The organism is Qipengyuania sp. BR81-2 (assembly GCF_055693895.1).
On sequence record NZ_CM146344.1, the window covers coordinates 1,180,461 to 1,288,160 of the forward strand.

At 64.4% G+C, this 107,700-nt stretch carries 121 protein-coding genes, 1 tRNA gene and 1 pseudogene (2 of these 123 running past the window's edge); 64 read left to right on the forward strand and 59 right to left on the reverse strand.

Going from position 1 to position 107,700, the window contains the following annotated elements; all coding sequences use genetic code 11:
• The 3 genes in view from ACZ1G8_RS05825 to ACZ1G8_RS05835 are tightly spaced (at most 47 nt apart) and all read right to left on the reverse strand, a layout consistent with a single transcriptional unit that may run on beyond the window.
• Window positions 1-54, reverse strand: partial view of a GNAT family N-acetyltransferase gene (locus ACZ1G8_RS05825; protein WP_472680932.1) — the beginning only. It extends 504 nt beyond the left edge of the window; 54 of the gene's 558 nt are visible here — the first part of the coding sequence; its start codon is at window positions 52-54; its stop codon lies beyond the left edge, outside the window.
• Window positions 47-1,045 carry a porphobilinogen synthase gene (gene hemB, locus ACZ1G8_RS05830; protein WP_472680934.1) on the reverse strand — a complete coding sequence of 333 codons (999 nt, stop codon included), beginning with the start codon at window positions 1,043-1,045 and terminating at the stop codon, window positions 47-49. Before hemB ends, ACZ1G8_RS05825 begins: the two co-directional genes overlap by 8 nt.
• 47 nt (window positions 1,046-1,092) lie before the next feature.
• Window positions 1,093-2,640 carry a peptidoglycan DD-metalloendopeptidase family protein gene (locus ACZ1G8_RS05835; RefSeq protein ID WP_472681205.1) on the reverse strand — a complete coding sequence of 516 codons (1,548 nt, stop codon included), beginning with the start codon at window positions 2,638-2,640 and terminating at the stop codon, window positions 1,093-1,095.
• 242 nt (window positions 2,641-2,882) lie between these two features.
• Between ACZ1G8_RS05835 and ACZ1G8_RS05840 the strand changes: the two genes are divergently transcribed.
• The 7 genes from ACZ1G8_RS05840 to ACZ1G8_RS05870 all read left to right on the forward strand — a co-directional run bounded on the left by ACZ1G8_RS05840 (window position 2,883) and on the right by ACZ1G8_RS05870 (window position 8,872).
• A complete protein-coding gene (locus ACZ1G8_RS05840) occupies window positions 2,883-5,396 on the forward strand; it encodes a helicase-related protein (RefSeq protein ID WP_472680936.1) in 2,514 nt (837 codons plus the stop codon).
• 3 nt (window positions 5,397-5,399) lie between these two features.
• Complete coding sequence (locus ACZ1G8_RS05845) at window positions 5,400-5,657, forward strand: RNA-binding S4 domain-containing protein (protein ID WP_472680937.1); 258 nt, start codon at window positions 5,400-5,402, stop codon at window positions 5,655-5,657.
• Between the two features lie 49 nt (window positions 5,658-5,706).
• Window positions 5,707-6,045, forward strand: coding sequence for a ferredoxin FdxA (gene fdxA / locus ACZ1G8_RS05850; RefSeq protein WP_221427310.1), 339 nt, complete (start codon window positions 5,707-5,709; stop codon window positions 6,043-6,045).
• Window positions 6,046-6,057: 12 nt separating this feature from the next.
• Window positions 6,058-6,855 (forward strand): YihY/virulence factor BrkB family protein, encoded by a 798-nt coding sequence (locus ACZ1G8_RS05855; protein ID WP_472680938.1) that lies wholly within the window; start codon window positions 6,058-6,060, stop codon window positions 6,853-6,855.
• A gap of 202 nt (window positions 6,856-7,057) precedes the next feature.
• Window positions 7,058-7,594 carry a CarD family transcriptional regulator gene (locus ACZ1G8_RS05860; protein ID WP_221427309.1) on the forward strand — a complete coding sequence of 179 codons (537 nt, stop codon included), beginning with the start codon at window positions 7,058-7,060 and terminating at the stop codon, window positions 7,592-7,594.
• 136 nt (window positions 7,595-7,730) lie between these two features.
• The gene (locus tag ACZ1G8_RS05865) at window positions 7,731-8,492 is read left to right on the forward strand and encodes a head GIN domain-containing protein (RefSeq protein WP_472680939.1); all 762 of its coding nucleotides are present in this window, start codon (window positions 7,731-7,733) and stop codon (window positions 8,490-8,492) included.
• Between the two features lie 53 nt (window positions 8,493-8,545).
• Entirely contained in the window at window positions 8,546-8,872 is a 327-nt protein-coding gene (locus ACZ1G8_RS05870; protein ID WP_472680941.1) for a hypothetical protein, read from the forward strand.
• Here ACZ1G8_RS05870 and ACZ1G8_RS05875 read toward each other — a convergent pair.
• A complete protein-coding gene (locus ACZ1G8_RS05875; protein WP_472680943.1) occupies window positions 8,869-9,798 on the reverse strand; it encodes an L-threonylcarbamoyladenylate synthase in 930 nt (309 codons plus the stop codon). The genes ACZ1G8_RS05870 and ACZ1G8_RS05875 overlap by 4 nt on opposite strands.
• On the opposite strand from ACZ1G8_RS05875, the pseudogene ACZ1G8_RS05880 reads away from it, so the two are divergent.
• Window positions 9,797-11,585: pseudogene (locus tag ACZ1G8_RS05880) on the forward strand (acyl-CoA dehydrogenase). The gene ACZ1G8_RS05875 and the pseudogene ACZ1G8_RS05880 overlap by 2 nt on opposite strands.
• Window positions 11,586-11,601: 16 nt before the next feature.
• On the opposite strand, the gene ACZ1G8_RS05885 reads toward ACZ1G8_RS05880, so the two are convergent.
• Window positions 11,602-13,053: a PQQ-dependent sugar dehydrogenase gene (locus ACZ1G8_RS05885; RefSeq protein ID WP_472680945.1), complete on the reverse strand. Its 1,452-nt coding sequence runs from the start codon at window positions 13,051-13,053 to the stop codon at window positions 11,602-11,604.
• Between the two features lie 77 nt (window positions 13,054-13,130).
• On the opposite strand from ACZ1G8_RS05885, the gene ACZ1G8_RS05890 reads away from it, so the two are divergent.
• Window positions 13,131-13,613 (forward strand): GAF domain-containing protein, encoded by a 483-nt coding sequence (locus ACZ1G8_RS05890; protein WP_472680947.1) that lies wholly within the window; start codon window positions 13,131-13,133, stop codon window positions 13,611-13,613.
• Between the two features lie 3 nt (window positions 13,614-13,616).
• Here the strand turns inward: ACZ1G8_RS05890 and ACZ1G8_RS05895 are convergent, their stop codons facing one another.
• The 7 genes from ACZ1G8_RS05895 to ACZ1G8_RS05925 all read right to left on the reverse strand — a co-directional run bounded on the left by ACZ1G8_RS05895 (window position 13,617) and on the right by ACZ1G8_RS05925 (window position 19,473).
• Complete coding sequence (locus ACZ1G8_RS05895) at window positions 13,617-14,558, reverse strand: ParB/RepB/Spo0J family partition protein (RefSeq protein WP_472680948.1); 942 nt, start codon at window positions 14,556-14,558, stop codon at window positions 13,617-13,619.
• Window positions 14,555-15,343, reverse strand: coding sequence for a ParA family protein (locus ACZ1G8_RS05900; RefSeq protein ID WP_221427302.1), 789 nt, complete (start codon window positions 15,341-15,343; stop codon window positions 14,555-14,557). The genes ACZ1G8_RS05895 and ACZ1G8_RS05900 overlap by 4 nt, the downstream gene beginning before the upstream one ends.
• Window positions 15,344-15,353: 10 nt before the next feature.
• Window positions 15,354-15,656, reverse strand: coding sequence for an RsmG family class I SAM-dependent methyltransferase (locus tag ACZ1G8_RS05905; protein ID WP_472680950.1), 303 nt, complete (start codon window positions 15,654-15,656; stop codon window positions 15,354-15,356).
• Window positions 15,613-15,987 carry a 16S rRNA (guanine(527)-N(7))-methyltransferase RsmG gene (locus ACZ1G8_RS05910; protein WP_472680951.1) on the reverse strand — a complete coding sequence of 125 codons (375 nt, stop codon included), beginning with the start codon at window positions 15,985-15,987 and terminating at the stop codon, window positions 15,613-15,615. The genes ACZ1G8_RS05905 and ACZ1G8_RS05910 overlap by 44 nt, the downstream gene beginning before the upstream one ends.
• Window positions 15,984-17,837 (reverse strand): tRNA uridine-5-carboxymethylaminomethyl(34) synthesis enzyme MnmG, encoded by a 1,854-nt coding sequence (mnmG, locus tag ACZ1G8_RS05915; RefSeq protein ID WP_472680953.1) that lies wholly within the window; start codon window positions 17,835-17,837, stop codon window positions 15,984-15,986. Before mnmG ends, ACZ1G8_RS05910 begins: the two co-directional genes overlap by 4 nt.
• A gap of 81 nt (window positions 17,838-17,918) precedes the next feature.
• Window positions 17,919-19,193, reverse strand: coding sequence for a tRNA uridine-5-carboxymethylaminomethyl(34) synthesis GTPase MnmE (mnmE, locus tag ACZ1G8_RS05920; RefSeq protein ID WP_472680955.1), 1,275 nt, complete (start codon window positions 19,191-19,193; stop codon window positions 17,919-17,921).
• 16 nt (window positions 19,194-19,209) lie between these two features.
• Window positions 19,210-19,473, reverse strand: a complete 264-nt coding sequence (locus ACZ1G8_RS05925) for a DUF6489 family protein (protein ID WP_472680957.1) — start codon at window positions 19,471-19,473, stop codon at window positions 19,210-19,212.
• 113 nt (window positions 19,474-19,586) lie between these two features.
• Here ACZ1G8_RS05925 and ACZ1G8_RS05930 point away from each other — a divergent pair, with 113 nt between their 5' ends.
• From ACZ1G8_RS05930 to ACZ1G8_RS05940, 3 genes are read left to right on the forward strand one after another with little or no spacing between them, the layout of a single operon-like run.
• Window positions 19,587-20,285: a dienelactone hydrolase family protein gene (locus ACZ1G8_RS05930; RefSeq protein ID WP_472680959.1), complete on the forward strand. Its 699-nt coding sequence runs from the start codon at window positions 19,587-19,589 to the stop codon at window positions 20,283-20,285.
• A gap of 9 nt (window positions 20,286-20,294) precedes the next feature.
• Window positions 20,295-20,492: a hypothetical protein gene (locus ACZ1G8_RS05935; RefSeq protein ID WP_472680961.1), complete on the forward strand. Its 198-nt coding sequence runs from the start codon at window positions 20,295-20,297 to the stop codon at window positions 20,490-20,492.
• A complete protein-coding gene (locus tag ACZ1G8_RS05940) occupies window positions 20,492-21,883 on the forward strand; it encodes an FMN-binding glutamate synthase family protein (protein ID WP_472680963.1) in 1,392 nt (463 codons plus the stop codon). The genes ACZ1G8_RS05935 and ACZ1G8_RS05940 overlap by 1 nt, the downstream gene beginning before the upstream one ends.
• 6 nt (window positions 21,884-21,889) lie before the next feature.
• Here the strand turns inward: ACZ1G8_RS05940 and ACZ1G8_RS05945 are convergent, their stop codons facing one another.
• The 4 genes from ACZ1G8_RS05945 to hemE form a co-directional block, all read right to left on the reverse strand.
• Window positions 21,890-22,282, reverse strand: a complete 393-nt coding sequence (locus ACZ1G8_RS05945; RefSeq protein ID WP_472680965.1) for a BLUF domain-containing protein — start codon at window positions 22,280-22,282, stop codon at window positions 21,890-21,892.
• A gap of 27 nt (window positions 22,283-22,309) precedes the next feature.
• A complete protein-coding gene (gene rho, locus ACZ1G8_RS05950; protein WP_221427295.1) occupies window positions 22,310-23,575 on the reverse strand; it encodes a transcription termination factor Rho in 1,266 nt (421 codons plus the stop codon).
• A 155-nt stretch (window positions 23,576-23,730) separates the two neighbouring features.
• A complete protein-coding gene (locus ACZ1G8_RS05955; RefSeq protein WP_472680968.1) occupies window positions 23,731-24,177 on the reverse strand; it encodes a CopD family protein in 447 nt (148 codons plus the stop codon).
• Between the two features lie 45 nt (window positions 24,178-24,222).
• Entirely contained in the window at window positions 24,223-25,248 is a 1,026-nt protein-coding gene (hemE, locus tag ACZ1G8_RS05960; RefSeq protein ID WP_472680969.1) for a uroporphyrinogen decarboxylase, read from the reverse strand.
• Between the two features lie 373 nt (window positions 25,249-25,621).
• On the opposite strand from hemE, the gene ACZ1G8_RS05965 reads away from it, so the two are divergent.
• The 9 genes from ACZ1G8_RS05965 (at window position 25,622) to ACZ1G8_RS06005 (ending at window position 31,497) form a co-directional block, all read left to right on the forward strand.
• Window positions 25,622-26,413, forward strand: a complete 792-nt coding sequence (locus ACZ1G8_RS05965; protein ID WP_247710043.1) for a pyruvate, water dikinase regulatory protein — start codon at window positions 25,622-25,624, stop codon at window positions 26,411-26,413.
• Window positions 26,410-27,006 carry a Maf family protein gene (locus ACZ1G8_RS05970; RefSeq protein WP_472680970.1) on the forward strand — a complete coding sequence of 199 codons (597 nt, stop codon included), beginning with the start codon at window positions 26,410-26,412 and terminating at the stop codon, window positions 27,004-27,006. The genes ACZ1G8_RS05965 and ACZ1G8_RS05970 overlap by 4 nt, the downstream gene beginning before the upstream one ends.
• Window positions 27,003-27,854: a shikimate dehydrogenase gene (gene aroE / locus ACZ1G8_RS05975; RefSeq protein ID WP_472680972.1), complete on the forward strand. Its 852-nt coding sequence runs from the start codon at window positions 27,003-27,005 to the stop codon at window positions 27,852-27,854. Before ACZ1G8_RS05970 ends, aroE begins: the two co-directional genes overlap by 4 nt.
• A complete protein-coding gene (gene coaE / locus ACZ1G8_RS05980) occupies window positions 27,851-28,465 on the forward strand; it encodes a dephospho-CoA kinase (protein WP_472680973.1) in 615 nt (204 codons plus the stop codon). Before aroE ends, coaE begins: the two co-directional genes overlap by 4 nt.
• A gap of 30 nt (window positions 28,466-28,495) precedes the next feature.
• Window positions 28,496-29,185 (forward strand): DNA polymerase III subunit epsilon, encoded by a 690-nt coding sequence (gene dnaQ / locus ACZ1G8_RS05985; RefSeq protein ID WP_472680975.1) that lies wholly within the window; start codon window positions 28,496-28,498, stop codon window positions 29,183-29,185.
• Between the two features lie 72 nt (window positions 29,186-29,257).
• On the forward strand, window positions 29,258-29,830 hold the full coding sequence (gene hpf, locus ACZ1G8_RS05990; RefSeq protein ID WP_472680976.1) for a ribosome hibernation-promoting factor, HPF/YfiA family: 573 nt from the start codon (window positions 29,258-29,260) through the stop codon (window positions 29,828-29,830).
• Window positions 29,831-29,851: 21 nt separating this feature from the next.
• The gene (locus ACZ1G8_RS05995) at window positions 29,852-30,310 is read left to right on the forward strand and encodes a PaaI family thioesterase (RefSeq protein WP_472680978.1); all 459 of its coding nucleotides are present in this window, start codon (window positions 29,852-29,854) and stop codon (window positions 30,308-30,310) included.
• Window positions 30,310-30,648: a DUF1491 family protein gene (locus ACZ1G8_RS06000; RefSeq protein WP_222405737.1), complete on the forward strand. Its 339-nt coding sequence runs from the start codon at window positions 30,310-30,312 to the stop codon at window positions 30,646-30,648. The genes ACZ1G8_RS05995 and ACZ1G8_RS06000 overlap by 1 nt, the downstream gene beginning before the upstream one ends.
• Before the next feature lie 204 nt (window positions 30,649-30,852).
• Complete coding sequence (locus ACZ1G8_RS06005) at window positions 30,853-31,497, forward strand: cell wall hydrolase (protein WP_472680980.1); 645 nt, start codon at window positions 30,853-30,855, stop codon at window positions 31,495-31,497.
• A 70-nt stretch (window positions 31,498-31,567) separates the two neighbouring features.
• On the opposite strand, the gene xth is transcribed toward ACZ1G8_RS06005, so the two are convergent.
• The 3 genes from xth to ACZ1G8_RS06020 are packed head-to-tail and all read right to left on the reverse strand — an operon-like array spanning window position 31,568 to window position 33,184.
• Entirely contained in the window at window positions 31,568-32,353 is a 786-nt protein-coding gene (xth, locus tag ACZ1G8_RS06010) for an exodeoxyribonuclease III (RefSeq protein WP_472680982.1), read from the reverse strand.
• A gap of 38 nt (window positions 32,354-32,391) precedes the next feature.
• Window positions 32,392-32,721: an iron-sulfur cluster insertion protein ErpA gene (gene erpA / locus ACZ1G8_RS06015; protein WP_472680983.1), complete on the reverse strand. Its 330-nt coding sequence runs from the start codon at window positions 32,719-32,721 to the stop codon at window positions 32,392-32,394.
• Window positions 32,722-32,752: 31 nt separating this feature from the next.
• Complete coding sequence (locus ACZ1G8_RS06020) at window positions 32,753-33,184, reverse strand: CBS domain-containing protein (RefSeq protein WP_472680985.1); 432 nt, start codon at window positions 33,182-33,184, stop codon at window positions 32,753-32,755.
• 110 nt (window positions 33,185-33,294) lie between these two features.
• On the opposite strand from ACZ1G8_RS06020, the gene ACZ1G8_RS06025 reads away from it, so the two are divergent.
• Window positions 33,295-33,591, forward strand: coding sequence for a hypothetical protein (locus ACZ1G8_RS06025; RefSeq protein ID WP_472680987.1), 297 nt, complete (start codon window positions 33,295-33,297; stop codon window positions 33,589-33,591).
• Here the strand turns inward: ACZ1G8_RS06025 and ACZ1G8_RS06030 are convergent.
• Together ACZ1G8_RS06030 and ACZ1G8_RS06035 are read right to left on the reverse strand one after the other, a co-directional pair.
• Window positions 33,588-33,965 carry a (2Fe-2S) ferredoxin domain-containing protein gene (locus ACZ1G8_RS06030; RefSeq protein WP_472680988.1) on the reverse strand — a complete coding sequence of 126 codons (378 nt, stop codon included), beginning with the start codon at window positions 33,963-33,965 and terminating at the stop codon, window positions 33,588-33,590. The genes ACZ1G8_RS06025 and ACZ1G8_RS06030 overlap by 4 nt on opposite strands.
• Complete coding sequence (locus ACZ1G8_RS06035) at window positions 33,958-34,794, reverse strand: S9 family peptidase (RefSeq protein WP_472680989.1); 837 nt, start codon at window positions 34,792-34,794, stop codon at window positions 33,958-33,960. Before ACZ1G8_RS06035 ends, ACZ1G8_RS06030 begins: the two co-directional genes overlap by 8 nt.
• Between ACZ1G8_RS06035 and ACZ1G8_RS06040 the strand changes: the two genes are divergently transcribed.
• Complete coding sequence (locus tag ACZ1G8_RS06040; RefSeq protein ID WP_472680990.1) at window positions 34,793-36,079, forward strand: hypothetical protein; 1,287 nt, start codon at window positions 34,793-34,795, stop codon at window positions 36,077-36,079. The two genes, ACZ1G8_RS06035 and ACZ1G8_RS06040, sit on opposite strands and share 2 nt — an antisense overlap.
• 28 nt (window positions 36,080-36,107) lie before the next feature.
• Here ACZ1G8_RS06040 and ACZ1G8_RS06045 read toward each other — a convergent pair whose 3' ends face one another.
• From ACZ1G8_RS06045 to ACZ1G8_RS06055, 3 genes are all read right to left on the reverse strand, one after another.
• A complete protein-coding gene (locus ACZ1G8_RS06045) occupies window positions 36,108-36,629 on the reverse strand; it encodes a DUF2497 domain-containing protein (RefSeq protein ID WP_472680991.1) in 522 nt (173 codons plus the stop codon).
• Window positions 36,630-36,721: 92 nt separating this feature from the next.
• Window positions 36,722-38,176, reverse strand: coding sequence for a TolC family outer membrane protein (locus tag ACZ1G8_RS06050; RefSeq protein ID WP_472680992.1), 1,455 nt, complete (start codon window positions 38,174-38,176; stop codon window positions 36,722-36,724).
• Between the two features lie 18 nt (window positions 38,177-38,194).
• Entirely contained in the window at window positions 38,195-38,791 is a 597-nt protein-coding gene (locus ACZ1G8_RS06055; protein ID WP_472680994.1) for a protein-L-isoaspartate O-methyltransferase family protein, read from the reverse strand.
• A 185-nt stretch (window positions 38,792-38,976) separates the two neighbouring features.
• Between ACZ1G8_RS06055 and ACZ1G8_RS06060 the strand changes: the two genes are divergently transcribed.
• From ACZ1G8_RS06060 to ACZ1G8_RS06070, 3 genes are all read left to right on the forward strand, one after another.
• Complete coding sequence (locus ACZ1G8_RS06060; RefSeq protein WP_472681206.1) at window positions 38,977-40,491, forward strand: fumarate hydratase; 1,515 nt, start codon at window positions 38,977-38,979, stop codon at window positions 40,489-40,491.
• Window positions 40,492-40,573: 82 nt separating this feature from the next.
• On the forward strand, window positions 40,574-41,815 hold the full coding sequence (locus ACZ1G8_RS06065; protein WP_472680996.1) for a sensor histidine kinase: 1,242 nt from the start codon (window positions 40,574-40,576) through the stop codon (window positions 41,813-41,815).
• Window positions 41,808-42,545 carry a LytR/AlgR family response regulator transcription factor gene (locus tag ACZ1G8_RS06070; protein WP_472680998.1) on the forward strand — a complete coding sequence of 246 codons (738 nt, stop codon included), beginning with the start codon at window positions 41,808-41,810 and terminating at the stop codon, window positions 42,543-42,545. Before ACZ1G8_RS06065 ends, ACZ1G8_RS06070 begins: the two co-directional genes overlap by 8 nt.
• Window positions 42,546-42,846: 301 nt before the next feature.
• On the opposite strand, the gene ACZ1G8_RS06075 is transcribed toward ACZ1G8_RS06070, so the two are convergent.
• Window positions 42,847-43,137, reverse strand: a complete 291-nt coding sequence (locus tag ACZ1G8_RS06075; RefSeq protein WP_221550814.1) for a UrcA family protein — start codon at window positions 43,135-43,137, stop codon at window positions 42,847-42,849.
• 203 nt (window positions 43,138-43,340) lie between these two features.
• On the opposite strand from ACZ1G8_RS06075, the gene ACZ1G8_RS06080 reads away from it, so the two are divergent.
• The 3 genes from ACZ1G8_RS06080 (at window position 43,341) to ACZ1G8_RS06090 (ending at window position 44,789) form a co-directional block, all read left to right on the forward strand.
• Window positions 43,341-43,607 carry a hypothetical protein gene (locus ACZ1G8_RS06080; protein WP_472680999.1) on the forward strand — a complete coding sequence of 89 codons (267 nt, stop codon included), beginning with the start codon at window positions 43,341-43,343 and terminating at the stop codon, window positions 43,605-43,607.
• Window positions 43,608-43,646: 39 nt separating this feature from the next.
• Entirely contained in the window at window positions 43,647-44,507 is an 861-nt protein-coding gene (locus tag ACZ1G8_RS06085; protein WP_472681000.1) for a metallophosphoesterase family protein, read from the forward strand.
• An 81-nt stretch (window positions 44,508-44,588) separates the two neighbouring features.
• A complete protein-coding gene (locus ACZ1G8_RS06090; RefSeq protein ID WP_472681001.1) occupies window positions 44,589-44,789 on the forward strand; it encodes a hypothetical protein in 201 nt (66 codons plus the stop codon).
• A gap of 103 nt (window positions 44,790-44,892) precedes the next feature.
• On the opposite strand, the gene rpsI is transcribed toward ACZ1G8_RS06090, so the two are convergent.
• From rpsI to ACZ1G8_RS06110, 4 genes are all read right to left on the reverse strand, one after another.
• The gene (gene rpsI / locus ACZ1G8_RS06095) at window positions 44,893-45,417 is read right to left on the reverse strand and encodes a 30S ribosomal protein S9 (RefSeq protein ID WP_472681003.1); all 525 of its coding nucleotides are present in this window, start codon (window positions 45,415-45,417) and stop codon (window positions 44,893-44,895) included.
• Entirely contained in the window at window positions 45,417-45,896 is a 480-nt protein-coding gene (rplM, locus tag ACZ1G8_RS06100) for a 50S ribosomal protein L13 (protein ID WP_221427271.1), read from the reverse strand. The genes rpsI and rplM overlap by 1 nt, the downstream gene beginning before the upstream one ends.
• A 178-nt stretch (window positions 45,897-46,074) precedes the next feature.
• The gene (gene cutA / locus ACZ1G8_RS06105; protein ID WP_472681005.1) at window positions 46,075-47,106 is read right to left on the reverse strand and encodes a divalent-cation tolerance protein CutA; all 1,032 of its coding nucleotides are present in this window, start codon (window positions 47,104-47,106) and stop codon (window positions 46,075-46,077) included.
• Complete coding sequence (locus ACZ1G8_RS06110) at window positions 47,103-48,125, reverse strand: COX15/CtaA family protein (protein ID WP_472681007.1); 1,023 nt, start codon at window positions 48,123-48,125, stop codon at window positions 47,103-47,105. Before ACZ1G8_RS06110 ends, cutA begins: the two co-directional genes overlap by 4 nt.
• A gap of 239 nt (window positions 48,126-48,364) precedes the next feature.
• Here ACZ1G8_RS06110 and ACZ1G8_RS06115 point away from each other — a divergent pair, with 239 nt between their 5' ends.
• The 5 genes from ACZ1G8_RS06115 (at window position 48,365) to ACZ1G8_RS06135 (ending at window position 51,115) form a co-directional block, all read left to right on the forward strand.
• Entirely contained in the window at window positions 48,365-48,673 is a 309-nt protein-coding gene (locus tag ACZ1G8_RS06115; RefSeq protein ID WP_472681009.1) for a MerC domain-containing protein, read from the forward strand.
• A 12-nt stretch (window positions 48,674-48,685) separates the two neighbouring features.
• Window positions 48,686-49,666 carry a sulfur carrier protein ThiS gene (gene thiS, locus ACZ1G8_RS06120; protein ID WP_472681010.1) on the forward strand — a complete coding sequence of 327 codons (981 nt, stop codon included), beginning with the start codon at window positions 48,686-48,688 and terminating at the stop codon, window positions 49,664-49,666.
• A gap of 10 nt (window positions 49,667-49,676) precedes the next feature.
• Window positions 49,677-49,970 (forward strand): GNAT family N-acetyltransferase, encoded by a 294-nt coding sequence (locus ACZ1G8_RS06125; protein ID WP_472681011.1) that lies wholly within the window; start codon window positions 49,677-49,679, stop codon window positions 49,968-49,970.
• Window positions 49,971-50,041: 71 nt separating this feature from the next.
• The gene (locus tag ACZ1G8_RS06130; RefSeq protein ID WP_221427264.1) at window positions 50,042-50,569 is read left to right on the forward strand and encodes a hypothetical protein; all 528 of its coding nucleotides are present in this window, start codon (window positions 50,042-50,044) and stop codon (window positions 50,567-50,569) included.
• Between the two features lie 39 nt (window positions 50,570-50,608).
• Window positions 50,609-51,115 carry a hypothetical protein gene (locus ACZ1G8_RS06135; RefSeq protein WP_472681012.1) on the forward strand — a complete coding sequence of 169 codons (507 nt, stop codon included), beginning with the start codon at window positions 50,609-50,611 and terminating at the stop codon, window positions 51,113-51,115.
• Here the strand turns inward: ACZ1G8_RS06135 and ACZ1G8_RS06140 are convergent.
• The 4 genes from ACZ1G8_RS06140 to ACZ1G8_RS06155 form a co-directional block, all read right to left on the reverse strand.
• The gene (locus ACZ1G8_RS06140; RefSeq protein WP_472681014.1) at window positions 51,112-51,501 is read right to left on the reverse strand and encodes a cupin domain-containing protein; all 390 of its coding nucleotides are present in this window, start codon (window positions 51,499-51,501) and stop codon (window positions 51,112-51,114) included. The two genes, ACZ1G8_RS06135 and ACZ1G8_RS06140, sit on opposite strands and share 4 nt — an antisense overlap.
• Before the next feature lie 2 nt (window positions 51,502-51,503).
• Window positions 51,504-53,306, reverse strand: coding sequence for an AMP-dependent synthetase/ligase (locus tag ACZ1G8_RS06145; RefSeq protein WP_472681015.1), 1,803 nt, complete (start codon window positions 53,304-53,306; stop codon window positions 51,504-51,506).
• 110 nt (window positions 53,307-53,416) lie between these two features.
• A complete protein-coding gene (ggt, locus tag ACZ1G8_RS06150) occupies window positions 53,417-55,117 on the reverse strand; it encodes a gamma-glutamyltransferase (RefSeq protein WP_472681017.1) in 1,701 nt (566 codons plus the stop codon).
• Between the two features lie 11 nt (window positions 55,118-55,128).
• Window positions 55,129-56,157: a quinone-dependent dihydroorotate dehydrogenase gene (locus ACZ1G8_RS06155; protein WP_472681019.1), complete on the reverse strand. Its 1,029-nt coding sequence runs from the start codon at window positions 56,155-56,157 to the stop codon at window positions 55,129-55,131.
• Between the two features lie 373 nt (window positions 56,158-56,530).
• Between ACZ1G8_RS06155 and ACZ1G8_RS06160 the strand changes: the two genes are divergently transcribed.
• The 12 genes from ACZ1G8_RS06160 to ACZ1G8_RS06215 all read left to right on the forward strand — a co-directional run bounded on the left by ACZ1G8_RS06160 (window position 56,531) and on the right by ACZ1G8_RS06215 (window position 66,492).
• A complete protein-coding gene (locus ACZ1G8_RS06160) occupies window positions 56,531-58,348 on the forward strand; it encodes a DUF885 domain-containing protein (RefSeq protein ID WP_472681020.1) in 1,818 nt (605 codons plus the stop codon).
• Window positions 58,349-58,381: 33 nt separating this feature from the next.
• A complete protein-coding gene (locus ACZ1G8_RS06165; RefSeq protein WP_472681021.1) occupies window positions 58,382-59,302 on the forward strand; it encodes an AraC family transcriptional regulator in 921 nt (306 codons plus the stop codon).
• A 113-nt stretch (window positions 59,303-59,415) separates the two neighbouring features.
• A complete protein-coding gene (locus ACZ1G8_RS06170; protein ID WP_472681022.1) occupies window positions 59,416-59,826 on the forward strand; it encodes an SUF system Fe-S cluster assembly regulator in 411 nt (136 codons plus the stop codon).
• Window positions 59,827-59,870: 44 nt separating this feature from the next.
• Entirely contained in the window at window positions 59,871-61,331 is a 1,461-nt protein-coding gene (gene sufB / locus ACZ1G8_RS06175; protein ID WP_472681207.1) for a Fe-S cluster assembly protein SufB, read from the forward strand.
• Window positions 61,328-61,816: an endonuclease domain-containing protein gene (locus ACZ1G8_RS06180; RefSeq protein ID WP_472681024.1), complete on the forward strand. Its 489-nt coding sequence runs from the start codon at window positions 61,328-61,330 to the stop codon at window positions 61,814-61,816. The genes sufB and ACZ1G8_RS06180 overlap by 4 nt, the downstream gene beginning before the upstream one ends.
• Window positions 61,813-62,490, forward strand: a complete 678-nt coding sequence (locus ACZ1G8_RS06185; protein ID WP_472681026.1) for a hypothetical protein — start codon at window positions 61,813-61,815, stop codon at window positions 62,488-62,490. The genes ACZ1G8_RS06180 and ACZ1G8_RS06185 overlap by 4 nt, the downstream gene beginning before the upstream one ends.
• Before the next feature lie 23 nt (window positions 62,491-62,513).
• Window positions 62,514-63,266 (forward strand): Fe-S cluster assembly ATPase SufC, encoded by a 753-nt coding sequence (gene sufC / locus ACZ1G8_RS06190; RefSeq protein WP_472681027.1) that lies wholly within the window; start codon window positions 62,514-62,516, stop codon window positions 63,264-63,266.
• A complete protein-coding gene (locus ACZ1G8_RS06195) occupies window positions 63,263-63,655 on the forward strand; it encodes a hypothetical protein (protein ID WP_472681028.1) in 393 nt (130 codons plus the stop codon). Before sufC ends, ACZ1G8_RS06195 begins: the two co-directional genes overlap by 4 nt.
• Window positions 63,652-64,407 carry a SufD family Fe-S cluster assembly protein gene (locus ACZ1G8_RS06200; RefSeq protein WP_472681029.1) on the forward strand — a complete coding sequence of 252 codons (756 nt, stop codon included), beginning with the start codon at window positions 63,652-63,654 and terminating at the stop codon, window positions 64,405-64,407. Before ACZ1G8_RS06195 ends, ACZ1G8_RS06200 begins: the two co-directional genes overlap by 4 nt.
• Window positions 64,404-65,633 (forward strand): aminotransferase class V-fold PLP-dependent enzyme, encoded by a 1,230-nt coding sequence (locus ACZ1G8_RS06205; protein WP_472681030.1) that lies wholly within the window; start codon window positions 64,404-64,406, stop codon window positions 65,631-65,633. The genes ACZ1G8_RS06200 and ACZ1G8_RS06205 overlap by 4 nt, the downstream gene beginning before the upstream one ends.
• Window positions 65,630-66,133, forward strand: a complete 504-nt coding sequence (locus ACZ1G8_RS06210) for an SUF system Fe-S cluster assembly protein (protein ID WP_472681031.1) — start codon at window positions 65,630-65,632, stop codon at window positions 66,131-66,133. Before ACZ1G8_RS06205 ends, ACZ1G8_RS06210 begins: the two co-directional genes overlap by 4 nt.
• Window positions 66,133-66,492, forward strand: coding sequence for a HesB/IscA family protein (locus ACZ1G8_RS06215; RefSeq protein WP_472681032.1), 360 nt, complete (start codon window positions 66,133-66,135; stop codon window positions 66,490-66,492). The genes ACZ1G8_RS06210 and ACZ1G8_RS06215 overlap by 1 nt, the downstream gene beginning before the upstream one ends.
• A 33-nt stretch (window positions 66,493-66,525) precedes the next feature.
• On the opposite strand, the gene ACZ1G8_RS06220 is transcribed toward ACZ1G8_RS06215, so the two are convergent.
• The 3 genes from ACZ1G8_RS06220 to ACZ1G8_RS06230 form a co-directional block, all read right to left on the reverse strand.
• Window positions 66,526-67,455, reverse strand: a complete 930-nt coding sequence (locus ACZ1G8_RS06220; RefSeq protein WP_472681034.1) for a hypothetical protein — start codon at window positions 67,453-67,455, stop codon at window positions 66,526-66,528.
• Window positions 67,456-67,528: 73 nt separating this feature from the next.
• Window positions 67,529-67,954, reverse strand: coding sequence for a hypothetical protein (locus tag ACZ1G8_RS06225; RefSeq protein ID WP_472681035.1), 426 nt, complete (start codon window positions 67,952-67,954; stop codon window positions 67,529-67,531).
• On the reverse strand, window positions 67,947-68,630 hold the full coding sequence (locus ACZ1G8_RS06230) for an EI24 domain-containing protein (protein ID WP_472681036.1): 684 nt from the start codon (window positions 68,628-68,630) through the stop codon (window positions 67,947-67,949). Before ACZ1G8_RS06230 ends, ACZ1G8_RS06225 begins: the two co-directional genes overlap by 8 nt.
• Window positions 68,631-68,752: 122 nt before the next feature.
• Between ACZ1G8_RS06230 and ACZ1G8_RS06235 the strand changes: the two genes are divergently transcribed.
• Entirely contained in the window at window positions 68,753-69,748 is a 996-nt protein-coding gene (locus ACZ1G8_RS06235; RefSeq protein ID WP_472681037.1) for an adenosine kinase, read from the forward strand.
• A 261-nt stretch (window positions 69,749-70,009) separates the two neighbouring features.
• Here the strand turns inward: ACZ1G8_RS06235 and ACZ1G8_RS06240 are convergent, their stop codons facing one another.
• Together ACZ1G8_RS06240 and purD are read right to left on the reverse strand one after the other, a co-directional pair.
• Window positions 70,010-70,459, reverse strand: a complete 450-nt coding sequence (locus ACZ1G8_RS06240; RefSeq protein ID WP_472681038.1) for a hypothetical protein — start codon at window positions 70,457-70,459, stop codon at window positions 70,010-70,012.
• Between the two features lie 553 nt (window positions 70,460-71,012).
• The gene (purD, locus tag ACZ1G8_RS06245; RefSeq protein ID WP_472681039.1) at window positions 71,013-72,290 is read right to left on the reverse strand and encodes a phosphoribosylamine--glycine ligase; all 1,278 of its coding nucleotides are present in this window, start codon (window positions 72,288-72,290) and stop codon (window positions 71,013-71,015) included.
• On the opposite strand from purD, the gene xseA reads away from it, so the two are divergent.
• From xseA to ACZ1G8_RS06265, 4 genes are read left to right on the forward strand one after another with little or no spacing between them, the layout of a single operon-like run.
• Complete coding sequence (gene xseA, locus ACZ1G8_RS06250) at window positions 72,289-73,755, forward strand: exodeoxyribonuclease VII large subunit (RefSeq protein WP_472681041.1); 1,467 nt, start codon at window positions 72,289-72,291, stop codon at window positions 73,753-73,755. The genes purD and xseA overlap by 2 nt on opposite strands.
• A gap of 23 nt (window positions 73,756-73,778) precedes the next feature.
• The gene (locus ACZ1G8_RS06255; RefSeq protein ID WP_221427241.1) at window positions 73,779-73,988 is read left to right on the forward strand and encodes a DUF2093 domain-containing protein; all 210 of its coding nucleotides are present in this window, start codon (window positions 73,779-73,781) and stop codon (window positions 73,986-73,988) included.
• Complete coding sequence (locus ACZ1G8_RS06260) at window positions 73,985-74,905, forward strand: M23 family metallopeptidase (RefSeq protein WP_472681042.1); 921 nt, start codon at window positions 73,985-73,987, stop codon at window positions 74,903-74,905. Before ACZ1G8_RS06255 ends, ACZ1G8_RS06260 begins: the two co-directional genes overlap by 4 nt.
• 51 nt (window positions 74,906-74,956) lie before the next feature.
• Window positions 74,957-75,943 carry an esterase-like activity of phytase family protein gene (locus tag ACZ1G8_RS06265; protein WP_472681043.1) on the forward strand — a complete coding sequence of 329 codons (987 nt, stop codon included), beginning with the start codon at window positions 74,957-74,959 and terminating at the stop codon, window positions 75,941-75,943.
• Between the two features lie 51 nt (window positions 75,944-75,994).
• On the opposite strand, the gene rpmB is transcribed toward ACZ1G8_RS06265, so the two are convergent.
• Complete coding sequence (rpmB, locus tag ACZ1G8_RS06270; RefSeq protein WP_221427239.1) at window positions 75,995-76,282, reverse strand: 50S ribosomal protein L28; 288 nt, start codon at window positions 76,280-76,282, stop codon at window positions 75,995-75,997.
• Between the two features lie 156 nt (window positions 76,283-76,438).
• Here rpmB and ACZ1G8_RS06275 point away from each other — a divergent pair, with 156 nt between their 5' ends.
• Window positions 76,439-76,894: a nucleoside deaminase gene (locus tag ACZ1G8_RS06275; RefSeq protein WP_472681045.1), complete on the forward strand. Its 456-nt coding sequence runs from the start codon at window positions 76,439-76,441 to the stop codon at window positions 76,892-76,894.
• A gap of 75 nt (window positions 76,895-76,969) precedes the next feature.
• On the opposite strand, the gene ACZ1G8_RS06280 is transcribed toward ACZ1G8_RS06275, so the two are convergent.
• The 5 genes from ACZ1G8_RS06280 to ACZ1G8_RS06300 all read right to left on the reverse strand — a co-directional run bounded on the left by ACZ1G8_RS06280 (window position 76,970) and on the right by ACZ1G8_RS06300 (window position 81,286).
• Window positions 76,970-77,260 (reverse strand): hypothetical protein, encoded by a 291-nt coding sequence (locus tag ACZ1G8_RS06280; protein ID WP_472681047.1) that lies wholly within the window; start codon window positions 77,258-77,260, stop codon window positions 76,970-76,972.
• Window positions 77,261-77,472: 212 nt separating this feature from the next.
• Window positions 77,473-78,174 (reverse strand): ribonuclease T2 family protein, encoded by a 702-nt coding sequence (locus ACZ1G8_RS06285; RefSeq protein ID WP_472681048.1) that lies wholly within the window; start codon window positions 78,172-78,174, stop codon window positions 77,473-77,475.
• A gap of 122 nt (window positions 78,175-78,296) precedes the next feature.
• The gene (gene nadC, locus ACZ1G8_RS06290; protein WP_472681050.1) at window positions 78,297-79,157 is read right to left on the reverse strand and encodes a carboxylating nicotinate-nucleotide diphosphorylase; all 861 of its coding nucleotides are present in this window, start codon (window positions 79,155-79,157) and stop codon (window positions 78,297-78,299) included.
• Between the two features lie 118 nt (window positions 79,158-79,275).
• Window positions 79,276-80,073 carry a LytR/AlgR family response regulator transcription factor gene (locus tag ACZ1G8_RS06295; protein ID WP_472681051.1) on the reverse strand — a complete coding sequence of 266 codons (798 nt, stop codon included), beginning with the start codon at window positions 80,071-80,073 and terminating at the stop codon, window positions 79,276-79,278.
• A 10-nt stretch (window positions 80,074-80,083) separates the two neighbouring features.
• Window positions 80,084-81,286, reverse strand: coding sequence for a sensor histidine kinase (locus ACZ1G8_RS06300; protein ID WP_472681053.1), 1,203 nt, complete (start codon window positions 81,284-81,286; stop codon window positions 80,084-80,086).
• 74 nt (window positions 81,287-81,360) lie between these two features.
• On the opposite strand from ACZ1G8_RS06300, the gene ACZ1G8_RS06305 reads away from it, so the two are divergent.
• Window positions 81,361-81,969, forward strand: a complete 609-nt coding sequence (locus ACZ1G8_RS06305) for an HD domain-containing protein (RefSeq protein ID WP_472681055.1) — start codon at window positions 81,361-81,363, stop codon at window positions 81,967-81,969.
• Window positions 81,970-81,973: 4 nt separating this feature from the next.
• On the opposite strand, the gene ACZ1G8_RS06310 is transcribed toward ACZ1G8_RS06305, so the two are convergent.
• The 10 genes from ACZ1G8_RS06310 to ACZ1G8_RS06355 all read right to left on the reverse strand — a co-directional run bounded on the left by ACZ1G8_RS06310 (window position 81,974) and on the right by ACZ1G8_RS06355 (window position 91,718).
• Window positions 81,974-82,966 (reverse strand): PDZ domain-containing protein, encoded by a 993-nt coding sequence (locus ACZ1G8_RS06310; RefSeq protein WP_472681057.1) that lies wholly within the window; start codon window positions 82,964-82,966, stop codon window positions 81,974-81,976.
• Window positions 82,963-83,649 (reverse strand): DsbA family protein, encoded by a 687-nt coding sequence (locus tag ACZ1G8_RS06315; protein WP_472681058.1) that lies wholly within the window; start codon window positions 83,647-83,649, stop codon window positions 82,963-82,965. The genes ACZ1G8_RS06310 and ACZ1G8_RS06315 overlap by 4 nt, the downstream gene beginning before the upstream one ends.
• A 21-nt stretch (window positions 83,650-83,670) precedes the next feature.
• Window positions 83,671-85,062, reverse strand: coding sequence for a M48 family metalloprotease (locus ACZ1G8_RS06320; RefSeq protein ID WP_472681059.1), 1,392 nt, complete (start codon window positions 85,060-85,062; stop codon window positions 83,671-83,673).
• A gap of 11 nt (window positions 85,063-85,073) precedes the next feature.
• Window positions 85,074-86,009, reverse strand: coding sequence for an alpha/beta hydrolase (locus ACZ1G8_RS06325; protein WP_472681060.1), 936 nt, complete (start codon window positions 86,007-86,009; stop codon window positions 85,074-85,076).
• Window positions 86,006-86,977, reverse strand: coding sequence for a phosphatase domain-containing protein (locus ACZ1G8_RS06330; protein WP_472681062.1), 972 nt, complete (start codon window positions 86,975-86,977; stop codon window positions 86,006-86,008). The genes ACZ1G8_RS06325 and ACZ1G8_RS06330 overlap by 4 nt, the downstream gene beginning before the upstream one ends.
• A gap of 200 nt (window positions 86,978-87,177) precedes the next feature.
• A complete protein-coding gene (locus ACZ1G8_RS06335) occupies window positions 87,178-89,439 on the reverse strand; it encodes a PAS domain-containing protein (RefSeq protein WP_472681063.1) in 2,262 nt (753 codons plus the stop codon).
• Window positions 89,440-89,543: 104 nt separating this feature from the next.
• Window positions 89,544-90,005: a DUF2141 domain-containing protein gene (locus ACZ1G8_RS06340; protein WP_472681064.1), complete on the reverse strand. Its 462-nt coding sequence runs from the start codon at window positions 90,003-90,005 to the stop codon at window positions 89,544-89,546.
• Window positions 90,005-90,721, reverse strand: coding sequence for a sterol desaturase family protein (locus ACZ1G8_RS06345; RefSeq protein ID WP_472681065.1), 717 nt, complete (start codon window positions 90,719-90,721; stop codon window positions 90,005-90,007). Before ACZ1G8_RS06345 ends, ACZ1G8_RS06340 begins: the two co-directional genes overlap by 1 nt.
• A gap of 49 nt (window positions 90,722-90,770) precedes the next feature.
• Window positions 90,771-91,256: an MmcB family DNA repair protein gene (locus ACZ1G8_RS06350; RefSeq protein ID WP_221551006.1), complete on the reverse strand. Its 486-nt coding sequence runs from the start codon at window positions 91,254-91,256 to the stop codon at window positions 90,771-90,773.
• Between the two features lie 72 nt (window positions 91,257-91,328).
• A complete protein-coding gene (locus ACZ1G8_RS06355) occupies window positions 91,329-91,718 on the reverse strand; it encodes a hypothetical protein (RefSeq protein WP_472681066.1) in 390 nt (129 codons plus the stop codon).
• A 153-nt stretch (window positions 91,719-91,871) separates the two neighbouring features.
• Here ACZ1G8_RS06355 and ACZ1G8_RS06360 point away from each other — a divergent pair.
• The 3 genes from ACZ1G8_RS06360 (at window position 91,872) to ACZ1G8_RS06370 (ending at window position 93,982) form a co-directional block, all read left to right on the forward strand.
• A tRNA-Arg gene (locus ACZ1G8_RS06360) sits at window positions 91,872-91,948 on the forward strand.
• Window positions 91,949-92,045: 97 nt separating this feature from the next.
• Window positions 92,046-93,077, forward strand: coding sequence for a diacylglycerol kinase family protein (locus ACZ1G8_RS06365; protein WP_472681068.1), 1,032 nt, complete (start codon window positions 92,046-92,048; stop codon window positions 93,075-93,077).
• On the forward strand, window positions 93,074-93,982 hold the full coding sequence (locus ACZ1G8_RS06370; protein ID WP_472681069.1) for a hypothetical protein: 909 nt from the start codon (window positions 93,074-93,076) through the stop codon (window positions 93,980-93,982). Before ACZ1G8_RS06365 ends, ACZ1G8_RS06370 begins: the two co-directional genes overlap by 4 nt.
• On the opposite strand, the gene ACZ1G8_RS06375 is transcribed toward ACZ1G8_RS06370, so the two are convergent.
• The 5 genes from ACZ1G8_RS06375 to ACZ1G8_RS06395 form a co-directional block, all read right to left on the reverse strand.
• The gene (locus tag ACZ1G8_RS06375) at window positions 93,973-94,470 is read right to left on the reverse strand and encodes a DUF2141 domain-containing protein (RefSeq protein ID WP_472681070.1); all 498 of its coding nucleotides are present in this window, start codon (window positions 94,468-94,470) and stop codon (window positions 93,973-93,975) included. The genes ACZ1G8_RS06370 and ACZ1G8_RS06375 overlap by 10 nt on opposite strands.
• A 120-nt stretch (window positions 94,471-94,590) precedes the next feature.
• On the reverse strand, window positions 94,591-96,258 hold the full coding sequence (locus ACZ1G8_RS06380) for an ABC transporter ATP-binding protein (protein ID WP_472681072.1): 1,668 nt from the start codon (window positions 96,256-96,258) through the stop codon (window positions 94,591-94,593).
• Between the two features lie 42 nt (window positions 96,259-96,300).
• Window positions 96,301-98,184 carry an asparagine synthase-related protein gene (locus ACZ1G8_RS06385; RefSeq protein ID WP_472681074.1) on the reverse strand — a complete coding sequence of 628 codons (1,884 nt, stop codon included), beginning with the start codon at window positions 98,182-98,184 and terminating at the stop codon, window positions 96,301-96,303.
• A gap of 28 nt (window positions 98,185-98,212) precedes the next feature.
• Window positions 98,213-98,350 (reverse strand): hypothetical protein, encoded by a 138-nt coding sequence (locus tag ACZ1G8_RS06390; RefSeq protein WP_221551029.1) that lies wholly within the window; start codon window positions 98,348-98,350, stop codon window positions 98,213-98,215.
• Between the two features lie 54 nt (window positions 98,351-98,404).
• The gene (locus ACZ1G8_RS06395; RefSeq protein ID WP_472681076.1) at window positions 98,405-98,677 is read right to left on the reverse strand and encodes a PqqD family protein; all 273 of its coding nucleotides are present in this window, start codon (window positions 98,675-98,677) and stop codon (window positions 98,405-98,407) included.
• 138 nt (window positions 98,678-98,815) lie between these two features.
• On the opposite strand from ACZ1G8_RS06395, the gene rpe reads away from it, so the two are divergent.
• From rpe to ACZ1G8_RS06435, 8 genes are all read left to right on the forward strand, one after another.
• A complete protein-coding gene (gene rpe, locus ACZ1G8_RS06400; protein ID WP_472681077.1) occupies window positions 98,816-99,478 on the forward strand; it encodes a ribulose-phosphate 3-epimerase in 663 nt (220 codons plus the stop codon).
• The gene (locus ACZ1G8_RS06405; protein ID WP_472681078.1) at window positions 99,475-101,421 is read left to right on the forward strand and encodes a heparinase II/III domain-containing protein; all 1,947 of its coding nucleotides are present in this window, start codon (window positions 99,475-99,477) and stop codon (window positions 101,419-101,421) included. Before rpe ends, ACZ1G8_RS06405 begins: the two co-directional genes overlap by 4 nt.
• Window positions 101,422-101,429: 8 nt before the next feature.
• A complete protein-coding gene (gene purH / locus ACZ1G8_RS06410; RefSeq protein WP_472681079.1) occupies window positions 101,430-103,016 on the forward strand; it encodes a bifunctional phosphoribosylaminoimidazolecarboxamide formyltransferase/IMP cyclohydrolase in 1,587 nt (528 codons plus the stop codon).
• Window positions 103,017-103,256: 240 nt separating this feature from the next.
• The gene (gene msrA / locus ACZ1G8_RS06415; protein WP_472681081.1) at window positions 103,257-103,937 is read left to right on the forward strand and encodes a peptide-methionine (S)-S-oxide reductase MsrA; all 681 of its coding nucleotides are present in this window, start codon (window positions 103,257-103,259) and stop codon (window positions 103,935-103,937) included.
• Between the two features lie 37 nt (window positions 103,938-103,974).
• On the forward strand, window positions 103,975-104,442 hold the full coding sequence (locus ACZ1G8_RS06420; protein WP_472681082.1) for a Fur family transcriptional regulator: 468 nt from the start codon (window positions 103,975-103,977) through the stop codon (window positions 104,440-104,442).
• Between the two features lie 76 nt (window positions 104,443-104,518).
• Window positions 104,519-106,441: a 1-deoxy-D-xylulose-5-phosphate synthase gene (dxs, locus tag ACZ1G8_RS06425; protein ID WP_472681084.1), complete on the forward strand. Its 1,923-nt coding sequence runs from the start codon at window positions 104,519-104,521 to the stop codon at window positions 106,439-106,441.
• Window positions 106,438-107,256, forward strand: a complete 819-nt coding sequence (locus ACZ1G8_RS06430) for an alpha/beta hydrolase (RefSeq protein WP_472681085.1) — start codon at window positions 106,438-106,440, stop codon at window positions 107,254-107,256. The genes dxs and ACZ1G8_RS06430 overlap by 4 nt, the downstream gene beginning before the upstream one ends.
• Window positions 107,253-107,700 carry the 5' portion of a crotonase/enoyl-CoA hydratase family protein gene (locus ACZ1G8_RS06435; protein WP_472681087.1) on the forward strand. 350 nt of this gene lie beyond the right edge of the window, so the window shows 448 of its 798 coding nt (coding positions 1-448); it begins with the start codon at window positions 107,253-107,255; the stop codon falls past the right edge of the window. Before ACZ1G8_RS06430 ends, ACZ1G8_RS06435 begins: the two co-directional genes overlap by 4 nt.

Consider the following 107,700-nt stretch of genomic DNA (forward strand, 5'->3'; position numbering starts at 1 on the left):
ATCGCGCCAGTCGCGCAGGACCACCCTGTCGGTCTCGTGGCGGAACTCAGCCATTCAACACGCGCGCGGCGAGCGGCGCATGATAGGTCAGCACGCCGGAACATCCGGCGCGCTTGAAGGCGACCAGCTTTTCCATGAGCAGCGCCTCCCGGTCGGCAACGCCTGCCGCGGCCCCGGCCTCGATCAGCGCATATTCGCCGCTGACCTGATAGGCGAAGACGGGCACGCCGAAGGCCTCCTTCGCACGCCAGATGACGTCGAGATAGGCAAGGCCCGGCTTCACCATCACGCTGTCGGCGCCCTCGGCGATGTCGAGCGCGATCTCGCGCAGCGCCTCGTCGGCATTCGCCGGGTCCATCTGGTAGCTCTTCTTGTCACCCTTCAGCAGGCCGCCCGAGCCCACGGCGTCACGAAACGGACCGTAGAAGGCGGAGGCGTATTTCGCCGCATAAGCCATAATCTGCGCATTGGGAAAATCGTTCATTTCCAATGCCATGCGGATCGATTTTACGCGGCCATCCATCATGTCCGAAGGCGCGATGATATCCGCACCTGCCTGCGCCTGGTTCAGCGCCTGGTCGACGAGTACTGCCACCGTGTCGTCATTGAGGACATAGCCGTGATCGTCGATCAGCCCGTCCTGCCCGTGGCTGGTATAGGGATCGAGCGCGACGTCGGTGAGAATGCCGACGTCCTTGCCGCATGCATCGCGCACGGCCTTAATCGCCTGGCACATGAGATTGTCCGGATTGAGCGCCTCGTCGCCCTTGTCGCCGCGCTTGTCCGCGGGAGTGTTCGGGAACAGGGCGACGCAGGGAATGCCGAGCTCGACCGCTTCCTTTGCGCGCTTCGCAATCCCGTCGACCGACCAGCGCGATACGCCGGGCAGGCTGGCGACGGGTTCTTCCACGCCGCTCCCGCTTGTCACGAAGAGAGGCCAGATCAGGTCCGCGGGCGTGAGCACGGTTTCGCGGTGCATCGCACGGCTCCAGCCGTGGGCGCGAGTGCGGCGCATGCGGGTCGCAGGATAGCTTGCATTGGTCATGGACCGAAGCCTTGCCGCAAAGCGCGGGGCTTAGCAATCGGGCCAGGTCAGCCGATCTTGCGGGGCCGGTCGAGCTTGTCGATCTCGCGGGCGGGCTCTTCGCTCGCCGCTTCGGCTTCAGTCGGGGAAAGATCAGCCAGCGCAGCGCCTTCTTCGACCTTCTTGAGGTTCTGCAGCGTGTCGCGGAACTTGGTGAGATCCTCGCCCGAGAGCTGGCGGCGCGTGACGAAGCTGACCGAAGCCGGGTTCACGTGCTTGCCGCCGCGGTACATCTCGTAGTGCAGGTGTGGGCCGGTCGACAGGCCGGTCGAACCAACATAGCCGATCACCTGTCCGCGTCGGACGCTTTCACCGCGACGAACCGAGATGCGGCTCATGTGGCAGTAGCGCGTGTCGATTCCGTTGCCGTGGCGCAGGCGCACGGCGTTGCCGCAACCACCCATCCGGCCAGCGCCGGTCACGCGGCCATCGGTCACGGCGACGATCGGCGTGCCATGACGCGCGCGAAAATCGACGCCTGCGTGCATGCGGCGATAGCCGAGGATCGGGTGGCGGCGCATGCCGTAGCGCGAACTCATCGGGCCGGGCACGGGTGCCATCAGGCCGCCCTTTTCCTCGCCTTCGCCATCGGCGCTGTAGAACTCGCCGTTCTTGCCCCAGCGCATCAGCTGCACGCCGTTGCGCGATCCGCGCTCGAGACCTGCAAACAAAAGCTGGCCTGCCTGGCGTTCGCCGGTGGCGGCGCGGCGATGCGAGATGATCATATCGAACTGGTCGGTCGAACGCACGTCGCGCTGGAGGTTCACTTCCTGGCCGACCGCCTTGAGGTAGGCCTGGATCGCGCTCGCGGGGGCTCCGGCGGCGCGCGCCGAGCGGTAGAGGCTGTCGCCCACGGTGCCGCGGATGCGCAGCGGGGTCTCGTCGACGCGGATGAGGCGGCGGGTGAGCGCGAGCGGGCCTTCTTCGTCGAGACGTGCGACCTTGAGTTCGAGGTCGAAACGCGCGCGCAGGTTGAGCTGGTCGAGCGGGCGACTTTCGCCCGGGGCTGGGCGGCGTCCGAGGGTGATGTCGATCTGCGTGCCCGGTTCGATATCCTCGAGGTCGACGGCCCTACCGATCAGCGATGCGACCTCGTCGGCTTCCTCGCGGCTGACGCCTGCACGGCGCAGCGTGCGGTCGAGGCTGTCGCCGCGACCGAGCGTCGCCAGCATCTGCATCTGCGGGCGTTCGGGCGCTTCGGCGAGCGGACGGACCAGCGCGGTCGGTCCCATTCGGCGACCGGTATCGGCGCCGAGGCCGAGCGGCGTGATCATGTGACTGCGGTATTCGCCGCGTACTTCGGCGTCGTCGGGCAGCGGCGAAGCTGCTTCGAGCGGGGCGAAGTCGGGCCAGAACGCCAGCGCAACCACAGATAGGCCGACGAAGGTGCCGAGGCCGCGGAACCAGCGGCGCGAGCCGATGTCCGAGCCGAGGTCGGGCGCGATATCGAGAGCTTCTATGCGTGCGTAGGCCTTTTCGCGAAGCTGGCGAATGGCCGAGGAGGGATTGCGCGATTCATCGCCGGCAGGCGCGTGGCCCGCTGCTTCGAATGCCATCGAATACTGCTGGGTCTGGTCCTTGCTGGACTGATCCACCAAAATTCCCTCCGCCGCGGACCGGCCGGCACCATCCTGTGCCTTGGCGTTCGATCCATCTGCATGAATGACGTGAATCCATAAGGAAACAAAGTAAAGGGCGAATTAACGGACAGCACTGCTCGGACATAGGAAGCGGTTGTCCGGCACTTGCGGGAGACCAGCGGTTGCACTGGGCCTTGCGCGCTGCCACCTAGGCTGCAGTGAACGACGCCAGCATCAAGGCGGTCCTCGGGCCCACCAATACCGGCAAGACCCATCTCGCCATCGAGCGGATGTGCGCACACTCGAGCGGGGCTATCGGCTTCCCGCTGCGGCTGCTGGCGCGCGAGGTCTACGACCGCGTGGTCGCGATCAAGGGCGAGAAGAATGTCGCGCTGATCACCGGCGAGCAGCGGATCGAGCCCGAGGGCGCCCGTTACCTCTGCTGCACCGTCGAGGCGATGCCGCGCGCATCGAATGAGCGGGCCTTCGTGGCGCTGGACGAGGCGCAGCTTTCCGCCGACCGCGAGCGCGGGCACGTCTTCACCGACCGCCTGCTCAACACGCGCGGCCGCGAGGAAACCATGCTGCTGGGCGCAGCGACGCTCGCGCCGATGGTCGAGGCACTGGTGCCAGGCGCCGAGACCTCCGAGCGGCCGCGCTTCTCCACCCTCACCCAAATCGGCCCGCGCAAGCTCTCACGCCTGCCCCCGAGAAGCGCGATTGTCGCCTTCAGTGCGGAACAGGTATACGCGGTCGCCGAAATGCTTCGGCGTTTCCGCGGCGGGGCTGCAGTGGTCATGGGTGCGCTTTCACCGGAAACGCGCAACAAGCAGGTCGAATTGTTCCAGAATGGTGAGGTGGACTATATTGTCGCCACCGATGCCATCGGCATGGGACTCAACCTGGACGTCAACCACGTCGCTTTCGCCGGGCTGACAAAGTTCGACGGCGTTCGCATGAGGCGGCTGCAACCTGCTGAAATGGCACAGATTGCAGGCCGCGCGGGCCGCCACCAACGAGACGGCACCTTCGGCACGCTTGCAGGTGGCGGTGGCAAAACGGGCCCTGCGCCCGAATTCACCGAGGAAGAGATCTACGCGATCGAGGAACACCGCTTCGCTCCGATCACCAAGCTCTTCTGGCGCGAGCCGGAGCCACGCTTCGATACGCTTTCCACGCTCATCGCCGACCTCGAACGCCCGCCCGAGCACGAGGCGCTGCGCCTCGCCCCCGAAGCGATCGACCTCGCCACGCTGAAGCGCCTTGCCGAGGAGCCGCTCGCCGAGACGATCCGCGGCTCGGGGCAGGTCCGGCGCTTCTGGGAGGCTTGCTCGCTGCCCGATTTTCGCGCGCGCGGCCCCGACGTCCATGCCCGCTTCGTCGCGCGCCTGTGGCAGGACCTGCGTTCAGGGTATATCGGGGCGGACTATGTTGCCGCTCGCATATCCGAACTCGACAATGTCAGCGGCGATATCGATACGCTGCAGGGCCGCATCGCTGCGATTCGCAGCTGGGCCTATATCTGCCAGCGGCCCGACTGGGTGCTCGCCCGCGACGAAATGGCGTCACGCGCCCGCGGGGTCGAAGCCAAATTGTCGGACGCGCTCCATGCGCGGCTCACCGAAAGATTCGTCAACCGAAGGACTGCCATTTTGATGAAATCGCTGGGACAGGATGCCTCCATGCTCCCGATCACGCTCGCCGAGGACGGCACACTGCTCGTCGAGGACGAGGCACTCGGCAAGGTCGAGGGCTTCCGCTTCGAAGTCGACCCTGCCGCCAACCACGCCGACCGCAAGATGCTGCTCGCCGCAGCCGAGAAGGCGCTGCCCCGCATCCTGGGCGAGAAGGCCGAGGCGCTGGCGGCTTCGGACATGGCTGACGTCGAGCTGTCGCGGGGGGCGATCCGCTGGAACGGCCAGATGCTGGCAAAGCTCTCGCCGCGGGACGGGCAGGTGAAGCCCGTGCTCGAACCTTCGCGTGAAATCTCCGCCCTGCCCGATAACGCCAAGAAAACATTGCTCGATGCGCTCGATGCATGGCTCGACAAGAAACTCGAACCGCTCGAGCCCCTGCGCAAGATGCATATCGCCTCGGCCAATCCCGAGGCAGGCAGCCAGGCGCGCGCGCTGCTGCTCAACCTCATCGCCGGTCATGGCTTCGTGACCCGCGAGAAGGCGGGGATCGAGCATCTGCCCAAGGAAATGCGCCCATTCCTGCGCAAGATCGGCGTCACTTTCGGCGCGCTGGACATCTTTGCGCCGCTCCTGCTCAAGCCGGCACCCCGCCAGCTGCTGAGCGCGCTCGGCACCGATCGCCGCCCGCTGCAGGAGGCGATGCTGCCGGTCATCCCCGACGCCAAGAAGCTGCCCGCCGGCTATCGCCATGCCGGGACACAGGCGATCCGCCTCGACCTGGCCGAGAAGATCTTCCGCGCCGCGCACGAGGCGCGCTCAAAGGCCGGCAAGAGCCGCCAGTTCACCCTAGACCTGAGCCTGCCGATCTCGATCGGGCTGGAAGAGAAGAACGCCGAGCGCTTGCTCGGACAGGCGGGCTTCCGCGTCCAGCGCGCAAGGCCACTTGCGGAAGGCGCCTTCGGCCCACCGCGCCCAGATAGCTGGGAATGGCGCCCTTCGCGGCGCAAGCAGCAGCGCGGCAAGCCCCGCTCCGAGCAGAAGCCACGCGAGGGCAGCGCCTTTGCCGGCCTCGCGGACCTGATCAAGCAGGGCTGAGGCTTGCGGATCGACCGCCTGCTCTGCTTCCTGCGCTTCGTGCGCACCCGCAGCGCCGCACGCAAGCTGGTCGACGAGGGTCACATCCGCCTCAATGGAGAGCGCGTACTACGCGCCAGCCGCGATATCGCCGCGGGCGATGTCCTCACCCTGCCGCTTGGCAAGACGGTGCACCTCGTCGAGGTTCTCTCGCTGCCGGAGCGGCGCGGGCCGCCGCGCGAGGCGCAAGAATGTTATCGGGAACTTGACCCCGGTGCATGATTAGCCATAGCAGCGCAGAAACACCTACCACTCAGGGGAAACACGCCCAATGACCTATGTCGTCACCGACGCCTGCATCAAATGCAAATACACCGACTGCGTCGAGGTCTGCCCGGTTGACTGCTTCTACGAGGGCGAGAACATGCTCGTCATCAATCCTTCCGAATGCATCGATTGCGGAGTGTGCGAACCCGAATGTCCGGCCGAGGCAATCCTGCCCGATACCGAGGACAATCTCGAAAAGTGGCTTGAGCTGAACACCAAGTTCAGCGCCGAATGGCCGAACATCACCGGCCAGAAGGAACCGCCCGCAGATGCCGACGAGCACAAGGGCGAAGAAGGCAAGTTCGAGAAGTACTTCTCGCCCGAACCCGGCGAAGGCGACTGATAGCCCTTTCCGGTGCTTGCCGACCTCAAGGCCGCCTGGGTCGCGGGTAGCGACGACAATATCTCGTTGATTGCCGCGGGCATCGCCCATTATGCGCTGCTGGCGCTCGTACCTGCGCTGGGCGCGCTGGTTCTCGCCTATGGCGTGTTTGCGGACCCCGAGACGGTGGCAGGCCACATCCGCTCGCTGTCCGAAAACCTTCCTGCCGCAGCTGCCGAACTGATCGGCGAGCAGTTGCGCAATGTCAGCGAGGGCGCGGATGGTGCGAAGGGGTTTGGGCTAGCCGTTTCGCTCCTCGTCGCGCTGGTTGGTGCCCGCGGAGCTGCGCAGGCATTGATGACGGGGCTCAATATCGCCTTCAATGTCGGCGAGATGCGCGGATTCGTGCGCGGCAACCTTGTCGCCCTTGCAATCACCATAGCGGCGATCGTGGTCCTCATCGCCATAGGAGGCGGTAGCGCCGCGCTGGCAGTTATTTCCGGCCCGGTCGGCGGGCTCATCAGCTTCGCGGTGCTCGCAGGCGCCGCGACGCTCGGAGCCGCCCTCCTCTACCGCTTCGTGCCCAACAAGCCTGCACCTGAATGGATTTCAATCTGGCCCGGAGCGATCCTGTTTGCGCTTGGCTGGATAGCCGCGACCGCCGCCTTTGCTTTCTATGCCGCCAATTTCGGCAGCTACAACGCGACTTATGGCTCGCTCGGCGCCGTCGTGGTCCTGATCACCTGGTTCTATGCCAGCGCGATGATGCTCTTGCTGGGTGCCGAACTCGCGGCCGTGAAAGGAAGCGGTAAGGCCAGCAAGGTGCCTTAAACTGCGAAGACTCGCAATATTCCGCCTGCTGTGCTATATAATGCAACAACTGCCCCGGCCTGAACCGGTGTAGATGTGAGAATTGAAAGGGCCGTACCAGCCGCAACACCACCATCGGAACCAGACTGCACACCGTCAGACGGCGTGCGGCCACGGCTTTCTTTGGCGTTGCCTCCCCCGGCCCCGACGAAAGGATTGATGCATGGCGAGCAAGGCGGACGCCTTCGACGTTGGCGATTACGTTGTTTACCCCAAGCACGGCGTTGGCCGTGTCATCGAGCTCCAGAGCGAGGAAATCGCCGGCATGCAGCTCGATCTCTATGTCCTCCGTTTCGAGAAGGAGCGCATGACGCTCCGCGTTCCGGTCAACAAGGTCGAATCGATCGGCATGCGCAAGCTGTCCTCCGACAAGACGCTCAAGGAAGCCATGGAAACGCTGAAGGGCAAGCCCAAGGTTAAGCGCACCATGTGGAGCCGCCGCGCGCAGGAATACGAAGCGAAGATCAACTCGGGCGAAATCGTCCTGATCGCCGAAGTGACCCGCGACCTTTTCCGCCCCGATGACCAGCCCGAACAGAGCTATTCGGAGCGCCAGATCTTCGAAGCGGCCTCGAGCCGCCTCGCACGCGAACTCGCTGCGATGGAAAAGACCGACGAGCCGACCGCTCTCGAAAAGATTCTCGACGTGCTGCGCGAGCACGCTCCGCAGTATTACAACAACGAGGAAGAGGACGCCTGATCGCCTAACAGCCATCGGCACTCGACGAAGGGGCCGCTCCGCAGGGGGCGGCCCTTTTGCTTTGGGTTGAAGTCGGTCCAATGCTGTATTATATCGCCAATACGGCGGGCAGGAGCTCGCGCCAGGATTCAAAGGGATGAGACTTATGATTCACAAGCTTCTGAAAGGCCTCGCTCCGGTCGCCGCGCTTGCTGCGAGCGCCATGCTGACAGGCTGCAACGTCGACATGCAGATCGGTGACGGCAAGGGCGTACCGCTGGCCGAACTCGATCGTGGCGGCGATGCACCGACCGAAATCATCCTCGCGGGCCCAGATACCGTGATCATCAACACGGGCGAGACCTTCGATATCGACGTTTCCGGCGATGATGACGCCGTCGCGGCGCTGCGTTTCCACCGCGAGGACTCCTCGCTCGCCATCTCGCGCGAGAAGAACAGCGGCAAGGGCCTCGGCAGCGCAACCGTTCGCGTCACCGTACCCAGCCTGACCGCCATGGTCCTGGCCGGTTCGGGCACGATGGAAGCCGACGAGATGACCGGCAGCGCCGAGGTCACCATCGCTGGTTCGGGCACCGCCAAGGTCGCCCGCATGGATGCGGAAAAGCTCGACATGACGATCGCCGGATCGGGCGATTTCGAAGGCTCGGGCACCGCAGACCGTCTCGACATGACCGTTGCCGGTTCGGGTTCGGGCAAGATGGAAGGCCTCAAGGTCGAACGCGCCGACATCACGATCGCCGGCTCGGGCAATGCCGCCTTCGCTTCGGACGGCCGCGTCGAAGCCAGCATCGTCGGCTCGGGTGACGTCTCGGTGACCGGCAGCGCGACCTGCGAAGTCAGCGCAATGGGTTCGGGCAAGCTGCGCTGTTCTGCAGGCACGACCGAAAACGCCAGCTGATTCACCGAATACTCACCTAAACTGCTATAGGCGGTGCATCGAAAGGAACCTCGATGCACCGCCTTAATCTTGTCGCCCTTCCACTTAGCGCTGTCTTGCTCTCCGGCTGCCTCGGCACCGTTGCAGACGTGGTCACGGCACCGGTCAAGGTCGCCTCCAAGGGCGTGGACCTCGCCACCACCAGCCAGTCCGAAGCCGACGAGAAGCGCGGCCGCGAGCTTCGCAAGCGCGAGGAACGTCTCGGAAAGCTCGAGCGCGACTATGAAAAGCAGCTCGACGAATGCGAGGAAGGCGACCGCCGCGCCTGCGACGATGCGCGCGACACCTATGCCGAGATGCAGCAGATCATCCCGACCATCCCGGTCGAGCCGGAAGGCTAATCCGCCGGCGTGGCGGCGCGGCGCAGCCGGTCGTTGATCGCCTTGCCGATGCCTTCCTCCGGTATCGGCGCAACGGCTATACGCGGCTTGTCCGAGGCCGCGCCGAGGTGCAGGCACGCGTAGAGGCGTGACGCCGCTTCACCGAGATTGCCTTCGGCAGAGAGCGAGCAGTCGCCGCCAACCTCCTTGAATCCAATCAGGAATTCGTCATCGCCCGCATGGGTGGCGTCAAGGCGAACGGGTTTGCCGGGCGCATAGTGGCTGGCGAGCTGTCCGGGCGCTTCGACCCCGCCCTTGCCGCCGGTACCGCTTGCGATATCGAGCGGCCCCGGGCGCAATTCCTCCACCGAGCCATCTGCGCGGACCGCGACAATGGTGGATTCGACCCCGGCACTGCATTCGCCGCCATCGACAACCGCATCGATGCGACCCTCGAGCGAGGCCAGCACATGCTGCGCGCTCGTCGGGCTGATGAAGCCGCTGCGATTGGCCGAGGGCGCGGCAAGTGGCACACCTGCCTCGGCAAGCAGCGCCTGCATCACCGGGTGGTCGGGCATCCGCAGCGCGATGGTAGGGAGCCCAGCCGTCACGGCATCGGCCAGACCAGCGCTTTCCTTCCTCGGAAGCACGATAGTAAGCGGCCCCGGCCAGTGCTCGGATGCCAGCTTCTCCGCTTCCGGTTCGAAATCGGCCAGCTTCTTCGCCTGCTCGATGCTCGCCACGTGCACGATCAGGGGATTGAAGCTCGGGCGTCCCTTGGCCTCGTAGATCCGCGCCACGGCGTCATCGCTATCGGCCCGCGCGGCTAGCCCGTAGACCGTCTCGGTCGGGACAGCCACGAGGCCGCCTGCACGCAGGATTTCTGCGGCGCGCTCAATGCCACTCTTTGTCGCCTCAAGCGTTTCCGTAGCGTATTTGCCGCTCATGCCTGCGCGCTATATCTGCAGGCACACAAAGCCAAGAGGATTGAACGTGACCTATACCCCCGCAACGCAAGACCAGCTGCTCGCGATCCGCGTGAACGCCGGAATCGAGGAGCTTGCGAAGTCGGAGAAATTTGCCGCTGCCGAGCCCGACATGGTCGAGGCTATCGTCGAAGGCGTGGGCCAGTTCGCGGCCGGCGAATTCGCCCCGCTCAACCGCGTCGGCGATCTCGAGGGCGCGAAGCTGGAAAACGGCGTCGTGCGCCTGCCCGATGGCTATGCAGAGGCTTATGCCGAATATGTCGAGCAGGGCTGGAACGCGATCGCATCGCCTGAGGAGTTCGGCGGCCAGGGCCTGCCCTTCACTCTCGCCTGCAACGTGCTCGAGAACCTCGGCACGGCCAACATGGCGTTCAACCTCCTTCCCATGCTCAGCGTGGGCGCAATCGAGGCGCTCGAACATCACGGTTCGGAAGAGCTGCAGCAGAAATACCTCCCCGATCTAGTAAGCGGGAAGTGGTCGGGCACGATGAACCTGACCGAACCGCAGGCAGGCTCCGACGTCGGCGCGCTGCGCAGCACCGCGCATCTCATCGAGGATGGCGAGCATGCGGGCAAATACCTGATCAAGGGCCAGAAGATCTACATCACCTGGGGCGAGCACGAGCTGGCGGAGAACATCATCCACCTCGTCCTAGCGCGCCTGCCCGATGCACCCGAGGGAAGCCGCGGCATCTCGCTATTCGTGGTCCCCAAGTACCATGTGAAGCCTGATGGCTCGCTCGGCGCGCGCAACGACCTGCGCTGTGTCAGTCTCGAGCACAAGCTCGGCATCAACGCTTCGCCTACCTGCGTGATGAGCTATGGCGACAATGACGAATGCATCGGCGAGCTTGTGGGCGCGGAGAACCGCGGTCTCGCGGCGATGTTCACGATGATGAACAATGCGCGCATCAACGTCGGCAACCAGGGCGTGCAGATCGGCGAGCGCGCCACGCAGCAAGCGCTCGGCTATGCGCAGGACCGCGTGCAGTCGGCCCGCGCGGGTTCGCCGGACAAGAACCCCGTCTCGATCATCGAGCACCCTGACGTTCGCCGCATGCTGCTGCGCATGAAGGCGCTGACCGAGGGTTCGCGCGCACTGCTCTATTACACCGCCGGACAGGTCGATCGCGGCGTTCTGGGCGACGAGGCCGCCAAGGCGCGCGGCGAGGTCCTCACCCCGCTGATCAAGGCCTGGGGCACCGATATCGGCATCGAGGTCGCAAGTCTCGGCATCCAGGTGCACGGCGGCATGGGATTCGTCGAGGAAACCGGCGCGGCGCAGCACTGGCGCGATCTCGCGCATTGCCCCGATTTACGAAGGCACCAACGGCATCCAGGCCGCCGATCTCGTCACGCGCAAGCTTGGGCTCGACAACGGCGAGGCGCTGATCGGCCTGACCGAGGATATTGCTCGAGACGCGTCGGACGAGCCGGCGCTGTTTGCGCTCGCCGGTGATTGCGCGGCGATCGCCAAGTGGATGCGCGAGGATGCCAGCCTCGACGACCGTCTCGCAGGCAGCGTGCCCTTCTGCACCATGCTCTCCGTGGCGACCTCCGGTTGGCAACTTCTGCGCCAGTTGCGCGCAGTCGAGAGTGGTGAGGCTCCTGCCCTCGCCAAGACCAAGAAGGCCAGCGCGCGCTTCTTCCTCGACCGGATCGTGCCGGAGGCTGCGGGCCTCAAGGCCGCGGCGACTGCGGGTGCGCAGCCGCTCTACGAACTCGATACGGCGACGCTGCTCGGCTGAGCGGTGCCCCTCGCGATTACTCTGCCGTCACTTCGCGGGCGAAGTCCTCTTCGCCGAAGGTCGCCCGCTGCCCGCGTAGCTCGCGCTGCGGCGGAAGGCGGCGGCCGGTGATCCGCTCGATAGCGGCCTGCGGTTCTGCACCCGGCGCCGTGACGCGCCAGATGATCCCGGCGGTATCGTCGCTCACCAGCAGCGAACCGTCACCTGCCCACTCGACCCAGGTCGGGCGGCCGCGCGTCGTGCCATCGTCCTTGAGGAAGCCGGTCAGGACCGGGACGGGCTTGCCCTGCGGATTGCCGCGCTCGTCGAACTCTACGTAAACGACGTCATAGCCGGACGGCGGCTTGCGGTTCCACGATCCGTGGCGTGCGACGAAAGCGCCGCTCGAGAAGTTCTCGCCCATCCTCGCGCCTTCCTTGCTGAAGACGAGGCCGAGCGCCGCGACGTGCGGGCCCATCGAATATTCGGGGCGGCGGACGTAGTTGATGTAGGCCGGGACCGGCGCATCGACGCGGCGGTCGTAATTGTCGCCCCAGTAGACCCAGGGCCAGCCATATTGCGCACCCACCGGCACATTGGTGAGGTAGTCGGGCACAAGGTCGCTGCCGAGCATGTCGCGCTCGTTGACCGTGGTCCAGAGCTCGCCCGACCAGGGATTGAAGTCGAGGCCGTTGGCGTTGCGCAGGCCGCCCGCGAACTGGCGGCGCGAACCGGTTTCCAAGTTGATTTCCCAGATGAGCGCGCGGCCCTCTTCTGCCTCCATACCGTCCTCGCCGATATTGCTGGCCGAGCCGACTGCTATGAAGAGGCGGTCGCCTTCAGGATGCAGCTCGAGATTGCGCATCCAGTGACCTCCACCGGGCGCGAGATCTGTTACCCTGGTCGGCTCGCCCGAGGGCGCATCAGCGCCAAGTTCGTAAGGAAACGCAAGCACTTCGTCGTGGTTTGCGATGTAAAGTGTGCCGTCATTCCAGGAAAGACCCGAGGGCGAGTCCAGTCCGTCGACGAGAACCTGCCGTGTCTCCGCCACGCCGTCACCATCACCGTCGCGCAGCAGGACGATCTGGTTCGCGGATTCTCCCGTGGCGCCCGCGCGGGTCATGAGCCTGTTGGCGATCCATCCCATGATCCCGCCGCCACCCTGACTGGGAGAGCGCGTGAGCGAGACGAGGATATCGCCATTGGGCAGCGCGTAGAGAGTGCGCGGATGGTCCAGCCCCTCGGCGAAGCGCGAAACCTGCAGACCCTCCGCGGCAACCGGTACCTCGCCATCTTCCCAACCGACCGGCTCTGCAATCGCGACCGTGGGGAAGGTTTCCGCATTTGCTTCGTCGAGCGTGGGATCGGTTCCTGTGACCTCGTCGAAGGGCACGTCGGCCGTATCGCCGCGCGAGATGAAGAAGAACGCGATCGCAAGGACCAGGATCAGGACGAGAAGGGCAATGCCCAGCTTCTTGAGGATACTCATGGGCCTAGCGTTACGACAGCGCCGCTTTGCCCGCAACGCCTCTTGCAAGCGCAGCGCTTCGCCCTAAGTGACGCCCCATGTTCGATTTCCGCCCCGCGCCCGATTGTCCCAAGCCCGAAGCCTATCGCCAGCTGGTCGACGCCGCCGACGCCCTGACCTCGGGAGAACCGGATCCGGTCGCCAATATGGCGAATATCGCAGCGCTGCTGTGGGACTTCCTGCCGGACCTCAACTGGGCCGGCTTCTACCGCATGGTCGAGGGCGAGCTGGTGCTCGGCCCCTTCATGGGCCGCCCTGCCTGCATCCGTATCCCGCTCGGCAAGGGCGTTTGCGGTGTCGCCGCCAGCGATGCGGCGACGCAGCTGGTCGAGGACGTGCACGCTTTTCCCGGCCATATTGCCTGCGATTCCGAGACGAATTCCGAGCTCGTTGTGCCGGTGATCCGCGGCGGCGACGTCGTGGCGGTGATCGACCTCGACAGCCCGCTCAAGGCGCGCTTCGACGAGGAAGATCGCGAGGGAATTGAGGCACTTGCGGCGCTTATCGCCGAGCGCATCTGACCTTTAGATATCGCCGCCCGTGAGGCGCTGACAGATCAGGTCGAGCTGGTCGAGCGTGCGATAGCCGATCGTCACCGCGCCGGTGCCCGGAGCGCCTTCGGTCTTGATCTTGACCGGAAGGCCGAGGAATTCCTCGAGATGGCCCTGCACGGCCGCGATGTCGGCGTCAGTGGTGCTGTCCGCGACCGGCTTGGTTGTTCCGGGACTCGCCTTCTTGGGTTTATCTCCGCGCGCCAGCTTTTCGACTTCGCGGACCGAGAGATTGTCGTTGGCGGCACGGCGCGCGATTTCGCTCGCTTCCTCGTGGCCGATCAGCGCGCGGGCATGGCCCATGCTGAGCTTTCCGTCCGCAACCAGGGCAAGCACATCGTCGGGCAGCGCGAGCAAGCGCTGGAAGTTAGCGACGTGGCTGCGCGATTTGTCGACGAGCTTGGCGATTTCCGCCTGGGTCATCCCCTCGTCGTCCGCAAGCTTCTGATAAGCCTTGGCTTCTTCGACCGGATTTAGGTCTTCTCGCTGGAGGTTCTCGATCAGCGCGAGCGCCATCACTTCGCGCTGGTCCAATTCGCGTACGATCGCGGGGATCGTGTGGAGGCGCGCGCGCTGGGCGGCGCGCCAACGGCGTTCACCGGCGACGAGGCGATAACGGCCCTTTTCCGCCGGAGTGACGATGACGGGCTGGATAACGCCGCGCTGTGCGATCGAATCGGCGAGCTGGTCGAGCGCTTCCTCGTCGAAATGCGTGCGCGGCTGTCCGGGAAGCGGTGAAATGTCCGCTACCGGGATGTCCGCAAGGCCGCTTGCCGGCGTTGCGGGACCGACTTCGTTGCCACCGGCCTCTTTCGGGCCCTCTTCACGTACCAGCGGCTCTTCGCGCTGGATTTCGCCCATCAGCGCGCCAAGGCCGCGGCCGAGTTTCTTCTTGCGGTCGATAGCGGTGCTCATGCGGCTTTCCTCTTCTCGGGCAGGCGTCCGATCAGCTCGCGCGCCAATCCGATATAGGCGCGGCTGCCGGGGCAGTTATGGTCGTAGATCAGGGCGGGCATGCCGTGGCTCGGCGCTTCCGAGAGGCGGACATTGCGCGGAATGACGTTCTCGAAGACGAGATTGCCGAGACAGTCGCGCACGTCGTCTGCCACCTGGTCGGTCAAACGGTTGCGGCGGTCGAACATGGTCAGCGCAATACCGACGATACCGAGATCGGGATTGAAGCGCTGCTGGATGCGTTCGACCGTCTGGAGCAGTTGGCTGAGCCCTTCGAGCGCGAAGAACTCGCACTGCAGCGGCACCATCAACGTATCTGCTGCGCCGAGCGCATTGAGCGTCAGGAGGCCCAAGGAGGGCGGACAATCGATAAAGGCGATGTCGTAACCGGCGAAACCGGGTTGCGGCGCATCGAGCGCCTTCTGCAGGCGGTGTGTGCGATCCTCGACCGAAACCAGCTCGACTTCTGCGCCCGAGAGATCCTGCGTCGCGGGGACGATATCCAAGCCTGGGATCTCGGTCGGCTGCGCGGCCTGCGCGAGCGTGGCTTCACCCAGCAGCAGGTCGTAGGTCGTGTATTCGCGGGCGGAGTTTTCGATGCCGAGGCCGGTCGAGGCATTGCCCTGCGGGTCCATGTCGATCAGCAGCGTTTTCCAGCCGGACGCCGCCATTGCCGTGGCTATATTGATTGCGGTGGTCGTCTTGCCCACCCCGCCCTTCTGGTTTGCGATCGCGATTGTGATCATTTTCCCGTCCCTATCTTGCCGCCCCAATTCGACCTCGGCCGACCACGATTCCGGCCTCATCGTCGGTCAGCGATTGTTCCACGTGGAACAATTTTCGCTGGGCTTTCGGCAGCTCGCTTACTTCTTGCGCCGCCGATCGCCCTTTGGGCAACACCCAGTATGTGCCCGCTGTGGAGAAGCGTGAGGATAAACTGAGGAGTTTAGGAAGTGGCGCAAAGGCCCGGGCCGAGATTACCGCGGCTTTGCGGCTTTCGGCGAGCTCGAGTCGTTTACCTTCGATTTCGCATTTTTCGAGGGCAAGCTTCTCCTTCATCGTCTCCAGCCAGTCGACGCGGCGGCGACGTGATCTCGACGAGGACGGTCGGCTGCTCCGGTCGGAGGATGGCGAGGACGAGGCCGGGAAAGCCTGCCCCGCTGCCCAGGTCGAACCAGGCGCCCTGTGTTCCACGTGGAACATGCGTCAGGAGCTGCGCAGAGTCGGCGAAATGCCGTATCCACATGGTGTCGAGCGATCCGCGCGAGACGAGGTTCTGGCGCTCGTTCTCTTCGCGCAGGGCCGCGCCCAATGCCTCAAGCCTCTCGATAGCATCCGCCCCGCCCCAATCGGAAATGAATGCGCGTGCCTGCGCTTCGTCGCGGATCATGCAGCGCGCTCCTCTAGCCGGCGCGCATGGACAAGCAGGGCCGCAAGTGCAGCGGGAGTGATGCCCGGCACACGCCCTGCGGCAGAAAGAGTCTCGGGCCGCGCCTTGCTGAGGCGCTCAACCATCTCGTTCGAAAGTCCCGGAACGTTCCCATACGGAAAGTCCTGCGGGAGACGGAGCTTCTCGCCCGCCTTCAGGTCGCGCAGTTCGGCCTCCTGCCGTGCAAGGTAGGGTTCGTAGATCGCGTCCTCGACCATTTCGACGGTCAGCGCATCCTGCGCGTCGAGCCCCCCGACAATCCGCGAGAGTTCGTCGATCGAGATTTGCCCACCCCTCAACCAGTCCCGCAGGCGCTGCGAACCGCGGTCGGACTTGGCCTTCACACCGCCCTCGATCAGGGCGTTGGCATGCACCTCTTCGTCGAGCTGGTTGTCGATGACCGAGCGACGTGCCTCACGCGATGCGAACCATTCCGCCCGCTCCTCGCCCACCAGGCCTGCTTCGATGCCAAGACCGGTCAGGCGGGTATCAGCATTGGCAGCACGAAGTCGCAGCCGGTATTCGGCGCGCGCCGTTAGCATGCGGTAGGGCTCGCTCACGCCCTGGAGCGTGAGGTCGTCGACCATCACGGCGATGTAGGAATTGCTTCGGTCGAGGCCCACGGGATCGCGGCCAAGCACCTTCGCCGCCGCATTCATGCCGGCGACGAGGCCCTGGGCGGCCGCTTCTTCATATCCGGTCGTTCCGTTGATCTGCCCTGCACAATAGAGACCCGGCATATCGCGCAGTTCGAGCCCTGGCGTCAGCGCGCGCGGGTCGATGTGGTCGTACTCCACGGCATATCCCGGCACCGCCATCTCGACCCTCTCGAGCCCCTTCATGGCGCGAAGCATGTCGTGTTGGACGTCGACGGGCAGCGATGTGCTGATGCCGTTGGGATAGACGAGATGCGTCGACAGTCCCTCGGGTTCGAGGAAGATCTGGTGGCCTTCACGATCACCGAAGCGGTGGATCTTGTCCTCGATGGACGGGCAATAGCGCGGCCCCGCAGCACCGATCGCTCCGGAAAAGAGCGGCGACCGGTCTAGGTTTGCGCGGATGATGTCATGCGCTTCAGCATTCGTCCGAGTGATGGCGCAGAAGACCTGCGGGTTCATACGGCGCTTCGACAGCGAGGACATGGTCCAGCTCTCGCCATCGGAAGGCTGCTCCTCGAGCGAAGCCCAGTCGATCGTGCGCCCGTCGAGGCGGGGCGGAGTACCCGTCTTGAGCCGCGCCATCGGCAGGTCGGCCTCGCGAAGCTGCGCTGCAAGGACGCGCGCGGCGTCCTCGCCGATCCGTCCGCCTTCGAAGCGCTCCTCGCCGCGGAACAGCGTTCCGCCGAGGAAGGTGCCGGTGCACAGGATCACCGCCGAAGCCTCGATTGCGGTTTCGTCGGCCAGGTTCAGTCCGCAGACCGCCGCGCCCTCGAAGCGCAGCGAGGCGGCCTCCCCCTCTACGAGAGAGAGGTTGTCTTGTTGCGCAACCAGGCCCTGCACCGCCTTATGGAAGAGAACACGGTCGGCCTGCACGCGCGGGCCCCAGACAGCGCTACCCTTCGAGCGGTTGAGCATGCGGTAGTGGATCGCCGCGGCATCGGCCGCGCGGCCGATCACCCCGTCGAGCGCATCCACCTCGCGCACGAGGTGGCCCTTGCCGAGGCCCCCGATTGCCGGATTACAGCTCATCGCGCCGATCTTGGACAGGTCGAAGCTTACGAGTGCGGTGTTCGCGCCCATGCGTGCGGCCGCACATGCCGCCTCGACGCCGGCATGACCGCCGCCGACCACGATGATGTCGAAACTCTGCATGTGCGGGCCGATACCGCAATCATCCGCGCGATCAAAGACAAAGCTGTTCCACGTGGAACAATCGCGGCGAAATGCGCGAAGTCACTTCCCGATACAGAAGCGTCCGAACAAAGCGTCGAGCATGTCTTCGGTCGAATGGCGCCCTAGCAAACGGTCGAGCGCGAGCCGCGCAAGACGCAGGCGCTCACCGGTCAGGAGCGGGTCGTCATCGGCGGAAATGTCTTTGATCGCAGCAAGCGCCTCGACGAGGGCGGAACCCTGCCGCGCATTGAGCGCCGCTTCACCCGGTTTCGGAAGTAACGACCTCGCCGCATCCACCAGCCCTCGGGTGAGATCGCCGACTCCGGCACCGGTTACTGCCGAAACCACATACTTTGGCTCTCTCTTTGCGCTATCATCGACATCGCAGCGCGACGCGATCTCCCATGCGCCATCGGGACCTTCTCCCTCCGGACCGAGCCACAGGACGATATCCGCCTTTTCGAGTTCGGTCCGTGCACGGCCGATACCGATCTGTTCGATCTGCCCCGCCCCTTCCTCGCGCAGGCCTGCGGTGTCGACCAGCACGAAGGGCACGCCCGAGAAAGCGACCGGGCGCTCGATCACGTCGCGTGTGGTGCCGGCCTCCTCGGAGACGATCGCCGCGCCCTCGTCGAGCAGTGCATTGAACAGAGAAGACTTGCCCGAGTTCGGCGGTCCGGCAAGGACCACCCGCACCCCGTCGCGCAGGCGTTCCGCGCGCGGAGCCTCGATCGTCTCTCGCCACTCGCCCGCAAGCCTCGAAAGTTCCACGTGAAACATCTCGGGCAGAGCATCGACATCATCCTCATCGCCGAAATCGAGAACGGCCTCGACTAACGCGGACAGATGCAGGACCCGGTCTCGCCACTCTTCGACCGTGCGCGACAAACCGCCGGCGGCGGAGGCCTGCGCAGCGCGGCGCTGCAATTCGGTTTCAGCCGCGAGCAGGTCTCCGAGCCCTTCGGCTTCGGCGAGGTCGATCACGCCATTGGCAAAAGCACGGCGGGTGAACTCGCCAGGCTCCGCGCGGCGCAAACCCTCGATTGCTCCGAGCGCGTCCTCGATAGCGGCAACGACCGCCCTGCCACCGTGGCAATGGAATTCCGCCAGGTCCTCACCCGTCGCGGTGCGCGGGCCATCGAACCACAGCACGAGAGCACGGTCGAGCTGGCGTCCCTCGCCGTCACGCAGTGTGCGCAAGCTCGCGCGGCGGGGCTCGGGAAGCTCACCGGCCAGCGCGCGCACCGCGTTACCGGCTGCAGGCCCGCTGATCCGCACCACACCGATGGCAGCGGGTGGCGCTCCGCTCGAGAGGGCGAAGATCGTGTCAGTCATGCGCTGGGCGAGAGTATCAGTCGTCGGAGGGTTCGGGCTTCTTGTTCTGCGCCTTGGCAGCCTGCGCGCCTTCCATGAAGCTCTGGAAAAGCTTGAAGCCGGCCTGCCCCATCGGTGCGAGCTGGCGTGCATAGTCCTGAAGCTGGTCGGTGTTAGAAACACCCTTCATCGCCTTCGACATCATGTCGACATAGATATCGTTCGCCTTGCCCACGTCGGGCAGGCCCATGAAAGTCCGCGCCTCCTCGGGCGTGCAGTCGATTTCGATATGGACCTTCATCGCGTTTCCTCCGTTAGAGCTTGCATCAAGCCGCTTCTTGCGCCCTATCTGGGACTGCAAGTCGCGTCATGCAAGCATAATACACCGACCCAAGTCGAGGGAGACTTTTCGAAATGAGCGAGACCGTCAAGATTGCCACCCTTTCCGGCGATGCGAAATTCGATGCCTATGTCGCCCGGCCGGCCGGTACGCCGCGCGCATCTATCCTCGTGATCCAGGAGATTTTCGGGGTCAACGCCGGCATTCGCCGCAAATGCGACAAGCTCGCCGAAGACGGATACCTCGCGGTCGCGCCCGACCTGTTCTGGCGGCTCGAACCGGGTGTCGAACTCGATCCGGATGTCGAGCCCGAGTTCCAGCGCGCCCTCGACCTGATGGGCAAGTTCGACCAGGACCAGGGCATTCGCGATATCGAGGCGACGATCCACCACATCCGCCGCGAAGAAAGCGTCGAGAAGGTCGGCTGTGTCGGATACTGCCTCGGCGGCCGCCTCGCCTACATGACCGCAGCGCGCACCGACGTGAATGCTTCGGTCGGCTATTACGGCGTCGGGATCGATGGCCTGCTGAACGAGAAGCACGCCATCGCCCATCCGCTGATGCTGCACATCCCCACCGAAGACGGTTTCGTCGACAAGGATACGCAGAAGGCCATGCACGAGGGGCTGGATGACCACCCCAAGGTCACGCTCCACGACTACGAAGGCCTCGACCACGGGTTCGCCACCGAATTCGGCAAGCGGCGCAGCGAGGAGGCGGCCAATCTCGCTGATGGGAGGACCGCGGAATTCTTCAGGGAGAACCTCGCATAGGGCGCGCTCGTGATCGAACGCATTCCCTTCCGCTATTTCGTCCCCGTGGCGCTGCTGCTTCTCGTGGTGGCGTGCTGGGTGGTCGAACCGCTCCGTTGGACTCTCTGGATCCTGGTCCCGCTCACGCTGCTGGCTATATGGGATTTTTCCAGCCACATCATACACTTAGACGAAATTATCCGCTGCTGGGCCGTATCAGGTGGCTGATGGAAGACCTGCGCCCTTTCGCTCAGGCCTATATCGTCGAGGACGATCTCGAAGGCCGCCCCTTCAGCCACCAGGCGCGCGCGCTCGTCTATGCGCGCGCCAAGGGCGATCTCGACAAGCACCCGATGGGAACCGAGCTCGACGTCTATTCGGACGAATACGAGTGGGTCGGCCACTCGATCGCGCCGAGCCGCAACACGCCCGAAGAGTGGCGCGTCACGGTCGGCGAAGGCGTTTGCGACAAGCCCTATTCCTCATCGCTCCTCAATATCTCGGCCATGAGCTTCGGTTCGCTCTCGGCGCGCGCCATCGAGGCGCTCAACGCCGGCGCAAAGCTCGGCAACTTCGCGCACAATACAGGTGAAGGCTCGATAAGCCGCTATCACCGCAGCCCTGGCGGAGACCTCATCTGGGAACTGGGAAGTGGCTATTTCGGCGCCCGGCGCGAGGACGGCCGCTTCGATCCCGACCAGTTCCGCGAGAATGCCGCGAGCGACCAGGTCAAGATGATCGAGCTCAAGCTCAGCCAGGGCGCCAAGCCCGGCCATGGCGGCGTCCTTCCCGGGGCCAAGGTCACGCCCGAAATCGCCGAGGCGCGCGGCGTCCCCGTGGGGGAGGACGTACTCTCTCCCGCAGCGCATCCTGAATTCGACACGCCGATCGAGATGCTCGAGTTCGTCACCCGCTTGCGCGAATTGTCGGGCGGCAAACCTACCGGAATCAAGCTGTGCGTCGGGCTGCCGCACGAGATCTTCGCGATCGGCAAGGCCATGCTCGAGACTGGACTGCACCCCGACTTTATCACGGTCGACGGTGCGGAAGGCGGGACCGGCGCTGCGCCGCTCGAGCTCAGCAATTCGGTCGGCATGCCGCTGCGCGAAGGCCAGATCTTCGTGCGCAACATGCTCGTCGGCATCGGCATGCGCGACAAGGTGAAGATCGCGACCAGCGGCAAGATTCACTCGGGCGCACAGATGGCCAAGAGCTTCGCGCTCGGCGCCGACTGGTGCAATGCCGCACGCCCCTTCATGTTCGCGCTCGGCTGTGTGCAATCGATGAATTGCCACAAGGGCACCTGCCCCACCGGCGTCGCCACCCAAGAGGAATGGCGCCAGCGCGGCCTCGTCGTGGAAGACAAGGCGCCGCGCGTGGCCCGTTTCCAGAGCCAAACGCTGTTTTCCTTGCGCGAAATCGTGATCGCCATGGGCCTCGACAGCCCTTGGGAAATGAAGCCGCTCGACATGCGCGAACGCATCAATGGCGCACGCTCGGATGCCTTCGACAAGATCTACTATTTCGCAGAGGAAGGCGTGCTGCTGCACAAACCGCAAACGACGCCTCTGGCAAGGCACTGGTCGGCGGCACGGGCGGACAGTTTCCGGCGGGCCTGACGCGGCTCAGCCTGCGGCCAGGAAGGCCTCGAGCGCGGCCTGCAACTCCTCGCCACCCTCTTTCTGGGCAACGATGCCGCGGATTTCCTCCATCGCTGGCTGAGCGCCGAAATTGATGAGCTGTTTCATCGACCAATCGGGAAACCAGCGCTCCTGCGCGGTCTGCCGCAGAAGCACGGTCAGGTCGCGGTGCCGAGGATCGCGCTCGATATGGGCAACCAAGCCTTCGACGGCGAGTGGCGGGCCTTCGAGCAATTGCAGGAACCGGTCCGCGTCGTGGATGAGGAAACCGGTTACTTCCCGATCGGGGTTATTGCGCGAGGAGGTTTCGATGATCTCGAACACGTCTTTCGTGCCGACCCCATCGTTGGCGATGCTCTGGTAAAGCAGCCGCTGCATTGCCCCTCGCGCTCCCTTCTTTGGCGGTTACTGGTTCATCGTAGCGAAGAAGTCTTCGTTGGTCTTGGAATCCTTCATCTTGTCGAGGAGGAATTCCATCGCGTCGACCGTGCCCATCTGCATGAGGATACGGCGCAGGACCCACATCTTGGAGAGCTTGTCCTTCTCGACCAGCAGCTCTTCCTTGCGGGTGCCGGACTTGCCGACGTCGAGCGCCGGGAAGATACGCTTGTCGGCGACCTTGCGGTCGAGGACGATTTCGCTGTTACCCGTGCCCTTGAACTCTTCGAAGATGACCTCGTCCATGCGGCTGCCGGTGTCGATCAGCGCGGTGGCGATAATCGAGAGCGAGCCGCCTTCTTCGATGTTACGCGCCGCACCGAAGAAACGCTTCGGGCGCTGCAGTGCGTTCGCATCGACACCGCCGGTCAGCACCTTGCCCGAGCTGGGCACGACGGTGTTGTAGGCGCGACCGAGACGCGTGATCGAGTCGAGCAGGATGACGACATCCTTCTTGTGCTCGACGAGGCGCTTGGCCTTCTCGATCACCATTTCTGCGACCTGCACGTGGCGGTTGGCAGGCTCGTCGAAGGTCGAGGAGATGACCTCGCCTTTCACGCTGCGCTGCATGTCGGTGACTTCTTCCGGACGCTCGTCGACGAGCAGGACCAGGAGGAAGACTTCCGGGTGGTTGTCGGTGATCGCCTTGGCGATGTTCTGCAGCAGGACAGTCTTACCCGTACGCGGCGGCGCGACGATCAGTGCGCGCTGGCCCTTGCCCTGCGGCGAGATGATGTCGATCACGCGCGCCGACTTGTCCTTGACGGTCGGATCGAGCGTATCGAGGTTGAGCTTCTCTTCCGGATAGAGCGGCGTGAGGTTGTCGAAATTGGTGCGCGTGCGCACGTTCGCCGGATCCTCGTAATTGACCGAGGTCAGGCCAGTCAGTGCGAAGTAGCGCTCGCCTTCCTTGGGCGCGCGGATCTGGCCTTCGACGGTGTCACCGGTCCTGAGACCCCATTTGCGGATCTGGTTGGGCGAGACGTAGATGTCGTCGGGGCCGGCGAGGTAATTCGCCTCGGGGCTGCGCAGGAAGCCGAAGCCGTCCTGCAGCACCTCGATCGTGCCGATGCCCATGATCTCTTCGTCGTATTCTTCATCGTCCGCGAGTTCGCGGAGGATGCAGAACATGAGGTCCTGGCGGCGCATGGTGCCCGCGGCCTCGACACCCAGCTCTTCGGCCATGGCCACGAGCTCTGCGGGTGCTTTTGCTTTCAAGTCTTTGAGATGCATGTATTTTCTCGAATATTCGAATGTGGAAATGGCCGGCAGGTCGATGGGCTTGGAGAAAGCGGACCTGGTCCCGTTATGGATGCGGGACCTCTCGCCGGTCGGTAGGGTTCAGATAAATTCGCTTGGAGGCCGCGTCAATCGATAACGCGGACGCATCACATGTAGCGGAAGACGACGACGGTCACCACGATCAGCGCCAGCAGCACGCCGGGAACCTCGCCCCACATGCGCAGCTGTTTCTCAGTCAGCGGGCGTTCGCCAGCAGCCATCTTCTTCGATTGGGCCACGAGATAGCCGTGGAAGCCGCTCAGAGCCACGACAAGCAGCAATTTGACGTGCAGCCATCCCTCACCCCACACCTGCAGCGTTTGCGCCAGAAGCAGGCCCAGGATCCACACCACGATGATGCTGGGTGTGAGGATGATCTTGCGTAGCAGCCCCATGCGCTTCGCCCAGAGCTTCGATTCTTCCGAATCCGGCGCGGCCGGGTGGAGATAGATCATCTGGCGCGGAAGCATGAAAAGTCCGGCAAGCCAGAAGACCATGAAGATGATGTGGCCTGCCTTGAGCCAGAGATAGGTCATCGAAAGCACATCCTGCATGACTGCGATGTAGCGACACCGCGCGCCGATTTCATCCCCGCCTGATCAGACGGCGTGTTTGCGAACCGCAGCGATCAGCCGCTCGACGTGTTCGATCGGCGTGCGCCGGTCGATCCCGTGGCCGAGATTGAAGACATGCGGCCGCCCGGAAAAGGCATCGAGGATCGTGCGCACGCGCTTTTCGAGCTCGTCCGATCCGGCAAGAAGCAGCAGAGGATCGAGATTGCCCTGTACCGGCATGCCTTCGGGCAATTCGCGCGCGACCCAAGCGGGATCGAGCGTTTCATCGACGCCGACGGCCTTCACGCCCGTCTCGCGGGCATAGGCGGGAAGCTTCTCGCCCGAACCCTTCGGAAAGCCGATTACCGGAGTATCCGGGTGCTTCTCGGCCAGCGCTGCAACGATGCGCGCATTGGGCGCGATGACCCATTTCTCGAATTCGTCGGGAGCAAGGCTGCCTGCCCAGCTATCGAACAGCTGGACTGCTTCTGCTCCCGCCTCGATCTGGCCGGAGAGGTAAGTGATCGTCTCGTCCACGATCGCATCGATAATCACCTGAAGCGCTGCCGGATCGCAATAGGCGAGTGCGCGGGCCTCGTGCTGGTCGCGGCTCCCTTCGCCTGCCACCATGTAGGTCGCCACGGTCCAGGGACTCCCCGCAAAGCCCAACATGGTCACGCCTTCGGGCAGGCGCTTTCGGCACAGGCGCACCGTCTGGTAGATCGGCTCGTAGCGCGAGGGGTCGCGCGTGAGTGCATCGAGCGATGAATCGACCAGCTTGGGCGAAAGCTTGGGTCCCTCGCCCGCAAGGAATTCGAGGTGCTGGCCCAGTGCATGCGGCACGATCAGGATATCGGAAAACAGGATCGCCCCGTCGAAACCGAAGCGGTCGATCGGCTGCAAGGTGATCTCGCAGGCTGCCTCGCTATCGTAGGCCATCGCGAGGAATCCGCCCTTCTTGGCGCGCAGCTCGCGATATTCGGGAAGGTAGCGCCCCGCCTGGCGCATGAGCCAGAGAGGGACCTGGCCGCTAGGCGTGCCGTTCAGCGTGTCGAGAAGGAGACCGGGCATTCAGGAGTCCAATAATACCTAGTTATTATAAGGATTGATGGAGTCTGTTGGCCCTGTGGATATCGGGCACAAGCGGCCCCTGCCCGAATTCTTCGGCGATTGGAAGGCTTCTGGCGGGTTTGCGACTCGTGGTCGCACATGAGTCGAGTCAAACTTGTCCCCACTGTTCCCAGCCTGCGCAAAACTCGTCCCTTGGTGTGCGGGAATCACCCCCGAAGATGACTCGTAGCGGGGAGGGAATTCATCACCGAACTTGTCGCCAGACCTGTCCCGTGGTTTATCCCGCCGCTGTCCACAGGCCGAGAGCGAGGCTCCTATCTCCCAACGCATCCATCTCCACCTGCTCTCCGATTCCACCGGCGAGACACTGGAAATGCTGGCAAAAGCGGCGCTAGCGCAGTTCGACGACGCCGATGTCGTGCGCCATTTCTGGCCCATGGTCAGGAGCAAGCAGCATCTCGACCGGATCGTACCCGAACTCAAGGCCAATCCCGGGCTCGTGCTGTTCACGCTGGTCAATCCCGAGGCGCGCGGAAGGCTCGAAGAGGTCTGCGCGCAGAACGGCCTGCCCGCTGTGCCCATTCTCGACCGCGTCACCGAGGCACTGGAAAAGGCGCTCGGCCAGCAGGCCCACGGCCGTCCGGGCAAGCAGCACCAGATGGACAAGGCCTATTTCGAGCGCGTCGAGGCGATCCAGTTCACCATCGCACATGACGACGGTGTCGGCTGGGAGAACTGGGAGGAGGCCGATATCCTGCTCGCGGGCGTGTCGCGCAGCTCGAAGACGCCGACCAGCATCTATCTCGCCAATCGCGGCTACAAGGTCGCCAACATCCCGCTGGTGGTCGAAAGCCCGCCCCCGCCCAAGCTCTTCGATCTGAAAGGCCCGATGATCGTCGGCCTGACGACCGCGCCCGAGCGGCTCGTCCAGATCCGCCGCAACCGCCTGCTGACTCTCAACGAGAAGTCGCAGACCGACTATGTCGACAACGAGCGGGTGAAGAGCGAGGTCGCCTTCGCGCGGCGCATGTTCGCCGACAATGGCTGGCCGGTCATCGACGTCACGCGCCGCTCGATCGAGGAAACCGCAGCCGCCGTGATCCGCCTGCTTGGCGAACGCGAACAGCGCGAACAGGGCCTGTTCGAAGGGATGAAGCCGATATGAGCGGGCTTGCGAAGGAAACAATCGTGCTCGCCTCCAACAGCGCATCGCGCAAGGCCATGCTCGAGGCGGCGGGAGTCCCGTTCGAAGCGCGCGGAGCCGATATCGACGAGCGCGGCCTCGAAGCCGAGATGGAAGGTGCAGAGCCGGCTGAGATCGCCCAGGCGCTGGCCGCAGCCAAGGCAGCCGCGGTCGAGGCGGACGGGGTCGTGCTCGGCAGCGATTCCCTCGTCGAAGTGGACGGTCGCCGTTTTGACAAGCCCGCCAGCCGTGAGCAGGCCGCCGAGCACCTGAGGTTCTTCTCGGGCAAGGTGATGACGCTCCACAGCGCGGCGGCGCTGGCGAAGGATGGACAGATCGTCTGGGTCGGTTCCGATTTCGCGCGGCTACGCGTGCGCGACCTGTCGGAGGAATTCATCGAGGCCTATCTCGATGTCGAATGGCCCGAGGTCTCCTATTGCGTCGGCGTCTTCCGGATAGAAGGTCCGGGGGTCCAGCTGTTCGAGAGCATCATGGGCGATCAGTTCACCGTCCTCGGCATGCCATTGCTCCAAGTGCTCGCCGCGCTTCGCAAACAGGGTGTGCTTGCCTCGTGACGATATATGCCGAAGTGATCGGCGATCCGATCGCCCAGTCGAAGTCTCCGCTGATCCACGGTTCCTGGATCGAGCAGCTCGGGCTCGACGCCGAGTACCGTGCGCATCATGTCACGAGCGATGATCTTGCGGACTATATCGCCTCGCGGCGCGAGGATCCCGACTGGCGCGGCTGCAATGTCACCATGCCGCATAAGCAGGCGGTGATCCCGCTGGTCGACCGGCTCGAACCGTTGGCGAAGCGCGTGGGTGCGGTCAACACGATCCACCGCGCCCCGGACGGCAAGCTCGTCGGTCGCAACACCGATGTCGCGGGCTTCCTCGAGCCGCTGCGTGAGCGGCTGGCGAAGCAGCACTATTTCCGCATGGCGCGGGTGCTCGGTACGGGCGGGGCGGCCCGCGCGATCGTGGCCGGGCTCTCTCGCGAAGGCTTCACCATCGTCCTTGCCGGCCGCAACCCGGGAAAGGCGGGCGCGCTCCTGTCCGAACTGGCCGAGGGCGAGCATCACGCCGCCGATCTTGCGCATTTCGCAGAAACGACAGACTTCGACTTCGACGACCGCGAAGGCTGCTGCGACCTCGTCGTGAATGCCAGCCCGCTCGGCATGCGCGGCCAGCCTCCCCTGCCCTTCGACTGGAGCCATGCGCCGCCAGGCTCGCTCGCTTATGACATAGTCACCGATCCGGTCGAAACGGACTTCCTCGCAAATGCCCGCGCGGCCGGTTTCGAGACCATCGACGGGCTCGCCATGCTGATCGGCCAAGCCGCGGCTGCCTTCACCCACTTCTTCGGCGAAGAGGCGCCGCGCGATGGCGACGCCGAACTGCGCGAAAGGCTTCTTGCATGACGAAACCGCTCATCATCGGCCTCACGGGTTCGATCGGCATGGGAAAGTCGACCGTCGCGGCGATGTTCGAAGCCGCGGGCGTGCCGGTTTTCGATGCCGACGCCGAAGTGCGCGCCATGCAGGGGCCCGGCGGCGAGCTGGTCCCTGCGATCGAGGCGGAGTTCCCGGGAAGCACCGACGAGAACGGCGTGCTGCGCGATCATCTCGGCAAGCAGGTCTTCGGCGACAAGGAAGCGCTCGCCCGGCTAGAGGCGATCGTCCACCCGGCCGTGGCGGCGAAACGCGAGGCTTTCCTGATCGAGCATTTCGGCGCGCCCTTCGTCGTTTTCGACATCCCGCTCTTGTTCGAGAAGGGCGGCCATGCGGCGGTCGACCGGATCGTCGTCGTCTCCGCGCCTTCGGAAGTGCAGCGCAAGCGCGTGCTCGCCCGGCCCGATATGACGCCCGAAAAGTTCGCCCATATCCTCTCGCTTCAGACACCCGATGCCGATAAGCGAGAGCGCGCCCACCACATCATCGATACCGGCCAGTCGCTCGCCGAAACGGAAGACGAGGTGATCGACCTAATCGCGCTTCTGCGAGCCGAGATAGGTAGCCAAGACCCCTTGTAATCTGCGGAATTGAGTCCGATAGGTTAGCCAATGCGTGAAATCGTTTTCGATACAGAAACCACCGGACTCGACCCCAAGACGGGCGACCGGATGGTCGAAATCGGCTGCGTGGAAATGTTCAACCTCGTTCCCACCGGGAACACCTACCACGCCTATTACAATCCCGAACGCGACATGCCCGCGGGCGCAGAAGCGGTGCACGGCCTGTCGAGCGCGTTTCTCTCCGACAAACCGGTCTTCCGCGATACCTTCCACGAGCTGCTGGAATTCATCGGCGATGCGCCGCTGGTCGCGCATAATGCGGGCTTCGACTTCGGATTCCTCAATGCCGAGCTCACCCTGATCGAGCGCGAGCCGATCTGCATGAGCCGGATGATCGACACGGTGCAGATCGCCAAGAAGCGCCATCCAGGCGCCAAGCTGTCGCTCGATGCGCTGTGCACGCGCTACGGGATCGACCGCAGCCACCGCGTCAAGCACGGAGCGCTGCTTGATGCCGAGCTGCTCGCGCAGGTCTATGTCGAGCTGAAGGGCGGTCGCCAGATCGGGCTCGAGCTGGCTGCCGAGGCTTCGGTCGTTTCGATTACCGAGGAATTCACGGCCGTCCGCAAGGCGCCGGAGGGCCCGCGCCGCGAACCGCGGCCGCATATGCCAACCGCCGAAGAGCTGGAGCGGCACAGGAAATTCATGTCCGGGATCGACAACGCCCTCTGGGGCTAGGTCACCGGCCAAGACATCCGGCGGATGGGGCCGGAAGGATCGTCGGGGCGTTATAAGAGGAGAACGACGCTTATGGATATCCGTGTTTCGGGCCACCAGATCGACACCGGTGCAGCTCTGCAAGCGCATGTCGAGGATCGACTGGAAAGCATCGTGGAGAAGTACTTCAACCGCGCGATCTCCAGCCACGTCACTTTCGGCAAGGCCGCGGGCGGCGCCTTCTCCTCCGACATCGTCACCCACGTTATGCAGGGCCTGATCCTCAAGGGCCATGCCGAGGCGCATGACGTCCACCAGGCTTTCGATGCGGCTGCCGCCAAGATCGAAAAGCAGCTCAGGCGCTACAAGCGGCGGATCAAGGACCGGCACGAACAGGCCGATCATGCCATGCGCGAGCAGGAGGCGGCCTATACGATCTTTGCCGCGCCCGAGCCCGATACCGAGGAAGAGGTCGATCACGAGAGCCCGCCGGTGATCGCCGAAACCAGCGCGATGATTCCCGAATGCTCGGTCGCCGATGCGGTGATGCTGCTCGACCTGCAGAACACCAATGCGCTGTTTTTCAAGAACGGGGCTACCGAAGCGCACAATATGGTCTATCGGCGCCCCGATGGTTCGATCGGCTGGGTCGAACCGCGCGGCTAGGAAAGGCAGGGCGACAGGACCATGGACGGGGCGGCAAGCAGCGGAGCCGAACGGCATTGGCGCGCGCTCGAGAGCCTTTACGCCTCCGCTCCGGTCAATTCGAAGTTCGAATCCTCGCTTGAGGTGACCGGCGAAGGAACCGCGCGGATCACCTTCGAAGTGACCGAGGCGTCCTATCACGCGGCCGGCGCCGCGCACGGCACGATCTACTTCAAAATGCTCGACGATGCGGCATTCTATGCCGCGAACACGCTGGTGACCGATCGATTCCTGCTGACGACCTCATTCAACCTCCACTTCACCAAGCCCGTTCGCAAGGGGCAAGTGGTGGCCGAGGGGCGCTGGGTGAGCGGCAAGAGGCGCGTTTTCGTGGCGGAATCGCGATTGGTCGATGCCGAGGGCGACGAAATCGGGCGCGGAACCGGGACATTCATGAAATCGCGCATCCCGCTCTCCAGCCTCGAGGGGTATACCGGCTGATGGAAGACGCGCGCCTTCCAGCGCATCTGGAAGTGGCCGGATTGCTGCGCCTGGCGCAGGAATTGGGGGGCTTCGGCATGGTCCTGCAGAAGGGTGAATACGATGCCGGAACTATCGCCATATTAACCACACATAGTGGCAAAAATACCCGTTTGTGGGAGCGGATGCCGCAGATGGACGGGTCTAGAAGGTTTACCTGCACCCGCGAGCAAGACGATGAAAACGTGCAGGAATTCGACGAATATATCGCCCGCAGGAAGCGCCAGGATCCCGATTGCTGGTTCGTCGAACTCGACGGTCCCGAAGTGGAACGCTTGATAGATTCACCCGCTCGTTAACTTGACAAGGTTTCAATTGAGACTATTTGGCCTCGCAGCTTCGATGCGTAGGCGGTCGGGATCGGCAATGGGGTCGAATTGACAAGCACGCAGACGGGGAGCCAGCGGCAGGCCCGCTAAACGGATTCTAGTTTAAAGACGCAAGGTAACGCGCACTGAATCCCAGCCTGTGACTGCTTGCTCACCGCCTTAACAAGCGGAATTATGCGTAAATCGATTTTCGGCATTGCGGCGGGCGCCGCAGCCATGATTGCAACGTTTGCCGGTGCGGAAGAAACCGGCGCCCAGGTCGCTGATGCGACTGCAGAAACCACCGCCGAGGAAACGGTTCTCACCGACGAGGTCGTTCCCGTTTTCGTCAGCGAAGAAGTGGTCCAGGAGCTTCCCGAGGAAGCCACCCCCGAATATATCGGAGACGTTCCCGCCGCGGCGAACAGCCTGCGCGACCTTGTCGCTGCAATGTCCGCGCCCGAGGAGCTCACCGACGAGATGCGCTGCCTTGCCGGCGCAGTCTATTTCGAATCCCGCGGCGAACCGCTTGCCGGCCAGCTGGCCGTTGCGCAGGTCGTGATCAACCGCTCGGAATCGCGTCGCTTCCCCTCGAGCTATTGCGGGGTCGTGTACCAGCGCGCGCAGTTCAGCTTCGTGCGTGGCGGTACCATGCCGCGCATCAAGACCGGTTCGGCCGCCTGGGCGCGCGCCAAGAAGATCGCGCGCATCGCGCATCAGGGCCTGTGGGAAAGCGAAGCCGACGATTCGCTCTATTTCCACGCCACCTACGTGAACCCGCGCTGGGCTTCGAAAAAGACCCGCCGCGCTGCGATCAAGACGCACATCTTCTACCGCTAAGCGGTAACTTGGACGGGAAATCCGAGGGCCGTCGCTTCATGCGGCGGCCCTTTTCCTTTGTGCCGCTGGCTCAGTCGGCGATCTCGACCCAGACGGGCGTGTGGTCGGAAGCCTTTTCGCGCCCGCGATACTCCTTGTCGACGCCCGCCGCCGTCATCCGGTCGGACAGTTCGGGCGAAAGCAGCAGGTGGTCGATCCGGAAACCGTGGTCGCGCTGCCATGCTCCGGCCTGGTAGTCCCAGTATGTCCACACACCGCCGCGCGGGTTGAGCGTGTTGATGGCATCGGTCCAGCCGTCCGCAAGCAGACGCCGGTAAGCATCGCGGCTTTCGGGCTGCATCAGCGCATCGCTGGCCATCGCCTTGGGCGACCAGACATCCTTGTCTTCAGGAATGACGTTGAAGTCGCCCAGCACCACGGCGGGCACTTCCTCGTCCCAGACCGCCTTCATGCGTGAGCGCAGCTTCTCCATCCAGGCAAGCTTGTAGTCGAACTTGGGCCCGGGGTGCGGGTTGCCGTTGGGCAGGTAGAGATTGCAGATACGTACGCCGTTCACCTCGGCCTCGAGATAGCGCGCCTGCTCGCCCTCGCCGTCCTTGGGCCCGTCAATCCCCAGACCGCGCTGGATTTCGACCGGCTTGATGCCATCGGCAAGGATGGCGACGCCGTTGAAGCTCTTCTGCCCGTGCCAGATGGCCTGGTATCCGATCTTCTTGAACTCCTCGACCGGAAAGCCTTCGTCCATGGTCTTGATTTCCTGCAGGCAGGCGATCGTGGGCCGGGTTTCCTCGAGCCATTCGATGAGGCGCGGCAGGCGCGCCTTGATACCGTTGATGTTGAAAGTGGCGATACGCATGGAAAGGTCCATGCCCCAAGCAGCCGCGCGGGTCTAATCTAAATCCCGAAACTCGATCCGCAGCCGCAACCGGCGGCCGCATTGGGGTTTTCGACCCGGAAGGCCGCGCCGCCCAGCGATTCAACGAAATCGACCTTGCTGCCCGCCACCAGGTCGAGGCTGACCGGATCGACGACGAGGAGCACGCCATCCGTCTCGCTGACCATGTCGTCATTCTCAGCCGCCTCGGCGAGGTCGAACTTGTACTGGAAGCCCGAGCAGCCCCCGCCCTCGACCGACAGGCGCAGGATTGCGGGCTTTGCCTGTTTTTCGGCAATAGCGGCCACGCGCTTGGCGGCGGCGTCGGTCAGGGTGAGCATTTCGGCCATGGTCGCGATGTAGGAGGCGTTGCGCCTGGTCTCAAGCGGTCTGGATATATTCGCGCATCGCTTCGGCTTCGTGCTGGATCTCGTCCAGTCGTGCCTTCACGAGATCGCCGATCGAGATGAAGCCGCACATCGCCTTCCCATCGATTACCGGAAGATGGCGGATACGACGCTTCGTCATCAGCGAAAGTGCATCTAGTATAGGCGTGTCGCTGGTCGTCGTGATGGCGGGAGAGGTCATCACCTCGCCAATCGGGCGATCGAGGCAGGCGGACCCTTCATCGGCCAGCCGGTAGATCACGTCACGTTCGGAGAAGATCCCGGCAACCCTGCCACCGGACATGACCGGCAGCGCACCGATGCGCCTCGAAGCGAGCAGTTTCACCGCTTCCCTGACGGGCTGGTCGACATTGACCGAGATGATGTCCGAACTCGCCCGGGCCTCGATCAGGTTCCCAATGTTCATTCGCGCCTCCTCAACTGACCACGAAAGAATGCCACTTTTGGCCGCGAAAAGCCAGCGAGCGGCCCCGAAGGCGTTGAAACGCGGGCCGTTGACGTCCATGTGGGCCGCCGATGACTGGCAATTCACCGCTCGACGATCCCGAAGCAGCTGCATTCGCATGGGCCCGCTATCGGCGCATCATGCGCTCCCTGCTGCTGTTCACGATCGGCCTTGTCGCGATCGCGATGGCCCTGCTCTACAAGTTCGGCGGCGAGGTCTCGGTGCACTTCTACATCGCGACCGCGCTCGGCGTGGGCTTCGTGATGCTGCTGGCAGGCGCGCTGATGGGCCTGGTGTTCCTGTCATCGGGAACGGGCCATGACGAGTCGGTCGATAACACCCTGCCCGACAACGATCCCGATAATTAAGCCGGCTCGCCGCTCTGCAGGCGGTATTCTTCGACCGGAACGCCGCCGATCAGGTGGTGCTGGATGATCGCCTCGAGCACTTCCTCGTCACACGAATGGTACCAGACGTTGTCCGGCCAGACGACGGCGATGGGCCCGTGCGCGCAGATCTGAAGGCAATCCGCCTTGGTCCGCTGTACGGTTCCCCCGCGACCGACGAGCTTCAACTCCTTCAGCCGCTTCTTAAGGTAGTTCCAGGCCGCCTTCCCGTCATCGCGCGAGCAGCACTTCTGTTTCTCGCTCACCGCGCACAGGAAGATCTGCCGCTCGGCCGTCTCGCCGCCGATCTTGCCGAGTGCTTTTTGCGCCTTTTCGAGGCTGCCCTTCTTACTCACCGGGCTTCAGCCAGCGATCGAGCCAGTTGAAGACCGTGTTGTGCCATTGCAGCGAGTTCTTCGCGCCGAGCACCCAGTGGTTTTCGTTCGGGAAGACAAGCAGCTGACTTTCGATGCCGCGCTCCTGGAGTGCGGTGAAGCTGGCGAGACCCTGCGTGTAGGGCACGCGATAATCCTTCTCGCCGGCGATCACGAGCATCGGCGTCTGCCATTTGTCGACGTGGTTCACCGGATTCCAGCGCTCGTAGAGCTCGCTGTTCTCGGTGTAGCTGCCGCCGAAGTCCCACTTGGGAAACCACAGTTCCTCGGTCGTGTAGTAGAAGCTGCGCATGTCGAAGAGGCCGTCGTGCTGGACGAGGCAATCGAAGCGATCGGGCCAGTTCCCGGCAATCCAGTTCATCATGTAGCCGCCGTAGCTCGCACCCATGGCGCAGGCGCGGCTGCCGTCGATCTGGGTGTCTCGTTCGATTGCTGCGGCGAGGCCTAGCTTGAGGTCCTCGAGCGGCTTGCCGCCCCAGTCGCCGTTGATGCTGTCGGTGAACTCCTGCCCGTATCCGGTGGAGCCGTGGAAATCGACCGAGATCACTGCATAGCCCTGGCTCGCGACGACACGCGGGTTCCAGCGGCTCGACCAGCCGTCGTTGAAAGAGCCTTGCGGTCCGCCGTGGACGTAGAGGATCGCAGGCATCTTGCCCTCGTGCCCCTCGAGCTTGGTGATCTGGCCCCAGACGGTTTCGCCGTTGGCGCCGGCGAAGCTGAAACGTTCGACCACCACGGGCGCGAACTTGCCGATCGTCGGGGTGGCGACCTGCGTGAGGGGTTCGGCCATGCCCCAGTCCTTCGAAAGGAACATTTCCGAAGGTGCGCCGATCGAGATCGCGCGTGAAGAGGAGGTCGCCGCCGGCGAGCGGGGTGACATTGCCGATATGCGCTTCATTGCCCGCCATCAGGTCGAGGCGTTCGACCGCGCCGCTGCGCGGATCGATCCGGAAGGCAGGAGTATCGAGCACGTCCTGTGCGGTCGCCACGATCCAGCGCGAGTCGGGCGTCCATGCGAGCGTGTAGAAGCTGCGGTCGAAATCCTGCGTCAGCGCGCGCGTTTCGCCGGATTCGAGATCGCGCAGCATGATGACCTGACGGTCGCTTTCGTAACCGGGGCGAGACATCGCGACATAGGCGAGGTGCCGGCCGTCGGGCGAAGGCGTGGGCAAGCCGTCGAGGGCTTCGTTGGCGGCCGTGAGATTGGTGGGCGCATTCCCCGAGAGGTCCGACCACCAGATGTCGAGATTGGTGGAATAGGGCTCGCTCGCCCCGCCCTCGCGCGCGACGAAGTAGAGGCCCGAACCGTCAGGAGCCCAAGCCACGTCCTCGCCGCCGCCGAACGGCTTGGTCGGCGTGTCGCCCTGCGGCCCGCCCGCGCCGAGCGGTCCATCGGCAGGCGTAAATTCGCCCGCCACGCCGTCGGTCAGATCGGCAGCGAACACGCGGGTGTAGATGCCGGGGGTTTCCCAGCTGTCCCAGTGGCGGAAGAAGCCGCCATCGCCTTGGTAGAGGCGCCCGTCGCCGGGGCCCGGAAGGTGGGCCTGCGCGCTGTCGTCACAAGAGAGAACGGTGCAGCTGCGTGCGATATCGGTCCAGATCGCAATCTTCGCGCCATTGTCCGCAACGCTGTAACCATGCACGCCGCGGGCGATGTCGCTGACCTGCGCGGTGCCGGACATGGAGCCGTCGGCAGCGAGGCGCGTGCGCCAGACCTGCGTGGCGTCGCTCCCCTCGCCCGCCGCGAGGTAATAGAGCCAGCCATCGCCAGCAAAGCGTGCCGAGGCGGCCTGGAGGTCGAGGGCAATCGGTGCTGTGTCCTCGTCGGCGATCGAACGCAGGTAGAGCTGGCCCGACCGCTCAAAAGTCTCGCTATCGGTGGTCGTCACCGAATAGACCGCCATCGTACCGTCGGGCGAAACCGTCGGGCTGCCGAGGCGCGGCATGGTGACGAGGTCCTTCGCCTGCATAGGCGAGGCATCGGCCTGCGCGGCGAGAGGAGTGGCGATGAGCGCGATAGCGCTGGCGAGCGGGAATGCGGCCCGTTTGATTGCAGTCATGGCTGCGCGGTCTAGCGCGCTATGCAGCCTTGCGTAAGGGGAATCAGCGCTTCTTGCCGGCGATGCGCGCGATCTCGGCCTTGACCAGTTCCTCGACCATCGAGGGCAGGTTGTCGTCGAGCCACTGGGCGAGCATCGGGCGCAGCATCTGGCGAACGAGGCCTTCGAGCGAGGTTTCGCCCGAACGCACGATCTGCGGCTGCTTGCCGGGCTTTGCGAGCATGCTGAGCGCCGCAAAGTTCTGCTGCATCGCGCTGCGCGTCGCGTCGGCGATCAGGCTTTCGTCGAGGCTTTCCTCGTCTTCGCCCGACTCGTCGCCGAAACGGGCGTTGATCGCGGCATCGTCGTCCAGCGCGTCTTCATCGAGGATGAGTTCCTCGCCTAGCTCCGCGCCCAGTTCGAGCACTTCCTCGGCTTCTTCGGCATCGGCAGGCTCGGTGCTTCCGGCTACGAGGCCGCGGCGACGGCCGAATGCGGCGGCAGGCGTCTCGCCGCTGTCGCGCGCGATCACCTTCTTGATCGAGTCGAGGATTTCTTCGACCGACGGTTCGCCGTTGTTCTGCATCTTGCGCCCTGCCCTTGCCTCAAGTCCGATCCCGAATCGGGAAGGATTCCAGTGCTAAGGCCAATCGGCCCCGTCTTCAATCCAGCGCGTGGTCAATCCTGCGGACCCTGCACCTCGGCAACATCCGAGGTGGCGGGAGGGATGTCGACCGTACGGGTCGATTTGGCTGTCGGCTCGGGGTCGCGGCCCCAGTCCCAGATGCTTCCGCCAACGCGCTCGTAATTGTCGATCGGGTCGTAGAGCACACCCTCGTCGCCGAGGCCGAGGTCGCGTGCTTCGGCGCGGCCCATGGCTGCGAGCAGCGAGAAGCCGGCGACATAGGCGTTGCGGCGTGCGGTCACGAGCTGAACGCGTGCGGAAAGCAGTTCCTGTTCGGCGTTGAGCACATCGAGAATGGTGCGGTTGCCGATCGAGTTCTCGGCGCGCACGCCCTCGAGGCTCAGCGTGGCTGCATCGACGGCTGCCTGCGAGCTTTCGATAATGGCAAGGCTTGCCTGCCAGCTCGAATAGGATGCGCGGGTCTGCGCGATCACGTCACGCTCGGTCGCGATCACCTGTTCGAGCGCCGCCGATTCGCGGGCCATCGCCTGGCGCTGGCGCGCAGCCGGAAGGCCGCCCTGGAAGATCGGGATGCTGACCTGCACGCCGGCATTGGCGGTGGTCTCGTTCTGGGCGATCCCGCCTGCACCACCGGCAAGCGTGTCGAAGTAATTGGTGTAATCCGCGCCGGCGAACAGCGAGAGCGTCGGCAGACGGCCGGCTCCGGCCACTTCGCTATCGTAACCCGCGGCCTGCGCGCGCTCCTTTGCAGCGATCAGGTCGGGATTGTTCTCGAGCGCGACATCGACCGCCTCGATGGCACTATCGGGAAGGCCGGGCAGCGGCGGGGGCGCCTGCAGGTCCTGCGGCGCATCGCCCACCAGCGCGATATAGGTCTCGCGGGCCTGGATCAGGGTTGCCTGTGCGCTCCGCAGGTCGCTCTGCGCCACGGCGAGGCGCGACTGCGATTGCGCGACATCGGTGCGCGTCAGGTCGCCGATCTCGAAGCGGTCGCCGGTGGCCTCGAGATTGACCGTCAGCACGTCGACCTGGTTTGCCGACAGGGCCACCAGCGCCTGTCCGCGCAGCACATCCATATAGGCGGCAACGACCTGGCTGAAGATCGCGCTCTCGGTCGCACGCAGGTCTGCGCGTCCGGCATCGACCCGCTCGCGCGCTGCCTTGATGCCATTGCGCACGGCGCCGCCGGAATAGACCGGCACGGTGAGATCGGGGCCGACCTGCAGCCGGCGATCGGGCGCAGTAAAGCTATTGGGCGAGTTCTTGATGAACTCGATGTAGTTGCCGCTGGCTGTGATCGACGGGAGACCCTGCGCGCGCTGGATCTGCACGCCCTCGTCGGTAGCGCGCTGGTTGGCACGGGCGGCCTCCAGCGTCGGGTTGTTCACATAGGCATCGGTCAGCGCTTCCTGCAGCGTGTCCGCATGGGCAGGAGTCGTCGACAGGGCGAGCGCGACCACGCTTCCCGAAACTGCCAGCTTTTTCATGACCCCTCCCGTCTGCATTCAGAAACTCCAGCTGGCCGGTTTGTCGAAAGCGCCCATGCGCGGCACGCCCATTTCGGCAAGCGGCAGAAGTGCCAGCGCCTTGCCTGCCTTGCGGCCAGTGGCGAGACGGGTGACGCCGCGCTCGACCAGGCCGGTGACGATGCGGCCGCCTTCGGCGACCAGCTTGGCCATATTGGCCGGAACATGTTCGATCGCGCCGTCGACGAGGACGAGCGTGTAGTCGCCCTTCTTGGCTTTCAGCGCCTCTGCCGGGGTGATCGTCTTGACCGATGCCACCAGCGGTTCGACCAGCGCGGTCAGGTAACCGCTGCCGCCATCGACCACGAGGACCTTGTCGTCGCTCTTCGGGCTCGCCTCGGCCAGCATCGCGCCGTGGAACAGCGGAGCGGGCAGGAAGCCCCCGTCCACGAGCCGGATCGCGCGGTCCATATAGGCGGTGCCCTTGGCGTTCTCGGGCACGTGATCCTCACGCGCGACACTGCCCATGCGCTCGAGCACGAAGGGCTCGTTCACGCCGCTGGTGCGCAGCTGGCTGTCGATCATCGCCTTGCGGGCGGCGGCGTAGTCGGGGCGGGTCTTGGTCGTAGTGGTCATAAGTATCCGAGGGGCTGTATTACATCGATAACACGGCTTGGCAAGCCCTGTCCTCGATAGGGTCTGTCACTGGGCGTTGCCTTAGGCGCAAGACCCTTTGCTTCCAAGCGCTTTGACCGATGGCCGCAAACGCGCCTATCGGGGAGCGCAATTCTGCAACATGGGAACGCGCAGCGATGAACGGCATGGTGGTAATCAAGGAAGAAGACCTAATCGAGAGCGTGAAAGACGCACTCCAGTACATCTCCTACTATCATCCGATGGATTATATCCGGGCGCTGGGTGAAGCCTATGAGGCCGAGCAGGGTCCGGCGGCCAAGGACGCGATCGCGCAGATCCTCACCAACAGCCGCATGTGCGCCGAGGGCCACCGCCCGATCTGCCAGGACACCGGCATCGTCAACGTCTTCGTCAAGTGGGGCATGAACTGCCGCCTCGACACGACCCGCAGCTTGCAGGAAGTGGTCGATGAGGGCGTGCGCCAGGCTTACAACCATCCCGACAACAAGCTGCGCGCCTCGATCCTCGCCGATCCCGCCTTCACCCGCCGCAATACGCGCGACAACACGCCCAGTGTCCTCTCGGTCGAGATGGTGGCGGGCGATACGATCTCTGTCGATGTCGCGGCCAAGGGCGGCGGCAGCGAGAACAAGTCGAAGTTCAAGATGATGAACCCCAGCGACAACATCGTGAACTGGGTCGTCGAACAGCTGCCCTCGATGGGTGCGGGCTGGTGTCCGCCGGGCATGCTCGGCATCGGCATCGGCGGCACGGCAGAGCATTGCATGAAGCTCGCCAAGCTATCGCTGATGGACCCGATCGATATGGGCCAACTGAAACAGCGCGGCGCGCAGAACGATATCGAGCAGCTGCGGATCGACATTTTCGATGCCGTCAACGCGCAGGGTATCGGCGCGCAGGGCCTCGGCGGCCTTTCGACCGTGCTCGACGTGAAGATCCTCGATGCGCCCTGCCACGCGGCGGGCAAGCCTGTCGCGATGATCCCGAACTGCGCCGCCACGCGCCACGCGCATTTCACGCTCGACGGCTCGGGCCCCGCTTATCTCGATCCGCCGAATATCGACGAGTACCCGGATGTGACCTGGCAGCCGGATGCGGCGGCCAAGCGCGTCGATCTCAACAATCTCACGCCCGAGGAAGTGGCGAGCTGGGAGCATGGCGATCGCCTGCTGCTCTCGGGCAAGATGCTTACCGGACGCGATGCGGCGCACAAGCGCATCCACGACATGCTCGAGAAGGACGAGGAGCTGCCGGTCGAGTTCAAGGGCCGCGCGATCTATTATGTCGGCCCGGTCGATCCGGTTATGGGCGAAGTTGTCGGACCGGCTGGCCCGACCACGGCCACCCGCATGGACAAGTTCACCGAGATGATGCTCGACCTCGGCCTGCTTGCCATGATCGGCAAGGCGGAGCGCGGTCACGATGCGGTCGAGGTGATCAGCCGCTTCAAGGTCGCCTATCTCATGGCCACCGGCGGCGCCGCCTATCTCGTCAGTCGCGCGATCAAGGGCGCTGAGGTCGTCGCTTTCGAGGATCTCGGCATGGAAGCGATTTACGAGTTCGAGGTGCAGGACATGCCGGTGACAGTCGCGGTCGATGCGGCAGGCAACAATGTCCACACGCTCGCCCCGGCGCGCTGGCGCGAGAAGATCGCGAAAGGCGAGGTCGAGACCGCCTAAGGGGCGTTCCTGCTCGACAAACGGCAATGCGTATTCGACGGCGGCGCTGGCCTTCGCCCCGTCAAAACGCCATTTAGAGACCGTGTCGGACGCTGAACCCCAGATTAATCGCACCGAGGCGCGTGCGCCGGTCAAGGTCATCGCCTTGTCCATCGTCGGCCTGTGGATTGCCTACTTCCTGCTGATCACCGCGCGCGGCGCCGTGGTCGGGCTCGAAATGCAGAACGAGCTGCTGTGGAGGCGCGCCGTCGTGTGCCTCGCAGGTGGAGGGATTACCGTCCTGCTGTGGATGTTCCTCCGCCTCTTCGATGCGCGCAGCCTCGCCTTCAAGGTTGGTGTCGCCATCGTTGCGGCAGTGCCCGCATCGCTCGCGATTGCGCAGATCAACACGATGATCTTCGCGCCGATCGAGGACGAGGTCCGCCAGAAGATCGGCGAACAGCGCGGCCTCACCATCCGCCGCGACGAATCGGGCAACCTGCTGCTCGATATCCCGGGGCAGGGCGCCGAGGGTGGCTCGCGGCGCGATGCCGGCGATCCCTCGTCACCGGGTCCCGCGTCCATCGTGATCGAACCTGCGCCAACGGCAGCTGACTACTGGCGCCGCCTGACCGATCTTGCCCTCAGCCGCTACTTCCTGCTGCTCGCATGGGCAGCGCTGTACCTCGCGATCGTCGCCGGTGCGCGTGCGCGCGCCGCCGAACGGCGCGGCGAACGCTTCCGCACCGCTGCCAAGGCGGCCGAGCTGCGGAGCCTGCGGTACCAGGTGAACCCGCATTTCCTCTTCAACACGCTCAATTCGCTGTCCTCGCTGGTAATGACCGGCAAGGCCGACCGTGCTGAGGAAATGATCCAGTCGCTCTCGCGCTTCTACCGCCATTCTCTGGCCGACGATTCGACCGGCGATGTCAGCCTCGAGGACGAGATCGACCTTCAGGAGCACTATCTCGAGATCGAATCGGTGCGTTTCCCCGACCGCCTCAAGGTGCGCGTCGACCTGCCGAGCGAGCTCGCCCAGCTCAAGGTCCCGGGCATGATCCTTCAGCCGCTGGTCGAGAACTCGGTCAAATACGGTGTGTCGGCGAGCGCGCAGCCTGTGACGATCAGCATCGTCGCACGGGAGGAATACGGCCGCCTGGTGATCCGCGTCAGCGACAATGGCCCCGGCGTTCCGACCGGCCACTCGGGCGGTTTCGGCATCGGCCTCGCCAATGTACGCGACCGGCTCGAAGCGCGCTTCGGCCAGGAGGCGACGATTTCTTCCGGCCAGTCGATCGATGGCTATGAAACCGAATTGAGGCTACCCATGGTGAAGCATGGCTGAGGAAACCGAAGACAAGCTGCGCACGCTGATCGTCGACGACGAACCGCTGGCGGTCGAACGCATGCAGGTGATTTGCAGCAAGATGGATGCCCTCAACGTGGTCGGCACTGCGAGCGACGGGGCACAGGCCCTGCGGCTGGTCGAGGCGCTCACGCCCGACCTCATCCTGCTCGACATGACCATGCCCGAAGTCGACGGTCTTTCGGTTGCCAAGACGCTCGCCAAGCAGGAGCAGCGCCCCGCGGTCGTCTTCGTGACCGCACATGACAATTACGCGGTCGAGGCCTTCGATCTCGACGCGGTCGATTATGTCCTGAAGCCGGTGAAGCCGGAACGCCTCGAACGCGCGATCCAGCGTGCGCTGGCCCGCCGCGGCGATGGCGACCGCGAGGAGAGCAAGTGGCTCGAGGAGCTGTGGATCCCGCATCGCAGCGAGCTGATCCGGATCGACACCGAGGAAGTTTCGCGCATCGATGCTGAGCGCGACTATGTCCGCCTCCATGTCGAGGACCGATCCTACCTGCTGCTGCAGACCATCGCCGGTCTCGAAAAGCGGCTCGACCCGGCCAAGTTCATTCGCATCCACCGCTCGACCATCCTCAGGAAGGACCGCATCAAGGGCCTGCGCCACGATGGCCTGGGCGTGTGGTCGGTGGAAATGGAAGACGGCGAAGCGCTGCGCATCGGCCGGACCTACCTTCCCAAGGTAAAGGCGATGGCGGGACGGTAAGTTTCCTTGCTTTTTCGAGCCGACCTCCGTCGGTTCGTCCTCGCTTGACATGCAGCAAGCTGCACCCGCTGCGGGCGGTCGCCCTTGCGGTCCGCTGTTCGCGGACCGGGCCACCGCCAGATTAATCGAACTGTTCTTGGTCACGGCAGTCAAAGCGCGACCGCGCGCCGCCGCCAATGCGGCGAAGCCCAGGGACGCGGACGCGTCGCGCCCGGCGTTTGAGGGAATCCAAACATAAAAGCGCCCCGGCCGGGGGACTGCAATCCGGCCGGGGCGCAGGTTGTAGCGGGCTGGGGGTTGATCAGCCGCCGTTCGCGCGCTGCTCTTTGACAGCTGCGAATTTCTTGGACGCCGAGGCCTTTGCCTCGAGGTAGCAGCGGCGCGTATCTGCGCTGCGCATGCGGGAGCCGGTCTCGTGGCGGCTGTAACGGCAGGCCTTGCGGGCCGCGACGTCGATGCGCTCTTCGAGGGTTTTCTGGCCGTGCGCGCTGGCAAGGTCGAGGTCGCGATATTCGACTTCGAACGAAGCGGTCTGCGCGCTGGCAGGGAGTGCAAAAGCGGCAATTGCGAGAGCTGTGAGGGTCTTCTTCATGGGTTTTTCCTCCGGGTCTGCGGCGGGCCCTAACTTTACTGGGGGACTGTCTTACCGGACCCGCCGCACAACCTGTATTGCGCAGCTACAACTGTAATTGCACGCAGCTATCGACGGGCGGGAACGCATTCTGGACCGATGGTCGAGAAGTACCGACGAAGTGCGATTGGCAATCGGCGAACGGCACACCTATCTTTGGAGGGATGCTGATTTTCCTGCTCTTCATCCTCGGAACCGCGAATTTCGCCATGCAGAAGGCCGTGCTGGAGAGTCGCCACCCGATGCTCGATGCGCTGCCGGGCTTCTACAAGCGCAGCGGCGGGCGCTTCTCGCTGGGTTTCGAATTCGTCGTGCTCGTCGTGGCGATGCTGCTCACAGCGCAGGGCTGGGCCGGCGCAGCCGTCGCCTATGGTATCTACAGCGCGCTCAACCTCGCGACCGCCTGGCTAATCCTTTCCGGGCGAATCTGAGGCTGGCGCGCCGCCGTGCCAATCTGCTAGCGCGCGCCCATGGCTACTGACGCGCGTCGCATCTTCCATCTATCGGACGTCCATTTCGGCCTCGAAAACAATCGGGCGCTCGACTGGGTGAAGCAGGAAATCGCCGAGAAACGGCCAGATGCCGTCGCCATCACGGGCGACCTCACCATGCGCGCGCGGCACCGCGAATTCGCCGCAGCTACCGAGTGGATCAATTCGCTCGATGCACCGGTGACGGTCGAAGTGGGCAATCACGACATGCCATACTTCAATCCGATCGAGCGCTTTCTTGATCCCTATCGCCGGTTCAACGGCATGAAGGACAAGGTCGAGAAAGAGCTCGACCTCGGTAATCTGGCGATCATTCCTCTCAAGACGGCCGTCCGCGCGCAGCCGCGGCTCAATTGGTCGAAGGGCTGGGTTACCGATGCCGCGCTGGAGAAATGCCTCGCAGCGATCGATGCCATGCCCGAGGGACAACGCGCCCTCGTCGCGGTCCACCACCCCTTGCGTGAAGTGGGGACGCAGGGAACCGCGCTGACCAAGAACGGGGAGAAGGCGCTGCGTGCGCTCGCCCGCCGCCCGGTCGAGGCGGTGCTTTCGGGGCACGTCCATGACGCCTTCGACATCATGGAGGATACGAGCGAGGGGCCGGTCCGCATGATCGGTGCTGGCACGCTGTCGCAGCGTACCCGTTCGACACCGTGCAGCTTCAACGAAATCGAATGGGACGGCAGCCGCCTGACCGTCGCGGTGCGTAACCTGCAGCATGTCGAGACTGCGGACATGCAGATCGACGACGTCCCCGAGAACGCGCTCCCGCCCCGCGATCCGGAAGACCCGGTTGCGCCCGTTCGCCAGATTCCGCGGGTCGATCCTCCGGTGCATTAACCACCGCCGTCATCGGTTTCGAAACCCGGAGACGCGAGGTTCACCCTGAGCCACACTGACCGGAGCCATGGGGGAAAGCCGGTGATCGAACTGTTCAAGGCCGTGCCGCTGGGCTCGATCCTGACATATGTGGTGGCGCTCGTGGTGGGCAGCCAGGGCTCGCGCGGAGGGTACCTCGCGATCTTCCGACAGGAAATCTATCAATACGAAATGTGGTGGAGCTGGCCGCTGTTCTTCGCGGGCACCGCCCTCGCATGGGGCATCATGACGCTCCAGCGCTGAGCCTTTCGGGTTCGCTGCGAGAAAGACAACTCGGCGCAAACGAAAAGGGCGGCCCCTCGTGGGACCGCCCTTCCTCGGTGATCGTAAAGATCGGTGTCGAAACTTAGCGCTTCGAGAACTGGAAACTACGACGTGCCTTGGCGCGACCGTACTTCTTACGCTCGACCACGCGGCTGTCGCGGGTGAGGAAGCCGGCGGCCTTGACCGTCGAACGCAGGGCCGGCTCGTACTTGGCGAGAGCTTGGCTGATGCCGTGCTTGACCGCACCGGCCTGGCCCGAGAGACCGCCGCCGCGAACGGTGGCGACGACGTCGTACTGGCCCTGACGCTCGGTGATGGCGAACGGCTGGTCGATCACGAGACGCAGCGTCGGACGTGCGAAGTACACTTCCTGGTCCTTGCCGTTGACGGTGATCTTGCCGCTGCCGGGGACGAGCCACACGCGTGCGGTGGCGTCCTTACGGCGACCGGTTGCATAGGCGCGGCCCTGGGCGTCGAGCTCCTGCTCGCGCAGGGGAACGTCGGCCTTGGCAGCGATTTCTGCCGAATCACCTTCAGGTGCGTCGCCAGCGATGTCCTTCAGATCTGCGAGATCCGAGACGGTTTCGTTCTTGGTTTCGTCAGCCATTACGCAACAGCCTTGTTCTTGCGGTTCATCGAAGCGACGTCGAGCGTCTTGGGCTTCTGGCCCTCATGCGGATGCTCGGTGCCGTTGTAGAGGTGGAGCGCCTTCATCTGCGCACGGCCAAGCGGGCCGCGCGGGATCATGCGCTGCACGGCCTTTTCGAGGACGCGCTCGGGGAAACGACCGCCCAGCACCTTGGCAGGGGTGGTTTCCTTGATGCCGCCCGGGTGGCCGGTGTGCTTGTAATAGATCTTGTCGTCCATCTTCTTGCCGGTGAACTTCACCTTGTCGGCATTGATGACGATGACGTGATCACCGCAATCGACATGCGGCGTGTAGCTCGGCTTGTGCTTGCCGCGCAGGATGTTGGCGATGATCGCCGCGAGACGGCCGACGACGAGGTTTTCCGCGTCGATGATGTGCCAGTCCTTTTCGACCTCTGCCGGCTTGGCCGACTGGGTCACTTTCGTGAGAGCCTTCATGGCTTGATGTCCGTTTGCTCGAGTTATCGCGCCGTGCTTGTGGCGCTAAACGATTGCGCGGCCCCTGCTCGAGGAGCCGCTAAGCGGGCGCCAAATGGCGGTGTGCATGCGATTCGTCAAGCAATTCTGCGGATCAGAGCGGAGGTAAAATAATACCGACAGGGTTCCGGGCAGGGTATCAAGCGATCGCCCAGGTCTCCCGCGACACCCTTGCGCTGTTGCCGATCCGGGTGACGATCCGGCGCTCGCTCTGCCTCAGCAGGCCGTTGGCGGGTTCGGCGCTCACGCTGACCGAAACCTCGTAGCTGCCTTCGGCGCCGCCGGGCAGGTCGAGTGCGCGGCTTTCGCTACGCTTGCCCGCCTGCGGGAAGAACAGGTCGCGCGGGACCTGGCTTACCAGCGAGGCTGCCGTCCGGCCGATCTCGGCAAGCTGGCGCCTTACGTCCTGCGATGCAGCCTGCTCCCTCGCACGCTCCTCGATAACCCGCGACGCGCGCTCGACGGCGTGCTGGATGCTCGCATCGCCTTCAGGCCAGCCGACGATCACGCCATTGCTGTCGAGCGTCAGTGGAAAGAGGCCGGTGACTTCACGCTTGCGCTCTATCTCCGCCAGCGAAGCAAGCGTGGGAGGGGCATCGACCGTGACGGCGAGTTGCCGTGCCTCGATCTTCGCACCGCTTTCGAGCGTGCTGAAGCGGCATTCCCATTCACGGGTCACGAGTAGGCTTGCGCCGCCCCCGAGACCGCGCTCCAGCTCACGCCTCAGACGCAGAGGGCCTTTAGGAAAGCTCACCATACGCTCGCTCGCGGAGAGCGGGATGGAAATGGAAAGCGCAGGCAGTGCGGCGCACCACCCCAAGGCGTTCAGAATATTCCTGCGACTAGCTTGCGACACCCGAATTCCCCCGTTCAATTGTCCCAGCCAGGCGCTCGTTCCGGCGCTCGCCTCGCAGGGCCAACCTACTATTGCGGGGGTATCGTAAGGGTGCAAGTGTTCAATGCGATCAATAGCTTGATGCAACTTCGAGGCATCTGTCTTGAGCAGTGCGGGGACTTCCTCACCTTCGCCTCTCTCCCCGTCCCAGACGAAGAGCGAACGGATCGGACCGCCGATATTGATGCAGCCGATCAGCTGTTCGTCGAGCAGTTGCGCGCCGATCTTCTCTGCCGTCTCCCGATCGGGAAAGGGGCAGTAGATCAGCGCGGTCATCCCTCGTGGCCTATCGCGTGGGCGCCCCAGGCGTACGCCGCCACGAGCAGCGCGCCCACCAGCTGGTGCAGCACGGCGAGATAGAAATCGACACCCGTCATGACCGTCGCGATGCCGAGCAGGATCTGGATGCCGAACGCCGAGTGGATGGCAATCGACGCCTTGCGGTTCACCGGCTTCACCTTGCGGGCCATGATGACGAGCGCAGCGACCGCGACCCAGGCCCACCAGCGGTGCATCCAGTGGATCAGGAAGGGGTCGTGCGTGAGGGCCCAGAAAATGCCCTTCGACGTATCGTATTCGGGAATGAAGCGGCCCTGCATCAGTGGCCAGCTATCCGAGGCGAGGCCTGCGTTCAGGCCAGCAACCCAGGCGCCGAGGAGCAGCTGGATGAACAGGATCACGCCGGTCCAGCCGCCGACGGCGAGCATCCGGGCCGGGCGCTCATGACCCTTGGCCAGGGCGCGCAGGTCGAGCGCGGTCCAGATAAGGCCGCCGAGCAGGATCAATGCGGTGCACAGGTGGATCGCAAGGCGGAAGTGGCTCACGTCGGTGCGCGACTCGAGGCCCGAGGCCACCATCCACCAGCCGAAGCTGCCCTGAAGGCCGACCAGCGCCACCAGCGCGAGGAGGCGCCAGAAATAGCCCTGCGGGATGATCTTGCGCGCAGCGAAGATCGCGAGCGGGACCGCCAGAGCAAGACCGATCAACCGACCGAGCTGGCGGTGGATCCACTCCCACCAGTAGATCGTCTTGAACGCTTCGAGATCCATGCCAGCTGGCCCGTTAATCTCGATATACTCCGGGATCTTCTTGTAGAGTTCGAACTCCGCTTCCCAGTCGGCCTGGTTCAGCGGCGGCAAGGCTCCCAGGATCGGCTTCCATTCAGTGATCGAAAGCCCGCTTTCGGTAAGGCGCGTGATGCCACCCACCGTCACGATCACGACGACCTTGAAGGCGACAATAAGGAGCCAGTTGGACAGCAGCAGCGGGCGGGCGCGAGAGGCGGTCTCGTTCATGATGTGCGCTATGTGCTGTCCGGCGCGAAAATCGCAAGTGCAAATGGCTCAATCGGCATACCGGCCACAGCAAGCGACAAAATGCGTCCCGGATCGCAACTGGCTCTTGTAACAGGTGATACTATCACATATCTGCAGTGACATGTTGCAACGCGCCATCTTGCCGATCTCGTCGGAGGCTCGACCGTTTCGGTATCGGGCTTTCGGGTCTTTGCGCGCTGCATTGCCTTGCCAGCATCGTGCTGGTGTCGGGCCTCGGCATCGGCGGGGAATTCTTCTTCGCGCCTGAAATCCATCGCTGGGGCCTTGCGATCGCGACGCTCGTCGCGGCCGTCGCCATCGGCTGGGGCGCGCTGCGCCACAAGATGGCCGCACCCTTCGTGATCGCGATGACCGGTCTTACTTTCATGGGCGGCGCGCTGGCCGTCCCGCATGGCTACAAGGAAGCGATCCTGACCATCATCGGAGTCGCGCTGGTGTCGCTCGGTCACATCCTCAACCTGCGCCATGTGCACTCCGCCGCTTGCAAGGAGCGCTGCGGCGACTAAGTGACGCGGGCTATGATCAGCCTGACCGTCAATGGCGAAACCCGCCGTACCTCCGCCCAGACCATCGCCGACCTCGTGCGCGAGCTCGATCTCGATCCTGCCAAGGTGGCGGTCGAGCACAACGGGACGATCGCACCGCGCAGCGAGCTTGCCGACCACACCATCGCCGATGGCGACACGCTCGAGATCGTCCATTTCGTCGGCGGCGGGCAGGATGACGGCAGTGACGACACTTGGAGCGTTGCAGGGCGCACCTTCAAGAGTCGCCTCATCGTCGGCACCGGCAAGTATAAGGATTTCGAGCAGAACGCCGCAGCCCTCGAGGCGAGCGGTGCGGACATCGTGACCGTTGCCGTGCGCCGCGTGAACGTCAGTGACCCCAAGGCGCCGATGCTCACCGACTATATCGATCCCAAGAAAGTCACCTACCTGCCCAACACCGCGGGCTGCTTCACCGCCGACGATGCCATCCGCACGTTGCGCCTTGCACGCGAGGCAGGCGGCTGGGACCTCGTGAAGCTCGAGGTGCTGGGCGAGGCCAAGACGCTCTATCCCGACATGCGCGAGACGCTGAAGGCGACCGAGGTGCTGGCCAAGGAAGGCTTCCATCCCATGGTTTACTGCGTCGATGATCCGATTGCTGCCAAGCATCTCGAGGAAGCGGGCGCGGTCGCCATCATGCCGCTGGGCGCGCCGATCGGTTCGGGCCTCGGAATCCAGAACCAGGTCACCATCCGCCTGATCGTGGAGGGTGCCAATGTGCCCGTACTCGTCGATGCGGGTGTCGGTACCGCTAGCGATGCTGCCGTGGCAATGGAGCTCGGCTGCGACGGTGTGCTGATGAACACCGCCATCGCAGAGGCCAAGGACCCGATCCGCATGGCACGCGCGATGAAGCTCGCAGTCGAGGCGGGCCGCGAGGCCTATCTCGCCGGGCGCATGGGGCGGCGCAAATATGCCGACCCTTCGAGTCCCCTTGCCGGACTGATCTAGGAGAAGCGCCATGACCGACCTTGCTATCGAACTGGAAGAAAAAGGTTCGAAGGGCCGCTACGTCTACAGTCCGGCCAGTGGCGATCCTGCGGAGATCACCTATTCGGTCGTGAACCCGACCAAGATCATCGTCGACCATACCGGCGTACCCGAAAGCATGCGCGGGCAGGGTGTGGGTCAGGCTCTTGCCGAGCATGTGGTAAAAGATGCGCGGGCGAAGGGCATTTCGATCATTCCGCTGTGCCCCTTCTTCAAGGCGCTCGCCCAGCGCCACGAGGACTGGCAGGACGTCGTCGAGCTCTAGTTCGCGGCTCCCAAAACCAAAAATTAACCATCGCAATGCAGGGTATCCCTTGAAACAGGGAGTGCCGACTCATGGCCGTTACCAATGCCGCTTCGATGACGATCGCCGAGATGCGCGAGTTCGCCAGCTTCACCGCAGCCGAACAGCGCTACATCCGCCGGAGCCTCGATATCGGGCTAAGCCGTTGTGACGCCTTCCGTATCTGGGGCCGCACGCAGGGCGAGACCGCCGCGATCCGCAGCCAGTATGTCGCCTACCAGGAACTCAAGGCACTGCGGGGCTCGATCCCTAGCGAATCGGGTTTCGATGCGATCGAGGAATTCATCGGCAAGATCACCCGCGTGGCCGCATTCGACCTCGCGCAGGAGCGCATCGAGTGTTTCTCCGCCTTTCGATTCCTTTACGAACGCCTGCTCGGTGCCGAAGCGCGTCCGTGGCTGCCAAGCGCCTTCTGCGCTGCCGCTGCCCTGCCGCAGATCCGCCCCGAACGCCGCAAGATGCTCCTCCAGAGCCTGAGCGAAGCCGCCGCGACCGCCCCGGGCTGGTCCGACCGCGCGCCGAGCTTCTATCCGGAGTTCATCGAGGAAGTGGCTGCTTAATCTAGAAAAATTGCGTCGACGAATTATGCTGCGCAGAGCATGTCGGTCAAAAAATCCACTCGGCTTTCCAGCATACACCTTGGACCAGAGTATCTGGCCTACTTCTGGCGCGGTCATTGCTTGAATCATTTCTCACGGGGCGAAGTTGCGATCGCTGATTGCATTGAAGCCATCCGTGATTCCGGTGGCGAACTAGATTCCGAGAACAATCACCCTGGGGCCGCAGCGCGAAGTCGTTCCCTCGTCGCCGCGCTCAGATGCCAATCTTTTGGCGGTCACGAGAAGGTCGCGATCCAGCGATTGGTCGAGTGGGACGAACTTTCGTTGGAGCGCGCTGCACTCGCGCATGGGCTTTTCGAATTCAAGCAAGATGGTGTGAAGGTTTCGTTGACCGAGTACATGTCCGGGGAGCGAAGAGATCAACCTCCGAAGTTCTACTCTTCCGAGGATATGCGTAGCTTTCTAGCGATGCTCGAAGTTTGCGTTCAAAATCTCGCCGTCCAACTCGGTCAAATTGAGGCCATCTGTCGCAAGCGCATTTCCTAAAGCTCTTCCACGATCAGATAGGTGACCGTGGTCTCGCCCACGTTCACGACCTCGTGCCACTCCGTACCATCGCTCGAATAATCCGAGCCCGTCTCTAGCGTCGCCGTGCGGGTTCCGCTCTCGCTGGTGAGCTGCATCGTGCCTCCGCTCAGTGCGTAGCCGTAATGCGCCGGGTGGTAGTGGCGCTCATGTCCCACGCCCGGCGGGAAGGTGCAGCGCAGGACGCGGTGCGTGTCGGTCTGGTGGCGCAGCTCGCAAACCCGTTCACCATTCCAGCCGGCCTCGAGAGCCGACGGCAGCGGTTCCCCGGCGTCCTTGGCATGCGCACCGGCCGCAAGAGTGGCCCCCGCGGCCAAGGGCGCGGCGATCGTCAGCAAATTGCGCATAATCAGCTCCGGTAAAGCCCGTCGAGACGGTCGCCGTAGCGTTCCTTGATCTTGTGGCGGCGGATTTTCATCGAGGGGGTCATTTCCTCGTTCTCGATGGTGAAGCCCTCGTCCGCGAAGGCGAATTGGCGGACCTTCTCGATCACCGAGAGATCCTTGTTCACCCGGTCGACCGCCTTGCGCACGGCCGCGCGGAATTCGGGATCGTCATTGAGGGTCTTGAGATCGAACTTCTTGCCGTTCGCTTTGGCCCAATCGAGCGCCCATTCGGCGTCGGGCACGATCAGTCCGACGATGTAGGGGCGCTTGTCGCCCGCGACCATCGCCTGGCCGATTTCGGGCTGCAGCGTGAGCATGCCCTCGACCTTCTGCGGGGCGATGTTGTCGCCCTTGTCGTTGACGATCATGTCCTTCTTGCGGTCGGTGATGACGATCCGCTCTTTCTCGTCGAGATGGCCGATGTCTCCGGTGTGCAGCCAGCCGTCCTTGATCGTGCGCTCGGTCTCAGCCTCGTTCTGCCAATAGCCGTGCATGACCAGCTCGCCGCGGCACAGGATTTCCCCGTCCTCCGCGATCTTGACCTCGACCCCGCGCATGGCCGGACCGACCGAGTGCATGGCGATGCCCGCCTTCGGGCGGTTGCAGGCGACGACCGGGCCGGCCTCGGTTTGGCCATAGCCCTGCAGCATGGTGAGGCCCATCGATTCGAAGAAAATGCCGACGTCGGGGTTGAGCGGCGCGCCGCCCGAGACCATCGCCTTGATCCTTCCACCGAAGCGCTGGCGGATCTTGGGTTTGAGGAGGGTACCGACCACGGCGTCCTTCATTCCGTCGCCGAACTTCTTCTGGCCCTCGGCGCGGCGCTCACCGACCTCGAGCGCGGTGTTCATCAGCTTTTCGGCGAGGCCGCCCTGCTTCTGGACCTGCTTCATGATACGCGTGCGCAGCACTTCGAACAGGCGCGGCACCACGACCATGATGGTGGGCTTCGTTTCCTCGATATTGCTGGCGAGCTTTTCGAGACCTTCGGAATAATAGATCTGCGCGCCCACCGCGATCGGCAGGAACTGGCCGCCGGTGTGCTCGTAGGCGTGGCTCGCCGGCAGGAAGGAGAGGAAGCGCTCGTCGTCGTGGATGCCGAAATCCTCGATCAGGATATCGGCCGCGCCCGCGACATTGCACAGGATCGCGCCGTGGTGCTGCATCACGCCGCGCGGGGCACCGCCGGTGCCGCTCGTGTAGATGATGCAAGCCGTGTCGCCGCGCCCGATATGCGCGATGCGTTCGTCCACTGCCTTGCGGGCCGATGCCGCATCACCGGTCGTGAGCGCGTCCCAGTCGTGATAGCCGAAGCTGCCTGACTGCTGGCGATGGAGATCGTCTATGCCGATGACGTGTTCGGCAATGCCCGAGGCCTGCAGCGCGCCGTGGAGCGGGCCGAGCAGCTTCTCGTTCGATACAATCACCGCGCGCGCACCCGAATTATCGAGGATGTGGACGTGATCACGCTCGGTATTGGTGATGTAGGTCGGCACGGTGATGCAGCCGGCCGCCATGATCGCGAGGTCGGAGATGCACCATTCGGGGCGGTTCTCGGACACGAGGCAAACGCGGTCGCCGGGCTTCAGGCCGAGCGCGATGAGGCTCTCTGCGAGCACGCAGACCTGCTCGGCCGCTTCACCCCATGTGATCGTCTGCCATTCGCCGTCGCGCTTGGCGCCCAGGAACGGCTTGTCGCTGCGCGCATCGGCGCGCTTCAGGAACAGTTCGACAAGATTGTTGGCGGAATCGATATCCGACAGCACAGGCAGACTCCTCAGCGAAATTACTTTTTCATGCAGTCAACTCGGGCGCGATGCTTAGGCTCCCCGATGCGCCACGGCAAGAGAGGGTACCCGGACCTGCGCAAACGTCCTCAGGGCAGGTCGAGCACGCCTTCGAGCCGCGGATCGCGCTCGCTCTGCCACGTGCCGTCGCGATAGAGGATGGCGCCGGCCTTGATCGGGGCCTGGCGCACGATCAGCTCTTCGTGGCCGAGCGCACGGAAAGCATCCGCCGAGGATTCCAGCCAGGTTCCTTCCTCGATCAGCACGCGATCGCCGAAAGCCATGATGAAGGGCAGGTCCAAAGCGTCTCTTGCCGACATGCCGAAATCGATCGCGCCGATGATGCTGCGTACGGTCGAGACCGGGATCGTGGTTCCGCCCGCCGCGCCTACTGCCATGAATGGTTTGCCTTCCGGATCGTAGATCACCGTCGGCGACATGGACGAGCGCGGACGCTTGCCACCTTCGACCCGGTTCGCCACTTCGCGCCCGTCAACGACTGGCGAACGGCTGAAATCGGTGAGCTCGTTGTTGAGGTAATAGCCTCCGAACATCAGGCCCGATCCGAAAGCCCCTTCAATGGTCGAGGTGTAGCTCACCATAGTGCCTGCGCTGTCGACAACGGCGAAATGCGAGGTGCCCTTCTCTTCGGGCTCGTCGCCGTCGGCCATGATTCTGAGCGCGCCCGGCGGCGTGCCGGCCTCGACCGTCTGCATCCTGCTATCGGCTGAGATCAGCTCGCTGCGTTGTGCCAGATAGTTTTTGTCGAGCAAGCCCGTGACCGGGACAGTCACGAAGTCGGGATCGGCGAGATAGATCTCGCGGTCGGCGTAGGCGAGGCGCTGCGATTCGAGGAACAGGTGCCAGGTGACCGGATTGTCGGCGCCGAGCGCGGCAAGGTCGAAGCGTTCGAGCTGGCCGAGAATCTGCTGCACCGCGACCCCGCCGGACGTCGGAGGGCCCATCGAGCAGACGCGGTATTCGCGATAAGATGTGCAGACCGCATCGCGCTCTTTCGCCTCGTAACCGGCGATGTCGCGGTAGGTCATCCCGCCTGGCTTGGGCGTATCCTGCGCGACGAAGAGCGAGACGCCCATCGCATTCTCGCCCTCGTAGAAAGCTCGCGCGCCGCCATCGGCAATCTGCTCGAAAGTGCGCGCAAGCGCTTCGTTGATTACAAGCGTACCGACCGGCAGGGGCTCTTCGTCGCTGCCGAAGAACAGCGCGCGGCCCTCTGCGGTGAACGCAGCGCGGTTTTGGGCGCGGGCGAGAGAAGTGTTGAGCCGCGGATTGATCCGGAAGCCCTCGCGCGCAAGGCGAATGGCGGGCTCGAAAAGCTCGGCCCATGCTAGCTTGCCATGCGCTTCATGCGCCTTGGCGGCGAGCGCGATATTGCCGGGCACGCCGACGCTCAGCCCGCTGCGGACCGACTGCATGTAGGGCGGCACTTCGCCATTCTCGTCGAGGAACCACTCGGGCGTGGCTCCCGAAGGTGCGGTTTCGCGGCCGTCATACGTGGTGACATCGCCATCGGCCTCGCCGCGAACGAGGAAACCCCCGCCGCCGATGCCCGAACTCTGCGGTTCGACCACGGTCAGCGCGAGCATGACCGCGATTGCCGCATCCGTTGCACTTCCGCCCTTCGCGAGGATCTCTTCGCCGGCCTCCTGCGCACGCGGGTCGGCAGCCGTGACGGCCCCGATAAATATGGGCTCTTGCGGGGTGGAAGGTGTGGTCTGGCACCCGGTAAGGGCCAAGGCGCTGAGCGAAGCTAGGGCAATACGGTACATCGTGCGCGACGCTATTCGCTTCCCACCGCCTCTGCAATCGAGGAAAAGCCCTCGCGCTTCATCAGGCTTTCGAGCCCGCACGTGATGCGGTGCGGCAGGCCGGGGCCTTCGTAGACCATCGCGCTGTATAGCTGGACGAGGCTCGCGCCCGCCTTGATCCGTGCCCAGGTATCCTCGGCGCCGGCAATGCCGCCGACGCCGACGAGCGGAATCGCGCCCCCCGTCGCCTTGCGGAAGTCGCGCACGCGCTGGAGGGCGAGATCGCGCAAGGGCGCACCCGAGAGGCCGCCTGCTTCGCCGGCGTGAATCGAGCGAAGCGGCGGACGCGAGATCGTGGTGTTCGAGACGATTAGTGCGCCAAGGCCGGTGTCGCCTGCGATGCGCGCGATCGCATCGATGTCTGCGGGCTCCAGATCGGGCGCGACCTTGAGGAAGACCGGCGGGCCTTGCTCGCCGCGGGCTTCGAACACGGCCTCAAGCAGGCCGACGAGAGCGCCCTCATCCTGCAAGGCGCGCAGGCCCGGCGTGTTGGGGCTGGAGATATTGACCGCAAGGTAACTCGCGAGCGGCGCCATGATGCGGGTCATCGCCGCATAGTCGGCGATCCGGTCCTCGCTGTCCTTGTTCGCGCCGATGTTGATGCCGACGATACCCGGGCGCCCTGCCCGGCGTTGGAGTCGCGCGTGGGCAAGCTCGGCACCGCCATTGTTGAATCCCATCCGGTTGATGACCGCTCGGTCCTCGACCAGCCGGAACAGGCGGGGCTTGGGATTGCCGGCCTGCGGACGCGGGGTGACCGAGCCGACCTCGGCAAAACCGAAGCCGAGCCCAAGCAGTTCATCGGGTACTTCGGCATCCTTGTCGAAACCCGCTGCCATGCCGAGGGGGTTGGGAAACTCGATCCCCGCGACCCTTGTCGCAAGCGCTCCGGCGCGGGCGGGGCCGCGCTTGGGCGACAGCTTCAGGGCCTTGATCGTGAGGCCGTGGGCGCGCTCGGGATCGAGTGAAAACAGGGCGGGACGGGCAATTTCGAACAGCATGGCGCGCCGCCTATGATCGAAGCGACAGCCGCTGTCGAGCGGCGCGCGGGCGGTAAAGTCCCGCTTGGGGACAGCGTTGTAAATTTCCGCCAAAATGCATGCGCATGAGATCCTCTGTCGCCTGCATACAATCAACTGTAACAGAATCAGGCTAGCACACTTTTGCGACCCGAAGGGCTCGGAGCAGCAATGCAACGAGTTCTCACCTATAGAGGGCGGCTCTTCAACGGGCCGCCCTTTTTTTCTTGGTCATGCCTGAACCACTTGGCAGCCGCGCTTCCGCCCGCGATGCGGATTGTCGGATTTTTACTATTTACTGACCCCAAGCTTCGTGCTCAGGCGCTTTTCGATTATTTCTTCGAGGAGACTTCGCATGCGAGCCAGCAGCCGCACCCTTTTCACCTGCGCATCCGCCGCAGTTCTCGCTGCCTGCTCGGCAGCACCTGCGCCGCAGGCGGAAGTTTCCGACCCGGTCGTGCAGGCTCCGGCCAAGAGCGCGGCGCTGGCCGAACTCTTCGAGGAATACGACGCCGCAAGCCTCGCGATGTCGCCGATGGGCAAGTCGTATCGCGGCATCCGCGACGAGGACTACGGACGCTGGGACGACATGAGCGATGCCGCAGAGGTGCGTAGCGAGCAGCTGACCCAGTCGACCGCGGCGCGCATGCGCGAAAGCTTCGATCTTGCCGAACTCTCTGCCGAGGATGCCCTCAGCTACCGCCTGTTCAACGCCATGGCCGAGCGCAGCGCACGCAGCCACAAGTTCCGTCGCAACGGTTTCATCTTCAACCAGATGTTCGGCGCGCAAAGCCAGGCCCCGGCATTCCTGATCAACATCCACCGCGTGAGCAATGCGAGCGATGCCGAGGCCTATGTCAGCCGCATCGAGGGGATTGCCCCTGCTCTCGACACCCTCATCGCGGAAGCGCGTGCGCGTGCGGACGACGGCGTGATGCCGCCCGACTGGGTCTACCCCTACGTGATTTCGGACGTCGAGAACCTGCTCAATGCGGGTGATGACAATGCAATCATCGAAGACTTCATGGGCAAGGTCGACGGCATCGAGATTGATGACGATGCGCGCGTCGCACTGAAGGAAGATGCGCTCGCCGCGTGGAATTCCTCGGCCCGCCCGGCTTACGGGCGCCTGCTTGCCGAAATGAAGCGCCAGCAGGCGATCGCACCGACCGATGACGGCATCTGGCGGCTCGACGACGGTGCCGAATACTACCAGGCGCTGCTGACCAACTATACGACGACCGACCTCACCGCCGACCAGATTCACGCGATCGGCTTGCGCGAAGTCGAGCGCATCCACGGCGAGATGCGCGCGATCATGGAGCAGGTCGGGTTCGAAGGGTCCTTGCAGGACTTCTTCCAGTATACCCGCACCGACGATCGCTTCTTCTATGACAATCGCGAGGACTACCTGGCCGATGCCGCGGCCAAGATCGAGGCGATGGAAGAGAAGCTGCCCGAATATTTCGGCGTCCTTCCAACCGATCCGCTGGTCATCAAGCCGGTCGAGGCATTCCGCGAGAAGAGCGCCGGCAAGGCCTTCTACCAGCGCCCGGCACCCGACGGTTCGCGCCCCGGTACCTATTACGTGAACCTCTACAACCTGCGCGACATGAGCAAGAACGAGCTCGAGGCGCTGGCATATCACGAGGGGCATCCGGGCCACCACCTGCAGCTCTCGATCCAGACACAGCTCGGCGACGTGCCTCCCTTCCGTCGCTTCGGCGGGGTGACTGCCTATAGCGAGGGCTGGGGTCTCTATTCGGAAGAGCTCGGCAAGGACATGGGGTTCTACACCGATCCCTATTCCGACTTCGGCCGCCTGGGCATGGAGCTATGGCGCGCGGCGCGCCTGGTGGTCGACACCGGCCTCCATCACAAGCGCTGGAGCCGCGAGGAAGCGATCCAGTACCTCACCGACAATACGCCCAACCCCGATGGCGACATCCGCAAGGCGATTGAGCGCTATGCCGTGATGCCCGGACAGGCGACCGCCTACATGATCGGCAAGCTCAGGATCATGGAACTGCGCGAGCGTGCGCGGGTTGAACTGGGCGATAGATTCGACATTCGCGCGTTCCACGATACAATCCTCACCAGTGGGCCGGTGCCTCTTTCCATCATGGAAGAGAATGTTGAGACCTGGATTGCCACCGAAAAGGCAGGTGGCTGAAGGTCGTCAGGGCGAATAAGAGGGGCGCAGGGCATGACCACCAATCCGAGCAATGGCGCAGACGCGGCCGAGCCCTATAGCTTCGAATGGGTAGAGGCGCCCGAGGATATCGCGCGCTATCTCAACTCGCTCTATATCCTCAGGACTGGTCCGCAGACTGTGGACGACATGATGCCCGCCTATTCGGGCCAGTTGCTCGTGACGGTACGCGGCGGTGGCGTCATGCATTTTGGCGAGGGCAACGACCAGACTACTTTACCCGCCTACATCCAGTGCCCTTTGACCGAGGCGCGCAAGTTCGAGATCGATGCCAACACGGTAATGCTGGGCGTCTCGCTCAATTTCCGTGGCTGGGCGGCGCTCACCGGTCTTCCGGTCAATGAGAACCACGATGACTACCGGCTGATCGAAGATGTGCTGCCGCACGAAATCGCGGTGCGCATTGCCGCAGTCGGCCCGCGCGTGACTGCCGGCGAGATCACCGAGCGCCAGGCGCTCGACGAGCTGGCCGATATCGTGCGTGACGGGTTCAACGAGTTGCCCGAGCGCCAGGCGCAAGTCATCGACACCACGCTCGACTGGCTTTCAGCTTCGTTCAAGCCGGAGATCGAGACGCTGCTCGACCGGCTGCCCTATTCGGAACGGCAGGTGCAGCGGCTGGTCACGCAGTATTTCGGCGCACCGCCCGTACGCCTAATCCGCCGCTATCGCGCCATGCGCGCCGCGACGCTTCTCGCAATGCCCGATCTCGACTCCACGCTCGAGGCCGAGATCCGCGATGCGTTTTACGACCAGGCGCATATGATCAAGGAAATCCGGCACTTCACCGGCCGCACGCCGCGCCGCCTGATGCCCAAGGAGCATTCGGTCATCAAGGACACGCTGGCTCCCGATGGTTACAGTTCGGTCGACCTGTTCGGCGGGAACCAGGACCAGGAGCTTGGCAAGGAGTAGTCCGGGCCAGTTGCTAACGACTCGCAACAGGCGGTTTTCCGTTGAAAATCGGCCAGTCCGCTCATAGCTGGCTAATCGGAACGGATTCGTCCGATTTAAGCTGAAGCGAGCAGATGCGCCTTTCGAACCTTGCAGACTATGCCGTGGTCACGATGTGCCAGGCCGCACGCCATTGCGGTGGCGGGCGCGTCAGCGCGAGCGAACTTGCAGCAGAAACCGGCCTTCCGGCCCCCACGGTGCAGAAGCTGGTGAGCAAGCTCACGGCGGCGGGCCTGCTGCGCTCGGTGCGCGGCGCGGGCGGCGGATTGCAGCTGGCGCGTCCGGCGGCAGCGATCACGCTCGCCGACATCGTCGAGGCGATGGAAGGACCCATCGCGCTCACCGCGTGTATCGAAGGCAGCGAGTGTTCGGTGGATCATGATTGTCGCGTCCGGCCGCACTGGCCGATGGTGAATGAAGCGCTGCGCAGCGCACTGGCGGACATCAGCCTCGTGCAGCTGGCGCAGGAAAAGGAAGTCGCGTGAACGAACAGGTAGACATCCAGTCCCCCGACGACACGGGCGAGGAAATGGACCGCGAAGCCAAGGAAGCCGCCGCGAAGGCTGCGGAATACGAGCACGGCTGGTCCTCCGACATCGAGACCGAATTTGCCGAGAAGGGCCTGACCGAAGATACGGTCCGCTTCATCTCGGCCAAGAAGAACGAGCCGGAATGGATGCTCGAATGGCGCCTCAAGGCCTTCCGCCTGTGGCAGACCATGGAAGAGCCCGACTGGGCCAAGCTCGGCTATCCGGCGATCGATTACCAGGACGCCTATTACTACGCTGCGCCGAAGAAGAAGGAGCAGCTGGAAAGCCTCGACGAGCTCGATCCGGCGATCAAGGAAGTCTACGACAAGCTAGGCATTCCCGTGGCGGAGCAGGAAGTGCTCGCCGGGGTGAAGGGCGCGCGCAAGGTCGCGGTCGATGCCGTGTTTGACAGCGTTTCGGTCGCCACAACCTTCCGCGAGGAGCTGAAGAAAGCGGGCGTCATCTTCCTGTCGATCAGTGAGGCGATCCGCGAATATCCCGATCTGGTGAAGAAGTGGCTCGGCAAGGTGGTGCCGCAGAAGGACAACTTCTTTGCCACGCTGAACTGCGCGGTCTTTTCCGACGGCACCTTCGTCTACATTCCGGAAGGCGTGCGCTGCCCGATGGAGCTCAGCACCTATTTCCGCATCAATGCCGAGAACACCGGCCAGTTCGAGCGCACGCTGATCGTTGCCGAAAAGGGCAGCTACGTCAGCTATCTCGAAGGCTGCACCGCGCCGATGCGCGATGAAAACCAGCTCCACGCCGCCGTGGTCGAGCTGGTCGCAATGGAAGATGCGGAGATCAAGTACTCCACCGTCCAGAACTGGTATCCCGGCGATGCCGAGGGCAAGGGCGGCATCTACAACTTCGTGACCAAGCGTGGCCTGTGCCAGGGCGCACGCTCGAAGATCAGCTGGACGCAGGTCGAAACCGGCAGCGCGGTGACGTGGAAGTACCCCAGCTGCGTGCTCAACGGCGAAGACAGCGTCGGCGAGTTCTACTCCGTTGCGGTTACAAATAACTACCAGCAGGCGGATACGGGAACCAAAATGGTTCATAATGGCCGCGGCAGCCGCTCGACGATCATTTCCAAGGGCATCTCGGCGGGCAAGTCGAACAACACATATCGCGGTCTCGTCCGTGTCGGTGCGAATGCCGATGGCGTGCGCAACTTCACCCAGTGCGACAGCCTGCTGCTCGGCGACGAGTGCGGCGCGCACACCGTGCCCTATATCGAGGTGAAGAACCCCGGCGCGCAGATCGAGCACGAGGCGACCACCAGCAAGATCTCGGACGACCAGCTGTTCTACGCGATGCAGCGCGGCCTCGACGAAGAAGAGGCAGTAGCGCTGATCGTCAACGGCTTCGCCAAGGACGTTCTGAAAGAGCTTCCGATGGAGTTCGCTGTCGAAGCACAGAAGCTGTTGGCCATTTCGCTGGAAGGAAGCGTCGGATGAGCGAGCGCAAGACCCTTGGACTTCGCGATCCCTCGGAAACCGCCGATGCCGCGCCCAATCTCAAGAAGAAGGGCCGCGGGTGGGAGATTTCGGAGAAGCGGCTCGATGCGCTGCACGAGCAAGCGCGCGATATGCGTCGCCATTCGAGCGAGGCACACAAGGCGCTCGCCGAGAAATTCGCCAAGGCCAATATGGGCCCCTTCACCTTCAAGCGCCACGCCGTGGTCGGTAGCGCGATCGTCGATTTCAACTGCCACAAGCTCGGCATGGCGATCATGATCGACGAGGAAGGGCAGGACGACACGCTCGCCAAGCGCCGCGACAAGAGCCTCGAATCGGTCGGCATCCGCGTGATGCGGCTCGCGGCGAAGGACATCCTCGAGGACATGGACGCAGTCCTCGAACGCATCACTCTCGGCATGCGCAGCCGCATTGCCGACAAGCGCGAACGGCGCGCAGCCCATAACGAAGGTCGGTCCTCATGATTGCAACTGCCAGCGCTGCTCTCACCCTCATCTTCGCTCAGGCCGCGAGCGACCGCGTGCGCGCCGAATATCCCGAACAGCAGTGGGAGCTCGAATATCCGGCGCTGATCGGCGGCTTCGTCGATGACTATTACAGCTGCCTCAAGGGCGGCAACTACGTGATCGGCGACGGCAGCGGTTTCGAGGACCAGTATCGCGGCGATATCCAGCGCTGCCGCAAGCAGGCCAGCGAAATGGAAGAGGGCGCGAACGAACTTCTCGCCAAGCGCGGACGCGATGCCGATACGCCTCCGACGCAGGTCGCCAATATCTTCGAGACCGTTCGCCGCATCCATGTCGAGCGCGGTGCGAGCCTCGATCGCGCCACGAACAGCCGCATCGTCGCTAGCAATGCCTACGCAGAAGCGCGCGAAGTGGCCGACGCAGCGCCGCCGCCCTGCATCGCCTATGTCAACGAGCTGCGCGAAGCGCGCCAGAACCACATGGAGACCCAGGGCGAGAGCGTGAAAGCGATCTACGACAAGCCCGAATACACGCAGGACGACCAGCGCCTGATCGCCACCTACAACGCCGAGCTGATGCGCCTCACCGGTGCGATCACGCTCGAACTGAGGGCCTGCCCGCAGGCGAACTATCGCGTCTACGAAGAAGGCACGGAGACGCCAGAAGGCTGACCCGGACAGACAACGGAATACACATGCTCAAGATCGAAAATCTCACCGCCGAAATCGACGGCAAGCAGATCCTCAACGGCCTCAGCCTCGAAGTGGCTGCGGGCGAGGTCCATGCCATCATGGGCCCGAACGGCGCGGGCAAGTCGACCCTGTCCTACGTGCTCGGTGGGCGGCCCGGCTATGAAGTGACCGGTGGCTCGGTAGAATTTCGCGGACAGGACCTGCTCGACATGGAACCGCACGAGCGCGCGGCTGCAGGCCTGTTCCTCGGCTTCCAGTACCCGGTCGAAATTCCCGGGGTCTCGAACGTCCAGTTCCTGCGCGAAGCGCTCAATGCGCAGCGCAAGGAGCGCGGCGAAGAACCGCTGACAGGCGGCGAATTCCTCAAGCTCGCCAAGGAAAAGGCAGGCCTACTCAAGCTCGACATGGAAATGCTCAAGCGCAACGTGAACGTCGGCTTCTCCGGCGGCGAGAAGAAGCGCGCCGAGATGGTCCAGATGGGCATCCTCGACCCCGCTTTCGCCGTGCTCGACGAGACCGACAGCGGTCTCGACATCGATGCACTGCGCGTGGTGGGCGACGGCATCAACGCGATCATGCGCGACGAAAAGAAGGGCGTGCTGCTGATCACGCACTACCAGCGCCTGCTCGACGTCGTGCAGCCGGACAAGGTCTCGATTCTCAGCCAAGGCCGCATCGTGAAGACCGGCGGTCCCGAACTGGCACTGCGTCTCGAGAACGAAGGCTATGACGCGGTGATGGGTGAACCGGCATGATTGCCGCGCTGACACTGATGCTTGCACAGGCCGCTGCGCCTGCCGCCGGGGCCGAATTGCCTTCGGAGGAGGACGTCGCGCGCGAAATCGTCACGATCAACAAGGTGCTCGACAAGTGGAACGGCGGCATCCTCAAGCGCGACGGGCAGATCACCTGCCGCATGGAGGAAAGCTCCGGCGACCAGGCGGTCGATGTCCTGCGCTGCGGCGCAATGGTCGCCTGCTACACGCCGCGCGTGGATGAACTCGATGCGATCGTTGCCTCCGACGCAAGCGCCGACGAGCGCCGGGCGCAGATGCGGGCCATCATGGACGAGGTCCAGCCATGTGTCGCGCGGGTCGAGCGAGAGGGCGTGCGCCGCCTTGCTTTCGTGAGGGCCTCGAAATGACCGGAACGCTCGATCTTCCCACCCGCAAGGACGAAGCCTGGCGCTATGCCGCAGTCGAGAAACTGCGTGCAGAAGACCTGACCGACTGGCGCACGATCGACGTCGCCGCCGGTGAGACAATGCGCGAAATCCTCGTCGTAAGTGACGAGAATGCCAGCGAGATCGAAATGCATCGCCTTCGCGTGAAAGTCGCGGAAGGCGCGCGCTGCGAGATCTTTGGCGTCATTGCTTCAGCCGACTATGCCCGCGTCGAGGTCGAAGTCACACTCGGCCGCGGCGCGCATTTCGAACTCGGCGGCATCACCGTCGGCGGGCGTGAAACGGTGCGCGAATTCGTCACCCGTGTGGTCCACGCAGAGCCCGACGGCACCAGCAACCAGACCGTGCGCTCGGTTCACTGGGGGCAGGGCACCGGCAATTTCCTCGGCAGCATCGACGTCGTGCGCCACGCGCAGAAGACCGACGCCGCGCAGGACTTCAAGGGCCTGCTGCTCGAGAAGGGTGCGAGCGTGAACGCCGTGCCGCAGCTCGAAATCTTTGCCGACGACGTGAAGTGCGCCCATGGCGCCACCGTCGGCCAGCTCGATGAAGCCGCACGCTTCTACATGGCCGCTCGCGGCCTCACTCCCGAACTGTCGCGCCGCCTGCTGGTGCAGGCCTTTATCGGCGATGCGCTGGTAGGACTCGAGGACGAGGACGAGCAGGAACGCCTGATGCGCGCCGCGCTCGACAAGCTGGACAAGCACCTGTGAACGAGACCGTGACCGTTTCCGCGCCGAGCGCGCTGAAGGCCGATTTCCCCGGGCTGGTCACGCCTGACGGAAAGCCGTGGCACTATCTCGACACCGCCGCATCGGCGCAGAAACCGCAGGCGGTGATCGATGCGATGAGCCGCGCGCTGGGCAAGGACTACGCCACGGTGCACCGCGGCGTTTACGGTCGTTCGGCGCAGATGACGCTGGGCTACGAGGCTGCGCGTCGCCGGACTGCCGAGTTCATCGGTGCGAAGTCCGAGAACGAGATCGTCTTCGTTCGGGGTGCGACCGAGGCGATCAACCTCGTCGCCGCCACCTGGGGCATGACGCGGATCGGGCAGGGCGACCGGATCGTGCTCTCCATGCTCGAACATCACTCGAATATCGTTCCTTGGCAGATGCTTAGCGAGCGAACCGGAGCAGAGATCGATGTCTGCCCACTGACGCAAGACGGCCGGATCGATCTCGGCGCGCTTGAGGCGCTACTTACACCGAGAACCAAACTGGTTTCTCTCGCGCACGTATCGAATGTGCTTGGTTCGGTTCTCGATGGCCGGAAAGCAGCCGACCTCGCTCATTCTGTTGGCGCGAAGATCATGCTCGATGGCTGCCAGGCGGCGCCTCGCATGAGACTCGACATGGCCGCACTCGATTGCGACTTCTACGCCTTCTCGGGCCACAAGCTTTACGGTCCGACTGGGATCGGCGTACTCTGGGCGCGCGAGGAGCTGCTCGAACAGATGCCGCCGTACCAGGGCGGCGGTGCGATGATCGAGAAGGTCGCCTTCGAGGGCACCACCTATGCGCCCCCGCCGCAGCGATTCGAGGCGGGAACGCCGATGATCACCGAGGCGATCGCGCTCCATGCGGCGATCGATTACGTCGACGCCCTCGGCCCCGATAAGCTCTTCGAACATGAAAGCGGCCTCGCCGCGACGCTGCGCGAGGAGCTGCGCAAGCTCAACGCGGTGACGCTGTTCGGGCCCGAGGAAAGCGCGGGCATCGTCTCCTTCGCTCTCGAAGGGGTTCACCCGCACGATCTCGGCACCATATTGGATGAAGAGAATGTCGCGATCCGCGCCGGCCACCACTGCGCGCAGCCGCTGATGAACCATCTCGGCGTACCCGCGACTGCTCGGGCCAGCTTCGGCCTCTACAGCGACGAAAGCGATATCGATGCGCTCTTGCGCGGAATTGAAAGGACCCGGAGGATCTTCGGATGAACAAGCCATCTGACGACAAGGACTTCATCGCCGCGCCCTCGCCGGCCGATACGGTCGTGGGCAAGCCCCCGCGTGCGCGCGTTTCGGACGCCGTCGATCCCGACGAGACCCCGGGCGAGAAGCTCGAGCGTAAGCGCGACTATCTCGAAGGCTTCCTCGCCAAGTCGCCCGAGACGGAAAGCGCGACGGGTGCCGGCGGCAAGCTGCAGCAGGCGGTGGTCGATGCGCTGAAGGAAATCTACGATCCGGAAATCCCGGTAAACATTTACGACCTCGGCCTGATTTACGGTGTCGAAGTCGATGACGAGTGCGATGTCACCGTCACCATGACGCTCACCACTCCGCATTGCCCGGTTGCCGAAACCATGCCCGGCGAAGTCGAGCTGCGCGCCGCCAGCGTGCCCGGCGTCCGCGATGCCGAAGTTAATCTCGTCTGGGATCCGCCTTGGGGCCCCGACAAGATGACCGACGAAGCGCGTCTCGAACTGGGGATGCTGTGATGGCCGACACCAGCGCCCGCCCTGCTCCGAAGGCCGCCGTCGTCCTGACGCCGCGTGCCGAGGAACGCGTCGCCGAGCTCATGGCGAAAGCTCCCGAAGACGCGATCGGCGTCAAGCTTTCGACGCCGCGTCGTGGCTGCTCGGGCCTCGCCTACTCGGTCGATTACGTCACCGAAGAAGCCAAGTTCGACGAGAAGATCGAAACGCCTGGCGGCATCTTCTACATCGACGGCGCAAGCGTGCTCTACCTCGTGGGCAGCACGATGGACTGGGTGGAGGACGATTTCTCGGCCGGATTCGTGTTCGAGAACCCCAACGCCAAGGGCGCTTGCGGCTGCGGCGAAAGCTTCATGGTCTGAGCGGGGCCTGAGCCCCGCCCGACCGCGCAATTCCTATTCCTCGGCGAGGAAATCGAGCAGCGCCTGCTCGTATTCGTCGATCTTGCCGTCGGCGTTGACCTTGGCATCGAGCCAATCTTGCTCGCGCAAGGTGACCTCGTGCGCTGCGGCGACTTCTTCAGCGCGAGACGGACCACCGTCCTGCTTGCCGAAGACCGTCCCGAAGACATTGGGCGAGCTCTTGCCAACCCGCATGAGGAAGCTGCCCACACCGTGGTTCGTGTCGTTCATGAACGCCTGCAGCTCGGCAGCGCGTTCGCGGCTGATCTGGGCGTTGGCATCGGAATACCCTTGGAGGTAGTTCGCTACGCCCTGCACGAAGAGCCGCTTCCACTCGGGCGAATTGTTGCCGCCGATGGTCGCGTCCTTGATCCGGAAAAGCATTTCCGCCTCGCCGTGCCCGACTGCCGCGGGGCGCTCGCTCGCCGGAGCGAAGATCGCGCGGCGCAGCAGCCTCGCCTCGGTCTCGTTGACGTTGCCGGCTTCCAGTTCGCCGCCGCAGCGCGTCGGGCCGGTGCCTTCCAGCACAGCTTTCTCGATCTGCTTCTCGGCATATTCCTTCAGCGCGACAGGCACATTCTGCGCACGCTCGAAAACGCGAACGAGCAATTCGAGCTCGGCCATCGAACCGAGCTTACCGTCAGCATCGATCTGCGCCATCAGCCAGTCGGCATTTTCCTGGTCGACATAGCCAAGCGGCGCGCGCTGGTTGAGCACGTATTCGCCGAGCGCCTCGACGAAGAAGTCGGTCCATTCGAGTCCACGCTCCGACAGCTGGCGGTTGAGTGCGAAAATCGCCTCCGCCTCGTCCTGCGAGATGCGTCCGTCAGGCCAGCATTCGCGGCGCATCGCCTGCACCTCGAGTGCGTTGACCTTGCCGTCCGCGCCAGCGCGGCGGGCGATGTTTTCGAACTGGATGCTCATGATAGTGGCTTTGCCCCTCGTAATTTGCGGGCAAACCCTAGGAAATCGGCGTTAAAACCGCGTTACCGCGCTTTCAGCGCCTTAGCGCTGTCACGCAGGAGGCGCGGTCGACATCCTCCCCGTCGCTCGCGCGGCGGGCCTCGACATGGGTGGCGCTCGGTGATGCGCCCGGCCTCAGCGGGTAGAGATAGATATCGAGCACGCAGGCTTCGCCGGTGAATTGCAGCTTCATCGCGTCGCCTTCGCGCACCTCAAGTCGCGGGGGGCCGAACATATTGGCGAGCGCGGTGCCGTTCTTGCCGATCACGCCTTCGAGCCCCGGCAGGTTCATGACCGTCGGCGCGCGGAACTGCGCGGTCGAGGGGGCAGCGCGCACCGGCGCTTGCGGTGGCGGCGTCTGGGCGGCAGCGGGGCGCTCGGGAAACTGGTAGGTCTTGGGCGAACTCATGCAGCCCGAAAGGCTCGCCGCGAGCATTACCAGTGCGGCAGTCTTACGCATTCACGGCTCTCCCGCGGTGGACCATGTGGGTTGCACTCGCCGCGCCGATGACAGGGGCGAGCAGGTTGACGAAGGGCAGCATGAGGAGGCCAGCGATCGCCCCTCCGAGCATGAAGCGGTCACCCTGGCCCATCGGAGCGATCTCGTGGCTATCTTTGCGATGGCGCAGCCAGACCATGTCCTGCAGCTCGCGCCCGAGAAGCCAGCCGTTGACTGCCCAGAAGAGCAGTGCCGTGCCAACGCCCGTGAACAGCAGCACGATCGCGAAGGGCAGGGCGAGCAGGTTCGCTCCCAGCGCCCTCAGCGCCGCGCGCAGGCCTTTCGACATTTCCTCGCTGAAGGGGAGCGACCGCGCGGCGCTCGCCTCTTCGGGATAGTGCATTGCCTCCACCGCGCGCACCACGTCCTCGGCATAGAAATTAAGCACGAAGAGCGCGACGAAGCGGAATAGCAGCCAACCGAAGATCAATAGCATGATGACTGTCAGGAGGACGCCGGCCCCGTGGACCGGGGTCCAGCCGAGATAATCTGCAAGCCAGCCGAGCGCGAAATAGAGCGCCGCGCCGAGCACTGCGAAAATCGCCAGCGTCACGAACAGGCTCTTCACCACCACACGAATGATGGCTGCATCGCCCAACTGGCTGAAAGACAAGGCAAGGGCGCGCGGCAGCGTCATCATAAGGCCTTGGCGAATCGCCTGCCCGCGCGGCCAAGTCAACGCCGCACTTGGCCTTCGCGCGATGAACCGCTAACCGCGCCCGACGAACTTTCCCCGCACAAGAGATTCCCGGAGTATCCATGACCGACCCCCGCTACGACGTCGTCGCAATCGGCAATGCCATCGTCGACGTGATGGCCCCCTGCGAAGACGAGCTGATCGACGAGCTCGACCTTGCCAAGGGCGGCATGACCCTGGTCGATACCGAGCGGGCGAAAGAACTCTATTCCGCGATGGGCCGCGCGACCGAGATCTCGGGCGGTTCGGCTGCCAACACGCTCGCCGGCATGGCAGCGCTCGGCGCGCAGTGCGCTTTCATCGGCCAGGTCGCCAAGGACCAGCTGGGCGAGATCTTCGCGCATGACATCCGCGCCGTCGGCATCGATTACGACACGCAGCCCCGCGAAGGCGATCCGCCGACCGCGCGCTGCCTGATCTTCGTGACGCCCGATGGCGAGCGCACGATGAACACCTTCCTCGGCGCCAGCCAGTTCCTGCCGCCCGCAGCGCTCGACGAAGAGCTGATCGCCAGCGCCGGCGTGCTCTATCTGGAAGGCTACCTGTGGGACCCCGAAGAGCCGCGTAGTGCCATGCGCCGCGCCATCGAGGTTGCCCGCAATGCCGGCCGCAAGGTCGCCTTCACCGCTTCGGAAAGCTTCGTGATCGACCGCCACGGCGACGATTTCCGCGCGCTGATCGAGGAAGGCCAGATCGACATCCTTTTCGTCAACGAGCACGAGCTTGCAACGCTTACCGGCGAGGAAGACTTCGACAAGGGCCTCGACATGATCAAGGACAAGGTCCCCGTCCTCGTCGCCACCCGCAGCGCCAAGGGTGCGGTCGCCATCCAGAATGGTGAGCGCGCACAGGTCGCCGCCGAACCGATCGACAAGGTGGTCGACACCACCGGCGCGGGCGATCTCTTCGCTGCAGGCTTCCTCACCGGCCACACCCGCGGCGAAGACCTCGAGACCTGCCTCAAGATGGGCGCAATCTGCGCCGGTGAGATCATCAGCCACATCGGTGCGCGTAGCGAGAAGGACCTGAAGGCGCTCGTCGCCGAAAAGCTGGGCTGACCTGCACGCGGCGCAAGTTGATGAAGTACATGCGCTGCCGCCGGTAATTCATTGACAAAGGCAGCTGCCGAAAACGCGAAAGCCCCGCTCGAAAGGCGGGGCTTTTTGCGTGGGGGGAACACGATTTGAAAGAGCGGTTCTGACGTTACCGAAGGTGCAAGCGAGTAGGAAAGAGCAGTTTTGCGACCGCTGACTACCGTCCCCTTCCCAGCGATATTTCCGGCAAAGCAGACATTCCGCTAATGGCCTGATAGCCGACTTTCACGACATGACGGCAATCATCTCACAAGCGTTGGCCGGGTCTGCTGAACTTAAGTTGCAATCCATCTCAATTTTACGAGGATTGGATAAAGCCTCCCAAGTCACTCCGCCGATTATCGGATTGCCATCCCCATTCATCAGCCGCACCTGGACGCTCTGTGATTTTTCATCTCGGAATACTAGTTCATGCTTCATTTGAGGCGTTAAGCAAGTTCCGTTGATTATCTTACAGGACGAAATTCGCTGGTCAGGTGCCAAATTGCCATCGCGAAATGGATCGCTGCCGTCTTCCCCATAAATGACCATGAGCCTGCTTCCATCAGGGACATTCCGCTCGTTTACAATTTCAATCTCAACTTGCGGCATCAATGGATGCCACATGGCAGCGGCATAGGACGCTCCCCCCGCCACCAAAATACCAATTGCGATTATTGTTCGCGTGCGCTTCATGCTGCCCCCAGTATTTCGCTTGTTGTTTAGCCTACATGCCGGAGTGGATACTTCAAATTTTGAGGGTAAGTCGTTTCGAGCTTAGGTGTCGCCCATGACCGCTTGCCGCCCACCTGACGACGGTTTCACCGAGCTGGCGATGTGCCAAGAGCGGACCATGCGCCAAACGACCTGATTGCTGATGTCAGCCTAAGCTCGAGAGTCGAAGCGTTCATCAATTGCAGGGAGCCTCCTTCTGATCGAGATAAGACCGGAAAGGATAGAGAATGCGAGAATGCCGAATAGTGCGTTCTGCAAACCTGTGACTGCGACTGCCGGAAACCCTTTGATAATAGCGCTTACGACGAAAAAGACGCATGCGAAGATCCAAGCTGCAGACAAAGCGATGGCAAGATAGAGTGTGGCCGTTATTATTCTCTCGGGCATGTAAATCCTCCTGCCGTGACTTTATCCTATTGTTTTCAAATGGCAATGACTGCTTGTTACCTAATTTCGCCCGCAGCGATCCAGCTGTCGGGTGTCCAAGAGCGAACATTGGCCTAGGGCGGTTATCTCACCCGTGCCGTTCGCGGCGCACTTCGCGCTGGCCGATGTCGCGGCGGCAGAAACCGTCGGCGAAATCGATCGCGTCGACCGCTTCATAGGCATTGCGCTGGGCCTCGGTGGCGCTCGATCCGCGAGCCGTCACGTTGAGCACGCGGCCGCCGTTTGCGACCAGCTGGCCACCCTCGCGCCTGGTGCCTGCATGGAAGACCTTGGCGTTGTTCGCCTCTGCCTCGCAAAGGTCGATGCTGCCGCCCTTCTTGGGCGTACCGGGGTAGCCTTCTGCCGCCATCACCACGGTCAGCGCGAAATCGTCCGACATGGTCGGCGGGTCGATATCGCCGAGCCGGCCCTCGGCGCAGGCGAGCATCAGTTCGACGAGGTCGCTTTCCAGCCGCATCATCAGCACCTGGCATTCGGGATCGCCGAAACGGACATTGTATTCGATCAGCTGCGGACCGTCCTTGGTCAGCATCAGCCCCGCATAGAGAACGCCCGAATAGGGCATGCCTTCCTCGCGCATGGTGCGCACGGTGGGCTCGATGATCTCGCGCATCGTCCGCTCGCGCAGGGCATCGGTCAGCACAGGCGCGGGCGAATAGGCGCCCATGCCGCCGGTGTTGGGGCCCTCGTCGCCATCGCCTACGCGCTTGTGGTCCTGCGCGCTGGCGAGCGGCACGATCGTCTCGCCGTCGGTCAGTGCGAAGAAGCTCGCCTCCTCGCCCTTGAGGAACTGCTCGATCACGACCTCGCTGCCCGCGCTGCCGAACTTGCCGTCGAACATTTCGGAGAGTGCTTCCTGCGCGTCCTCGCGGGTCTCGGCGATCACCACGCCCTTGCCCGCCGCAAGCCCGTCGGCTTTCAATACGAAGGGCGCATCGAACTTCTTGAGCGCGCCCCACGCCGCCTCGAGCGAGGTGCAGCGGATGAACTTGGCGGTCGGGATCTTCGCGCGCTCGCACAGCTCCTTGGTAAAGGCCTTGCTTCCTTCGAGCTGCGCGGCGGCTTTCGACGGGCCGAACACGGCGACGCCTGCTGCCCTGAGGCTGTCCGCAAGCCCTTCGACCAGCGGGACCTCCGGGCCGATCACCACAAGGCCGATCGTGTTGTCTTCGCAGAACTTGACCACCATGCCGTGATCTGAGCTATCGAGCGCGACGAGGCTGGCGCATTCCTCCATCCCGGGGTTGCCGGGGCTCGCCCACAGCTTGTCGCATTGCGGCGATTGCGCCAGTTTCCACGCCAGCGCATGTTCGCGACCGCCGCTGCCGAGCAAAAGGATATTCATGGCTGCAAATTTCCCACCGGATGACAACAATGAGGGGTTGGTAGCGAGGTCCCGCGCCGGCGACAACGCCGAGCCGCTCTCGGTGAGCGAAATCTCCAATATCCTGAAGCGCACGGTCGAAGACCGCTTCGGCTTCGTTCGGCTGCGCGGCGAATTGTCGGGTGTGAAGCGCGCCGCTTCGGGGCATCTCTATGCCAGCCTCAAGGACGAGAAGGCGGTGATCGATGCGGTCATGTGGCGCGGCAATACGCAGCGCCTGCCGTTCCAGCCGGAAGACGGGCTGGAGGTGGTCGCCAGCGGCAAGCTCACCACCTATCCGGGGCGCTCGAAATACCAGATCGTGGTCGAACGAATGGAGCTGGCGGGCGAGGGCGCCCTGCTCGCGTTGCTCGAAAAGACCAAGGCGCGGCTTCAGGCCGAGGGGCTGTTCGACGACAGTCGCAAGCGCCGCCTTCCCTTCCTGCCCAGGACCATCGGCGTGGTCACTTCGCCTACCGGCGCGGTGATCCGCGATATCCTCCACCGGCTGGCGGACCGTTTCCCGAGCCGCGTGATCGTCTGGCCGGTGCTGGTGCAGGGGCAGGGCGCTGCAGAGCAGGTCGCAGGCGCGGTGCGCGGCTTTTCCGGGATGCCCGAAGGCCATGCCAACCGTCCCGATCTCGTGATCGTCGCGCGCGGCGGCGGCTCGATCGAGGACCTGTGGAGCTTCAACGAGGAAGTGGTGGTGCGCGCCATCGCTGAATGTTCGATCCCGACGATCAGCGCGGTGGGGCACGAGACCGACACGACGCTCGCTGACTATGCCGCTGACCGCCGCGCGCCCACGCCCACTGCCGCCGCCGAGATCGCCGTGCCCGTGCGCGCCGAGCTTGCAGCGACGCTGGCCGATTTCGGCGCACGCAAGAAGCGCGCGATCCTGCGGCCGGTGCAATTGGGCCGCGAAAGGCTGCAGACGCGCGCAGAGCGGCTGCCCTCGCCCGAGGCGCTGCTCCAGCCGCAAGGCCAGGCGCTCGACGATCTGTCGGAACGGCTGCGCAGGGGGCTGCATGACCGCGCGGCGCAGGGCCGCGAGCGGCTGGGTAATCAGCGCCTCTCACCCGCCACGCTCAAACGGGGCCTGCGCGATGCGAAGAAGTCGCTTGAAAATGTCAGGCTGGCACCCTCGCTGATCGAGCGCCCGCTTGCCGACCGGCGCGAGAAGCTTGCCGCCATCGCGCGGTTGGCCGAACAGCTCCATCCCGACCGTCCGCTCGAACGCGGCTATGTCCGCGTGACCGGCCCGGATGGCAGGACGCTCACCGACCGCGCCGAAGCAGCGAAGGAAGCTGCGCTCACGCTCAAGTTCCGCGACGGCGATCTCGAGGTCTCGACCGGTGATGCGCCGCCGCCGCGCCCCGCGCCCGCCCCTCGCCGCAAGCCGGCAAAGAAGGGAACGCACCCAAAGCAGGATGATTTGTTTGGGTGAGCGAGCCCTGCTAGGATAGGCCCATGCTGATGAACAAGAATTCCGGCCCCGCCTCGGGCGAGGCCAAGCTGCAATACGGTCCCAACGGCTTTCGCGTGCTGCGCGCGGGCCAGCACGTCTTCTGCGCGGCCAGCGGTACGCCGATCGCACTCGAGGAGCTGCGCTACTGGTCGGTCGAATACCAGGAAGCCTATGCGAGCGCCGAACTGGCGACCGAACGCCTGAAACCGTGAGCTGGCGCAGGGCCGCACCTCTCGTCCTGATCGCCGGTCTCGTGCTGGCCACCCCGCAAGCCTTTGTGGTTTCCGCCTCGGAGGCCGATCCGGCTGAGACCGCGGCCCGAACCGAACCCCTGCCCACAGCGCCGATCCTCGGTACACCCGCGCCGCCGCCGATGCCGGCTGAGCTCGACGGCGAGCTCGAACAGGGCGGCTGGATCAGGGGCGTGCTGCCGCCCGGTGCGGTCTCCGCCACTTTCGGCGGCGAGCCGATTGCATTCGACAAGGCAGGCCGCGAATTCTTCATCGGGCTGGACCGCGATACTGCTCGTTCGGCGGAGCTCGTCTTCCAAGGCGCGGACGGCCAGACGCGCAAGCAGACGGTCGCAATCGCCCCGCGCGACTGGCAGATCGAGCGCGTGAACGTCGCCAAGGGCACAGGTGGCGGTAGCGAGGCCTGGTGGAAAAAGCGCGAGCCCGAATGGCTGGCGATCCGCGATGCCCGCGCAAAGGAAACCGGAGCCGAGGGGTGGAGGCAGGACTTCATCTGGCCGGTCACGGGCCGCATCTCGGGCCGCTTCGGGCGCCAGCGGATCTATCGCGGCGAGCCGGGCAGCTACCATTCGGGCATCGATATCGCTCCCGGCAATGGCGTCCCCTTCGTCGCGCCCGCCGATGGCACGGTGGTTCTCGCGCGCACGGGCTTCAGCCTAGAGGGTGGGATCATCATCCTCGACCACGGGGCAGGGCTCAACAGCGCCTTCATCCACCTCTCGCAGCTTGCCGTGAGCGAGGGCGACAAGGTCGAACAGGGGCAGTTGCTGGGTAATGTCGGCGCATCCGGGCGCGCAACCGGGCCGCACCTGCACTGGAGCCTCATGTGGCGCGATGCGCGGCTCGATCCGCTGCTTTTCCTGCCGCCGATGCCGTGATCGCGATTCCGCCCAGCCGTCCGAAAGGCTAGCTCCGCAAGGCCGATGAGTGTGACGCGCAAGATCCTCGCCGGGCTGCTGGCCCTCTCGCTCGCGCCGGGCACCTGCGTGCGCAGCGAACTGCCCGAGCCCGACTACACCTCCCCCGTCGAGATCACCCGCCTCGACGTGCAGGGCCTGAAGGCTGGGCCGCTGGTGCTCGAGGGTGCCTGGGAGCTTGCCAGCGAGAACGACCACTTCGGCGGCTATTCCGCGCTGATCCGATGGAAGCCCGGCGTTTTGCTTGCCGCGAACGATGCGGGCCGTCTGATGAAGCTTCCGCGGCCCGACGGGCCGGCAGGAGAAATCGCGCTCGAACAGTTCCTCGCCTCCGAGCAAGTCGACAAGAAACGGGTCGATCTCGAATCGCTGACCAACGACCCGAAGACGGGCCGCGTCTGGGCGGGTCTCGAATGGACGCAGGAAATCATCCGCTTCGATGCCAACCTCAGCCTCGAGAGGCAGTACAGTCCGCAGGCGATGAAGGACTGGGGCGAGAATTCGGGCCCCGAATCGCTCGTGCGCCTGCCCGACGGCCGCTTTATCGTCATCGAGGAGCGCAGGCGCAGCGACGGTCACCATCAGGCGCTGCTGTTTCCCGGCGATCCTGTCACCGGCCAGAAGCCGGTCCCGTTCCTTTTCGAGGGGCGCGAGGGATACAGGCCGGCCGATGCGGCGCTGCTACCCGATAGTCGGCTCGTGGTCCTCCTGCGGAGTTTCGAGCTGGGTCTCCCGCCACGCTTTCCCGTGATGCTGGCGACTGCCGATCCCTCGCGGATCGGGGAAGGCAAGGTGCTCCGAAACCACTTCCTCGCGCAGATCGACGAGCCGCTTCCGAGCGAGAACTACGAGGGCATCACCGTGATCGCCGAGAGCGACGGGAGCTGGAACCTGTGGCTGATCTCGGACGACAATTTCGCCAGCTATCAGCGCACATTGCTCCTCAAGCTGAGCTGGCAGCCTGACCAGCGCCGCGCACCACAAAAGGCGCGCGAGTGAACCCGCGCGCCCTTGAAATCGGCAGATAGCTGACGCCGGAGCGTCGCGGCCTTACGAGGCGGCGACGGCCTTCTTCAGCTCGCGCTTCACCTTGAGCGCGTTGGCCGAAAGCTTTTCGTCCTTGGTCTTCAGCAGCCAGTTGTCGAGACCGCCATTGTGCTCGACCGAGCGCAGGCCCTGGGTCGAAACGCGGAACTTGAAGCTGCGGTCGAGCTTTTCGCTCAGCAGCGTGACGTTCTGCAGGTTCGGCAGGAAGACCCGCTTGGTCTTGTTGTTGGCGTGGCTCACATTGTTGCCGACCTGGCGGCCCTTGCCGGTGAGTTCGCAAATGCGCGACATGATACGTCTCTCGTTCGAATGGGCGGGCGAGTTCCCTTGGCCGCAAATGCGGGTGCGGGGCTCATTATTCCCGGAAAGCGGCGCGCATAGCGGCGGGTAGCCGAATCGTCAAGCACGTTGCGCGCCTGCAAAGCCGGGGCTAGCGAGGGTGCAGATATGTCTTCCTGGACCCTCCCGCAACCGATGAAACGTGCGCTCGAACTGGCCAAGGCCAGCGCGGCTGCGGGCGAAGTGCCCGTGGGCGCGGTGATCACGCGCGGCGGGGAGGTGATTGCCGAGGCGCACAACGCCCCGCGCGAGCGTCACGACCCGACCGCCCACGCAGAGGTGCTGGCGATTCGCCGCGCTGCCGAGGCGCTGGGGCAGGAGCGGCTGACCGATTGCGAGCTATGGGTGACGCTGGAGCCCTGCGCGATGTGCGCGGGTGCGATCGTCCATGCGCGGATCGGTAAGCTCTACTACGGCGCGAACGACCCCAAGGGTGGCGCTGTCGAACATGGCGCGCGGGTCTTCGAGCAGGAGCAATGTCTGCACAAGCCGGAAGTCTATGCCGGGATCGGCGAGGCGAAAGCGGCCGAACTGCTGCGCGAATTCTTCAGGGAGCGGCGCTGACGATCCATTGCGGCCGCAATCGAAACGGGCCGCAGCAGATGCCGCGGCCCGCTACTCGGTGATGGTTGCTTGGCCTCAGTCCTGAAGCGCAGCGACGCATTCGCCCTGCGTGGAGAAGCCGAAGGATTCGAGAGCGTCGAAATCCTTCAGCGACTTGCAGAAGGCGACAGGCCCACCGACCTTATAGAAACTGATGCAGCTGCCCTTCGTGGGCAGGCCCGGCCCGGTCGAATCATTGCCGAAAGCGGTGCAGAATTCGACGATGAACTTGTTGAAGTCGCTCTGGCCCTGCGCAGCTGCGGGTGCCGAAACGGCCATCGCCGATGCCATTGCCATGGAAGTGACGCAGAAGATTACCTTTTTCATGAAACATACCTCTCGAGACGGCTTGCGGGGAATTCCGCATTTTCGACAGGCGACCTTATTGTCCGCACAACATCAGTGAATTCGTTGACCCCTGATTGATTGCGTTGCGCAGGAATAGGCACTTAGCAAAAAATTCTAAGGCCGACAATTTTCATTTATTTTCAATGATTTTCCGTTTTAAACGGAAACCGTAAGTTGCGGGCTGGCGTTTCTCAAAGCCCGCGCCAGATCTTCGCAGCTGTACCATCCTTCGCCCCATAGCGTTGCCCGTCGCAGGCTTCGGGCATGAAGCGCTTGTCGTAGCAGAGACGCAGCTCTTCCAGCCATCCGCGGCTGTCGAGCACCACGCCGACCGCCTCGGGAAACCAGCCCGGATTGGCGTCGGCGAAGCGTTTCCGGATCGTGCCGACGGTCAGGTCGTCCTCTCGGCTGATGCGCACGAAGTCCGGCCATTGCAGGCCGCCGTAAAGGATGCGGGTGACCTTGAAATAGGTCGAAGGGCGGCGGGTCATGCAGCTGCCGTGCTTCGCCCATTGGCGGGCGAGCAGCCTTGCATCGGGGCTGATGCACAGGTTGGGGCGAACGTCGCTTTGGCTCGGCTGCTGTCCACCGCACCATTGCGGCCAGCTGCGCTCGCTGTCTGGCCAGAGGCCGTGGACGATGAAGCCGAAGCGGCCGCTGTCACCCGAACATTGGCGCGCATGGCGCCGCTGGTCTTCGCGGAAACGGCAGAACTCGGGCGACCAGCTCAATGCCAGCGTATAGCCGGTGACCGGCAGGCGGCGCGGCCTCTCCGTGTCGATACGCGGCACCTCGACGCTGCGGGGCAGGCTGCATTGGTAGGCTTGTGCAGCCAGCGGAGTGGCGTTCGCCAACGCCGCAAAGGCCAGGAGGCAGGCAGCGGCGCGCGTCACTTGAGGCCCTCTCCTTGCCTTTCCTCGCACGCCGGGGCGAGGGGATCGATCCGTTCGAGGCAGAGTATCGATGATGACCACATGGGCTTCCTCTACAAATCAGGCGAGGAATTGCCCAGAAATCAGAGCGGCGTAAAGTCCAAGCCGATGTCTGCTGCCGGCGCGCTCTGGGTGAGCCTTCCGACGGAGACGTAATCGACCCCGGTGGCGGCCTTGGCGCGGATCGTATCGAGGTTGATCCCGCCGCTGGCCTCGGTGGGCACACGGCCCGCGACCAGCGATACCGCTTCGCGCAATGTGTCGGGCTCCATATTGTCGAGCAGGAGGCGCGTTGCGCCCGCTTCGAGCGCAGGTTCGATCTGGTCGATCCGGTCGACCTCGCAGATGATGTCCTTCACGCCCGCCTCGACCGCACGGCGCACTGCCTCGCCCACGGATCCGGCGACGAGGACATGGTTGTCCTTGATCATGGCCGCATCCCACAGGCCCATGCGGTGGTTTGCACCGCCACCCATGCGCACGGCGTATTTCTCGAGGTGGCGCAGTCCCGGAATGGTCTTGCGCGTATCGAGCAAAGTGCAATCGGGATTGTCCATGGCCGCCACGTATTCGGCGACCATGGTGGCGATGCCCGAAAGGTGCTGGACGGTGTTAAGCGCCGCGCGCTCTGCGGTGAGCATGGCGCGCGCATTGCCCTCGAGCCGCATCAGGTCGGTGCTGGCGGGAACACTGGCGCCTTCTTCGACTAGGATGTCGATCTGCATGTCTGGGTCGAGCGCGCGGAAGAACGCTTCGGCGACCGGCAGCCCTGCAACATGGATCGCATCGCGCGTGTCCATCACGCCTGCAAACCGCGCATCGGCCGGAATCACGCTTTCACTGGTGACGTCATGCCCCCCGCCCGGCAGCCCCTCACCGAGATCCTCGGCAAGTGTGTGCTGCACGAATGTGTCGAGATCGAAGCCGGTCAGATCGAATTTCATGAAGCGCTCCTAACCGGGCCGGGGCAGGCCCGGCAAGGGCAAGCGCCCGCCCGCAGCGGGTGCAGCTTGCTGCACGACTAGCGAGGACGCCCGCGCGGATGCGCGGGCGAAAAGCAATCTAATGAACGAAACGCGCCACGACGTCACGGTAGGAGCGGCTCACCTTCACCTCCGCCCCGCTATCCAGAACGAGGAAGCATTCGCCGTTGGTGTGCGGCTTGACCTGGCGGACCTGGTCGAGGTTCACGATGGTCGAGCGGTGGACGCGCTGGAAGGTGCGCGGATCAAGGCGGCGTTCGAGATCCTTCATCGTCTCGCGCAGGATCAGCGAATTGTCGCCGGTGTAGATGCACATGTAGTCGCCCGCGGCCTCGATATGCTCGATCGTGTCGACCTCGACGCGGAAGATCTGGCCGCGGTCCTTGACATTGATCAGCTTCTCGTAGCGGCCGGCGGCCTCGGCATCGTCGCCTTCCATGTCCTGAGCCGCTTCGGGAGCGACTTCGGAGAGGACACCGCGAAGGCGATCTGCCTCGTCGCTACTCTTCTTCTCGGCAAGACGCTGGCGCACGCGTTCGATCGTGTCGGCGAGCTTGTCCTCGTCGACCGGCTTCATCAGGTAGTTGACCGCATTGGCCTCGAAGGCGCGGATCGCGTGTTCCTGGAATGCCGTGACGAACACGAACAGCGGCGGGTCGATTTCCATCACGCCCTGCACAACGGAAAAGCCATCGAAACCGGGCATCTGGATGTCGAGGAAGACGAGATCGGGCTTCAGCGTCTTGATCGCGCGGATCGCCTCGCGTCCGTTCTGGCAGGTCTCGATGACCTCGACGTCCTCGAAGGGTTCGAGCCTCAGCTGGAGGCCCTGGATAGCGAGCTTTTCGTCGTCGACGAGGATCGTGCGGATGGTCATCTTGCAGTACTTACCTTTTGGGGCGTTGTGGGGGATTCAACGCTTCGGGGGTGGCCGGTTTCACCGCAGCTGTCGAACGGCCTTCGGCGGAAGGCTCCGCAGCGTCGGCGAATTCGTGCGGAATCTCGATCAGCACGGTGAATCCGCCGCTTTCGGGCGACCGGATTTCGAAGCGGTGATCGTCGCCATAGGCCTGGGCGAGACGGTCGCGGATGTTGGCGAGGCCGACGCCGGTGGAATCGCGGCGCTTGTGGGTGGCCATGACCGCGGGCAGGTCCTCGGCCACGCCGCCGACATCGACGCCGGGACCGGTATCGGAAACCGTGATGCGCAGGCGCGGCCCGACGATCTGCGCGAGCAGCGAGATGGTCGCGCCTTCCTCCTGCGGGCTGACGCCGTATTTGATCGCGTTCTCGATCAGCGGCTGGAGCAGCATCGAGGGGATCTGCGCCTTGGACGCCACTTCCTCGACGCGGAACTCGGTTTGCAGGCGCTCTTCGAAGCGCATGCGCTCGATATCGAGGTAGAGCTTCAGCGTCTCGACTTCCTGCGCAACGGTGACCTTGCCGCCCGGCTGGGTGACGAGCGTGTGCCTGAGGAAGCTCGACAGCCGCGTGAGCATGGCGTTGGCCGGCTCGGACTGTTTGAGCAGCACCAGCGTGCTGATCGAATTGAGCGTATTGAACAGGAAGTGCGGGTTGAGCTGGTAACGCAGCATGGCGAGCTGTGCGCTCGTCGCCTGTGCCTCGAGACGTTCGAGCCGGTCGGCCTGCTGCTCGACCTGCAGGAAGAAATTGATTGCGTAATAGAGCGCCGACCATGCGCCGAGCAGCGTCAGGTCAAAGAAGTAGATGCCGATGAAGATGCGCACGAAGCCGGTTTCCGCGGTCGAGCGCGTGAGGCCGAGCACCCAGCTGTCGATGAAAGCATAGGCGCCCACAGCAACACCCAGCACCAGCGCGGTCCCGCCCCAGGTCACGAGCGGTCGCTGCCGGATCAGGTGGCCGTAGATAACCGAGAGGATCAGGCTGATCGAGAAGCCGGTGATCGTGGCGATAAGGATGACGAAGAAGAACTCGAGCGGCTGGCCGTTGGCGAATGCCGACATGGCGCGCAGCAGCGCGGTTCCGCCCCAGCCTGCCAGCTGGAGGTTCCAGAACGCCTGGTTCTTGTTCGCGAAGAACGGCGTCGGACTGAGGGGCAACACGGCCATTGGCTTCGATCCCTAGCGCAATTGCAGGCGCGAGCGCCAGCGGCTACTATGTGGGGTGTTGGAGGAGAGTCTCAATGAACAAGCCGGAAAACCTTGCCCACTCGCTCGCCGAACGCGCGAAGTTCCGTGAAATGAAGGAAGGGACCAAGGAAGACTGGGCGATCATCGGCGCGGAATACCGCGAGTTCGCGAAAGACCTCCCCGATCGCGTGCTCGACCACCTGAAGCTGCTCGACGGCGATTTCGGCGGCTTCCCCGTCGACCGTCTCGAACATTCGCTCCAGACCGCGACGCGCGCCCACCGCGACGGGCGCGGCGAGCAGTATGTCGTGATGGCGCTGCTCCACGACATCGGCGACACGCTGGGCAGCTACAACCACCCGGAGGTCGCCGCGGCGATCATCAAGCCCTTCGTGACCGAGGAGATACACTGGATCTGCCAGAACCACGGCGCCTTCCAGGGCTATTACTACTTCCACCACCTCGGCATGGACCGCGACCTGCGCGAGAAATTCCGCGACAGCCCGCATTTCGATGCCTGCGCGGAATTCTGCGAGAAGTACGACCAGGCCGCCTTCGATCCCGAATACGAGAGCGAAAGCCTCGAATTCTTCGAGCCGATGGTGCGCCGGGTGATGGAGAAGCCGCTGGCCTCGATGTACAAGACCGCGATCGAGGATTGAGCCGCTAGCGCGCTTCGCGGCGCGCCAGCTCTTCTGCGAGTTCCTGCCGGAAATGGGTGCGCCAGTCGGCTTCGCCGCGCGTCCAGCCATGTTCGGCGATCTTCGCTCGTAGCGTGGCGACCTCGGCCTCGATGAACTCGACGCGCTCGTCCCAGCCGTCATGCGTGCGCTTGCGCAGCAGCCCGCCGCCATGCTTCGGGCCCCATGCCTGCATCCAGCGCACCGCGCCGCGCGGGTCGTAGCCGGCATTCCAGAGGAGCCAGGGCATGATCCGGTCGGCATCGCGCTCCGAAAGGCGGGTCAGCGTCCGCTTGCGGCCGGTTTCCTTGAAGGTGACAAGATGGCCAAGGACATTGTGCGCAAGCTCGTGGGCGACCGAGGCGGCGAAGGCATCCTCGTCCTCATACGCAAACGGCGGCCACTTGCGGCCCATCGCCACGCGCTTGCCGTCGGCCCATGCCGCATCGGAGGAATCGAGCACCTCGAAACGCGATGCGCATGCGGGCGCAGTGGGTATCGACATGCGGATAAGGTCGCTGCCGGGACGCGCAACGAGCAGGTCGAGCGTCCCGTCTTCTCCCTCGCTGGCGATGGCGCCGAGCAGCGTCACGCCGCGCTGCCAGCCTTCCTTCGTCGGAGGCCATGTCGTCTCGACCATACGCTCGCCGATGGCGAGGATCGTGTCGTCCCGGCGCAGACCGGCGATCTCGGCAGGAGAGCCCGGCACGACCGCCTGCACCCCGATATCGCCCCGTAGGCCGAGGCGGGCGCGAACCGCCTCGGCGTCGCCATAAGAACCGGCGTCGTGGATCGCGAAGCCGCTTGCCGGAACGGTATCACTGCAAAAGGGCGCATTGCCGAGCGCAAGGCCGTAGCCGGCCTCGTATAGCCGTGCATCGAGGCGCTGGAAGTCGCGCAGGGGATCGTCCTCTGCCGCTGCCGGTGACAGCGGCGCGAAGGCCAGCGCTGCGATCAGGAGGACGAGGGGCCTGATCAAGACGCCTCGTTGTTCACCGCTGCATTGAGCTCGGCAAAGCCGACCGCGCCTTCGAAGGCCGCATTGCCGGCAATCCAGCTCGGCGTGCCCGTGAAGCCCAGCTGGCGGGCGAAAGCCTCATTGCGTGCGAGCTCTGCGGTAGCTGCATCGGAGGATCCGAATGCTTGAGCCGCTTCCATGTCCATCCCTGCGCTGCGGGCGGCGGCGGCAATGCTTTCGGCCGTGGGCGGGCCGGCTTCGAACATGGCGTGATAGAACACGTCGAACTTGCCCTGATTCGCCGCAGCGAGCGCCATGCGCGATGCGGCCTCGCTGCCCTGGAAGATCGGCCATTCGCGGATCACCACGCGCAGCTCGGGGTCTTCGGCGATCAGGCGGTCGACATCGGCGACGCTGGCGCGGCAGTATCCGCATGCATAATCGGTGAATTTCACTAGAGTGCGCGAACCATTCGGGTTCCCGAGCACGGCTCCGGGGAAAGGCTCGCGCACCTCGTCACCGACCGAAGCGAGCCGGTTCTCGGCCTCCTGCGCCTGGTAGGCGCGCGCCATTTCCGGAAGAATTTCAGGGTTCTCGATCAGGTAGTCGCGGGTCAGCGAGTTGCCGACACCGGTCATCGACCAGATCGCCGCACCGGCAAATCCGCCGAGCACCGCGATGACCACGGTCAGGAGGTGTTTCATCTGCTTGCCCCTCGTAAGTTCCTAGCGCCGCCCGCGCTCGTTGACGCAATTGCGCCCGTTCTGCAGCTCGCACTGCTGTTCCATCAGCGCGCGCGCTTCCATGACGATATCCTGCGCGCGCAGCCAGTCGGCCGAACCGTAAGGCAGCGCGGCCTCCGCGGCCTGTGCGCTGCGGAGCGCCAGCGGGTACTGTCGGTTCATGACCTGCTGCTCTGCGCTGGCCAGGCGCGCACGCGGCATGTCACCGCGTTCGGCATAGACTACACCAAGCTGGTACCAGGCAAAGGGATTGTAGCGGTCGCGTCCCACGGCGGCACGCAGCACGCCTTCGGCTTCCTCGTAATTATCCTTATCCTCGGTCGCGATGAGCGCGTGGCCGAGCAGCGAGGCGATCAGCGGTTCGGCCAAGGTCAGCTCGGTCGCGCGGCGCAGCGGTGCGATGGCCTCTTGCGGGCGGCCCGATTCGAGCAGCACCTGCCCCTTCAGCTCGAGGAAATAGGGATCGTCGGGATCGCGGGCGATCAGTGTATCGGCAGCCTCGAGCGCGCGGTCGACCCGCGCTTCCTTGTGGTAGGCATAGGCGCGCGCCAACAGGGCGGGCGTGGACTGGTCGGTTTCGGGATAGTCGCGCAAGGTCGCTTCGGGCTTGGCGATATAGCCCTGCAGCTTGGCCTTCACGCGCTGGAAGCGGCGTTCCCAGTCGGGGTCTAGCGGTGCGTCCCAGGCGGGATCGCTTTCGTAGGTCTCGCGCAGCTTCGAGATTCGGTCACCCGAGAGCGGGTGGGTGCGATAGAAACCCGCCTCGTCGTTCTGGCTGATGCCGTAGCGCATTTCCTGGTTCAGCAGCTTGCCGAAGAAGGCGAGCGAACCGCGGCCCGAGATGCCCGCGCGCGAAAGGTATTCGGCGCCTGCGGCATCGGCGCTGGCTTCCTGCGTGCGGCTGAAGGCGAGGAACTTGCCGATCGCCGCCTGCTGGCCCGCCATGATCAGGCCGAGTGCTGCATCGCCCGCGCCTGCCAATGCTGCGCCGATACCGGCAAGCATCGAAAGAAGCGTGATCTGCGTGGCCGCGCCATAGCCTTCGCGGATGCGGATGATGTGCCCGCCGGTGATGTGGCCGAGCTCGTGGGCGATCACGCCTTGCACTTCGTTGGCGGTGTCGGCGGCGTCGATCAGGCCGGCGTGGATATAGACCACCTGCCCGCCCGCCACGAAGGCGTTGATCGAGGGGTCGTTGACCAGCACCACTTCGACATTGCCCGGCGCAAGGCCCGAGGCCTCGACCAGCGGTTCGGATATGTCCTGCAGGAAGGCCTCGGTCTCGGCGTCGCGCAGGATGGACTGCGCGGCGACCGGCTGCCCGACGAAGGTCGCGAGCGCGATAAAGGCGAGAAAATGGGCAAAGAGACGCATCGGCGGCCAGCCTAAGGGGTTTGCGGCTGAACCGGAACTGAAACTTCGCCCCGTGTCGCGCTGCGGCCGAGAAATGCCGCGACAGTTTCGAACACGCGACCGTCGCGCCGCCACGGACTGGCGAGCCCGAGCAGCGGTGCATTGTGATCGCCTTCGGGCAGGATCAGAACTTCCACATCGCTGCTCGCCGCCTCCAGCTCGCTGGCCAGCGCGCGCGAGTTGCGCGGTTTCACCAGCGTGTCCGCTTCGCCATGCACCAGCAGCATGGGCGGGGCCCCGCTGCGCGCATGGGCGACCGGCTGGCTCGACCCGTCGGCCCCGACAGAGCCAAAGGCGGCTTCGGTCGAAGCGCTGTCGAACGGATAGAAATCATAAGGGCCCGCAAGCCCGATTACACCGCTGATCGCATCGCGCGGCGCGCCGGCCTGTTCCAGCCAGCGCGTCTCCAGCGCCACCTGAGCCACATTGTATGCGCCTGCGGAATGCCCGCCGACGAAGATACGCGCCGGGTCTCCGCCGTGCTGCGCGATGTTTGCGTGCACCCAGGCGACGACCGAGGCGGTATCCTCGAGCATGGCGGGATAGCGCCCAGCTTCGCCGAGGCGATAGCCGCCGAGCACCACCACAAAACCCTGCGGGGCGAGATTGCGTGCGATGAAGCCGTAATGATCGGGATCGCCGTGACTCCAGCTTCCGCCATGGAAGAAAACGAAGACCGGCAGCGGGCCCTGGACGCCTTCCTCGCGATAGACGAGGAGGCGCTGCGCGGGATCATCGCCCGTGCTCGCCTGGCTCACCTGTTCGACCGCGTGCGAAGGGCCGGCAATGCGGTCGACCGTATCGAGCACCGCATGCGGATTGTTGCGCAGCGCGAGCGTCAGCCCGCCGTAGCCGGCGAGCACGAGGACAATGATCGAACCTGCAATCCACATGATCCTGCGCCTCACGCCGTCGCCTTCTCTTCTTCGGTTTCACCATGGCCCACCGACTTGACGACCGCGTCGGCCTCCTCGTCGTCGAGCAATCCGATCGAGGACAGGAACTTGCGTCCCTCTTCGTAGCCTTCGCCAAGCCATAGCGGAATGTCCGCGGCCTCGAGAGCGGCCTTGGCGGCGACTTCCTCGGGACTCATCTCCTCGCCCACCTTGCGGATGAACACGGCGCGGATGCGGTCGGGGTTCTCGACCGCGATGGCGGAGAAGGCGGTGAGATCGCCCTGTGAATCGTCACCGAGGAGCGCGAACTTGATCTCGGGATAGGTCGCGAGAATGCCCATGATCGCCGCCTTCTTGTGCGCGCCGTGGCTCGACGATCCGAAGGTGGCCCGGTTCAGCCCCCAGTCGCGCAAGCTGATCGGGCCAAGCGGCAATCCGCGCCCGCGCATGTAGGTGACGAGATAGGAGAAGAGGTTCCAGGGGCTGGAGGACACGTAGAAGAATGGGCGGCGCGATGCGGGCAGGTGGTCGCCCGCATGGCCTTCGCCCTCGGGCAGACCCGCGTTGCCGCCGAGCGCATTGTAGAACATGTCTGCGCCGGGCACGAGGATGCGCTCTTCGGGCATCTGCATCAGCACGCGGCGCCAGTTGCGCAGCACCGCGCGGAAATCGCCGGTGATGCCGGTCTCGATTATGGTGTCATCGATATCGGAGATCATGGCGAGCGCGGTGCTCTTGCCGGGCGCCAGCACATGGCCGTCGCCGCATTGCTTGCCCTCGCCGTTCTCCCAATGGAAGGTCACTACTTCCCATTCGGGATGCTCGGCGTAGGGCCAGTCGCCTTCGAGCGGTACGTCGAACCGGACGAAACCTTCCTTGTCGGTCACGCCCTGGTGCCGCTGCATTTCGCCGGAGGGAGAGACCAGCTCGAGTTCGACAGTGAGATCCTTGACCTCGTGGCTGGCGAACTGCCCCATCATCGTGCGCATCGCGCGCCATTTCCCGCGTTTTTCGAAATTGCCCACACGCGACCGCAGGGCCCGGGCGGTGATGAAGAGCCGTTCCGTGTTGCGATAGCCGAAATAGGGCTGGATGCGGATCGGCGCGGAGGGGAAAAGGGCATGGGCCCGGTCGCTAGCGCGCCGGGCCCCAATACCACAAGGCTTTTGTCTTAAGGGGCTTAGCGGCCGAGCAGCTTGCGCGCGGCATTGCCGACCAGCGCCTGCTCCTGCGGGACTTCGCCCAGCACGGTCAGTTCGCCGTTTTCGCCCCGGCGCACCATAACGAGCGCGAATTCCGGACCGCGGATCGAAAGATCGCGAAGGTCGCGCGCTTCGAGTTCGCGCAGCTGTTCGGCAAGTGCATCGATGCTGTCGGACGCTTCCTGCGTGACGGCGGCATTACCTTCATCGCGCAGGTAGGAGGCGAGGTCGTAGGCGAGGCGAACGGCTTCGTAGAGCGCCTTGCTTTTGTCGCCGCCTTCGACAGCACCCGGCTGCGCGAGGTGGCTCGCCACTTCAAGGCTCTGCTCGAGCTCCGCCGCGCTGATCGGCTGCGGACCGGCATTGGCAGGCTCTTCGGCGACCGGTTCTTCGAAGACCGGCTCTTCGGCCTCGGCTTCCTCGACGATGGCTTCGACCACCTCGTCTTCTTCGGCCACCTCTTCAACGCCAGGCTCTTCTGCAAATTCGGGCGCTTCGAGGACGATTTCCGGTGCCTCGAGGACGATCTCAGGCTCGCTCTCGGCAAGCTCTTCCTCGAAAGCGGCTTCCTCGCCGAATTCCTCGATCGCCTCGTAGGCGTCTTCCTCGATGAATTCCTCGGTCAGCTCGAAAGGATCTTCTTCGGCCTCGACGGCTTCGGCTTCCACGAAACCGGCGTGCTCGTCCGAGACCGCTTCCACCTCGTGAACGGCTTCGAACCCGGTGTCTTCTTCGCCGACGACTTCGAGTTCGTCCTCGCCAGCCTCAGCAGCGAAGACTTCTTCTTCGGGCTGCTCTTCGGCCAATTCTTCGTGGGCTTCCTCGGCGAAGTGTTCGGTCGTTACTTCCGAGGGCACTTCGAGAACCGGATCAGCTTCGGCTTCGACGACCTCTTCCTCGGCCACTTCGGGAGCTTCGAACTCGGCTTCCACCGGCTCTTGGGCGAATTCCTCTTCGACTTCTTCCGCGACAGGCTCGAAAGCATCGGGCTCTTCGAGGACCGGCTCGGCGTAGTCTTCCGCGTATGCTTCTTCCTCGGCCAGCGATTCAGGCGCCGGTTCCGCGTCGAAGTCTTCGCCTGCCTCTTCGGCTGCGAAATAGGTGTCGTCCACACTGTCGAGGCTTTCGGCTTCCTCGGCAGTTTCGTCTTCGCTTTCCTCGCCATGGAGGTCGAGCGACTTCTTGACCCGAGCCTGCGGGTTCACGAGCGAGAGCAGGCGGCTGTTGAGGTCGATATCGGCGAGCGGGTTGATCACCTCGTCTACGTCGTCTTCCTCGTAATCCTCTTCATCCCACTCGGGCAGGCCGTAGTCGGCTGCGGTCATCGGGCTGTTGTAGCCCTCGTCGCCCTCGCCGGCTTCGCCCTCGCCGGCAGGTGCGCCGCCGATCGGGTTGCCCAGTGCGTCGACGCCGCGGCCCTTGGCAGCAGGCGCTGCGAGCGGGGCGGGAGCGGAGGCTTCTCCTGCTTCCTCGAAGGCCTCGGTTTCGCACGGAGACTGCTCTTCGAACGGGGCCGGTTCTTCGACCGGAGCTTCGAAAGCGGCCGGGGCAAGGCTCGGCGATGCTTCGGGATCGGAAAGCCGAAGCGGGTTGCGCTTGCGCAGCGGTGTCGGGTTCGGTGCCTCGGCGACGGGCGCTACGGCCTCCTCTTCCAGCGCATCGTCGATCTGCTGGAGCAGCGCGTCGGCCATCTCGGCGTCGGCCACTTCCTTCCAGTTGATCACGGCATAGACGAAGTCGAGCGTTTCGCAGTCGCTCGAATAGGGCAGCAGGATGCCGCGATAGAGCACGGTTGCGCCCTTGGCGTTGACGAACTCGGCTTCGAAACCGGTCGGCGCCTGTTCGGACACGATCTTGAGGTAATTGTCAGCGATCTGGCTGAGCAGCGAATCCTGCGGGACCTCGGACAGGTCCTCGATATCCTCGTAGAGGCCGCATTCGCGCGAGAGCTTGTCGCCGATGAACTGGATCGTGGGCGTTGACGAACCAGTCGAGAAGTCGAGCAGGACCGAATGCGGGCCGAAATCGCCGAGGAATTCCGGCTCGAGATCCTCGATCGCCGGCAGGCGGCTGTCGCCCAGGAGGCTCGCCCAGTGATTGTAGGCGCGCACCTGCATGCGGCGCTCGTCCTGGCCCACCGGCGAGGGTGGAGGGTTCGAGTGCGAGTCGCTGTCGTCGACAAAATCGTCGAAAGAATCGTGACCGTCGAACGAATCGAATGCGCCGCCAAGCCTGTCCATAGGTGCAATTGCCCTTCGAAATACGAGTTTCGTTATTCAGGCAAACCTATGGAGGAGCTGTAGTAAAATTAGGGTTAAGGATAATGGCCCGGCGGCGCGGGCCCCTAGAGCATGTAGCGCATCTTGATCGTCAGCGACTGGTCTTGCGCGCCCATTTCGAACACCGCGTCTGAGAACTTGGGCGGGCCCATGCGGACCTTGGCATCGCGCGAGAAGCCGAAGCCTTCCTTGGGCATCATGCCCAGCGCGCGATCGGCCTTGCCATTCTCATTCTCGTCATGGAGCAGCGCGATCGCATAGTGGCCGGGTTTCACGCCGTCGAAGGTCAGCGTGACGGTCCCGTCGCTTGCCGCGACCGTGGCGGCATGCGCGCCGGCAACGCCGCGGCAACGCGGGAAGGTCTTCTCCTGCGTGGTCATGCATGCGCGCACCACGCCGTCCGCATTGCGCATGTTGGTGATCGTCACCGTTATGCTCGCACCTTCCGTCTGGGCTTTCGCCGGCGCAGGAGCAGGCGCGCCCGCGCCGAGGGCCAGGGCGATCGCAGGCAAGGCGGCCGCGCGCATCATGCGTTGGGGCTCAAGCCCTTGTCGGTCCCGCAGAGCCGGTCCCAGAAGCGGAAGTATAGGCCGTAATTGCATCGATACTCTTCATGATGTCGCTGGTGATGGCTGGCGGTTATCAGCCATCCCCCTAACCGCGAGTGAACCAGCGCGCGGGGAAACATTTCCCAGCCCATGTGATTGGTGACGCCCATGATCGTCATCACCAGCAGGACAAGCCCGAGCATGGCGACGTGGATCGGCACGAACAAGACGAGGACGGGTATGACGATCGCCCCCGTGATCGCTTCCCAGGGATGGAAGCTCATAGCCGCCCATGCGGTGGGCGGGCGGCTCGCGTGGTGAACGGCGTGCATGGCGCGGAACCAGGCGGGGCGGTGCATCAGCCGGTGCGTCCAGTAGAACCACGTATCGTGGAGGACGAGGTAGATCAGCGGCGCGAGAGGTAGGTACCACAGCGGCATCGCGTCCCAGCTGGTGTAGATCTGCGTCCAGCCATGCTCCTGCCAGCCCCATGCGACGATCCCCGCGGGCACGCCGTAGATGGCCGCAGAGGCGAGCGACCAGACGATCTCGCGCCGGATCTGCGGGCCGAGCTCGGCATGGTAGCCGGGCCGCTTCTTGCCGGTCACCCAGGCGAAAATGCCCGAAGAAGCGAGGTAGCGCAGCGCGACGATCGCGGTCATCGCAGCAGCTGAAAGGAATATCGCGGTCCACATGGCTACAGCGAGCCTATGGCGCACGCAGCCGCGCGGCAACAGCGCAGTGTTATTCGGCGTTGCCCCAGGGGCTGCAGTGTGGATCGAGCGCAACGGTTGCGCGGCGCATGGCCGCACGCGCAAGCCGCTCGACCTCGGTCTTGCGGCGTGCCGCTGCGAGCGGCTGGAGCGGTGCGGGACGGACGATCTCGCCGTCATAGCCATCGGCCACCACGATGCCGCAGCAATCGGGGCGGTAGTCGTCGAGATCGAGCACCGCGCGGTCGAGATGCGGCGGGAGCCCCCAGTAGAACCGGTCGCAGAAATCGAGATAGTCGGGCCACTTGCCGTCACCGAGCAGGTCCCCGCGCTGGACCTTCACCTCGACGATGATCACGCGGCCCTTGGGGTCGACGCCCATCAAATCGGCGCGGCGACCGTTGCGCAGCGGCATTTCGGGCAGCAGCCAGACGTCGTTGCGCGCGAACAGGCGCTGGATGCCGCGAAACACGCTGGGCGCGTCGAGCGCGGGATCGATAACGGGGGAATCACTCATGCCCCAAAAATGGAACAGAATGGGAACGCGGTCAAGCGTGCGCTTGCCGGGAAACTGCCTCGAGCCGGGTCCTCAGCTTTCGGGCACGAGAGCGGCGATCGCCTCGCGCGCCTTGTGGAATTCGCGCCACAAGGTCAGCGCCGCGCTGGTCGTGTCCTCGCCCTTGTCGGTCATCGCGAGCAAGGCCCTGAGACCCGGCTGCATGACTGCTGCAAGATCGTCGATCGCGCAGGCCACGATGGCGTAATGCGCTTTAGAGAGGGTGGTCGCGCGTGCCGGCAGTGTGCGGGTCGCCTCGTCCTGTTCCTCGCTGCCGAGCTGCGCAAGCGTCGCGACCGCTGCGGCGGCATCGTGCACCGCATCCCACTGCGCGGCGAGTTCCTCCGGCCCGGGCACGGCACCGCCGCGTTTCTGGGCAGGAGGCAGCATGGTTGCCCCGGACAGGTCGAATTCGTGCGACATCGAGCTCATGGGAAAAGACGCTAGGGCGTGCCGCTTGCCAAAACCCTAATGCGGGACCTTGTAGATCGGTTAAAGGCGGCTCGCCGAAGGAGCGTGCGGCGATTTTCGCTGGCAGCGGCGCGCCCGCCTTGCTAAGCGCCCGCGCCACGGCATGCACCCGTAGCTCAGCTGGATAGAGCGCTGCCCTCCGAAGGCAGAGGCCACAGGTTCGAATCCTGTCGGGTGCGCCAGTTTTTCGCGATATCGCCAGCGCGCTCCCTCGTGTCATTGTTTCGTCGCACTCGCCAAATCGTACGAAACGTCCTAGATCGACGCCGAGAAAAAGCCATGGAGCGCAAGATCTACCAGTTCGAAGACCTGCCTGAACAAGCGAAGGCGGCGGTCGTGCGCGCTCCGGAGGGGCCCGCGCACCTGCAGCGGATCGGGGTGATCCTCAATACGCGCAGCCATCACAACAAGGACCGCGTGCCCAATTATGGTGGCCGCGACAATGTCTCCATTGCCCGCCCGCAGACGCGCCGCGACATTGCCATCGCGCTCGCCGAATTCGCCGAGCAGGGCATCGGCCTCTTGGTCATCAGCGGCGGCGACGGCACGGTGCGCGACGTTCTCACCATGGGACAGGCCGTCTTCGGCGACAGCTGGCCGCAACTGGCGGTGCTTCCGCGCGGCAAGACCAATGCGCTGAACGTCGATCTCGGCAGCCCGCGGGACTTCTCGCTGGCACAAGCCATCGCCTCCTTCGAGAATTCCGAAACCGGCAAGCGTGTCATCCGCCGCCCGCTCGCGGTCAGCGCAGCGGGCAGCGAGGATCCGCCGATGCTCGGTTTCATCTTCGGCGCCGGTGCCTTTGCACTCGGGGTCGAGGCGGGACAGGATGCGCACCGCGCAGGCTTTTTCAACTCGATCGCGGTCGGCGTCACCAGCGCCTGGGGCGTGGTGCAGGCGCTTTTCGGTAGCGACACCAATGTCTGGCGCCGCGGCGCGCAGATGAAGCTCGACTACCTGCCCTCGGGCGAGCCGATGCCGCATTCGCATCATGGCGATACGGAGCGGCGCACGCTGATCCTCGCTTCGACGCTCATGACCATGCCGCTCGACATCAAGCTGTTCGGCAAGGGGCAGGGTGATATCCGCCTGCTGATCCTCGATGCGCCCCGTCGCCGCGTGCTCTTCTCGGTACCGGCGATCCTTGCCGGCTGGCACCCGGAATGGCTGGCCGAAGCCGGTCTGCACCATCTTTCGGCAAAGGGCTTTGCGATCACGCTCGATGCGCCCTTCATCCTCGACGGCGAGCATTTCCCTGCGGGAAGCTACCGCGTCGAGCAGGGCCCAGAACTGACTTTCGTCGCCGGGTGACGGGCAGGCTCGAAGACAGGATCGCGCAATCGCTCGGGCGCGAGGTGCGCGATGAAGTCGCGGCCTACGCACGCATGCTGGGCGAGGAGGCGGGCGCTTCGGCTGTCCTTTTCTACGGCTCCAACCTGCGCACCGGATCGCTCGAGGGCGTGCTCGATTTCTACGTGCTCCTGCCCGGCGAGCAGGCCGAAAGAATCTGGCCCAAGGTCAGCTACCGCGAGTGGGAACATGGCGGCGAGACGCTGCGCGCCAAGATCGCCACCATGAGTTTATCCAAGTTCGCCGAAGCGGCGCGCGGAGACAGCCGCGACACCACGATCTGGACGCGCTTCGTCCAGCCGAGCGCGCTCATCTGGTCAGCCGACGAGGCTGCGCGTGATCGCGTGCACGGGGCTATCGCCGATGCCTCGATGACGGCTGCGCGTTTCGCTGCTGCACTGGGGCCTGCATCGGGCAGGGCGGAAGACTATTGGCGCGCGCTGTTCCAGGCGACCTATCGCGCCGAATTCCGCGTCGAGAAGGCCGGGCGCGAGGACTCGATCCTCTCGGTCAATCGCGAGCATTTCGAGGGATTGCTGCCGCAGGCGTGGGAAGCTGCCGGACTCGCCTTCGGGGAAGAGGGTGGCCAGCTCTCGCCGCAGCTCGCGTCGGATGAGCGCAAGTCGGTCCTTTCGCGCTGGCGCACACGCGAAAGGCTCGGCAAGCCGCTCAATATCCTGCGGCTGGCCAAGGCGACGACCACGTTCGAAGGGGCCGCGCGTTACGGCGCTTGGAAGCTGGAACGGCACACCGGCATCAAACTCGAAGTGACCGAATTCCGGGAGAACCACCCTCTGCTCGCCATGCCGGGTGCGGCATGGGAGCTATGGCGCGCCCGGCGCCGCGCAGCGAAGGATCAGCGGTAGCGCATCCGGATCGAGATCTTCTCGACATCCTCGCCGACATCGAAGCCCACCTTCTTGTAGCTCGGGCGGCCGAGGTTGAAGATGTTGATGCTCGGATCGTTCGACATGGCGCCGCCGTCTCCGAACAGGTCGGTCTTTCCGTCACCGTCGAGGTCGTGACGCACTGCGATGGCATAGTGGCCCGATGCGGGCAGCGGCATGCAGAAGCGCATCGTGCCGGCCTTGGCCGGAGCCTCCATGCGGTAGATCCAGCGGCCCTTCTTGAGCCAGTCTTCCTTGGTCGCGCGATAGGACTGGATGCGGATCGTGCCTTCGCTCCGCTTCACGTCGGTAATCGTCACCCACACGGCCGGACCCGCGCCGGCATCGCAGCGCTGTGTGTCGTGCGTGATCTTCTCGCGGTACTGCGCCTCTACCGGCGTGGCGAGCGACAGGCCCGCAAGGGCGATGGCTGCGCTACCGGTGAGGGCTGCAAGTTTCGTGCTCATCGTTTTAGCCCCATGTTCAACGTGTCGGCACGCGCAGATGCGCATCCCGTGCGGCGATTCAAGGCCGCGATCTGGCATGCGTTATAGGGAAATGCGCTGAATTGCGGCTGAATTCGGTGTTCAGCCGGAGGCGAGCCGCCCCTGTTCGAGCCGCACGACCCTGTCGGCGATTTCGGTGAGCAGGCCCCGATGCGCGATCGCAAGGACGGTGCGCCTGCCCGCCATGGCATGGAGCGCGGCGCCGACCGCCTCCTCGCTCTGGGAATCGACCGAGCTCGTCGCCTCGTCGAGCACGATGAGATCGGGATCGCGCAGCAGCGCCCGGGCGAGCGCGATACGCTGCCGTTCGCCGCCCGAAAGCGCCTTGCCGCCCTCGCCGAGGTCGCAATCGAGGCCTTCGGGTAGTCGTTCGACGAAATCGGCTGCAGCCTCCTTCAATGCCGCGCGGAGCTGGTCTTCGCTCGCATCGGGTTTCGCCCAGAGGAGATTGTCGCGCACCGTGCCGGAAAAGAGTACCGGCTCCTGCTGGACATAGGCGACGCGGGTCCGCCAGGCGCGCCGCGCGCCCTCGCCGAGCTTCGCGCCGTCGATCGAAATCGACCCCTCGTCGGGCGCGATCAGCCCCGCCGCGATATCGGCCAGCGTGCTCTTGCCCGACCCGGAGCGCCCGGTCAGCGCTAGCATCTCGCCCGCCTCGATCCGCAGGCTTATGCCGCTGAGCGCGGGCCTTCCCGGCTGGTGCGAGAAACTCACGTCTTCGAGTTCGATCCGCTGCGCGAGGCGAGGGGCGTCGCCGTCCAAAACCGGTTCTGCCGCCTCGCTCGCCGCCTCGATCATGGCAAGTCCATCGGCGATCGCGGGTGAGGCATGGCTCCAGCCCTGCATGGCCGACTGGAGCGAGCCGACGAGCGGCAGCGCGCGCACGAAGATCGCCGCCAGCGCGAGCACGATGGCCAGTTCCAGCTCGAGCAGTTCGAGCGCGAGCCAGGCGAGGCCCGCTGCCATGATCGCGCCCCCAATGTGCAAGGCCGCCTGCCCGATCGCGCTGTCACGGACGAAGGCGAATTCGGTGCGACGAAGTTCGCGCAGGCTCTCCGACAGCTCCTGCGACGCCTGTGCCTCGCGCCCGAAACTCTTGAGGATGCGCTGCGCGCCCAAGGTCTCGCCGAGGCGCGAATAGAGGAGGTCGTATCCGCGCGAGAGCGTCTCGCCCAGCGCGCGGGCACGCCGGATGAGCGGGCGATAAAGCAGCAGGACGAAGGCGGCTGCTCCTCCTCCGGTAAGCGCTGCCGCGGGCGAAACCAGCATGGCAGCCAGTGCCAGCGCAAGGAGCGCAAAGGCAAGACGCACGAGCCGTGCCGCCATCTCCACCGCATAGCCTGCCCGGTCGACATTGGTGACCAGCAGAGCCTCGCTCTCTCCGCGCCGCCGCGTCATCGCCCAGCGCCAGTTGGCGTTAAGTAGCGCATCGAGAGCGCGGATGCGGAGCCCGTCGACGATGCGCGCGCGCAAATCCTGTTCGGCCAGCGCCCGCGCGACGTCTGCGACAGAGCGCAGTATCACCAGAACGACGAAAACCGCGAGCAGCACTCCGAGCGATAGCGAAGGCAGCGCGAAAGGCAGTGCGGCCACCTCTCCGCCCTGTGCCGCGAGCGCGATCAGCGGGACGAGGAGGACGAAGCCGATGCCCTCGCTCGCCGCGCCGAGCAGCGAGAGGAGGAGGACCCGCACGGTGGCAGCGCGCGTGCCGATCGCCAGGAGTGCGGGAAGGGTCCGGTCGAAGGCCATCGCCGGTCCTATGCCGCAGCAAGGCAGCGCCGCAAAGGGCGCTCAGAAATCATTGCGCTGCTCGGTATACGACACGAAGGCCGCCGCGGTGAGAGCGCGGGTGATGCCCATCTCGCGCGGGAGGCGGTCCGCCAGGTCTTCGGGCGTCGCCTCCGGCCAGTCGCGCAGCAGGCCCTGCAACCGGTCGATATCGAGGATTTCGGAAAGCTGCCCGTGGCTGCGGATCGCATCGGCCTGCGCGATGAGTTCCTGCCGGCGTGCACCGATGCGGGCGTGCCAGTCTGCGTTGTGACGGCCCTGCCTGCGCTCGAGCCGCTGCGCTTCGGGCATCATGCCCCTTGCCATGCGGCGGGCGAGGAAACGGTCGGTGCCGCCTCGGCGAAGCTGGTCGGTGGGCAGGCCGTGGCAGAATTCAAACAGCGGGCGATAGGCAGTGACGTCGCGGTGCGTGATGCCGTGAAGCCGCTCCAGGCCGAGGTCGACATCCTCGCCGCTGTCGGCACTGGCCCACATCCAGCGGATCGCTTCCTCGCGGCTGGCCGAGACTGTCGCCTCGTCGAACACCGATTGCGAGCGCCGCCGTGCCGCCCGCTCGCGCCAGCTCTTCGTGGCCGCCTCGCTGAGCAGCGATCCGATCGGGCGATCGCCGAAGCGTTCGGGGTGGAAGGCCTTGCGGACGGCGCGTTGCATGCCGTCGGACAGATTCGGCAAGACCGCCTTCGACAAGAGGCGACGCAGGGCCGAATGCCGCTCGTCCTCATGCGCATCGGCAAGCAGGCGGCGCAGCTTGAGGAAGCGGCCGCGCCGCAGTGCTTCTGCAGGCGCCCAGTCGGCATCGAGGCTGATCGTGAAATTGCCGTGCAACCCGGTGAACATGGCATCGCGGCCCTGCCGCTTCGCCGCCTCGAACAAGGGATGGAAGATGCCGATATTGGCGACATTGACGCTGGCCACCTGCGACCGCGCGAGCAGGTCGCGCAGGCGGTGGTCGTGCCCGCCTGCGCCCGGATCGGGGAAATGCGCCTGCAGCCGGGGATGCATTGAAGCGAAGCGTTCGACACGCTTGCGCTCGTCGCCGAATGTGCCTTGTGGAGACGCTCCGTCCCAACCGGCGACCGGCCCGAAAGTGTAGCTGTGCAGCACCGCGTCGCCGGGAAGCTGGCGAAGCAGGGCAGCGGCGGCGAGCGGGCTGTCGAGACCTCCGGAAAGCATGATGGCGGGGGCCCTCACGCCGGAGAGCGCATGGCCCGCTGCTTCGTCCAGCAGCTCGATGCCGCGATCGACATAGGCCTCGTCCGAAGGCAGCTCGACCCGCGGCACCTTGACCGGATCGTAATAGCGCTCGACCTGCCAGTCGGCGCCATTGCAGCGCACCCGGCTGCCGAGCGGCACGCGCCCGATGCCTTCGAACCAGCCACGCGGCTGGCAATCGTGGTGGTCGTAGGCGAGCTGGTCGGCGAGATGATCCCAGTCGATGCGCTTCTCCACGCCCGCGGCAAACAGCGCGCCCAGGAGTGGCGAGGCCACGAGGCAGTCCCTGCGCGCGGCAAAATGCAGGGGCGGCGCGGTCCATGGCGAACGGACGAGCCTCAGACGCTGCGGCCCTTCGACCGTGATCGCGCAATAGTGGCCAACGAGCTTGAAGTCGGCCTCGTCGCCCCAGCGCTCGAGCGCGGCATCGTAGATTTGCGATGGTGCTGCGCTGGCACTGAGGCCAAGCGCGGCGGCGTACTGCGCGGCATTGTCGAGGCGCCCGAAAAAGACCGTCCGCTTTTGTTGCTCAAATTGCGAACCTTCACCCCAGAGAGTGAAGCCGAGGCAATCTTGGTGCGTTGGGTGACAGTTCTTGCCTTCAGCAACGGCCCTGCCGATGGCCTCGAGCCTCGGCGGCTCCAGCCCTCGTCCAAGCCAAGCGGCCGCGATCATCGAAGGGGGCTGCCGGTGCGACGACTGGTCAGGATCGGCGGTTGGGTCCGGCCTGGAAGCCCGAACCGACCGGCCCGGCGATGTCACGGATAGTTCCGAGCCGTTCGAAAGAGGGCTTCTCCCACTGCGGCTTCTTCGGCGTCCCGTTCGTATCGTTCTTGCGCATCGTCACATTTCCTTTGGTGCAACGATAGCAAACCGCTCCGTCACGTCCAAGGCGCTATTGTCCGCTATGCGCAACCAGAGATGCAGCTTCGAGCTGGGTAATCAACTCGGAAACGTCGCGGGCTATGGCCTGGCTATCGCCCTCGTGCTGCTCGGCCATTTCCGCCGCGATCTCTTTTTCGCTCCGCTTGCCGTCGATCGCTTCCCAGACGCTGCGCGCGGTACCTTTGAGCGAGAACAGCTCGCCCCCGTCGAGATCGACGATGAGTATCTCGTCATCCACCTTGGTGGCGACGAAATTTTCCGAGAGCTTGCGCAGTGCGACCATGCGAGGCTTCTAGACGGGCCTGCCAGCCAATCCAAGCCTCGGCACTCGTGGATAAGCCTGTGCGCAAGCTTGTGGGGCCTCGGTGGAGAAGGGTATTTCCGCGAGCCAGCTTCCCGACCCGCGCCAAGGCTGCACCGCATGACCGCTCCGCTTATTTCCCCCTCGATCCTGTCGGCCGATTTCGCGCGCCTTGGTGAAGAGGTCCGTGCCGTCGACGAGGCGGGTGCCGACTGGATCCACATCGACGTGATGGACGGGCATTACGTGCCCAATATCACCATCGGCCCGGCGGTGGTGAAGGCGCTGCGCCCGCACACGAAGAAGACCTTCGACGTCCACCTGATGATTTCGCCGGTGGACCAGTATCTCGAAGCGTTTGCCGATGCAGGCGCGGATATCATCACGGTGCATCCCGAGGCGGGGCCGCACATCCACCGCACGCTCCAGGCGATCAAGAACCTCGGCAAGAAGGCCGGTGTGGTGCTTAACCCGGGCACGCCTGCGAAGATGCTCGACTACCTCATCGAGGAAGTCGACCTCGTGCTGGTGATGAGCGTCAATCCCGGCTTCGGCGGACAGAGCTTTATCCATTCGCAGCTCCGCAAGATCGAGGCGATCCGCAAGATGATCGATCAATGCGGCAAGGACATCCGGCTCGAAGTCGATGGCGGCGTCGATCCGACTACCGCGCCGCTGTGTGTCGATGCGGGCGCCGACGTGCTGGTCGCAGGCTCGGCCACTTTCCGCGGCGGGCCGGAGAAGTATGCGAGCAACATAGCTGCCCTGAAGGGACAGGGATGAGCGAGGGGCACTCCGACCTGCTGAACGCGGCGCGCGAGGACGCGGCCGACGAGATGCAGGTCGCGCTGCCCTTGTTCGACGACCCCGAACCCCACGTCGTCGACGCCGACGAACCCGAGGTTCAGGTCGAGGAACCTGCAGTTGAAGTTCCGCCGGAGCCGGCTCCGCAGCGCAGGCCCGTTCCGCCGCCTGCCAATGATGCAGAGCCCGAGCCGCTGGAACCTGCGCGCGCACTGGTGCCGGCCGATTTCGCCCTGCCGCGCACCGGCCCGATCGAAAGCGTCATGCGGTGGGGCTACCGGCTCGGCATCCCGGGGCCGATCCTCGCTGCACCCTTGCGCAAACCGGCCAAGCCGCGCCTGCTCGGCACCGTCGAGACGCCGCTTGCAGGCGACAGGATCGCGGGCATTTCGCTGCGTGCGGGACAGATGCAGGTCGCCGGCCTCAAGGCTCCGCTCGACAAGATCGACTACAATTCGCCGTCCAAGCTCACCCCGCCCTTCGTACGGGCGGTGCACGGCTTTCTCTGGATGCGCGATCTCTCGTCCTGCGCGACGCGCGCGCAATGCGCCGGGACGGCAGGTCCGATCTTTGCCGCATGGCTCAAGGCCAATCCGCAGGTCGGCAAGGGTCCGGCCTGGAGCGTCGAGCTGGCTGGCCTGAGGCTGCTCAACTGGCTGGTCCATGCACCGATCCTGCTCATCGGAGAGGGCGAGAAGCACAAGCCTGCGATGCTCGAGGCGATGGAGACGACTGCGCGCTGGCTGGACCGGCAGGTCGCGAGCGAGAACGACCGGCTGGCGCAGGTTTGCGGCTGGGCGGCGATCACCGCCGCAGGCCTCCTCATGCCCGATGGCAAGCCGCGCCGTCTTTATGGAGAGGCGGGCCTGCTGCGCTCTCTTGGCGAACTGGTCAGCGACGACGGCGGCGTTCTGTCGCGCAGCCCGAGTGCGCAGGCCGAAGCGATTGCGCTGCTGATCGACCTGCGCGCCTGCTACGCCGCCGTCGGCCGCGAGCCGCCGCAGGGCATTGAATCGATCCTCGGCCTGCTCGTGCCCGCGCTTCTTTCGCTGCGCATGGGCGATCGCGGACTGGGCAGCTGGCACGGCTCTGCGGCGATGAGCGAGGAAGCTCTCGACGCGCTGGTCACTGCCAGCGGCGTGCGCAGCCGCCCGATGCTCGAATCGCGGCACTGGGGTTACCAGCGCATTCGCGGCAAGGACGGCGTGCTGGTGTTCGACGCCGCGCCGCCGCCCAAGCCGCGCCATGCCCGCCATGCCTGCGCCTCGACGCTCGCCTTCGAATTCTCGCATCGCGCACAGCGGATCATCGTCAATTGCGGCGGTGCGGAGCTTGCAGGCGCGCTGGTTCCGGCGCGGATCGAGCAGGGCCTGCGCGGAACCTCCGCCCATTCGACGCTGGTGCTGGAGGAAACCAACTCCACCGCCGTCCTCCTCCACGGGCAGGTGGGCAAGGGTGTCGAGGAAGTCGATTTCTCGCGCGAGACCATCGAGCAGGGAGCGCGCAAGGCGACCAGGTTCGAGGCGGTCCATAATGGCTATGCCTCGCGCTTCGGCCTGCTTCACCGCCGCATCCTGATCCTGTCGGACGATGGCGGCGAGTTGCGCGGCGAGGACGTGCTCGAACCCTCCACTCGCAAGGGCAAGCGCGGCAAGATCGGTTTCGCCATGCGCTTCCATCTCGGTCGCGGGATCGAGGCGCGGGTGAGCGACGATGGACATGGTGTGCACCTTGCCCTTCCCGACGCAAGCTACTGGCAATTTCGCCTCGCAGGCACTAGCGGCGAGGCGCACTGCACGCTCGAGGATTCGCTGTGGGTCGATGGCCACGGCCGTCCGCACGCCGTGCAGCAGATCGTGGTCGAAGGCATGGCCGCTCGCAGCGGGGAACGCTTCCCCTGGCTGCTCAAGAAAATGGGATAGAAGTTTCAATGGCAGACGTGGCGATCAAGCGGGCGCTTCTCTCGGTGTCCGACAAAAGCGGTTTGGTTGACCTGGGCAAGGCATTGGCCGCGAAAGGCGTGGAACTGGTGTCGACCGGCGGCACCGCGAAGGCGCTGCGCGAGGCGGGCCTCGAGGTGAAGGACGTCTCCGATCTCACCAGTTTCCCCGAGATGATGGACGGCCGCGTGAAGACGCTGCACCCGATGGTCCACGGCGGCCTTCTCGCCGTACGTGACAATCCCGAACACGCCGCTGCCATGGAAGAGCATGCGATCGGAGCGATCGATCTCGTAGTCGTGAACCTCTATCCCTTCGAAGCCACCGTGATGCGCGGCGCCGAGCGCGACGAAATCATCGAGAATATCGATATCGGCGGCCCCAGCATGGTGCGCAGCGCGGCCAAGAACCACGCATTTGTCACCATCGTCACCGATCCGGCCGATTACGACACGCTGATCGGCGAGCTCGAAGCGAGCGGCGCGACCTCGCTCGACTTCCGCCGCAAGTGCGCGGCCAAGGCTTTCGCAGCCACGGCGGCCTATGATTCGATGATCAGCCAGTGGTTCGCTTTCGCCGACCAGCAGCAGCTCTTCCCCGACTTCCTCGCGGTCAACGGCAAGGCACCGGTCGAGCTGCGCTATGGCGAGAACCCGCACCAGAAGGCGGCGCTCTACACCCCCAGCGGCCCGCACGGCAAAGGCATCGCGCAAGCCGAGCAGCTGCAGGGTAAGGAGCTGAGCTATAACAATTACAACGATGCCGACGCCGCGCTCGAACTTTGCGCCGAATTCGCGGGCGGGGAACCGGCGGTGGTCATCGTCAAGCACGCCAACCCCTGCGGTGTGGCGCAAGGCTCGACGCTGATCGAGGCATGGAACGAGGCCCTCGCTTGCGACAGCGTGTCGGCCTTCGGCGGCATCGTTGCGGTGAATACCGAGCTCGACGGTGAGACCGCCCGCGCGATCTGCGAGATCTTCACCGAAGTCGTGATAGCGCCGTCCGTTTCGGACGAGGCGGGCGAGGCCTTCGCCAAGAAGAAGAACCTGCGCCTGCTCGTTACCGGCGACCTGCCCGATCCGCGCCGCGGCGGGCTGATGGTCAAGCCGATCACCGGCGGCCTGCTGGTGCAGACGCGCGACAATGGCGCGATCACCGAGGCCGATCTCAAGGTCGTGACCAAGCGCGAGCCGACCGAACAGGAATTGAAGGACTGCCTTTTCGCCTGGACCGTGGCGCGCCACGTCAAGTCGAACGCGATCGTCTATGCCAAGGACGGCGCGACCGCGGGCATCGGTGCAGGCCAGATGAACCGCCGCGATTCTTCGCGCATCGCCGCGATTAAGGCTGCAGAGGCTGCCGAGAAGTATGGCTGGGAGCAGAGCCGCGCCGTTGGCAGCGCCGTGGCCTCGGATGCGTTCTTCCCCTTTGCCGACGGCCTGCTGGCCGCTGCCGAGGCGGGCGCGACTGCGATCATCCAGCCGGGCGGTTCGATCCGCGACGAGGAAGTGATCGCGGCGGCGGACGAGCAGAATCTCGCCATGGTGTTTACCGGAATGCGACACTTCCGGCACTAATCGGGTGACCGAGCTGCGGAACGGCCGACTGATCGGCTGAACCGTTCACAACAATCGCATTCAGCACGTTGCAATTGGGCGGCGTGTAACCACGTGGGATATTCCCGCGAAAGAACACAACATGAGCCTTTTTACCCCCGACCTCTATCGCAATTTCGGCATCGGCTTCCTCGCCGGCGCCATTATCGTCGCTTTCTCGAACGGAGTCGAAATCGTCTCCACGATCGCGGCCATCGTCTGATGCGTCGAATTGCCCTCCTCCTTGCCGCAGGTGCACTGGCAACTACCAGCGCCTGCCAGCAGCCCGCCATTGCCGCCGAAAAGGTGGTCGAGGCGCCGGCTGCCGCGCGCAAGGCGAACGAGGGCGCCGGCCTCAAGACCGCCATCTTCGCAGGTGGCTGCTTCTGGGGCGTCGAAGCCGTGTTCAGCCATACCAAGGGCGTGACGAGCGCCGTTTCCGGCTATCACGGCGGCACCAGCCGCGAGGCCAAGTATAGCCTGGTTTCTGCAGGCGCGACCAACCACGTCGAGGCCGTGAAGGTCGTCTACGATCCGAAGGTCGTTCGCTACGACCAACTGCTGCGCATCTTCTTCTCGGTGGTCATCGATCCCACGCTCAAGAACCGGCAGGGCCCCGATCGCGGGGCGCATTACAATGCCGAGCTCATTCCCTTGTCGGCTGAACAGCGCAAGGTCGCCGCATCCTATCTCGCGCAGCTCAAAAAGAGCGGGCTTTGGTCCAAGCCTATCGTGACCAGCATCGAGCCTGCGCGCACATTCTATCCGGCTGAGACCTACCACCAGGATTTCGCCGACAAGAACCCGCGCCACGGCTACATCGTGCGCTGGGATGCGCCCAAGGTAGCCGCGCTGAAGCGGCTTTATCCCTCGCTCTACCGCGCCGAGTTCAAGCGCGACTGACCTTGCGCAGCGCCCCGCGCGGGCTTACCTCTCGCGCATGGCAGGACACGCACACGCACATAAGGAACATTCGGGCGAGGATCTGATCGATGCCGCCCGTCACACGCTGACCGATGCGGGCGAACAGTGGACGGGCATGCGCCAGTCCGTGTTCGAAGAGCTCGCGCGGCACGAAAAGCCGGCCAGCGCCTATGACATCGCCGACAACCTTTCGGCAGCGCGCGGCAAGCGCGTGGCGCCCAACAGCGTGTACCGCATCCTCGACCTGTTCGTGCGCAACAACCTCGCCAACCGGATCGAGAGCGCAAACGCCTATCTCGTCAACACGCATCCGGGCTGCCGCCACGATTGCATCTTCCTGATCTGCGACGATTGCGGGAAGGCGCGCCACCTCGATGACGAGCGCGTGACCGGCGCATTGCGCGAAGCGGGCAAGGATGCCGGCTTTACCGACGTGCGCCCGGTGATCGAGCTGCGCGGGCTGTGCGACGATTGCGCCGCCTAATTTGGTCGATAGGGCGTGCTTTTTTGTCGACGAACCGTTCATCGACAGTTTCGAAAACCGCGTGTAAGGCATTCGTATGAGTGAACGCCCCCAGACCCCGTTGCTTGACACGGTCAACACCCCCGACGACCTCCGCAAGCTTGAAAAAGATCAGCTTCGCCAGCTCTCTGACGAACTGCGCGCAGAAATGATCGACGCCGTCGGCACCACCGGCGGGCACCTCGGTTCGGGGCTCGGCGTGGTCGAGCTGACCACCGCGATCCACTACGTATTCAACACGCCCGAGGACAAGCTTGTCTGGGACGTGGGCCACCAGTGCTATCCGCACAAGATCCTGACCGGTCGCCGCGACCGTATCCGCACGCTGCGCCAGGGCGGGGGCCTTTCGGGCTTCACCAAGCGGGCGGAGAGCGAATACGATCCCTTCGGCGCTGCCCACAGCTCGACCTCGATCAGCGCCGCACTCGGTTTTGCCATGGCGAACAAGATGCTGGGCAAGCCCGGCCGCGGCATTGCCGTGATCGGCGACGGCGCGATGAGCGCGGGCATGGCCTATGAGGCGATGAACAATGCCGAACAGGCGGGCAATCGCCTCGTGGTCATCCTCAACGATAACGACATGTCGATCGCGCCGCCGGTCGGTGGTCTTTCGGCCTATCTCGCGCGAACCGTATCGAGCAGCGAATATCTCGGCCTTCGCAGCCTTGCCTCGCGCCTGTCGAAGAAGCTCAGCCGCCGCGTACACCACGGTCTCGAAAAGGCTGAAGAATATGCCCGCGGCATGGTCACCGGCGGTACGCTGTTCGAGGAACTCGGCTTCTATTACGTCGGCCCGATCGACGGCCACAATCTCGACCACCTCATCCCCGTGCTCGAAAACGTGCGCGACAGCGAACAGGGCCCGGTCCTGATCCATGTCGTGACAAAGAAGGGCAAGGGCTACGCGCCCGCCGAGAACAGCGCCGACAAGTATCACGGCGTCGCCAAGTTCGACGTCGTCACCGGAGAACAGAAGAAATCGAAGGGCGGCCCGCCCGCTTATCAGAACGTCTTCGGTGAAACGCTCGCCAAGCTCGCGAACGGCGATCCGCGCATCTGCGCCATCACCGCCGCGATGCCCTCCGGCACGGGCGTCGACAAATTCGCCACGGCGCATCCCGACAAGGCCTTCGACGTCGGCATCGCCGAACAGCACGGCGTCACCTTCGCTGCAGGGCTTGCCGCCGAAGGCATGCGTCCCTTCGCCGCGATCTATTCGACCTTCCTCCAGCGCGCCTACGACCAAGTGGTGCACGACGTGGCGATCCAGAACCTGCCCGTGCGCTTCGCAATCGACCGCGCCGGTCTCGTGGGCGCCGACGGCTGCACGCACGCAGGCGCCTTCGACATCACCTATCTCGCCACGCTGCCCAACATGGTCGTGATGGCCGCCGCCGACGAGGCGGAACTCGCGCACATGACCTATACGGCTGCCGAGTATGACGAGGGGCCGATCGCCTTCCGCTATCCGCGAGGGAGCGGCACGGGCGTCGAAATACCCGAGCAGCTCGAGAAGCTCGAAATCGGCAGGGGCCGCATCGTGCGCGAAGGCAGCAAGGTCGCGATCCTCTCGCTCGGCGCGCGCCTCGAAGAGGCCAAGAAGGCTGCCGACCAGCTCGAGGCCAAGGGCCTTTCGACCACGGTCGCGGACATGCGCTTCGCCAAGCCGCTCGACACCGAGCTGATCGAGAAGTTGATGCGCAGCCACGAGGTCGTGGTGACGGTCGAGGAAGGCGCCGTCGGCGGCCTCGGCGCGCACGTCCTGACCTTCGCCAGCGACAGCGGCCTGACCGACAACGGGCTCAAGGTGCGCACCATGCGCCTGCCCGATGTCTTCCAGGATCAGGACGACCCTGCCAAGCAGTATGACGAGGCGGGCCTCAACGCGCCGCATATCGTCGACACGGTGCTCGGCGCGCTTCGCCACAATTCAGCAGGCGTGGAAGAGGCGCGCGCTTGAGCCGACTGGTCCGCGTCCTCATGTGGATCGTCGGCCTCGCAATCGTAGCCTACCTGATCGTGCTGGCGCTGCTGTGGGCGCAGCAGGGGCGGCTGATCTATCCCGCGCCCACGGCGCTCACGTCCCCGACCGGCGGGTTCGAGCAGGTCGCCTACCGCACGAGCGACGGGCTCGACCTTGCCGCCGGATACCGTGCGGGCGAACCCGGCAAGCCCACCATCCTCTACTTCCATGGCAATGGCGCCGACTGGGTGTCGAGCGTGGTGGCGACGGACAGGCTCGTGCCCTCGGGCTACGGGGTGTTGGCCGCCGAATACCGCGGCTATCGCGGCAATCCCGGAACGCCGTGCGAGGAAGGCCTCTACCGCGACGGACGTGCGGCGCTCGCCTTCCTTGCGGACCGTGGCATCCCCTCAGAGGATGTCGTCATGATCGGCAATTCGATCGGTTCGGGCGTTGCGGTCCAGATGGCCAGCGAGCAGGCGCCACAGGCGCTCGTGCTGATCTCGCCCTTCGCCAGCCTGAGGCAGCTCGTGGGCGAGAAGATGCGCTGGGTCCCGAGCGGCCTGTTGCTGCGCGACCGCTACGAGAACGCGGAGAAAATCACCGGCATCGATGCGCCCGTCCTGCTGCTGCATGGCGATGCAGACACGCTGATCCCCGATACGCATTCGCGCCAGCTGGGCCGGTTGCGCGATGATGCGAAGCTGGTCATCTTCGAAGGCAAGGGACACGACCTTGCCTGGCACGACGAGGCCGAAGAGGCCGTGCTGTCCTTTCTCGATACTTTGAATACGCGAGGCACCGAGCGATGAGCCTGCTCCAGATCGAAACCGTCGACCATGTCACCACGCTGACGCTAAACCGGCCCGACAGCATGAACCCGCTCGGCGCGGCGGGAGATGGCGACGCCTTTGCCGAGGCCTGCGATGCGATCAACGCCGACATGAACGTGCGCTGCGCGATCCTGACCGGGGCGGGACGGGCCTTCTCAGCCGGTGGCGATATCAAGGCGATGAAAGATAAGACCGGCAATTTCGGCGGCACCGCGCCGGAAATCGCCGATGGCTACCGCAACAACATCCACAAGATCCTGCGCGCGCTCTACTCGCTGCGCGTGCCGCTGATCGCCGCGGTCAACGGTCCCGCAATCGGTCTCGGCTGCGATCTGGCCTGCCTTGCAGACATGCGCATCGCGAGCGAGAAGGCGAAGTTCGGCGTGACCTTCCTCAAGCTCGGCATCATCCCGGGCGATGGCG

Coding starts and splice junctions, on each gene's coding strand:
- hemB (WP_472680934.1), bottom strand. CDS start 1,045: ATGACCAATGCAAGCTATCCTGCGACCCGCATGCGCCGCACTCGCGCC.
- ACZ1G8_RS05835 (WP_472681205.1), bottom strand. CDS start 2,640: ATGGCATTCGAAGCAGCGGGCCACGCGCCTGCCGGCGATGAATCGCGC.
- fdxA (WP_221427310.1), top strand. CDS start 5,707: ATGACCTATGTCGTCACCGACGCCTGCATCAAATGCAAATACACCGAC.
- ACZ1G8_RS05860 (WP_221427309.1), top strand. CDS start 7,058: ATGGCGAGCAAGGCGGACGCCTTCGACGTTGGCGATTACGTTGTTTAC.
- ACZ1G8_RS05865 (WP_472680939.1), top strand. CDS start 7,731: ATGAGACTTATGATTCACAAGCTTCTGAAAGGCCTCGCTCCGGTCGCC.
- ACZ1G8_RS05870 (WP_472680941.1), top strand. CDS start 8,546: ATGCACCGCCTTAATCTTGTCGCCCTTCCACTTAGCGCTGTCTTGCTC.
- ACZ1G8_RS05875 (WP_472680943.1), bottom strand. CDS start 9,798: ATGAGCGGCAAATACGCTACGGAAACGCTTGAGGCGACAAAGAGTGGC.
- ACZ1G8_RS05885 (WP_472680945.1), bottom strand. CDS start 13,053: ATGAGTATCCTCAAGAAGCTGGGCATTGCCCTTCTCGTCCTGATCCTG.
- ACZ1G8_RS05890 (WP_472680947.1), top strand. CDS start 13,131: ATGTTCGATTTCCGCCCCGCGCCCGATTGTCCCAAGCCCGAAGCCTAT.
- ACZ1G8_RS05895 (WP_472680948.1), bottom strand. CDS start 14,558: ATGAGCACCGCTATCGACCGCAAGAAGAAACTCGGCCGCGGCCTTGGC.
- ACZ1G8_RS05900 (WP_221427302.1), bottom strand. CDS start 15,343: ATGATCACAATCGCGATCGCAAACCAGAAGGGCGGGGTGGGCAAGACG.
- ACZ1G8_RS05905 (WP_472680950.1), bottom strand. CDS start 15,656: ATGAAGGAGAAGCTTGCCCTCGAAAAATGCGAAATCGAAGGTAAACGA.
- ACZ1G8_RS05910 (WP_472680951.1), bottom strand. CDS start 15,987: ATGATCCGCGACGAAGCGCAGGCACGCGCATTCATTTCCGATTGGGGC.
- mnmG (WP_472680953.1), bottom strand. CDS start 17,837: ATGCAGAGTTTCGACATCATCGTGGTCGGCGGCGGTCATGCCGGCGTC.
- mnmE (WP_472680955.1), bottom strand. CDS start 19,193: ATGACTGACACGATCTTCGCCCTCTCGAGCGGAGCGCCACCCGCTGCC.
- ACZ1G8_RS05925 (WP_472680957.1), bottom strand. CDS start 19,473: ATGAAGGTCCATATCGAAATCGACTGCACGCCCGAGGAGGCGCGGACT.
- ACZ1G8_RS05930 (WP_472680959.1), top strand. CDS start 19,587: ATGAGCGAGACCGTCAAGATTGCCACCCTTTCCGGCGATGCGAAATTC.
- ACZ1G8_RS05940 (WP_472680963.1), top strand. CDS start 20,492: ATGGAAGACCTGCGCCCTTTCGCTCAGGCCTATATCGTCGAGGACGAT.
- ACZ1G8_RS05945 (WP_472680965.1), bottom strand. CDS start 22,282: ATGCAGCGGCTGCTTTACCAGAGCATCGCCAACGATGGGGTCGGCACG.
- rho (WP_221427295.1), bottom strand. CDS start 23,575: ATGCATCTCAAAGACTTGAAAGCAAAAGCACCCGCAGAGCTCGTGGCC.
- ACZ1G8_RS05955 (WP_472680968.1), bottom strand. CDS start 24,177: ATGCAGGATGTGCTTTCGATGACCTATCTCTGGCTCAAGGCAGGCCAC.
- hemE (WP_472680969.1), bottom strand. CDS start 25,248: ATGCCCGGTCTCCTTCTCGACACGCTGAACGGCACGCCTAGCGGCCAG.
- ACZ1G8_RS05965 (WP_247710043.1), top strand. CDS start 25,622: ATGCTGGCAAAAGCGGCGCTAGCGCAGTTCGACGACGCCGATGTCGTG.
- ACZ1G8_RS05970 (WP_472680970.1), top strand. CDS start 26,410: ATGAGCGGGCTTGCGAAGGAAACAATCGTGCTCGCCTCCAACAGCGCA.
- coaE (WP_472680973.1), top strand. CDS start 27,851: ATGACGAAACCGCTCATCATCGGCCTCACGGGTTCGATCGGCATGGGA.
- dnaQ (WP_472680975.1), top strand. CDS start 28,496: ATGCGTGAAATCGTTTTCGATACAGAAACCACCGGACTCGACCCCAAG.
- hpf (WP_472680976.1), top strand. CDS start 29,258: ATGGATATCCGTGTTTCGGGCCACCAGATCGACACCGGTGCAGCTCTG.
- ACZ1G8_RS05995 (WP_472680978.1), top strand. CDS start 29,852: ATGGACGGGGCGGCAAGCAGCGGAGCCGAACGGCATTGGCGCGCGCTC.
- ACZ1G8_RS06000 (WP_222405737.1), top strand. CDS start 30,310: ATGGAAGACGCGCGCCTTCCAGCGCATCTGGAAGTGGCCGGATTGCTG.
- ACZ1G8_RS06005 (WP_472680980.1), top strand. CDS start 30,853: ATGCGTAAATCGATTTTCGGCATTGCGGCGGGCGCCGCAGCCATGATT.
- xth (WP_472680982.1), bottom strand. CDS start 32,353: ATGCGTATCGCCACTTTCAACATCAACGGTATCAAGGCGCGCCTGCCG.
- erpA (WP_472680983.1), bottom strand. CDS start 32,721: ATGGCCGAAATGCTCACCCTGACCGACGCCGCCGCCAAGCGCGTGGCC.
- ACZ1G8_RS06020 (WP_472680985.1), bottom strand. CDS start 33,184: ATGAACATTGGGAACCTGATCGAGGCCCGGGCGAGTTCGGACATCATC.
- ACZ1G8_RS06025 (WP_472680987.1), top strand. CDS start 33,295: ATGACTGGCAATTCACCGCTCGACGATCCCGAAGCAGCTGCATTCGCA.
- ACZ1G8_RS06040 (WP_472680990.1), top strand. CDS start 34,793: ATGCCCCAGTCCTTCGAAAGGAACATTTCCGAAGGTGCGCCGATCGAG.
- ACZ1G8_RS06035 (WP_472680989.1), bottom strand. CDS start 34,794: ATGGCCGAACCCCTCACGCAGGTCGCCACCCCGACGATCGGCAAGTTC.
- ACZ1G8_RS06045 (WP_472680991.1), bottom strand. CDS start 36,629: ATGCAGAACAACGGCGAACCGTCGGTCGAAGAAATCCTCGACTCGATC.
- ACZ1G8_RS06050 (WP_472680992.1), bottom strand. CDS start 38,176: ATGAAAAAGCTGGCAGTTTCGGGAAGCGTGGTCGCGCTCGCCCTGTCG.
- ACZ1G8_RS06055 (WP_472680994.1), bottom strand. CDS start 38,791: ATGACCACTACGACCAAGACCCGCCCCGACTACGCCGCCGCCCGCAAG.
- ACZ1G8_RS06060 (WP_472681206.1), top strand. CDS start 38,977: ATGGTGGTAATCAAGGAAGAAGACCTAATCGAGAGCGTGAAAGACGCA.
- ACZ1G8_RS06070 (WP_472680998.1), top strand. CDS start 41,808: ATGGCTGAGGAAACCGAAGACAAGCTGCGCACGCTGATCGTCGACGAC.
- ACZ1G8_RS06075 (WP_221550814.1), bottom strand. CDS start 43,137: ATGAAGAAGACCCTCACAGCTCTCGCAATTGCCGCTTTTGCACTCCCT.
- ACZ1G8_RS06080 (WP_472680999.1), top strand. CDS start 43,341: ATGCTGATTTTCCTGCTCTTCATCCTCGGAACCGCGAATTTCGCCATG.
- ACZ1G8_RS06085 (WP_472681000.1), top strand. CDS start 43,647: ATGGCTACTGACGCGCGTCGCATCTTCCATCTATCGGACGTCCATTTC.
- rpsI (WP_472681003.1), bottom strand. CDS start 45,417: ATGGCTGACGAAACCAAGAACGAAACCGTCTCGGATCTCGCAGATCTG.
- rplM (WP_221427271.1), bottom strand. CDS start 45,896: ATGAAGGCTCTCACGAAAGTGACCCAGTCGGCCAAGCCGGCAGAGGTC.
- cutA (WP_472681005.1), bottom strand. CDS start 47,106: ATGACCGCGCTGATCTACTGCCCCTTTCCCGATCGGGAGACGGCAGAG.
- ACZ1G8_RS06110 (WP_472681007.1), bottom strand. CDS start 48,125: ATGAACGAGACCGCCTCTCGCGCCCGCCCGCTGCTGCTGTCCAACTGG.
- thiS (WP_472681010.1), top strand. CDS start 48,686: ATGATCAGCCTGACCGTCAATGGCGAAACCCGCCGTACCTCCGCCCAG.
- ACZ1G8_RS06125 (WP_472681011.1), top strand. CDS start 49,677: ATGACCGACCTTGCTATCGAACTGGAAGAAAAAGGTTCGAAGGGCCGC.
- ACZ1G8_RS06130 (WP_221427264.1), top strand. CDS start 50,042: ATGGCCGTTACCAATGCCGCTTCGATGACGATCGCCGAGATGCGCGAG.
- ACZ1G8_RS06135 (WP_472681012.1), top strand. CDS start 50,609: ATGTCGGTCAAAAAATCCACTCGGCTTTCCAGCATACACCTTGGACCA.
- ACZ1G8_RS06140 (WP_472681014.1), bottom strand. CDS start 51,501: ATGCGCAATTTGCTGACGATCGCCGCGCCCTTGGCCGCGGGGGCCACT.
- ggt (WP_472681017.1), bottom strand. CDS start 55,117: ATGTACCGTATTGCCCTAGCTTCGCTCAGCGCCTTGGCCCTTACCGGG.
- ACZ1G8_RS06155 (WP_472681019.1), bottom strand. CDS start 56,157: ATGCTGTTCGAAATTGCCCGTCCCGCCCTGTTTTCACTCGATCCCGAG.
- ACZ1G8_RS06160 (WP_472681020.1), top strand. CDS start 56,531: ATGCGAGCCAGCAGCCGCACCCTTTTCACCTGCGCATCCGCCGCAGTT.
- ACZ1G8_RS06165 (WP_472681021.1), top strand. CDS start 58,382: ATGACCACCAATCCGAGCAATGGCGCAGACGCGGCCGAGCCCTATAGC.
- ACZ1G8_RS06170 (WP_472681022.1), top strand. CDS start 59,416: ATGCGCCTTTCGAACCTTGCAGACTATGCCGTGGTCACGATGTGCCAG.
- sufB (WP_472681207.1), top strand. CDS start 59,871: ATGGACCGCGAAGCCAAGGAAGCCGCCGCGAAGGCTGCGGAATACGAG.
- ACZ1G8_RS06180 (WP_472681024.1), top strand. CDS start 61,328: ATGAGCGAGCGCAAGACCCTTGGACTTCGCGATCCCTCGGAAACCGCC.
- ACZ1G8_RS06185 (WP_472681026.1), top strand. CDS start 61,813: ATGATTGCAACTGCCAGCGCTGCTCTCACCCTCATCTTCGCTCAGGCC.
- sufC (WP_472681027.1), top strand. CDS start 62,514: ATGCTCAAGATCGAAAATCTCACCGCCGAAATCGACGGCAAGCAGATC.
- ACZ1G8_RS06195 (WP_472681028.1), top strand. CDS start 63,263: ATGATTGCCGCGCTGACACTGATGCTTGCACAGGCCGCTGCGCCTGCC.
- ACZ1G8_RS06200 (WP_472681029.1), top strand. CDS start 63,652: ATGACCGGAACGCTCGATCTTCCCACCCGCAAGGACGAAGCCTGGCGC.
- ACZ1G8_RS06210 (WP_472681031.1), top strand. CDS start 65,630: ATGAACAAGCCATCTGACGACAAGGACTTCATCGCCGCGCCCTCGCCG.
- ACZ1G8_RS06215 (WP_472681032.1), top strand. CDS start 66,133: ATGGCCGACACCAGCGCCCGCCCTGCTCCGAAGGCCGCCGTCGTCCTG.
- ACZ1G8_RS06220 (WP_472681034.1), bottom strand. CDS start 67,455: ATGAGCATCCAGTTCGAAAACATCGCCCGCCGCGCTGGCGCGGACGGC.
- ACZ1G8_RS06225 (WP_472681035.1), bottom strand. CDS start 67,954: ATGCGTAAGACTGCCGCACTGGTAATGCTCGCGGCGAGCCTTTCGGGC.
- ACZ1G8_RS06230 (WP_472681036.1), bottom strand. CDS start 68,630: ATGACGCTGCCGCGCGCCCTTGCCTTGTCTTTCAGCCAGTTGGGCGAT.
- ACZ1G8_RS06235 (WP_472681037.1), top strand. CDS start 68,753: ATGACCGACCCCCGCTACGACGTCGTCGCAATCGGCAATGCCATCGTC.
- ACZ1G8_RS06240 (WP_472681038.1), bottom strand. CDS start 70,459: ATGAAGCGCACGCGAACAATAATCGCAATTGGTATTTTGGTGGCGGGG.
- xseA (WP_472681041.1), top strand. CDS start 72,289: ATGGCTGCAAATTTCCCACCGGATGACAACAATGAGGGGTTGGTAGCG.
- purD (WP_472681039.1), bottom strand. CDS start 72,290: ATGAATATCCTTTTGCTCGGCAGCGGCGGTCGCGAACATGCGCTGGCG.
- ACZ1G8_RS06255 (WP_221427241.1), top strand. CDS start 73,779: ATGCTGATGAACAAGAATTCCGGCCCCGCCTCGGGCGAGGCCAAGCTG.
- rpmB (WP_221427239.1), bottom strand. CDS start 76,282: ATGTCGCGCATTTGCGAACTCACCGGCAAGGGCCGCCAGGTCGGCAAC.
- ACZ1G8_RS06275 (WP_472681045.1), top strand. CDS start 76,439: ATGTCTTCCTGGACCCTCCCGCAACCGATGAAACGTGCGCTCGAACTG.
- ACZ1G8_RS06280 (WP_472681047.1), bottom strand. CDS start 77,260: ATGAAAAAGGTAATCTTCTGCGTCACTTCCATGGCAATGGCATCGGCG.
- nadC (WP_472681050.1), bottom strand. CDS start 79,157: ATGAAATTCGATCTGACCGGCTTCGATCTCGACACATTCGTGCAGCAC.
- ACZ1G8_RS06295 (WP_472681051.1), bottom strand. CDS start 80,073: ATGACCATCCGCACGATCCTCGTCGACGACGAAAAGCTCGCTATCCAG.
- ACZ1G8_RS06300 (WP_472681053.1), bottom strand. CDS start 81,286: ATGGCCGTGTTGCCCCTCAGTCCGACGCCGTTCTTCGCGAACAAGAAC.
- ACZ1G8_RS06305 (WP_472681055.1), top strand. CDS start 81,361: ATGAACAAGCCGGAAAACCTTGCCCACTCGCTCGCCGAACGCGCGAAG.
- ACZ1G8_RS06315 (WP_472681058.1), bottom strand. CDS start 83,649: ATGAAACACCTCCTGACCGTGGTCATCGCGGTGCTCGGCGGATTTGCC.
- ACZ1G8_RS06320 (WP_472681059.1), bottom strand. CDS start 85,062: ATGCGTCTCTTTGCCCATTTTCTCGCCTTTATCGCGCTCGCGACCTTC.
- ACZ1G8_RS06330 (WP_472681062.1), bottom strand. CDS start 86,977: ATGATGGGGCAGTTCGCCAGCCACGAGGTCAAGGATCTCACTGTCGAA.
- ACZ1G8_RS06335 (WP_472681063.1), bottom strand. CDS start 89,439: ATGGACAGGCTTGGCGGCGCATTCGATTCGTTCGACGGTCACGATTCT.
- ACZ1G8_RS06340 (WP_472681064.1), bottom strand. CDS start 90,005: ATGCGCGCGGCCGCCTTGCCTGCGATCGCCCTGGCCCTCGGCGCGGGC.
- ACZ1G8_RS06345 (WP_472681065.1), bottom strand. CDS start 90,721: ATGTGGACCGCGATATTCCTTTCAGCTGCTGCGATGACCGCGATCGTC.
- ACZ1G8_RS06350 (WP_221551006.1), bottom strand. CDS start 91,256: ATGAGTGATTCCCCCGTTATCGATCCCGCGCTCGACGCGCCCAGCGTG.
- ACZ1G8_RS06355 (WP_472681066.1), bottom strand. CDS start 91,718: ATGTCGCACGAATTCGACCTGTCCGGGGCAACCATGCTGCCTCCTGCC.
- ACZ1G8_RS06365 (WP_472681068.1), top strand. CDS start 92,046: ATGGAGCGCAAGATCTACCAGTTCGAAGACCTGCCTGAACAAGCGAAG.
- ACZ1G8_RS06375 (WP_472681070.1), bottom strand. CDS start 94,470: ATGAGCACGAAACTTGCAGCCCTCACCGGTAGCGCAGCCATCGCCCTT.
- ACZ1G8_RS06380 (WP_472681072.1), bottom strand. CDS start 96,258: ATGGCCTTCGACCGGACCCTTCCCGCACTCCTGGCGATCGGCACGCGC.
- ACZ1G8_RS06385 (WP_472681074.1), bottom strand. CDS start 98,184: ATGATCGCGGCCGCTTGGCTTGGACGAGGGCTGGAGCCGCCGAGGCTC.
- ACZ1G8_RS06390 (WP_221551029.1), bottom strand. CDS start 98,350: ATGCGCAAGAACGATACGAACGGGACGCCGAAGAAGCCGCAGTGGGAG.
- ACZ1G8_RS06395 (WP_472681076.1), bottom strand. CDS start 98,677: ATGGTCGCACTGCGCAAGCTCTCGGAAAATTTCGTCGCCACCAAGGTG.
- rpe (WP_472681077.1), top strand. CDS start 98,816: ATGACCGCTCCGCTTATTTCCCCCTCGATCCTGTCGGCCGATTTCGCG.
- ACZ1G8_RS06405 (WP_472681078.1), top strand. CDS start 99,475: ATGAGCGAGGGGCACTCCGACCTGCTGAACGCGGCGCGCGAGGACGCG.
- purH (WP_472681079.1), top strand. CDS start 101,430: ATGGCAGACGTGGCGATCAAGCGGGCGCTTCTCTCGGTGTCCGACAAA.
- msrA (WP_472681081.1), top strand. CDS start 103,257: ATGCGTCGAATTGCCCTCCTCCTTGCCGCAGGTGCACTGGCAACTACC.
- ACZ1G8_RS06420 (WP_472681082.1), top strand. CDS start 103,975: ATGGCAGGACACGCACACGCACATAAGGAACATTCGGGCGAGGATCTG.
- dxs (WP_472681084.1), top strand. CDS start 104,519: ATGAGTGAACGCCCCCAGACCCCGTTGCTTGACACGGTCAACACCCCC.